At 71.7% G+C, this 111,933-nt stretch carries 109 protein-coding genes and 1 pseudogene (2 of these 110 running past the window's edge); 59 read left to right on the top strand and 51 right to left on the bottom strand.

Features of this window, described 5'->3' with window-relative positions:
* Positions 1–707 carry the 5' portion of a FecCD family ABC transporter permease gene (locus C4V41_RS22600; protein ID WP_235030305.1) on the bottom strand. The gene continues 307 nt to the left of window position 1, outside the view, so 707 of the gene's 1,014 nt are visible here — the first part of the coding sequence; the start codon lies at positions 705–707; its stop codon lies beyond the left edge, outside the window.
* Between the two features lie 109 nt (positions 708–816).
* Between C4V41_RS22600 and C4V41_RS22595 the strand changes: the two genes are divergently transcribed.
* On the top strand, positions 817–1,830 hold the full coding sequence (locus C4V41_RS22595; protein WP_103957869.1) for an ABC transporter substrate-binding protein: 1,014 nt from the start codon (positions 817–819) through the stop codon (positions 1,828–1,830).
* On the opposite strand, the gene C4V41_RS22590 is transcribed toward C4V41_RS22595, so the two are convergent.
* Both C4V41_RS22590 and C4V41_RS22585 read right to left on the bottom strand, forming a co-directional pair.
* A complete protein-coding gene (locus C4V41_RS22590; RefSeq protein ID WP_103957868.1) occupies positions 1,824–4,241 on the bottom strand; it encodes a helicase-associated domain-containing protein in 2,418 nt (805 codons plus the stop codon). The genes C4V41_RS22595 and C4V41_RS22590 overlap by 7 nt on opposite strands.
* Before the next feature lie 76 nt (positions 4,242–4,317).
* Positions 4,318–4,821: an ATP-binding protein gene (locus C4V41_RS22585; RefSeq protein ID WP_103957867.1), complete on the bottom strand. Its 504-nt coding sequence runs from the start codon at positions 4,819–4,821 to the stop codon at positions 4,318–4,320.
* 323 nt (positions 4,822–5,144) lie between these two features.
* Between C4V41_RS22585 and C4V41_RS22580 the strand changes: the two genes are divergently transcribed.
* From C4V41_RS22580 to C4V41_RS22555, 6 genes are all read left to right on the top strand, one after another.
* Positions 5,145–5,966: a helix-turn-helix domain-containing protein gene (locus tag C4V41_RS22580; RefSeq protein WP_103957866.1), complete on the top strand. Its 822-nt coding sequence runs from the start codon at positions 5,145–5,147 to the stop codon at positions 5,964–5,966.
* On the top strand, positions 5,967–6,203 hold the full coding sequence (locus C4V41_RS22575; protein WP_103957865.1) for a DUF397 domain-containing protein: 237 nt from the start codon (positions 5,967–5,969) through the stop codon (positions 6,201–6,203).
* Between the two features lie 88 nt (positions 6,204–6,291).
* Positions 6,292–6,549 carry a 3'-5' exonuclease family protein gene (locus C4V41_RS22570; protein ID WP_103957864.1) on the top strand — a complete coding sequence of 86 codons (258 nt, stop codon included), beginning with the start codon at positions 6,292–6,294 and terminating at the stop codon, positions 6,547–6,549.
* Between the two features lie 43 nt (positions 6,550–6,592).
* Entirely contained in the window at positions 6,593–7,351 is a 759-nt protein-coding gene (locus C4V41_RS22565; protein WP_235030304.1) for a hypothetical protein, read from the top strand.
* Between the two features lie 23 nt (positions 7,352–7,374).
* A complete protein-coding gene (locus C4V41_RS22560) occupies positions 7,375–8,256 on the top strand; it encodes a maleylpyruvate isomerase family mycothiol-dependent enzyme (protein WP_103957862.1) in 882 nt (293 codons plus the stop codon).
* Positions 8,256–8,519 carry a sigma factor gene (locus C4V41_RS22555; protein WP_160150356.1) on the top strand — a complete coding sequence of 88 codons (264 nt, stop codon included), beginning with the start codon at positions 8,256–8,258 and terminating at the stop codon, positions 8,517–8,519. Before C4V41_RS22560 ends, C4V41_RS22555 begins: the two co-directional genes overlap by 1 nt.
* Here C4V41_RS22555 and C4V41_RS22550 read toward each other — a convergent pair.
* Both C4V41_RS22550 and C4V41_RS22545 read right to left on the bottom strand, forming a co-directional pair.
* The gene (locus tag C4V41_RS22550) at positions 8,512–9,096 is read right to left on the bottom strand and encodes a histidine phosphatase family protein (protein ID WP_103957860.1); all 585 of its coding nucleotides are present in this window, start codon (positions 9,094–9,096) and stop codon (positions 8,512–8,514) included. The two genes, C4V41_RS22555 and C4V41_RS22550, sit on opposite strands and share 8 nt — an antisense overlap.
* 25 nt (positions 9,097–9,121) lie before the next feature.
* Positions 9,122–10,042, bottom strand: a complete 921-nt coding sequence (locus C4V41_RS22545) for a TIGR03621 family F420-dependent LLM class oxidoreductase (protein ID WP_103957859.1) — start codon at positions 10,040–10,042, stop codon at positions 9,122–9,124.
* A 272-nt stretch (positions 10,043–10,314) separates the two neighbouring features.
* Between C4V41_RS22545 and C4V41_RS22540 the strand changes: the two genes are divergently transcribed.
* From C4V41_RS22540 to C4V41_RS22490, 10 genes and pseudogenes are all read left to right on the top strand, one after another.
* Positions 10,315–11,082, top strand: a complete 768-nt coding sequence (locus C4V41_RS22540) for a phytanoyl-CoA dioxygenase family protein (RefSeq protein ID WP_103957858.1) — start codon at positions 10,315–10,317, stop codon at positions 11,080–11,082.
* A complete protein-coding gene (locus C4V41_RS22535) occupies positions 11,067–12,023 on the top strand; it encodes a phosphotriesterase family protein (protein WP_103957857.1) in 957 nt (318 codons plus the stop codon). The genes C4V41_RS22540 and C4V41_RS22535 overlap by 16 nt, the downstream gene beginning before the upstream one ends.
* Positions 12,020–13,213, top strand: coding sequence for a cytochrome P450 (locus tag C4V41_RS22530; RefSeq protein WP_103957856.1), 1,194 nt, complete (start codon positions 12,020–12,022; stop codon positions 13,211–13,213). Before C4V41_RS22535 ends, C4V41_RS22530 begins: the two co-directional genes overlap by 4 nt.
* Positions 13,210–14,019 (top strand): SDR family NAD(P)-dependent oxidoreductase, encoded by an 810-nt coding sequence (locus tag C4V41_RS22525; RefSeq protein WP_103957855.1) that lies wholly within the window; start codon positions 13,210–13,212, stop codon positions 14,017–14,019. The genes C4V41_RS22530 and C4V41_RS22525 overlap by 4 nt, the downstream gene beginning before the upstream one ends.
* Before the next feature lie 57 nt (positions 14,020–14,076).
* A complete protein-coding gene (locus C4V41_RS22520) occupies positions 14,077–14,934 on the top strand; it encodes a Gfo/Idh/MocA family protein (protein ID WP_103957854.1) in 858 nt (285 codons plus the stop codon).
* A 207-nt stretch (positions 14,935–15,141) separates the two neighbouring features.
* On the top strand, positions 15,142–16,095 hold the full coding sequence (locus C4V41_RS22515; protein ID WP_103957853.1) for an ABC transporter substrate-binding protein: 954 nt from the start codon (positions 15,142–15,144) through the stop codon (positions 16,093–16,095).
* The gene (locus C4V41_RS22510) at positions 16,096–17,130 is read left to right on the top strand and encodes a FecCD family ABC transporter permease (protein ID WP_103957852.1); all 1,035 of its coding nucleotides are present in this window, start codon (positions 16,096–16,098) and stop codon (positions 17,128–17,130) included.
* Positions 17,127–17,900, top strand: a complete 774-nt coding sequence (locus tag C4V41_RS22505) for an ABC transporter ATP-binding protein (protein ID WP_103957851.1) — start codon at positions 17,127–17,129, stop codon at positions 17,898–17,900. The genes C4V41_RS22510 and C4V41_RS22505 overlap by 4 nt, the downstream gene beginning before the upstream one ends.
* Positions 17,897–18,535, top strand: coding sequence for an adenosylcobinamide amidohydrolase (locus tag C4V41_RS22500; protein WP_103957850.1), 639 nt, complete (start codon positions 17,897–17,899; stop codon positions 18,533–18,535). The genes C4V41_RS22505 and C4V41_RS22500 overlap by 4 nt, the downstream gene beginning before the upstream one ends.
* A gap of 239 nt (positions 18,536–18,774) precedes the next feature.
* Positions 18,775–19,209: pseudogene (locus tag C4V41_RS22490) on the top strand (Uma2 family endonuclease); the annotation flags it as partial.
* Here C4V41_RS22490 and C4V41_RS22485 read toward each other — a convergent pair.
* Positions 19,199–20,857 (bottom strand): hydantoinase B/oxoprolinase family protein, encoded by a 1,659-nt coding sequence (locus C4V41_RS22485; protein ID WP_103957847.1) that lies wholly within the window; start codon positions 20,855–20,857, stop codon positions 19,199–19,201. The pseudogene C4V41_RS22490 and the gene C4V41_RS22485 sit on opposite strands and share 11 nt — an antisense overlap.
* Entirely contained in the window at positions 20,854–22,833 is a 1,980-nt protein-coding gene (locus C4V41_RS22480; RefSeq protein WP_103957846.1) for a hydantoinase/oxoprolinase family protein, read from the bottom strand. Before C4V41_RS22480 ends, C4V41_RS22485 begins: the two co-directional genes overlap by 4 nt.
* Positions 22,834–22,939: 106 nt before the next feature.
* Here C4V41_RS22480 and C4V41_RS22475 point away from each other — a divergent pair, with 106 nt between their 5' ends.
* The 6 genes from C4V41_RS22475 to C4V41_RS22450 all read left to right on the top strand — a co-directional run bounded on the left by C4V41_RS22475 (position 22,940) and on the right by C4V41_RS22450 (position 30,621).
* A complete protein-coding gene (locus C4V41_RS22475; protein ID WP_103957845.1) occupies positions 22,940–24,418 on the top strand; it encodes a zinc ribbon domain-containing protein in 1,479 nt (492 codons plus the stop codon).
* Complete coding sequence (locus tag C4V41_RS22470) at positions 24,418–26,070, top strand: serine/threonine protein kinase (protein WP_103957844.1); 1,653 nt, start codon at positions 24,418–24,420, stop codon at positions 26,068–26,070. Before C4V41_RS22475 ends, C4V41_RS22470 begins: the two co-directional genes overlap by 1 nt.
* Positions 26,071–26,139: 69 nt before the next feature.
* Positions 26,140–26,796 (top strand): response regulator, encoded by a 657-nt coding sequence (locus tag C4V41_RS22465; protein WP_103957843.1) that lies wholly within the window; start codon positions 26,140–26,142, stop codon positions 26,794–26,796.
* An 89-nt stretch (positions 26,797–26,885) separates the two neighbouring features.
* On the top strand, positions 26,886–28,949 hold the full coding sequence (locus C4V41_RS22460; RefSeq protein WP_103957842.1) for a DUF6421 family protein: 2,064 nt from the start codon (positions 26,886–26,888) through the stop codon (positions 28,947–28,949).
* Positions 28,946–29,575 (top strand): SDR family NAD(P)-dependent oxidoreductase, encoded by a 630-nt coding sequence (locus C4V41_RS22455; RefSeq protein ID WP_103957841.1) that lies wholly within the window; start codon positions 28,946–28,948, stop codon positions 29,573–29,575. Before C4V41_RS22460 ends, C4V41_RS22455 begins: the two co-directional genes overlap by 4 nt.
* Complete coding sequence (locus tag C4V41_RS22450) at positions 29,572–30,621, top strand: threonine aldolase family protein (RefSeq protein ID WP_103957840.1); 1,050 nt, start codon at positions 29,572–29,574, stop codon at positions 30,619–30,621. The genes C4V41_RS22455 and C4V41_RS22450 overlap by 4 nt, the downstream gene beginning before the upstream one ends.
* A gap of 4 nt (positions 30,622–30,625) precedes the next feature.
* Here C4V41_RS22450 and C4V41_RS22445 read toward each other — a convergent pair whose 3' ends face one another.
* Together C4V41_RS22445 and C4V41_RS22440 are read right to left on the bottom strand one after the other, a co-directional pair.
* The gene (locus tag C4V41_RS22445; protein WP_103957839.1) at positions 30,626–32,026 is read right to left on the bottom strand and encodes a phytoene desaturase family protein; all 1,401 of its coding nucleotides are present in this window, start codon (positions 32,024–32,026) and stop codon (positions 30,626–30,628) included.
* 3 nt (positions 32,027–32,029) lie between these two features.
* The gene (locus C4V41_RS22440) at positions 32,030–32,650 is read right to left on the bottom strand and encodes a DUF305 domain-containing protein (RefSeq protein ID WP_235030323.1); all 621 of its coding nucleotides are present in this window, start codon (positions 32,648–32,650) and stop codon (positions 32,030–32,032) included.
* 136 nt (positions 32,651–32,786) lie between these two features.
* Between C4V41_RS22440 and C4V41_RS22435 the strand changes: the two genes are divergently transcribed.
* Positions 32,787–33,500, top strand: a complete 714-nt coding sequence (locus C4V41_RS22435) for a DUF3105 domain-containing protein (protein ID WP_103957838.1) — start codon at positions 32,787–32,789, stop codon at positions 33,498–33,500.
* Between the two features lie 69 nt (positions 33,501–33,569).
* On the opposite strand, the gene C4V41_RS22430 is transcribed toward C4V41_RS22435, so the two are convergent.
* Both C4V41_RS22430 and ald read right to left on the bottom strand, forming a co-directional pair.
* A complete protein-coding gene (locus C4V41_RS22430) occupies positions 33,570–34,055 on the bottom strand; it encodes an EF-hand domain-containing protein (protein ID WP_146103735.1) in 486 nt (161 codons plus the stop codon).
* Positions 34,056–34,129: 74 nt separating this feature from the next.
* Entirely contained in the window at positions 34,130–35,245 is a 1,116-nt protein-coding gene (gene ald, locus C4V41_RS22425; protein ID WP_103957836.1) for an alanine dehydrogenase, read from the bottom strand.
* Between the two features lie 148 nt (positions 35,246–35,393).
* On the opposite strand from ald, the gene C4V41_RS22420 reads away from it, so the two are divergent.
* Entirely contained in the window at positions 35,394–36,338 is a 945-nt protein-coding gene (locus tag C4V41_RS22420) for an excalibur calcium-binding domain-containing protein (RefSeq protein WP_103957835.1), read from the top strand.
* Between the two features lie 147 nt (positions 36,339–36,485).
* On the opposite strand, the gene C4V41_RS22415 is transcribed toward C4V41_RS22420, so the two are convergent.
* The 3 genes from C4V41_RS22415 to C4V41_RS22405 are packed head-to-tail and all read right to left on the bottom strand — an operon-like array spanning position 36,486 to position 40,344.
* On the bottom strand, positions 36,486–37,871 hold the full coding sequence (locus C4V41_RS22415) for an NCS2 family permease (protein WP_103957834.1): 1,386 nt from the start codon (positions 37,869–37,871) through the stop codon (positions 36,486–36,488).
* Between the two features lie 53 nt (positions 37,872–37,924).
* Positions 37,925–38,158, bottom strand: a complete 234-nt coding sequence (locus tag C4V41_RS22410) for an EF-hand domain-containing protein (protein WP_103957833.1) — start codon at positions 38,156–38,158, stop codon at positions 37,925–37,927.
* Between the two features lie 11 nt (positions 38,159–38,169).
* Positions 38,170–40,344 (bottom strand): molybdopterin cofactor-binding domain-containing protein, encoded by a 2,175-nt coding sequence (locus C4V41_RS22405; protein WP_103957832.1) that lies wholly within the window; start codon positions 40,342–40,344, stop codon positions 38,170–38,172.
* A gap of 95 nt (positions 40,345–40,439) precedes the next feature.
* Here C4V41_RS22405 and C4V41_RS22400 point away from each other — a divergent pair, with 95 nt between their 5' ends.
* Positions 40,440–41,957, top strand: coding sequence for a helix-turn-helix domain-containing protein (locus C4V41_RS22400; protein ID WP_103957831.1), 1,518 nt, complete (start codon positions 40,440–40,442; stop codon positions 41,955–41,957).
* Here C4V41_RS22400 and C4V41_RS22395 read toward each other — a convergent pair.
* Positions 41,944–44,781, bottom strand: coding sequence for an AfsR/SARP family transcriptional regulator (locus C4V41_RS22395; RefSeq protein ID WP_103957830.1), 2,838 nt, complete (start codon positions 44,779–44,781; stop codon positions 41,944–41,946). The two genes, C4V41_RS22400 and C4V41_RS22395, sit on opposite strands and share 14 nt — an antisense overlap.
* Positions 44,782–45,220: 439 nt before the next feature.
* Between C4V41_RS22395 and C4V41_RS22390 the strand changes: the two genes are divergently transcribed.
* From C4V41_RS22390 to C4V41_RS22375, 4 genes are all read left to right on the top strand, one after another.
* Positions 45,221–46,504, top strand: coding sequence for a helix-turn-helix domain-containing protein (locus C4V41_RS22390; protein WP_103957829.1), 1,284 nt, complete (start codon positions 45,221–45,223; stop codon positions 46,502–46,504).
* Positions 46,505–46,551: 47 nt separating this feature from the next.
* Positions 46,552–47,145, top strand: a complete 594-nt coding sequence (locus C4V41_RS22385; RefSeq protein ID WP_103957828.1) for a copper resistance CopC family protein — start codon at positions 46,552–46,554, stop codon at positions 47,143–47,145.
* Complete coding sequence (locus tag C4V41_RS22380; RefSeq protein ID WP_103957827.1) at positions 47,142–49,118, top strand: cytochrome c oxidase assembly protein; 1,977 nt, start codon at positions 47,142–47,144, stop codon at positions 49,116–49,118. The genes C4V41_RS22385 and C4V41_RS22380 overlap by 4 nt, the downstream gene beginning before the upstream one ends.
* 210 nt (positions 49,119–49,328) lie before the next feature.
* Positions 49,329–49,718 carry a sensor histidine kinase gene (locus C4V41_RS22375; RefSeq protein WP_103957826.1) on the top strand — a complete coding sequence of 130 codons (390 nt, stop codon included), beginning with the start codon at positions 49,329–49,331 and terminating at the stop codon, positions 49,716–49,718.
* Positions 49,719–49,981: 263 nt separating this feature from the next.
* Here C4V41_RS22375 and map read toward each other — a convergent pair whose 3' ends face one another.
* Positions 49,982–50,830, bottom strand: coding sequence for a type I methionyl aminopeptidase (gene map, locus C4V41_RS22370; RefSeq protein ID WP_103957825.1), 849 nt, complete (start codon positions 50,828–50,830; stop codon positions 49,982–49,984).
* Between the two features lie 5 nt (positions 50,831–50,835).
* Here map and C4V41_RS22365 point away from each other — a divergent pair, with 5 nt between their 5' ends.
* Positions 50,836–51,039 carry a hypothetical protein gene (locus C4V41_RS22365; RefSeq protein WP_103957824.1) on the top strand — a complete coding sequence of 68 codons (204 nt, stop codon included), beginning with the start codon at positions 50,836–50,838 and terminating at the stop codon, positions 51,037–51,039.
* A 3-nt stretch (positions 51,040–51,042) separates the two neighbouring features.
* On the opposite strand, the gene C4V41_RS22360 is transcribed toward C4V41_RS22365, so the two are convergent.
* Together C4V41_RS22360 and C4V41_RS22355 are read right to left on the bottom strand one after the other, a co-directional pair.
* On the bottom strand, positions 51,043–51,723 hold the full coding sequence (locus C4V41_RS22360; RefSeq protein WP_103957823.1) for a cyclase family protein: 681 nt from the start codon (positions 51,721–51,723) through the stop codon (positions 51,043–51,045).
* Positions 51,720–51,977 carry a CBU_0592 family membrane protein gene (locus tag C4V41_RS22355; RefSeq protein WP_103957822.1) on the bottom strand — a complete coding sequence of 86 codons (258 nt, stop codon included), beginning with the start codon at positions 51,975–51,977 and terminating at the stop codon, positions 51,720–51,722. The genes C4V41_RS22360 and C4V41_RS22355 overlap by 4 nt, the downstream gene beginning before the upstream one ends.
* A gap of 73 nt (positions 51,978–52,050) precedes the next feature.
* On the opposite strand from C4V41_RS22355, the gene C4V41_RS22350 reads away from it, so the two are divergent.
* A complete protein-coding gene (locus tag C4V41_RS22350) occupies positions 52,051–53,022 on the top strand; it encodes a LysR family transcriptional regulator (protein ID WP_235030303.1) in 972 nt (323 codons plus the stop codon).
* Positions 53,023–53,182: 160 nt separating this feature from the next.
* Here the strand turns inward: C4V41_RS22350 and C4V41_RS22345 are convergent, their stop codons facing one another.
* A complete protein-coding gene (locus tag C4V41_RS22345; RefSeq protein WP_103957821.1) occupies positions 53,183–53,761 on the bottom strand; it encodes a hypothetical protein in 579 nt (192 codons plus the stop codon).
* A gap of 172 nt (positions 53,762–53,933) precedes the next feature.
* Between C4V41_RS22345 and C4V41_RS22340 the strand changes: the two genes are divergently transcribed.
* Both C4V41_RS22340 and npdG read left to right on the top strand, forming a co-directional pair.
* A complete protein-coding gene (locus tag C4V41_RS22340) occupies positions 53,934–55,076 on the top strand; it encodes a lipase family protein (protein WP_200824134.1) in 1,143 nt (380 codons plus the stop codon).
* A gap of 57 nt (positions 55,077–55,133) precedes the next feature.
* Positions 55,134–55,787, top strand: a complete 654-nt coding sequence (npdG, locus tag C4V41_RS22335; protein ID WP_103957820.1) for an NADPH-dependent F420 reductase — start codon at positions 55,134–55,136, stop codon at positions 55,785–55,787.
* Positions 55,788–55,798: 11 nt separating this feature from the next.
* Here npdG and C4V41_RS63095 read toward each other — a convergent pair whose 3' ends face one another.
* Genes C4V41_RS63095 through C4V41_RS22315 form a run of 4 tightly spaced genes read right to left on the bottom strand, consistent with a single transcriptional unit; the run spans position 55,799 to position 59,487 of the window.
* Positions 55,799–56,035 (bottom strand): response regulator transcription factor, encoded by a 237-nt coding sequence (locus C4V41_RS63095; RefSeq protein WP_200824133.1) that lies wholly within the window; start codon positions 56,033–56,035, stop codon positions 55,799–55,801.
* Positions 55,981–57,312: an ATP-binding cassette domain-containing protein gene (locus tag C4V41_RS63090; RefSeq protein ID WP_200824132.1), complete on the bottom strand. Its 1,332-nt coding sequence runs from the start codon at positions 57,310–57,312 to the stop codon at positions 55,981–55,983. The genes C4V41_RS63095 and C4V41_RS63090 overlap by 55 nt, the downstream gene beginning before the upstream one ends.
* 45 nt (positions 57,313–57,357) lie before the next feature.
* Positions 57,358–58,053 carry an alpha/beta hydrolase gene (locus C4V41_RS22320; protein ID WP_103957819.1) on the bottom strand — a complete coding sequence of 232 codons (696 nt, stop codon included), beginning with the start codon at positions 58,051–58,053 and terminating at the stop codon, positions 57,358–57,360.
* Between the two features lie 12 nt (positions 58,054–58,065).
* Positions 58,066–59,487 carry an aminotransferase-like domain-containing protein gene (locus C4V41_RS22315; RefSeq protein WP_103957962.1) on the bottom strand — a complete coding sequence of 474 codons (1,422 nt, stop codon included), beginning with the start codon at positions 59,485–59,487 and terminating at the stop codon, positions 58,066–58,068.
* 59 nt (positions 59,488–59,546) lie between these two features.
* Here C4V41_RS22315 and C4V41_RS22310 point away from each other — a divergent pair, with 59 nt between their 5' ends.
* Both C4V41_RS22310 and C4V41_RS22305 read left to right on the top strand, forming a co-directional pair.
* On the top strand, positions 59,547–60,731 hold the full coding sequence (locus C4V41_RS22310; RefSeq protein WP_103957818.1) for a trans-sulfuration enzyme family protein: 1,185 nt from the start codon (positions 59,547–59,549) through the stop codon (positions 60,729–60,731).
* Positions 60,732–60,771: 40 nt separating this feature from the next.
* Positions 60,772–61,692, top strand: a complete 921-nt coding sequence (locus tag C4V41_RS22305; RefSeq protein ID WP_103957817.1) for a serine/threonine dehydratase — start codon at positions 60,772–60,774, stop codon at positions 61,690–61,692.
* A 113-nt stretch (positions 61,693–61,805) separates the two neighbouring features.
* Here the strand turns inward: C4V41_RS22305 and panB are convergent, their stop codons facing one another.
* The gene (panB, locus tag C4V41_RS22300; protein WP_103957816.1) at positions 61,806–62,636 is read right to left on the bottom strand and encodes a 3-methyl-2-oxobutanoate hydroxymethyltransferase; all 831 of its coding nucleotides are present in this window, start codon (positions 62,634–62,636) and stop codon (positions 61,806–61,808) included.
* A gap of 135 nt (positions 62,637–62,771) precedes the next feature.
* Between panB and C4V41_RS22295 the strand changes: the two genes are divergently transcribed.
* Together C4V41_RS22295 and C4V41_RS22290 are read left to right on the top strand one after the other, a co-directional pair.
* On the top strand, positions 62,772–63,992 hold the full coding sequence (locus tag C4V41_RS22295) for an MFS transporter (RefSeq protein WP_103957815.1): 1,221 nt from the start codon (positions 62,772–62,774) through the stop codon (positions 63,990–63,992).
* Positions 63,993–64,120: 128 nt separating this feature from the next.
* Complete coding sequence (locus tag C4V41_RS22290) at positions 64,121–65,671, top strand: MFS transporter (protein WP_103957814.1); 1,551 nt, start codon at positions 64,121–64,123, stop codon at positions 65,669–65,671.
* Positions 65,672–65,707: 36 nt separating this feature from the next.
* Here C4V41_RS22290 and C4V41_RS22285 read toward each other — a convergent pair whose 3' ends face one another.
* Complete coding sequence (locus C4V41_RS22285; RefSeq protein ID WP_103957961.1) at positions 65,708–66,349, bottom strand: zinc ribbon domain-containing protein; 642 nt, start codon at positions 66,347–66,349, stop codon at positions 65,708–65,710.
* A gap of 116 nt (positions 66,350–66,465) precedes the next feature.
* Here C4V41_RS22285 and C4V41_RS22280 point away from each other — a divergent pair, with 116 nt between their 5' ends.
* Complete coding sequence (locus C4V41_RS22280) at positions 66,466–67,068, top strand: TetR/AcrR family transcriptional regulator (RefSeq protein ID WP_103957813.1); 603 nt, start codon at positions 66,466–66,468, stop codon at positions 67,066–67,068.
* A gap of 87 nt (positions 67,069–67,155) precedes the next feature.
* On the opposite strand, the gene C4V41_RS22275 is transcribed toward C4V41_RS22280, so the two are convergent.
* Complete coding sequence (locus tag C4V41_RS22275; RefSeq protein ID WP_103957812.1) at positions 67,156–67,929, bottom strand: ABC transporter permease; 774 nt, start codon at positions 67,927–67,929, stop codon at positions 67,156–67,158.
* The gene (locus tag C4V41_RS22270; protein WP_103957811.1) at positions 67,926–68,915 is read right to left on the bottom strand and encodes an ATP-binding cassette domain-containing protein; all 990 of its coding nucleotides are present in this window, start codon (positions 68,913–68,915) and stop codon (positions 67,926–67,928) included. Before C4V41_RS22270 ends, C4V41_RS22275 begins: the two co-directional genes overlap by 4 nt.
* Before the next feature lie 49 nt (positions 68,916–68,964).
* Here C4V41_RS22270 and C4V41_RS22265 point away from each other — a divergent pair, with 49 nt between their 5' ends.
* Positions 68,965–69,705 (top strand): TetR/AcrR family transcriptional regulator, encoded by a 741-nt coding sequence (locus C4V41_RS22265; protein WP_103957810.1) that lies wholly within the window; start codon positions 68,965–68,967, stop codon positions 69,703–69,705.
* 36 nt (positions 69,706–69,741) lie between these two features.
* Here the strand turns inward: C4V41_RS22265 and C4V41_RS22255 are convergent, their stop codons facing one another.
* Complete coding sequence (locus C4V41_RS22255; RefSeq protein WP_103957809.1) at positions 69,742–70,899, bottom strand: hypothetical protein; 1,158 nt, start codon at positions 70,897–70,899, stop codon at positions 69,742–69,744.
* Between the two features lie 69 nt (positions 70,900–70,968).
* Between C4V41_RS22255 and C4V41_RS22250 the strand changes: the two genes are divergently transcribed.
* The gene (locus C4V41_RS22250) at positions 70,969–71,643 is read left to right on the top strand and encodes a TetR/AcrR family transcriptional regulator (RefSeq protein WP_103957808.1); all 675 of its coding nucleotides are present in this window, start codon (positions 70,969–70,971) and stop codon (positions 71,641–71,643) included.
* A 201-nt stretch (positions 71,644–71,844) separates the two neighbouring features.
* Here the strand turns inward: C4V41_RS22250 and C4V41_RS22245 are convergent, their stop codons facing one another.
* Both C4V41_RS22245 and C4V41_RS22240 read right to left on the bottom strand, forming a co-directional pair.
* Complete coding sequence (locus C4V41_RS22245) at positions 71,845–72,612, bottom strand: PP2C family protein-serine/threonine phosphatase (protein ID WP_103957807.1); 768 nt, start codon at positions 72,610–72,612, stop codon at positions 71,845–71,847.
* A gap of 143 nt (positions 72,613–72,755) precedes the next feature.
* Positions 72,756–73,157 (bottom strand): MerR family transcriptional regulator, encoded by a 402-nt coding sequence (locus C4V41_RS22240; protein WP_103957806.1) that lies wholly within the window; start codon positions 73,155–73,157, stop codon positions 72,756–72,758.
* Between the two features lie 62 nt (positions 73,158–73,219).
* Between C4V41_RS22240 and C4V41_RS22235 the strand changes: the two genes are divergently transcribed.
* The gene (locus C4V41_RS22235; RefSeq protein ID WP_235030302.1) at positions 73,220–73,876 is read left to right on the top strand and encodes an SDR family NAD(P)-dependent oxidoreductase; all 657 of its coding nucleotides are present in this window, start codon (positions 73,220–73,222) and stop codon (positions 73,874–73,876) included.
* On the opposite strand, the gene C4V41_RS22230 is transcribed toward C4V41_RS22235, so the two are convergent.
* The 8 genes from C4V41_RS22230 to C4V41_RS22195 all read right to left on the bottom strand — a co-directional run bounded on the left by C4V41_RS22230 (position 73,865) and on the right by C4V41_RS22195 (position 83,154).
* A complete protein-coding gene (locus C4V41_RS22230) occupies positions 73,865–74,605 on the bottom strand; it encodes a GNAT family N-acetyltransferase (protein ID WP_103957805.1) in 741 nt (246 codons plus the stop codon). The two genes, C4V41_RS22235 and C4V41_RS22230, sit on opposite strands and share 12 nt — an antisense overlap.
* Before the next feature lie 58 nt (positions 74,606–74,663).
* Positions 74,664–75,755, bottom strand: a complete 1,092-nt coding sequence (locus C4V41_RS22225; RefSeq protein WP_103957804.1) for a DNA alkylation repair protein — start codon at positions 75,753–75,755, stop codon at positions 74,664–74,666.
* A 44-nt stretch (positions 75,756–75,799) separates the two neighbouring features.
* Complete coding sequence (locus C4V41_RS22220) at positions 75,800–76,294, bottom strand: SRPBCC family protein (protein ID WP_103957803.1); 495 nt, start codon at positions 76,292–76,294, stop codon at positions 75,800–75,802.
* Entirely contained in the window at positions 76,291–76,653 is a 363-nt protein-coding gene (locus tag C4V41_RS22215) for a metalloregulator ArsR/SmtB family transcription factor (RefSeq protein ID WP_103957802.1), read from the bottom strand. Before C4V41_RS22215 ends, C4V41_RS22220 begins: the two co-directional genes overlap by 4 nt.
* 82 nt (positions 76,654–76,735) lie before the next feature.
* Positions 76,736–78,508: an NAD+ synthase gene (locus C4V41_RS22210; protein WP_103957801.1), complete on the bottom strand. Its 1,773-nt coding sequence runs from the start codon at positions 78,506–78,508 to the stop codon at positions 76,736–76,738.
* A gap of 52 nt (positions 78,509–78,560) precedes the next feature.
* On the bottom strand, positions 78,561–79,988 hold the full coding sequence (locus C4V41_RS65885) for a BTAD domain-containing putative transcriptional regulator (RefSeq protein ID WP_103957800.1): 1,428 nt from the start codon (positions 79,986–79,988) through the stop codon (positions 78,561–78,563).
* Positions 79,989–80,034: 46 nt separating this feature from the next.
* On the bottom strand, positions 80,035–81,888 hold the full coding sequence (locus C4V41_RS22200) for a sensor histidine kinase (RefSeq protein WP_103957799.1): 1,854 nt from the start codon (positions 81,886–81,888) through the stop codon (positions 80,035–80,037).
* A gap of 72 nt (positions 81,889–81,960) precedes the next feature.
* Positions 81,961–83,154 carry an MDR family MFS transporter gene (locus tag C4V41_RS22195; RefSeq protein WP_103957798.1) on the bottom strand — a complete coding sequence of 398 codons (1,194 nt, stop codon included), beginning with the start codon at positions 83,152–83,154 and terminating at the stop codon, positions 81,961–81,963.
* A 58-nt stretch (positions 83,155–83,212) separates the two neighbouring features.
* Between C4V41_RS22195 and C4V41_RS22190 the strand changes: the two genes are divergently transcribed.
* Positions 83,213–84,184, top strand: a complete 972-nt coding sequence (locus C4V41_RS22190; RefSeq protein WP_103957797.1) for a DUF5937 family protein — start codon at positions 83,213–83,215, stop codon at positions 84,182–84,184.
* Positions 84,185–84,188: 4 nt separating this feature from the next.
* On the opposite strand, the gene C4V41_RS22185 is transcribed toward C4V41_RS22190, so the two are convergent.
* Together C4V41_RS22185 and C4V41_RS22180 are read right to left on the bottom strand one after the other, a co-directional pair.
* Positions 84,189–85,199 (bottom strand): terpene synthase family protein, encoded by a 1,011-nt coding sequence (locus tag C4V41_RS22185; RefSeq protein WP_103957796.1) that lies wholly within the window; start codon positions 85,197–85,199, stop codon positions 84,189–84,191.
* A gap of 20 nt (positions 85,200–85,219) precedes the next feature.
* A complete protein-coding gene (locus tag C4V41_RS22180; protein WP_103957959.1) occupies positions 85,220–85,765 on the bottom strand; it encodes an EF-hand domain-containing protein in 546 nt (181 codons plus the stop codon).
* A 154-nt stretch (positions 85,766–85,919) separates the two neighbouring features.
* Here C4V41_RS22180 and C4V41_RS22175 point away from each other — a divergent pair, with 154 nt between their 5' ends.
* Positions 85,920–87,281 (top strand): glutamine synthetase family protein, encoded by a 1,362-nt coding sequence (locus tag C4V41_RS22175; RefSeq protein ID WP_103957795.1) that lies wholly within the window; start codon positions 85,920–85,922, stop codon positions 87,279–87,281.
* Between the two features lie 42 nt (positions 87,282–87,323).
* Here the strand turns inward: C4V41_RS22175 and C4V41_RS22170 are convergent, their stop codons facing one another.
* The 3 genes from C4V41_RS22170 to C4V41_RS22160 form a co-directional block, all read right to left on the bottom strand.
* Positions 87,324–87,668: a YciI family protein gene (locus C4V41_RS22170; protein ID WP_103957794.1), complete on the bottom strand. Its 345-nt coding sequence runs from the start codon at positions 87,666–87,668 to the stop codon at positions 87,324–87,326.
* Positions 87,669–87,725: 57 nt separating this feature from the next.
* Positions 87,726–88,316 (bottom strand): AAA family ATPase, encoded by a 591-nt coding sequence (locus C4V41_RS22165; RefSeq protein WP_235030301.1) that lies wholly within the window; start codon positions 88,314–88,316, stop codon positions 87,726–87,728.
* Positions 88,317–88,426: 110 nt separating this feature from the next.
* Positions 88,427–89,194 carry a potassium channel family protein gene (locus tag C4V41_RS22160; protein WP_103957792.1) on the bottom strand — a complete coding sequence of 256 codons (768 nt, stop codon included), beginning with the start codon at positions 89,192–89,194 and terminating at the stop codon, positions 88,427–88,429.
* A gap of 310 nt (positions 89,195–89,504) precedes the next feature.
* Here C4V41_RS22160 and C4V41_RS22155 point away from each other — a divergent pair, with 310 nt between their 5' ends.
* Entirely contained in the window at positions 89,505–90,218 is a 714-nt protein-coding gene (locus tag C4V41_RS22155; protein WP_103957791.1) for a PaaI family thioesterase, read from the top strand.
* 50 nt (positions 90,219–90,268) lie between these two features.
* On the opposite strand, the gene C4V41_RS22150 is transcribed toward C4V41_RS22155, so the two are convergent.
* Positions 90,269–91,123, bottom strand: coding sequence for an alpha/beta hydrolase (locus C4V41_RS22150; RefSeq protein ID WP_103957790.1), 855 nt, complete (start codon positions 91,121–91,123; stop codon positions 90,269–90,271).
* Positions 91,124–91,161: 38 nt separating this feature from the next.
* Between C4V41_RS22150 and C4V41_RS22145 the strand changes: the two genes are divergently transcribed.
* A complete protein-coding gene (locus tag C4V41_RS22145) occupies positions 91,162–91,845 on the top strand; it encodes a type 1 glutamine amidotransferase (protein WP_103957789.1) in 684 nt (227 codons plus the stop codon).
* Here C4V41_RS22145 and C4V41_RS22140 read toward each other — a convergent pair.
* The gene (locus tag C4V41_RS22140) at positions 91,823–92,323 is read right to left on the bottom strand and encodes an HXXEE domain-containing protein (RefSeq protein WP_200824130.1); all 501 of its coding nucleotides are present in this window, start codon (positions 92,321–92,323) and stop codon (positions 91,823–91,825) included. The two genes, C4V41_RS22145 and C4V41_RS22140, sit on opposite strands and share 23 nt — an antisense overlap.
* An 80-nt stretch (positions 92,324–92,403) precedes the next feature.
* Between C4V41_RS22140 and C4V41_RS22135 the strand changes: the two genes are divergently transcribed.
* Positions 92,404–95,325, top strand: coding sequence for a bifunctional [glutamine synthetase] adenylyltransferase/[glutamine synthetase]-adenylyl-L-tyrosine phosphorylase (locus C4V41_RS22135; RefSeq protein WP_103957788.1), 2,922 nt, complete (start codon positions 92,404–92,406; stop codon positions 95,323–95,325).
* Between the two features lie 41 nt (positions 95,326–95,366).
* Complete coding sequence (locus C4V41_RS22130; protein WP_103957957.1) at positions 95,367–96,401, top strand: hypothetical protein; 1,035 nt, start codon at positions 95,367–95,369, stop codon at positions 96,399–96,401.
* Here C4V41_RS22130 and C4V41_RS22125 read toward each other — a convergent pair.
* Positions 96,385–97,770, bottom strand: coding sequence for an aminotransferase-like domain-containing protein (locus tag C4V41_RS22125; RefSeq protein WP_200824129.1), 1,386 nt, complete (start codon positions 97,768–97,770; stop codon positions 96,385–96,387). The genes C4V41_RS22130 and C4V41_RS22125 overlap by 17 nt on opposite strands.
* An 82-nt stretch (positions 97,771–97,852) precedes the next feature.
* On the opposite strand from C4V41_RS22125, the gene C4V41_RS22120 reads away from it, so the two are divergent.
* The 7 genes from C4V41_RS22120 (at position 97,853) to C4V41_RS22090 (ending at position 103,636) form a co-directional block, all read left to right on the top strand.
* Positions 97,853–98,788, top strand: coding sequence for a substrate-binding domain-containing protein (locus tag C4V41_RS22120; protein WP_103957786.1), 936 nt, complete (start codon positions 97,853–97,855; stop codon positions 98,786–98,788).
* Entirely contained in the window at positions 98,785–99,585 is an 801-nt protein-coding gene (locus C4V41_RS22115) for a deaminated glutathione amidase (RefSeq protein ID WP_103957785.1), read from the top strand. Before C4V41_RS22120 ends, C4V41_RS22115 begins: the two co-directional genes overlap by 4 nt.
* Positions 99,578–100,498, top strand: coding sequence for an ABC transporter substrate-binding protein (locus tag C4V41_RS22110; protein WP_103957784.1), 921 nt, complete (start codon positions 99,578–99,580; stop codon positions 100,496–100,498). Before C4V41_RS22115 ends, C4V41_RS22110 begins: the two co-directional genes overlap by 8 nt.
* Positions 100,495–101,394: an amino acid ABC transporter permease gene (locus C4V41_RS22105; protein WP_103957783.1), complete on the top strand. Its 900-nt coding sequence runs from the start codon at positions 100,495–100,497 to the stop codon at positions 101,392–101,394. Before C4V41_RS22110 ends, C4V41_RS22105 begins: the two co-directional genes overlap by 4 nt.
* 8 nt (positions 101,395–101,402) lie before the next feature.
* Entirely contained in the window at positions 101,403–102,155 is a 753-nt protein-coding gene (locus C4V41_RS22100; RefSeq protein WP_103957782.1) for an amino acid ABC transporter ATP-binding protein, read from the top strand.
* A gap of 5 nt (positions 102,156–102,160) precedes the next feature.
* Complete coding sequence (locus tag C4V41_RS22095; RefSeq protein ID WP_103957781.1) at positions 102,161–102,688, top strand: GNAT family N-acetyltransferase; 528 nt, start codon at positions 102,161–102,163, stop codon at positions 102,686–102,688.
* A 243-nt stretch (positions 102,689–102,931) separates the two neighbouring features.
* Positions 102,932–103,636, top strand: a complete 705-nt coding sequence (locus C4V41_RS22090) for a B3/B4 domain-containing protein (RefSeq protein WP_103957780.1) — start codon at positions 102,932–102,934, stop codon at positions 103,634–103,636.
* A 62-nt stretch (positions 103,637–103,698) separates the two neighbouring features.
* Here C4V41_RS22090 and C4V41_RS22085 read toward each other — a convergent pair whose 3' ends face one another.
* Positions 103,699–104,298: a TetR/AcrR family transcriptional regulator gene (locus C4V41_RS22085; RefSeq protein ID WP_103957779.1), complete on the bottom strand. Its 600-nt coding sequence runs from the start codon at positions 104,296–104,298 to the stop codon at positions 103,699–103,701.
* Between the two features lie 85 nt (positions 104,299–104,383).
* Between C4V41_RS22085 and C4V41_RS22080 the strand changes: the two genes are divergently transcribed.
* On the top strand, positions 104,384–105,655 hold the full coding sequence (locus C4V41_RS22080; protein WP_103957778.1) for an amidohydrolase family protein: 1,272 nt from the start codon (positions 104,384–104,386) through the stop codon (positions 105,653–105,655).
* Here the strand turns inward: C4V41_RS22080 and C4V41_RS22075 are convergent.
* The 3 genes from C4V41_RS22075 to C4V41_RS22065 form a co-directional block, all read right to left on the bottom strand.
* Positions 105,642–106,343 (bottom strand): GntR family transcriptional regulator, encoded by a 702-nt coding sequence (locus tag C4V41_RS22075; protein WP_103957777.1) that lies wholly within the window; start codon positions 106,341–106,343, stop codon positions 105,642–105,644. The two genes, C4V41_RS22080 and C4V41_RS22075, sit on opposite strands and share 14 nt — an antisense overlap.
* A 348-nt stretch (positions 106,344–106,691) precedes the next feature.
* Positions 106,692–108,116, bottom strand: coding sequence for a type I glutamate--ammonia ligase (glnA, locus tag C4V41_RS22070; RefSeq protein WP_103957776.1), 1,425 nt, complete (start codon positions 108,114–108,116; stop codon positions 106,692–106,694).
* 115 nt (positions 108,117–108,231) lie between these two features.
* Positions 108,232–109,281 carry a hypothetical protein gene (locus tag C4V41_RS22065; protein ID WP_146103734.1) on the bottom strand — a complete coding sequence of 350 codons (1,050 nt, stop codon included), beginning with the start codon at positions 109,279–109,281 and terminating at the stop codon, positions 108,232–108,234.
* Between the two features lie 77 nt (positions 109,282–109,358).
* Between C4V41_RS22065 and C4V41_RS22060 the strand changes: the two genes are divergently transcribed.
* From C4V41_RS22060 to C4V41_RS22050, 3 genes are read left to right on the top strand one after another with little or no spacing between them, the layout of a single operon-like run.
* Entirely contained in the window at positions 109,359–109,823 is a 465-nt protein-coding gene (locus C4V41_RS22060; protein WP_103957774.1) for an RDD family protein, read from the top strand.
* Between the two features lie 49 nt (positions 109,824–109,872).
* On the top strand, positions 109,873–110,487 hold the full coding sequence (locus tag C4V41_RS22055; RefSeq protein ID WP_235030300.1) for a TetR/AcrR family transcriptional regulator: 615 nt from the start codon (positions 109,873–109,875) through the stop codon (positions 110,485–110,487).
* Positions 110,484–111,419 carry a hypothetical protein gene (locus C4V41_RS22050; RefSeq protein ID WP_200824128.1) on the top strand — a complete coding sequence of 312 codons (936 nt, stop codon included), beginning with the start codon at positions 110,484–110,486 and terminating at the stop codon, positions 111,417–111,419. Before C4V41_RS22055 ends, C4V41_RS22050 begins: the two co-directional genes overlap by 4 nt.
* On the opposite strand, the gene C4V41_RS22045 is transcribed toward C4V41_RS22050, so the two are convergent.
* Positions 111,400–111,933 carry the 3' portion of a class I SAM-dependent methyltransferase gene (locus C4V41_RS22045; protein ID WP_103957773.1) on the bottom strand. Its footprint extends 231 nt past the window's final position, so only the last 534 of its 765 coding nucleotides appear in the window; its start codon lies off the right edge, out of view — the gene reads right to left on this strand; it ends in the stop codon at positions 111,400–111,402. The two genes, C4V41_RS22050 and C4V41_RS22045, sit on opposite strands and share 20 nt — an antisense overlap.

Below are 111,933 nucleotides of genomic sequence, written 5' to 3'. Positions count from 1 at the left end.
ACCGCCACGCCCAGCGCCTTGCCCGCGTCGTCGCCGAGCGCCAGCATGTTGAGCGGCCTGGACAGCAGCAGCCCGAGCAGCAGCCCGGCGGCCATGAACGGTGCCAGCCGCACCAGCGTGTCGGCCGTCTGCCCGGCCAGCGAGCCGGTCAGCCAGAACCGCATCCGGTCGAAGGTCTGGGAGTCCATGCGCAGGATGGCCGAGGACACCGCCGTGCACACCATGCCGAACGCGATGCCGGCGAGCGCGAGGCGTACCGGGCTGGAGCCGGAGCGGCCGGCCGAGGCGAGCGCGTAGACGACGACGGAGGCCAGCGCCGCGCCGCCGAAGGCGAACCAGACGTACACGGTGGGGTCGCTCAGCCCGAACAGGCCGAGCGCCAGCGTGACGCCGAGCGCGGCCCCCTGGTTGATGCCCAAAAGTCCGGGGTCGGCCAGCGGGTTGCGGGTCAGGCTCTGCATGAGCGCGCCGGCCAGCCCCAGCGTGGCGCCCACCCCGAGGCCGAGCAGCGTACGCGGGACGCGCAGCTCACGGATGACCGTGTGGTCGCTGGAGCCGTCGGGGGCCAGGAAGGAGTCGATCACCGTGCCGAACGACACCGACCGCGCGCCCAGGGCCACGCTGGCCATCGCGACCAGCGCCAGCACCGCCACTGTGACCACCAGCCCGGTGATCAGCAGCGAAGGGCGGCCCTTGCGCTCGGTCACAGCCGTCTCTCCAGCCGGGCGCACCCGACCCCCTCTCGTAGCCCTCAAACTTAGGCAAGGCTAATCTAATGGCTCGTTAACAAGGCAAGCCTAACCTTAGGAGATCCACATGTCAGGACCGGTACTGGCTCGCAGGGGCTTCCTGGCGGGCGCCGCGGGACTCGCGGCGGCCCTGACCCTGGCGGCGTGCGGCGGCGCCACGGAGACGGCGGCGCCGACCGCCGCCGCCTCGCCGGCCCCGGCCGCCGCCGGAGCATGGTCGTTCACCGACGACCGTGACAAGAAGCTGGCGCAGCCCAAGGTCCCCAGCCGGATCGTGGCCCAGGTCGGCGCGGCCGCCGCCCTGTGGGACTTCGGCGTGCGCCCCATCGCGGTCTTCGGCCCTCACAAGCTCAAGGACGGCACCAAGGACCCGCAGGTCGGCAACGTCGACATCACCAAGGTGACGGGCCTGGGCAACGTCTGGGACGAGTTCAACGTCGAGCAGTACATCGCGCTCCAGCCCGACCTGCTGGTCAGCAGCATGTACATCAAGGGCACCCTCTGGTACGTCCCCGAGAAGTCCAAGGACACCATCGAGCAGGTCGCCCCCACCGCCGGCGTCATGCTCACCGGCAAGAGCGCCACCGAGGTGATCGGCACGTACGAGGAACTGGCCAAGTCGCTCGGCGCCGACATGCAGGGCGTGCCCGAGGCCAAGGCCCGCATGGAGGCGGCCACCAAGGAGCTCGCCCAGTTCAAGGACCTCAAGATCCTCATGGTGTCGGGCGGCGCGGACGCGTTCTGGATCGTCAACCCGCCGGAGTACCCGGACATCGTGCACCTCACGTCCGCCGGCCTCAACGTCGTCACGCCGACCAAGGTGGACGAGGGCGGCTTCTTCCAGACGCTGAGCTGGGAGAACGCCGACGAGTACGACGCCGACGTGATCCTCTACGACACCCGCACCCAGGCGCTCAAGCCCGAGGAGATGATGAAGAAGCCCACCTTCGCCAAGCTCCCCGCGGTCAAGGCGGGCCAGCTCTACCCGTGGAACGCCGAAGCCCCGTACAGCTACCAGGGCTACGCGGACTTCCTCGAAGCGCTCGTGGTCAACCTCAAGAAGGCCAAGCCTCTTCAGTAAGCCCCGCGGACCTCGACGATCTCGGCGAGGGGGAACTCCAGGTAGTCGCCCGCCTCCTCGCACCAGGCGTCCAGCGCGGCGCCCTTGAGCTCGCCATGGCTGATCGTGGCGGTCAGCCCGTCGGTCAGCGTGATGCCGGCCCGCACGCCCCGGTCCACCACGAACCCGAGCAGCGACTGCTGCGCGGTCGGCAGCCGGGTCGCCATCCGGCCGATGATGGCCCAGGTGCGCCCGTTCTTCCCGTCGTCCGGCCGGCTGTCGTTGATCAGGCGGCGGGCGTGCTCGAACGGGTCGGGCACCGGCTCGAACAGGTAGGGCGGCGCGGTCAGCTCCGCCAGGCCGGGGAAGTCCGGCAGCTCGGCCACCTGACCTCCGGGCAGCAGGACGAGCTTGCCGTTGGGCGGCTCCTCGGCCCTGGCCCGGTGGATGGTGATCTCGCCGGTGTCGGAGACCGGGACGGGGGAGTAGCCGACCTCGCGCAGGGCGGCCAGCGTGCGATCGGCGGGGGCCGCGCTCACCAGCACGGTGGGCGCGAGCAGGCGCAGGCCCAGCCGCCCCAGCCGCCGGTGCGCGGCGATCTCCGCCAGCAGACCGACGTCGGCGGCCTGGACGACGCAGCCGACCGTGGTGACCATCACCTCGCCGTGCCTGCGGGCGGTGTCGCGGACCAGGTATTCGAGCGGTTGCGGGATCGTGCCGACCGCGGCCAGCTCGTCGAGCAGCTCGCCGGCCTCGTAGCCGCGGTCGAACGCCCGGCGCACGCTCTCGACGGTGAACCGCCACACCGAGGCCGCGCCCCGCGACTCACGCTCGGCCACCCGGTCGAGCAGCTCGGCCAGCTCGGCCGACGGCGGGCCGGTGACGACCGCGGTCAGGTCGGGCCCGAACAGCGCGCTCCTGCGCACGCTCGCCAGCGCCCGCGTGGCCGCCTCGGCCAGCACGGGGTCGTGCTCGACCATGGGTACGGCGTCGTCGTCCTCGTCACCCGGCTTGGCGGTGAGCCCCGCCAGCGCCCGGCCGAGGTCGGTGAGCGCGTTGTTGGCCAGCAGCCCCAGCAGCCTGGCCTCGTCGAGCACCGCGGGCGCGCACTCGCGCAGCAGCGCCTGGTCGATCAGCGGGGCGTGCCAGTGCACCCCGGCCACGAGGCTGTCACGGTCGGCGAAGGCCGTGCCGGCGGGCAACTGGGCCAGCACCGGGAGCACCGCCCTGCGCACCCGGGCGACCGTCGCCCCGGCGGGATCGTCGCCGAGCACCGTGGCGTATTTTCCGTCGATCTTGCGCAGCGACGAGCGCTCCATGCGCCACCACGCCGCCAGCAGCACCCGCAGCCGGGCCGAGCCCTCGTCGAGCCGCCACCGGTCGAAGCGCTCGGTGGGGATCATGCCGCCCGACGCCTCGTCCCAGGCCAGCAGCCGGGCCACCGCGCACACTTCGAGCAGCAGGCGCGTCTCGTCCTCGTCGCAGCCGGTCTCCTTGGCCATCCTGCGCACCTCGCGCACGCCCACGCCGCCGGTCTTGAGCAGCGGCAGCGGGGTCTTGGAGGTGTTGTCGAGCAGCGCCGCGCAGCGCTCGACCACGTGCGGCGCGGCCAGCGTCATCAGGTGGTCGACCTCTTCGGGGTCCACCGGCAGAGCGGCCACCTCGGGCGCCACGGGCCGGAAGGGCGGCTGGTAGCCGGGGCCGCGCAGGGAGAGGGCGACCTCGCGGGGCATCTCGGCGACGTGCCAGCTCGGCCGGAAGAGCAGGCCGTGGTCGGCGCACCACTTCTCGGGGGTGCCGGGGGTGACGAACCTGCCGCCGTCCACGTCGCGGGCGGGGCCGTCCCAGGCGAACCGGTCGAGCAGCGGCACGGTGCCGTCAGGGGATGTGCGCACCATCGCCTCGACGCGGTCGCGGTCGCTGAGCGCCTCGATGACGCGCGCCAGGCTGCGGCGCTTGTTGCCCTGCGCGTGCAGCCCCAGCGTGCGCGCCAGCGCGTGCAGCGCGTCGTTGCTGATCGACCAGGAGTTGAGATAGTGGTCCAGCGGCTCACCCAGGCTCAGCGGCGCCGTCCACCAGCGCGTCACGCCCTCGGCGAGATGGATCACGCCGTCTTCGCCCGGCCAGGCCAGCGCGTGGTCGTAGAGGTGCTCCAGCCACGGCGTCACGTCGCCCGGCCCCATGCCGACGAAGCGGGCCAGCGTCTCGGCGGTCGGGCGGGTCATGGCCAGAGTGGTCTCGGCGACCTGCAGGCAGGGCAGCGGCAGCCGGCCCAGGGTCTCCATCGCCGCGATGCCGTTGCCGAGCCGCTGGGCCAGGGTGTCGAGTCGCCGGGGCCAGGGCGCGGCGATGGCGTCAGGCCTGTTCGCCAGGATGCGGCCAAGCCGGTCTTCGTCTAGTGTTCGCAGCCAGCCGAGCAGGTGATCTTCCATCTGTCAGCACTCTCATGGGGTCGCGCGGGACTCGCCGTGAGCCATGAGCATCCACGGTAATGCAGATCACCCCCGGTCAGGAGAGGACTGCCCAAACGATCTTTCCGTGTGGCGCGAGTGCCGACCAGCCCCAGCGCAGACTGAGCGATTCGACGATATGGAGCCCCAGGCCGCCCGCGTCGAGGGGGCCCGGGTAGCGCAGCACCGGCACCGAGGCGCCGGGGTCGGTGAAGGCGCTGGTGACCAGGGGCCCGCGGCGTACGAGGGACATGTGGACCGTGCGCTCGCGGCGTGGATCGTCCAGGCACAGGCCGTGGCGCAGGGCGTTGGTCGCCAGCTCGGAGACCACCAGTTCCATGTTCTCGGCCAGTTCGCCGAGCCCCCAGCCCGACAGGGCGCCGGTGGTGAAACTGCGGGCCGAGTGGACCGAGGACGCGGTGGGCGGGAGGACGAACGTGGCGCTCGCGGACGGGCCGGGCACCAGCAGATCGCGGGCCGCCTCCGGCCACCAGCCGACCGGAGGCCACCAATCGAAGGTGGTCCACTGGCCTTGAGCAGTGGTGACATGCACGTAGATCATTCTGCGTCAAACTCTCGTGCAGGTGCAAGAGCGAATGCACGTGCAGACAACCCGTGCACACGCTACGGTTTCCCTCAAATGCTCAATATGGGGGAAAGGGGATCTTGCTCGCGGCCCATGATCTTTCGGCCGTGAAGTGACAGACTGAGGTGCATACTCCGCTACCTACGGTGGCCCGCGCCAAATCGGGACGCGCCGTCAGGTGCTCACTCCGCTACCTACGGTGGCCCGCTGGACGCGACCCGGCGAGTCGCAAGGAAACGACCAAGGAGCAGCACGTGTCCATTGATCCGCCCGGTTCCGGTTCGACGGTTCGTCGCATCATGCTGGGGGCGAGTCTCAGGCGCCTGCGTGAAGCCAGCGGCCTCGACCGGGCTCAGGCCGGATTTCACATCCGGGCGTCCGAGTCCAAGATCAGCCGCATGGAGCTCGGCCGCGTCGGCTTCAAGACACGTGACGTGGAAGATCTGCTCACCCTGTACGGCGTCGTCGACGATGCCGAGCGCCGTGCCCTGCTGGAAATGGTTCGCGAGGCCAACACCCCCGGGTGGTGGCACAAGTACTCGGCCGAGCTGCCTTCGTGGTTCACCACGTACATCGGCCTGGAGGAGGCCGCAAGCGTGATCCGTACCTATGAGGTGCAGTTCGTGCCCGGCCTGCTGCAGACGGCCTCATACGCGCGTGCGGTGTTCCAGCTCGGCAACCCCGATGCGAGCCCGGCGAAAATCGAACGCCGCGTGCATCTGCGAATGCAGCGTCAAGAGCGCTTCACCCAGAAGGACGGACCCCGTCTGTGGGCCGTCATCGACGAGGCGGCGCTCAAGCGGACCATCGGCGGGCGGGAGGTCATGTCCGAGCAGCTCCAGCACTTACTGGAAGTCGCCGCTCTTCCCAACATCACCATCCAGGTGATGCCCTTCAGGTTCGGCAAGCACGCCGCCGAAGGGGGCGCGTTCAGCATCTTGCGGTTTCCCGAGTCCGACTTGTCGGACGTTGTCTACGTCGAGCAGCTATGGGGTGCCCTGTACCTCGACAAGCGTGAGGACATCGATCCGTACCTCACGGCGATGGAGCAATTGTGCGTGGAGAGCACCACGCCAGGGGGCACCGTCGAGCTCATCGGCGGACTTCTCAGAAAGATGTAGATGAACCAGACCTACAACGGCATGCCCGCGGCCGACCTCACCCAGGTCGCCTGGCGCAAGAGCCGCTACAGCAACTCGCAGGGCAACTGCGTGGAGCTCGCACAGCTTCCCGACGGGGGTATCGCGGTGCGCAACTCGCGCTTCCCCGAGGGCCCCGCTCTCATCTATACCCGCGACGAGATCCGGGCCCTGGTGCTCGGGGTGAAGGACGGAGAGTTCGACGGCCTGCTCGTTTAACAGCATGTTCACCTCCGGCGCGCTCGCGTAACAGGGGCGCGCCGGGGGCGTAACCGCCCGGCCTCGTCCTGCCGGGAGTATTCAGGTCATGCTCGACCAGATGACCCTGTATCCGATCGCCGACGACGTGCTCTTCGCACCGGGCGGCAAGGTCGTGATCCGCACATACGGCGTGGCGCCGGCCACCACGGGCGCCTCCGTCTCCTACCGGACCTGGGTGACCGGCATCCGCGACCAGCCGCGTTACTGGCACTGGGGACACTTCGAGGACGCCACCTCCGGGCACCGCAAGGTCCTGGAGTGGCTCACGGGGCGTGGCCCGCAGCCTTCCCAAGCGCTGAGCTGATCGCTATCCTCATGCCAAGCAATCGCTTGGTAGAGGAGGCGTGGTGCGGCGCGCGATCCACCTGATCGAGGAGGTCGACTTCCGGCCGATGAACTCCAGGCGGCCACTGGAGTACCTGACCTGGCTGACCCGCTACAAACGCGAGGACGAGAGCCGTACCGCGCCCTCGCTCACCTCCGGCATGTCCATCAGGTCCCGCGAGATCGACCTCGTGGGCGCCTTCTACGCGGTCGGGATCACCGGCCACCCGCAGTTCAAGGCCGTCACGCTCTGGGACTGCCACGGCGGGTGGGACGGCGGCTGGCGGCAGATGATGGAGATCTACCAGGGCGTGGACGAGCGCCTGTTCCTGTCCGACATCGACGACCTGCGCTTCTCGGCGTTCTCCCGGCCGCTCGGCGCCGCGCCGGGGTGCCCGCCGCTGTCCGGGGCGCCCGCCGCCGAGCTCTACCTCTTCGAGAGCGCCCGGGTACGCCCCGGGGCCGCGCTCGATTACCTGCACGCCGTACGCACCGAACGCGCCCCGCTGCTGGCCGAGCACGGGCACACCCTCACCGGCCTGTACGAGGTGCTGTTCTGCGACACCGAGGCGGTCACCATCTGGGCCGTCTCGCTCGACGACCACCTGGCCACCCAGCGCGCCCGCGACGCCGCACTGGGCCTCGACGACGAGGTGGCGCCCGACTCCCGGCTGCTGGAATGGGGAAAACGGGCCCGCGACTACCTAGAAGGCCCCTGGCGTGAGACGCTTCTGGCACCGTTCCCCGGCTGCCGCCTGGCTCTGGGGGAACCGCCGGGTTAGCGTCGGCTGCGGAGGTGGCCGCCATGACGGACTCATACCTCTACAACGGGCAGAGCCCCGACGACCACGTCGCCTCGTGTCCCCACTGCAGTACGGCCATCGCGCTGCTCGACCAGCCGGAGACGGCGATCGAGCCGCCGCCCGCGCTGCGCGAGGCCGTGCTGTCGCTGGCCCGCCGCCGCCGCACCCCCGCCGTGCTGAGCGTCGCCTCCGTGGCCGCTCCCTACGCCGAGCAGGTCGCGCTCATGGACGACCTGCTCGCCGACCTGAGCGCGTCGCAGTGGGAGGCCCCGGTCGCCAGGCACGGCACCGTCAGGGGCATGATCGAGCACCTGGCGGCCAACGACGCCACCGTGGCCGCGTTCATGGGGGTGTCCGGCGCGCCGGCGGCGCCGCTGCACCGGCGCTGGCGCGACCAGGCCGGATCGCTGCTGGAGCGGGTCTCGGCGAGCAGCGAGGTGCTGCTCGGCGTCGAGGTGGCGCTGGCCGGGGCGCGCCCCGCCCGCGCGCCGCTGCGCCAGGCCATGATCCAGCGCACCTTCGAGACCTGGACGCACGCCGACGACCTCAGGGCCGCCACCGGCCGCCCAGGTGAGCCGCCGCGTCCCGGGCACGTGCACATGATCGCCGAGTTCGGCCTCGCGCTGCTGCCGCGCGCGATGAAGGGCCCGCGCCGCGACGTCTCCGCCACCATGGTGCTGACCGGCCCCGGCGGCGGCACGTGGACGATCCCGCTCTCACCCTCATCCGACCACGTGGCGGTGCTCATCTCGGCCGACGCGGTGGCCTTCTGCCGCCTGCTGGCCAACCGGTGCTCGCCCGACGCTTTCCCGTACGCCGCCGAGGGCGACCCCGCCCTCGCCCGCGACCTGATCCGCGCCGCCGCCACGCTGGGATGCGACTGATGAGCGACATGGAGCTGTGCGCACGACTGACGGCCGGCGACCTCGACGCGCTGGCCGACGCCTACGACCAGCACGGCTCTTACGTCTACGGGGTAGCGGTCAAGGTCACCGGCAGCCAGGCGCACGCCGAAGAGGTCACCCAGAGCGTGTTCGTCGCCCTCTGGGAGCGCCCCCTGTCCTACGACCCGAGCCTCGGCTCACTACGCGGCTGGCTGGTGAGCCGGGCCCTGCACGAGTCGGCCCTCCGCTTGAAGGTCAGCTGACCACAGGGGCGTTCCAGGCCGTCAGCACGGGCTCGGCGTGCTCGAACCCGAGCCGCGAATACGTGCCGGTGTCCAGCTTGAACAGCCTGCCCTCCTCGGGCGCCAGGCGCAGCCACCGGGCGGCCAGCACCCGCAGGAAGTGCCCGTGCGCCACCAGCGCCACCCGTCCCTCGGCCGCCAGGGCCCGCCGGATCACCCGGTCGGCGCGCACGGCCACCTCGGAGGCGCCCTCGCCGGGATGCTCGGCGTCGCCGGGGGTCACACCGTCCCGCCACAGGTACCAGCCGGGGCGCGTCTCACGGATCTCCGGCGTGGTGAGCCCCTCATAACCGCCGTAGTCCCACTCCCAAAGATCGTCATCCACCTCGTACGCGCTCAGCCCCGCCAATTCGGCCGTCCGTCCCGCGCGCTGGGCAGGGGAGACCAGCACCAGGTCGAACGGCTCCTTGACCAGGGGCGCCAGCGCCCTGGCCTGCTCCTCGCCGTGCTCCGTCAAAGGCAGGTCCGTGCGGCCGGTGTGCTTACCCGCCTTGCTCCATTCGGTCTCTCCGTGCCGGAGCAGCAGCATCTCGTTCATGCCCCCATCATCCGGCACGCCCTCTTCACGGCCGACGAGGGGTTGCGAGCTCCTCGATGACAGGCGTGAAGGCGGCCAGGTCGCGCTCATGATGCACCACGAAATACGAAACATCATGCTCATCCCGCCAGTGCCGAAGCTTGTCGGCGATGTCCTGCCGCGTCCCCAGCAACACCTGCGGCGTCTCGTCCAGCGCCGAGCTGTCGGCCGCGCTCCACGCCTCCTCCGCCTTGCGCTCACCCACCTGCACCACGCTCGTGCCCAGCTCCAGCCGCTCGTACCGCTTCCCGGCCGCCTCCCGCACGGCCGCGATCTTGCCCAGGAACGCCGCACCACCGCCGTCCCTGGGGTCGGGCCCGCTGCCGTCGCCCTTGACCCGCATCCCGAGGTTCACCACGTCGGCCTCCTCGGCGGCCAGCCGCAACATCCGGGGCCCGCCCCCGCCGATCACCAGCGGCGGCCACGGCCGCTGCACCGGCTTCGGGCTCTGTTCCAGCCCGTCGATGCGATAGTGCTCGCCCCGAAAACTGAACGCCCCCTCGCCCCAGAGCCCCTTGAGCACGGCGAGCGCCTCCCGCAACCGCCCGACGCGCACCCCGGGGGGCTCCAGCGTCAGCCCGGCGCCCGCGTAGTCGCCCGCCATCCACCCGGTCCCGATCCCGACCTCCAGCCGGCCGTCGGACAGCAGGTCGAGCGTGGCCGCCTCCTTGGCCAGCACGGCCGGATGCCGGAAGTCGTTGGCGAAGACGAGGGTGCCGACCCGCAGCCGGGTGGTGGCACAGGCCGCCGCCGTCAGCGCCGCGATGGGGGCGAACCGGGGGCCCACGAGGTGGTCGGGCACCAGCAGCACCTCGAACCCGGCCCCTTCGAGCCGCCTGGCCTTCTCGGCCCACGCCTTCCCCGACCCGGCCTCCCGCACCACAGCCCCGAACCTGAACCGCCGCACACGTACCTCCCGGGATTTGAGCAAGCGCTTGGCCGCAACTCTACCCGTCCAATGACATGTCGGACAGGAGTCGATCGACTGCGGTGCGTGCCAGGTGGCGATGGGTCACCTCGCCCATCGGCCGTGACAGCGAGCTTCCCAAGGGGGGATGCCGCGATCGTCGTCGAGGTCCTGGAGGGCGCACGGCGCGCGTCGCCTTCTGGCCGGCCGATCCGGTGGGCCGATGAGAAAGAGACTTACCAAGCGCTTGCTCAGGTGGCAGACTAAGCCGCATGGAGATCCCGGTACGCCTGGTGACGGACGATGAGGCGGAGTTCTTCGGGGAGCACGGCTGGGTGCGCCTGGGCCGGCTGGTCGAGCCGGAGGTCGCCGAGGCCCTGCGTGAGCGGGCGGCCGGGTTTCTGGCCGAGCGGTCCACGCGGCACCAGAACCTGGTCGACCAGGCGTTCGGGCAGTCCAGGGACGTCGGCCGGAGTGACGAGCTGTTCGGCGCGCTGACGATGAGCCCCACCATGGGACGTAACGCCGTGGCGCTGCTGCGAGGGGTGCGGGCCGTGCGCGTGCAGGTCACCAACCTGCTGGTCAAGGAGGCGGGAGAGCACGGCGCCACCGAGTTCCACCAGGACTTCCCCTGGATGCCGATGGACCGTTCTGCGATGCTGACCGTGTGGCTGGCCCTGGCCGACGTGCCCGCCGACATGGGGTCGCTGCGCTTCTACGACGGCTCGCACCGCCACGGGCTGCTCGGCCGCAGCTTCACCAAGCCCGGCGACGACCAGCTCAGCCAGCACCCGTGGCTCAAGGAGCTGGAGCTGTCACCGCCGCTCGACCTCAGGGCGGGCGACGCCACCGTGCACCACGCCCTGACCGTGCACGGCGCGCCCGCCAACCGCCGCGACAGCCCGCGCCTGTCGTTCACCGTCACCTACTTCGACGCCGACGCCCTCTACACCGGCCTGCCCTACAAGCAGACCGACGGGCTCGGCCTGGAGGTCAACCGGCCGTTCGAGCACGAGAGGTTCCCGTGCCTGAGACCGTGAGGGGCCCGGTCGCCGACCTCGGGGCGACGCTCATGCACGAGCACGTCTTCGGCCTGAGCCCGGAGATCCTCTGGAACTGGCCCGACATCCCGGAGGAGTGGGACCTGGAGGCGCGGGCGCGTGAGGCGGCGGGCAAGCTCGACGCGCTCAAGGCCGAGGGCGTCGACACGATCGTCGACCTCACGGTGGTGGGCCTGGGCCGCTACGTCCCGGCGGTGCGACGGGTCGCCGAGCTGACCGGCGTGAACATCGTGGCCGCCACCGGCCTCTACACCTACGACGCGCTGCCGCCCTACTTCGGCAACCGGGGGCCGGGCTCGTTGTTCGGGGGGCCGGACCGGCTGGCCGAGTTCTTCGTCAGGGACATCGTCGAGGGGATCGGCAGGACCGGCGTCAAGGCGGGCATGCTGAAGTGCGCCTCCGACCACCTGGGGATGACCAAGGGGTGCGAGCGGGTGTTCAGGGCGGTCGCCGAGGCGCACGTGGAGACGGGCACGCCCATCACGACGCACTCCCACAGCGCCTCCAAGGGCGGCCTCGAACAACAGAAGCTGCTCGCCTCGCTCGGCGTGGACCTGGGCCGGGTGGTCATCGGGCACGCGGGGGACTCGACCGACGTGGCGTACCTGGAGGAACTGGTCGCGAACGGCTCGTACCTGGGCATGGACCGGTTCGGGATCGAGACGATCAGCCCGTTCGAGGATCGGGTGGCGGTGGTGGCGGCGATGTGCGAGCGCGGTCACGCCGGAAAAATGGTGTTAAGTCACGACTCGTACTGCTTCAACGACCGCTTCGACGCCGACGTCGTACGACAACGTCACCCCAACTACCACCTCCTCCACGTCTCCCGCGACGTGCTGCCCGCGCTGCGCAAGAGAGGCGTCACGGACGGCCAGATCCACCAGATGCTCGTCGACAACCCGCGGAGGATCTTCGCATGAGAGAGGACTTCGACGTCGGCGCGGACTGGCACGTCGCCGACCCCTACGCCTTCCTCGCCAGGCTGCGCGAGCGGGCGCCGGTGTTCCGCAGCGAGCACCTGGGCGCGTACGTGCTGACCCGCTACGCCGACGTCCGCGCCGCGTACGGCGACCCGCGGCGCTTCTCCTCCGAGGGCTCGCTGACGATCTCGCGCAGCCTCACCACGGAGACGAAGGAGAAGCTGGGCGAGCACGGCTCGTTCCTGTCCAGCTTCGTGGCGAACGTGGACCCGCCCGACCACACCCGCCTGCGCCGGTCGGTGTCCAAGGCGTTCACGCCGCGCGCGGTCGCCGCCATGGAGCAGGAGTTCCGCCGGCTCAACGAGGACCTGCTCGACCGGCTGGCCCCGCGCGGGCACGCCGACTTCGTCACCGAGATCGGCCACGAGCCGTCGGTCAAGCTCACCGCCCGCTTCATCGGGGTGCCCGAGTCCGACGAGGCGTTCGTGCAGTCGCACGTCAAGGACTGGTTCCAGCTCTTCCTGTCGCCGCAGCCGCCGGAGCGCCAGCTTGAGCTGGCCGGCAGCTTCCTGACCTACCTCGACTACGTGGACCGCCTGGTCGCCGCCCGGGCCAAGGACCCGAAGGACGACTTCACCTCGCTGATGACGTCCCTGATCGGCGAGGAGCTGAGCCACCGCGAGGTGGTCGAGCTGATCTCCACGATCCTGCTCGGCGGCAACGACACCGTGCCGAACCAGCTCGGCAACACCGTCCTGCGCCTGCTGCGGGAGGACGCGTGGCCGGTGCCGCCGCCGCTGGTGGCGGGCGCCTCCGAGGAGTGCATGCGCATCGACGGGGCGTCACTGGGCTCCTTCAGGTACGCGGCCGCCGACCTCACGACGCACGGCGTGGACATCCCGCAGGGCTCACTCGTCCTGCTCTCCACCGATTCCGCCGCCCACGACGAGACCGTCTTCCCCGACCCCGACCGTTTCGTCATCGACCGGCCGAACGCCGCCGAGCACATGGTCTTCGGCTACGGCATCCACTTCTGCGTCGGGGCCGCGCTCGGCCGCCTGCAACTGCGTACCGCGCTGGAGGTGCTCGGCCGCCGCCTGCCCGGCCTGCGGCTCGCCCCCGGTCAGGAGATCGCCTACCGCAGATCGATCGTCGGCCGCGGCCTGCCCTCCCTGCTGGTGGAGTGGTGAGCGGGCGCTTCGACGGCCGCGTCGCGCTGGTGACGGGCGCCGGCTCCGGCATCGGCGCGGCCTGCGCCGCCAGGATGGCCGCCGAGGGCGCCTGCGTGGGCGTGCTCGACCTGCGCTCCGCGAGCGCCAAGGCCACCGCCGCCGCCATCCGCGGCGACGGCGGCACCGCGATGGCCCTGACCTGCGACGTCTCCGACGAGAAGCAGGTGGAGGAGGCGGTCGCGGCCCTGGTCGCGTCGTTCGGCCGGGTGGACGTGCTGCACTCCAACGCCGCCGTCCTCGACCACGACGTGTACGGCCGCGACGGCCATCTCGACGACCTGGACGTCGCCGTCTGGGACCGCACCATGGAGGTCAACCTGCGCGGCGCCATGCTCATGGTCAAGCACACGGTCCCCGCCATGCCCGGCGGCGGCGCCATCGTCCTGACCTCGTCGGTGTCCGCCCTGGTCGGGGACACGCGGCACGCCGCCTACGGCTCCTCCAAGGCCGCCCTGATCGGCTTCACCCGCTACGTCGCCACCACGTACGGCTCGCGCGGCGTCCGCTGCAACGCCATCGCGCCCGCCCTCGTCCTGACCCAGGCCGCCCAGCGGGCCCTCACGCCCGCCCAGCTCGCCGACAAGGAGGCGGAACGCCTGCTGCCCTGGCCCTGCACGGTCGAGGACGTGGCCGCCCTGGTGTGTTTCCTGACCAGCGACGACTCCCGCTGCGTGACCGGTCAGACCCTCGTCATCGACTCCGGCACCCTCGCTCACCGCCCCCAGCACGCCGTCCAGCAGTGGCGCGATCAAGGTTCCTTCTGACCCGATCAGGGGAGATATGCCCAATAAGGTGGTCTTCGGGCAAATCTTGGAGGGTGTATGGAGCCGGTGGCGGTCGGGCTGATCGGGGCGGGGCCATGGGCCCGTGAGGCGCACGCGCCGATGCTGGCCAAGGGGCCGCACACCCGGCTGGCCGGGGTCTGGGCGCGCAGGCCCGAGAACGCCGCCCTGCTCGGCGCGCCCGTGTTCACGCGGGTCGAGGAGCTGTTCGACGCCTGTGAGGCCGTGGCGTTCTGCGTGCCGCCCGCCGTACAGGCCGAGTTCGCCGTCCGTGCCGCCCGCGCCGGCAAGGCGCTGCTGCTGGAGAAGCCGCTCGCCGACTCCCTCGACAACGCCAGGCGCGTCGCCGACGCCGTCGCCGAGACCGGGGTCGCCTCCCAGATGGTCCTCACCCTGCGCTACGCCACCCAGACCCGTACCTTCCTGGCCCGCTGCGGCCAGATCCAGCCGTTCGGCGGCCACGCCGCCAACATCTCCGGCGCCCTGATCGGCGACCACCCCTACGCCACCCCCTGGCGGCTGCAGCGCGGCGTGCTGCTCGACGTCGGCCCGCACGTGATCGACCTCCTCGACGCGGCCCTAGGCCCGATCACCGGCGTACGCGCGCACGGCAACCCGCTCGGCTGGACCGGGCTGCTGCTGGAGCACGAGAACGGCGGCGTCAGCGAGGTGTCCCTGTGCATGGCCGCCGTCGGCGACCTGCCGCCCGCCACCGTCGCCGTGTACGGCCGCACCGGCAACGCCGTCCTCCTGCCCTTCGACGACGACCCCCTGGAGACGATCGCCGAGGAGTTCGCCCAGACCGTGCGCGGTGGCGGCGGGCACCCCCTCGACGCCGCCCACGGCCTGCGGATCCAGAAGATCATCGCCGAGGCGGAGTCCCAACTCGCCCCTTGACGCGGCCGCCATCTCGGGCATTGATAACCTTCGAGGACGTACTTCCGCGCAGTGCCGCAGCGAAGTCCGGTGCGAGTCCGGCGCTGTCCCGCAACTGTCATAGCCAGGTCGCCTGCCGCTGCGCTGACGTCATCAACCCTCGTGGAAAAGGGTGATCCGTCGTTCGACGCGGGTCTCTCGGTTCCGAACAGTGTGAAAGGACTACTCGTGAGACCCGTACGCACGGCTCTCGCGGGCGCGCTGCTGGGAACGCTCGTCCTGGCCGGTTGTGGTCAGACCGGCACCTCGGCCTCCCCTTCAGCGACCCCCGCCACCTCCGCCCCCGCCACCGCCTCAGGTGATTTCCCTGTCACCGTTGAGGCCGGCAACGGCGCGGTCACCCTCACCAAGAAGCCGGAGCGGATCGTCTCGCTGTCGGCCACCCACACCGAGACGCTCTTCGCGATCGGCGCGGGCCCCCAGGTCGTCGCCGTCGACGACCGCTCGAACTTCCCGCCGGAGGCCCCGAAGACCGACCTGTCCGGCTTCAAGCCGAACGTCGAGGCCATCGTCGCCCAGAAGCCCGACCTCGTGATCCTCTCCGACGACCTCGACAAGGTCGTCGCCGAGCTGGGCAAGGTCAACGTGCCGGTGCTGCTCCAGCCGGCCGCGACCAAGCTCGACGAGGCGTACGAGGAGATCACCGAGATCGGCGCGGCCACCGGCAACAAGGCCAAGGCCGACGAGGTCGTCGCCGGCATGAAGACGGCCATGGAGAAACTGGCCGCCGAGGCGCCCAAGGACAAGAGGTTCACCTACTACCACGAGCTCGACCAGACGCCCTACGCCGCCACGTCCAAGACGTTCATCGGCCAGGTCTACGCCATGTTCGGCCTGACCAACGTCGCCGACAAGGCCCCCGACGCGGCGGGCGGCTACCCCAAGCTGTCGGCCGAGTTCGTGGCCCAGGCCGACCCCGACCTGATCTTCCTGGCGGACGTCAAGTGCTGTCAGCAGAGCAAGGAGACGCTGGCCAAGCGGCCAGGCTGGGCGGGCCTGTCCGCGATCAAGAACGACCAGGTCGTCCTGCTCGACGACGACCTCGCCTCCCGGTGGGGGCCGCGCGTGGTCCAGCTCGCCGAGTCCATCGGCGCCGCCGTGGCCAAGGCCGGCACCAGCTAGATGGTGACGCAGGCCGGCCCGGCCAGGGCCAAACCCCTGTGGGTGCTGTCGGCCCTGGGCGTGCTGGCCGCCTGCATGGTCGCCGGGCTCCTCGACGGCGCCGCCGACATCTCGCCCTGGCAGGTCGTGCTCCAGGTCGTGGACTGGCTGCCGTTCACCGACGTGGACGCCGGGCTCGCGCCCGTCGAGGAGGGGCTGCTGTTCGAGCTGCGGCTGCCCCGGGTGCTGGTCGCCGCCGTGGTCGGCGGGCTGCTGGCGGTGGCGGGGGCGGCGTACCAGGGCGTTTTCCGCAATCCGCTGGCCGACCCGTACCTGCTCGGGGCCGCGGCCGGGGCCGGGCTGGCGACGACGGCGGCCATCGTGCTGCTGCCCGCCGTGGAGGGATCCATCCCGATCGCGGCCTTCATCGGGGCCGTGGGCGGGGTGTTCCTGGCGTACACGCTGGGCAACACCGCCGGGCGCGCCGGCGGGACGGCCACGCTGGTGCTGGCCGGGGTCGCGGTCACCTCGTTCCTGACCGCGATCCAGACGTTCATCCAGCAGTTCAAGGTCGAGGAGCTGCAGCGCATCTACGCGTGGATCCTCGGCGACGTCGGCGGCGGGTGGGACCAGCTCTGGCTCGTCCTGCCGTACGCCGCCGTCTCCGCCGTCCTGCTCCTGCTGCACGGGCGCATGCTCGACGTGCTGTCCGTGGGCGACGAGGAGGCCATGAGCCTCGGTGTGCGGGCGGCCCGGGTGCGGTTCACCGTGCTGCTGGCGGCCTCGCTGGCCACCGCGGCGGCGGTGGCGGTGAGCGGGCTGATCGGGTTCGTGGGCATCGTCATCCCGCACGTCGTGCGGCGGCTGGCGGGCGGCTCGTACCGGATCGTGCTGCCGCTCTCGCTGATCGGCGGGGCGGCGTTCCTGGTGCTGGCCGACCTCGTCGCCCGTACCGTGATCGCGCCGGCCGAGCTGCCGATCGGGGTGGTGACGATGTTCGTGGGGGCGCCGTTCTTCGTGGGCGTCCTGCGCATGACCAGGCGGGCGGTCACATGATCGGGGCCACTGGGCTCACCGTACGGCTTGGCGAGCGGGACGTCCTCGACAGCGTGGACCTGACGGTGCGCAGGGGCGAGTGGCTGGCCATCATCGGGCCGAACGGGGCCGGCAAGTCCACTCTGCTCAAGGCCGTCATGGGGCTGGTCGCGCACCGGGGCGAGGTCACGCTCGACTCCCGGCCGGGCGGGGCGCTCAAGCCGCGGGAGCGGGCACGGCTGGTGGCGTACGCGCCGCAGACGCCCGGGCTGCCGCCCGACATGACGGTGTTCGACTACGCGTTGCTGGGACGGACGCCGTACATCCCGTATCTGGGGCGGGAGAGCGGGCACGACCGGGCGGTGGCGGAATCCGTACTCGATCGGCTGGACCTGACCGAGCTGGCCGGGCGGCGGGTCGGGGAGCTGAGCGGCGGGGAGCGGCAGCGCGTGGTGCTCGCCAGGGCGCTCGCGCAGGAGGCCCCCGTGCTGCTGCTCGACGAGCCGACCACCGCGCTGGACCTCGGGCACCAGCAGCAGGTCCTTGAGCTGGTGGACCGGCTGCGCCGAGCCGACGGGCTGACCGTCGTCACCACCCTGCACGACCTGACCGTCGCCGGGCTCTACGCCGACGCGCTCCTGCTGCTGGCGGAGGGCCGCGCCGTGGCCGCCGGCACGCCCGCCCAGGTGCTGACCGAGGCGCTCGTGGGGCGGCACTTCGACGCCCATGTGAAGATCGAGCCCGGGCCCGACGGCCGGCCCGTCGTGCACCTGGTCAGGGGAGGGCCGTGAAGCTCACATATCGGGTCGAGGAGGGGGCCAGGCTCGGGGCGCTGCTGTGGGAGTTCGGGCCCGGCTGGCGAATGATCTCCTCGGCGATGCTCGGGGGCGGCATCGGGGTCCGCGAGTGGGTGCTGAACGCGCAGGTCGTGGCCGGGTATTCGCGCATGGACCCGGTCGATCACCTGGTGTCGCTCGGGCCGGGCGGAAACGGGGTCGGCATGATGACCGCCGCCTCCGTCGACCGGTACGTCCGGGCCTCCGACGGGGGCGTCTCGGCGTACGCCACGGTCGGGCTGCGCGTGCCCACGTGGGCCGCCGCCCCCGAGGGCGGCCAGGACCCGGAGCTGGCGCCCATCCGGGTGGGCACGATCAACATCATGGTGGCCGTGCCGGTCGCGATGACGGACGCGGCGCTGGTCAACACCGTGATGACGGTGACGGAGGCGAAGTCGCAGGCGCTGATGGAGGCGGGCTTCGCGGGCACGGGGACGGCCTCGGACGCGGTGTGCGTGGCGGTGCCCGTCGAAGGACCCGAGGAGCTGTTCGCCGGGCCACGGTCCGAATACGGCGCCCGGATCGCGCGGGCCGTCCACACGGCGGTACGGCGCGGAGCCGAAGAGTGGCGGCCTCGTCACTCAAAGTGATGGAATTGGGGGAAGTAGCATGTGCGCGAGGGCGTGACTCCCGATACTGAGCAGGTGACCGCAATGGCAACGATCGAACCGACAACCGGATCGGCCGTGGGCGAGCCGGCCCCGAGGCGCACGGTTCTCCCCGGCGCGCCGCCGTTCACTGTCGACGACCTGCTCAAGTTCCCGGACGACGGGAACCGATATGAGCTCTTCAACGGGAGCCTAGTAGTGAGCCCTGCCCCACCCCCCGGCACCAGCGTGTGATCACCAGACTCCTGATGATCCTCCAGACCGCGGCGCCACCCGAGCTTGAGTGCTTGACGACCGTCAATGTCAGGCCGAGCAACGAGGACCTCTACATTCCCGACCTCGTCGTCGTGCCCGAGGAGGTGTCAGAGGCGGTGGATTTGATGTACGACCCCAGCGACCTGCTCCTCGCCGTGGAGGTGGTCAGCCCGAGCAGCAAGGTTCATGACAGATCCTCCAAGGTGGCCGCATACGCGGAGGCGGGCATTCCCCTCTACTGGCGCATCGAGCCCATGGAAGGGCCGAGGATCTACGTCTACGAACTCGACGGACGCACCTACGAGGGACCCATCGTCTACAAGGCCGGAGAGACGGTCACGTTGTCGTCGCCCTTCCGTGCGACCTTCGATCCCGCCGACCTGATGCGACTCAGAGGTTGATCCCGTAGTCCTCTGCCGCTCCTCGCGCCGATACGCGCCCGGCGTCGAGGTCGGCCAGGATCGCCTCGCGGTCCCGTTCGCCCGGTGGGCCGAGGCCGCCGCCGCCCGTGGTCTCGACGATGAACGCCTCCCCGGCCGCGAACCGGACGTTGTTCACCTTTGACGCGAGCCGCTCCACCACCCCGTCCAGGTGCCGCTTGTAGAAGCCGCCCAGTCGTCCCGGCAGCCCTCCGTCGCGCCCCGGTGGCGCCAGCCGGAGCCGGTCGCCGCGCGTCGTGACGTGGCAGTCCGCCAGAAACCGGTACACCGTTCGTGACCCCAGCCCGCCCCGATGCCGGCCGGGTCCGCCCGAGTCCGGGATCGTCTCGATCGACTCCACGATCAGCGGGCAGCGGCTCTCCACCGGCTCCGCCTGCGGCACCGAGTTGCGGCCGATGCCGAAGTGCACGCCGGTCGCGTCCGGCCCGTCCAGGCCGCGCCGGGCGCCCACCCCGCCGAAGTCGTACGACAGATGGATCCAGTACGGCGCCCCGACGGCCGCGATCGAGAACGGCTGCAGGATCCCGCTGGCCGCGATCGCCCGCTCGGGCACCGCGTCGGACATCGCCTGGAAGACGGCCTCCATGGCGGCATAGATGGGGACGTACCGGCCGCCGCAGGGGTAGGGGGAGCGGGCGTTGAGCAGAGAGCCCTCCGGCAGGAGCACGTCGATGGCGCGCAGGCAGCCCTCGTTCATGGGGATCGCGGGGTCCAGGAAGCAGCGCACCGCGAAGACGGCGGCGGCCAGGGACTGCGAGGCCGAGGCGTTGATGGCGGCGGGGACCTGCGGATCGGTGCCGGTGAAGTCGAGGACGGCGCGCTCGCCCAGGGTGACGGCCACCCGGACGTGGTGCGCGCGGCCGGGTTCGATTCCGTCGTCGTCGATCGGGTACGCCGCCTCGAACCGGCCTCTCGGCAGCTCCGCGAGGGCCGCGCGGGTCCGGGTCTCGGTGTGGTCCAGGTAGTCGTCGATGCCCTTCGCCAGGCCGCGGACCCCGTACTCGGCGGCCAGGGCCTCCAGCCGGGCGGCGGCCACCGCGGTCCCGGCCACGAGAGCCCGTACGTCGCCCATGACCTTGTCCGGAGTGCGGCTGTTGGCCTTCAGTACGGCCTCGATGGCCGGCTCGATGCCGTCGGCGGTGGCCAGGCGTACCGGGGGCAGTTGGAGGCCCTCCAGGAAGATGTCGGTGGCCAGCGGCGCCATGCCGCCCGCCGACAGGCCGCCCAGGTCGGACACGTGGATCATGGTGGCGGTGAAGTAGGCCGGGGTCTCGCCGACGAACACGGGGCGGTAGACGAGCAGGTCGTTGGTGTGGACGCCGCCCCGGTAGGCGTCGTTGAGGACGTACACGTCGCCGGGGCGCATGGTGGCGAGGGGGATGTCCGCGATCAGCTCGGGCAGCGCGACCTTGAGCGCCATGCTGTTCATCAGCGTGGTGGCCATGGAGTGGGCGATCATCCGGCCGCCGGCGTCGAGGATGGCGGCGGAGGCGTCGGAGCCCTCGACGATGAACGTCGAGTACGCCGACCGCACCACCACGATGCTGGCCTCCTCCGCCGCCACGACCAGGGCGTTCCTGAGCACCTCGGCGGTCAGCGCGTCGGTCATCCGGCCCTCCTGGTGAGGTGCACGGCGCCCGACGAGGTGCGGGCGGCGTGCCAGCCGGGCGGGACGACGATCGTGGACTCGGCGTCCTCGACGATGGCCGGCCCGTCCTGGTCGATGGTGTCGCGGGTGTGCACCGGCACCTCGGTGTAGCCGCCGAGTTCGGGGAAGTAGGCCAGGCGTGGGCGGGGCCACACCGTGCCGCCCGTCGGTGGCCGGGCGGCCGGGGCGGGGCCGGCGGGGACCGTGACGCGGACGCGGTAGCTGACCAGTTCGGTCTCGCCGCGCTGCGTGATGCCGTAGACCTCCGCGTACCGCTGGAAGAAGCGGGCGTCCAGGGCCGCCCGGTCGGCGGACCAGTCGACGGTCAGGTCGTGGGACTGGCCCGCGAAACGGACGTCCACCGACCGTGCGACCTCCGCGTCAGGCACCCCCAGGTCGGCGGCGGCCTCCGCGGCCAGGGCGGCGAAAACGGCCTCCGGGTCGCCGGCGTCAAGGCGGGACAGGACGCGGTCGGTCGACAGCGCGCCGGACAGCAGCCCCGCCGCCGAGGCCACCCCGCAGTAGGCGGGCACCACCACCGTCCCGATCCCGAACCGTTCCGCCACCCGCGCCGCGTGCATCGGGCCCGCGCCGCCGAAGCCCACCAGGACGAAGCCGCGCGGGTCGATGCCCCGCTGGACCGTCACCACGTGCACCGCCGAGGCCATCGAGGCGCTGACGATCTCGTGCACCGCGTACGCCGCCTCCGCCCGCGACACCCCCAGCGGCCCCGCCAGCCGGTCCAGGGCCTTGTCCGCGAGCGCGGGCGACAGCGGGATCGACGCCGAGGACAGGTAGCCGAGCACCAGGTTCGCGTCCGTGACGGTCGGCTCCGACCCGCCCAGGCCGTAACAGGCGGGCCCGGGGGAGGAGCCGGCCGAGTGCGGGCCGACGCGCAGCGCGCCCGCCGGGTCCAGCCAGGCCACGCTGCCCCCGCCCGCCCCGACCTCCGCCAGGTCGATGGCCGGGGTCTTGATGGGCACGCCGGTGCCCGCCCGCCGCCCGCCGAAGCTGCCCTTGCCGCCCACGTGGAACTCGTGCGTGATCGAGGGCCGGCCGCCGCGTACGACGCAGGTCTTCGCGGTGGTCCCGCCCATGTCGAACGAGATCACGTCCGCGAACCCCGCCCCGGCCGCCGCCAGCACGCCGGCCGCCGGGCCCGACTCGATCGTGGCCACCGCCCGCCTGGCGGCCAGCTCGGCGGAGATCACGCCGCCGCTCGACTCCATGACGTGGATGGGCGCGTCGATCCCGAGCTCGGCCAGCCGCTCGCGGAGCCGGGAGAGGTACGAGGCCATCAGCGGGCCGATGTACGCGGACATGATGGTGGTGGTGGCCCGCTCGTACTCGCGGATCTCCGGCCAGATCTCCGACGACGCCACCACGTTCGGGATCGAGGCGCGCAGGATCTCCGCCACCTGCCGCTCGTGGCCGGGGTTGGCGTAGGAGTGCAGCAGGCAGATCGCCGCCGACTCGATGCCGCGGGCCGCGATCGCGTCCGCGGCGCGGCGTACCGAGTCCAGATCCAGCGGCGTCAGTACGGCGCCGCGGGCGGAGATCCGCTCGGTCACCTCGAAACAGTCGCCGGGCGCGACCGGGGGCGGCGGCGGGGTGAAACGGAGGTCGTATCGGTCCTCCTCGACGCGGGCGTACCGGCCGAGGGGGATGGCGGCACGAAAGCCCTGAGTCGTGACATAGGCGACACGTACGCCCTTGCGCTCCAGGATCGCGTTGGTGGCCAGCGTCGTGGCGTGCACCACCCGCGTGACCTGCGACGGGTCGCGGCCGCCGAGCGCGCGCGTAACGCCGGCGACGATACCGGCGATGGGGTCGTAGTGGGTGCTCAAACATTTGGCCACGGAAATCGCGCCCGACGTGCCTCGAACGACCACGTCGGTGAAGGTACCGCCGACATCGACGCCGATCGTGTAACCCATTCAGGTACGTTATGTCCCCGAGCAAGCGCTTGTCTATCTAGTGGTCTATTGACTTACGGCAGGCGATTGGGACCCTGGTCCTAGTCCTTGCGTTTGGAGCGGAGAGATGGCGCGCCTCACAGCTCTTGCCGGCGGTGTCGCGGTGGCGGTGGCCCTCGTCGTGCCACTGACCGCGATGCCGGTCGCGGCGCACGAACATCCCAGCGGAATCACCGACCTGGTCAGCCCGGCCGTGGTGCGGGTGGAAGCCGTGTCCAAGGTGAAGATCACCCTGCTCGACCATGTGAGCCAGCTCAAACATGTGGAGCGGTCCTACGACATCCCCTTCGCCCAGGGCACCGCGACCGTCGTCAGCCCCGACGGCACGATGGTCGCGCTCAGACGCCTGGCGGTGAACCCCAACGACGTCGCCATCTACGCGGCCAACAAGATCTTCGCCGAGCACCACAAGGTGAAGATCGCGGCCGACTACAAGAAGCACAAACTCTCCGACGACCTGCTCGACCGCCATCTGCAGGCGTGCTACCCGCCCAAGACCAGCACCGCCACCTGCATCATCGACGTGACCACCGAGATCACGGCCTTCCCCAACGTCTCACCGCCCAGCACCGACGGCTTCAAGGTCAAATGCATCAAGGCCGGCCCCGACCCCGACAGCCCGGCCGTGTTCGTGCCGCTGGCCCCGGCGGCCGGCTCCGTCGGCATGCCGACCGCGCCGCTCGGCGACAAGGTGCCCGAGCAGGCCGGCGCGCCCACCAACGTGGCGGGCTTCCTGGGCCGCCCTGGCCCGAACGTCGCGCACACGGTCGAGATCGCCCACCTGTCCAAGGGCGGCGTGGCGGGCGAGGCCGGCAGGCCGTTCGCCGACCCGGAGAAGAAGGTGGACGAGCCGGTCAAGCTGGGCGGGCTCGCCGACAAGGGCCTCGTCGGCGCGCCGGTGATCGGCGACAAGAACGGCCACGTCATCGGCCTGCTGGTCGGCGGTGGCAAGGACGGCAAGATGATCGGGGTCAGGGAGGTCACCGGCATCCTGGCCGCCGCCAAGGTGGTGCCGCGCAGAGGCGCGATCGACACGGCCTTCGAGGCGGCGCTGACCCGCTATCACACGAAGTACTACACCGAGGCCGCGCCCGGCTTCCAGCGGGTGCTGGAGCTCTATCCGGGCAACGTGGTGGCCGCGGCGCTGCTGAAGACCTCGCTGGCCAAGCGCGGCGGCCCGGAGGACCAGGGCACGAAGAAGGCCGCCACCGAGCCGGCCGGCGGGTCCACGCCGCTGTGGCCGTTCGTCGTGGCCGCGGTGGCACTTTTCCTAGCCGCCGGCGGCGGAGCGTATCTGCTGTGGCGTCGGCGCACTCCTGAAAAGGAGACGGAGACGCCAGAGCCACTGGCGGTCAGTCCACCGTTCGACGACGGCGCCAACCAGACCGTGGTCGTACGGCGCTCCCAGTCGTTCCAAGTGGTCCCGCAACAGCAACAGGTGATGACCGCGCCGGACCCGGCGATCAAATACTGCACCTCATGCGGCATGAGGCTCGGACCGGCGCACCGCTTCTGCGGCTACTGCGGCCACCCCAGCGAGACGTGATGCCATTGAACGAAAGATCGTTGATCGGCCAGGAGGTGGCCGGGTACTACATCGAGGACATCGTCGGCAAAGGCGGCATGGCCGTCGTCTACCTGGCACTCGACCCGAGGTTGAGCCGCCGGGTGGCGCTGAAGATCCTCAACCCGGTGCTCAGCGTCGATGACCGGTTCAGGCAGCGGTTCATCCTGGAGTCCAGGACGGTCGCCAGCATCGAGCACCCCAACATCATCCCGATCTACGAGGCCAACGCCGACGCCGACGGCGTCCTCTACATCGCCATGCGCTATGTCGACGGCCTCGACCTGCGCCGGCTCATCTACGACCGCGGGCCGCTGCCGATCGGCCAGGCCAACCAGATCTTCGCCCAGGTCGCCGCCGCGCTCGACGCCGCCCACGCGCACGACCTGATCCACCGCGACGTCAAACCGGCCAACATCCTGCTGGCCGGCGACCACGTCTACCTGACCGACTTCGGCATCACCAAGCACCGCTCGTCGATCTCCGGGCTGACGCAGACCGACCAGTTCATCGGCACGCCCCGGTACATGTCGCCCGAGCAGATCAACAAGGAGCACATCGACGGCCGCTGCGACCAGTACGCGCTGGCCTGCGTCGTCTACGAGGCCCTGTCGGCGCGGCTGCCGTTCCAGCGCGAGAACGACATCGCGCTGCTCTGGGCCCACCTGGCCGAGCAGCCCACGCCGCTGTCGCAGATCAGGCCCGAGCTGCCGCCCCAGATCGACGCCGTGATGATGCGCGCGCTGGCCAAGTCGCCCGAGCAGCGCTACGCGACCTGCACCGAGTTCGTGACCGAGCTGCGCGACGCGATCAGCGGGCATCAGCTCGACCCGTTCGGCGGCCCGGGCTCGGGGCCCCACTACCTGGACGCGCCCGGGGCGAGCTCGGGACCGCGCGCGAACCAGCCGTTCGTGCCCCGCCCGACGTCGAGCCCGCACTCGGGCCCGCACGTCATGCCGCAGCTCCCCGCCCAGCCGGAGCGGCACGCGGCGGCGGCCCCGCCGGCGCGGCCCGCGAAGAAGAAGGGGCGTCCAGGCCGGATCCCGATCGTGGCCGCCACGCTGGTCGCCGCCGTCGCGGCGCTCGGGCTGGTCGCGTTCGTCATCATGGGCCACCAGGACGACACCTGGTCCCGCTACAAGACCAGCGCCGCCGCGCCGCTCACATTCGACTATCCGGGCGACTGGACGGTACGCACCCACCAGGACCTGTTCGCGATCGCCTCGCCGCAGGCCCCCGCGTTCGAGTCCCTGTTCGTGGCCGGCCCGGGCGCCGACTGGTCGAAGGTCTCCGAACTCGTCGCCGACGACCCCGAGGCCGCCTCCGGCATCTACGTCCAGGTCTCCGACACCCTCGACTCCAAGGGCAGCTCCGAGCAGATGAAGGCCAAGATGGAGGTCCTGCTGCCCGGCCAGGTCGACGTCGGCAAACCCGTGCAGGACCAGGCGGGCAACAGCCCCGCCACCCGCTTCGACGGCGCCCTGCACGACCCCGCCACCGGCACCCGGCTGGGCTTCGTGAGCTACGTGATCGACCGCCGGCCCAAGACCATGCTCGTCATGTACTTCTGCGCCAAGGCCACCTGCGACGACGCCACCCAGACGCGCATCAGGCAGAGCGTGCACGTCTCGTGACTTGTGACTCACTTGTGCCCGGCTTGACCTGGGTGTTCAAGGCGGGCACCCGCGGTCTACCCTCCGCGTGTGGGTATTCGTATCGTGATCGCGGACGATCAGGCGATGGTCAGGGCCGGGCTGCGCATGGTCGTCGACAGCGACCCCGGCATGGAGGTCGTCGGCGAGGCGGCCGACGGGCGTGAGGCCATCGCCGTGGCCCGGCGCACGCAGCCGGACATCGTCCTCATGGACATCTCGATGCCCAGGCTCGACGGCCTGTCGGCGGCCAGGGAGCTGCTCGACGCGCCGTCGCCGCCCAAGGTCATCACGCTGACCACGTTCGACACCGACGAGAACCTCTACGCCGCGCTGCGCGCCGGCACCAGCGGGTTCCTGCTGAAGGTCTCGCCGCCCGAGCAGCTCATCGAGGCGATCAAGGTGGTGCACGCCGGTGACGCGCTGCTCGACCCGGCCGTGACCAGCCGGGTGATCGCCACGTTCGCCGGGCGCGCCGAGCCGCGCCCCGCGCCCGCGCTGGCCGAGCTGACGCCGCGCGAGCTGGAGGTGCTGCGGCTGCTGGCGCGCGGGCTCACCAACGCGGAGATCGCCAGGGACCTGTACGTGGGGGAGGCCACGGTCAAGACGCACGTGGCGCGGGTGCTGATGAAGCTGTCGCTGCGCGACCGGGCACAGGCCGTGGTGTTCGCGTACGAGACCGGCGTCGTACGGCCCGGCGCCGCCTGACCGTCTCACCATGCGGGAGGGTTTGGTGAGGCATGGGGTGTCTGTGTGTATATTTTCCGTCATAGGGCGGTAGATACAGGAGATTCTTCATGCGATCGTTTCCCCGTGTGCTGTTCGACGAGGCTCACTGCGAGTCGTGGACCGTCCGGCGTGAGGTGGCCGAGGCCATCAACCCGGCCCATCCCGACGACAACAGCTACGCCCGCGCGGCCGGGCTGCTGCGGCATCTGGGGCACACGGTCGCCGCGCACACGGCGGGCGCCCTCGACGCCGGTGCGCTGGCGGAGCAGGACGTCCTGGTGATCGCGCATCCGTCGGGCGAGCGGTGGGAGCGCACGACCGGGCAGGGCAGCCCCGTCTTCGGCGCCGCCGAGCTGGACGCGATCCAGGAGTTCGTGGCCGGTGGCGGCGGCCTGGTGGTGCTGGCCGAGGAGGAACAGGACAAGTACGGCAACAACCTCGGTGAGCTGCTCGGCCGGTTCGGGGTGGAGGTCGTGCACGGCACCGTACGCGACCCGAAGCACGCGCACCGGGGCGTGGCCACCTGGGTGCTGGGGGAACGTTCCACCGCCGCCGGGCCGCTGGCCGGGGTGCGGTCGGCCTGCTTCTACCGGGCGGGCACCCTTCACGCGGACGGGGCCGACGTGCTGTTCACGACCTCGGCGGCGGCCGATCCCGCGGGCGCGCCGCTGGCCGTCGCGGTCCGGCACGGCCGGGGGCGCGTGGTCGTGTTCGCCGACTCCGACCTGTTCGGCGACGACTCCATCGAGGACTACGACCACCGCCGGCTCTGGGGCAACGTGATCACCTGGGCGGCCCGCGTGCCCGAGGCCGTGGACGGGTCCGAGGCTCGTGACGCGGCCAAGGCGGAGCTGTTCGCGCGGCTGAAGGCCGGGGTGGAGGAGCTGCGGCCGCTGCAGGTCAAGGACGGCTCGGTGCCGGAGGAGGGCAAGGAGCGGGCCAAGGCCCTGGTGGGGGAGATCGCGGCCCGCGTAGGCGAAATTTCGGGATATTTCGCGCATGATGCCGCCTACCTCCAGGCCGTACGGGACGACCTGGCCCAGTGGGCCGAGCAGGACCTGGGCGTGCCCGACTTCCTCGACTCCCTTGACCTGTTCCACCCCGACACCCAGCGCGAGGACGGCCTGGAGCACGTCGTGGTGTTCCCCATGTACACCCAGAACGGCAACCCGAACCGCAACCTGGAGGCGGTCTGGATCCGGACGATCTGGCCGGACTGGCTGGCCCGGCTGGAGGCGGGCGGCTACGACAACCCGATGTTCGTGCCGATCGCGTTCGAGGACTTCACCTCCGGTTACGACACGCACTCGGCCGTGCTGTTCCCCGAGACCGTCGCGGTGCGCCGGGCGCCCGAGCGGTTCACCTGGGGCGGCATCTTCGCCGACCGGGAGGCCGCCCGGTTCCGGCGGGTGGCCAGGGCCGCCGTCGAGACGCTCAAGCTCGACCTGCCGCCCGACGCCGACCGGCTGCTGGCCTCGCAGCAGCTCGCGCAGGACACGTTCGTGCTGTGGGACCTGGTGCACGACCGTACGCACAGCCATGGCGACCTGCCGTTCGACCCGTTCATGATCAAGCAGCGGATGCCGTACTGGCTGTACTCGCTGGAGGAGCTGCGCTGCGACCTGACCGCGTTCGGTGAGGCCGTCAAGCTGGAGGGGCAGGGGGTGCCGCACGCGCGGTACGTGCAGCACGCGATCCTGTTCGACCGGCTGTTCAGGTTCCCGATCACCGGCGAGCGGGTGCGGAACTACGACGGGCTCGGCGGGCAGCTGCTCTTCGCGTACCTGCACCGCAACGACATCGTGCGGTGGACCGACAACCGGCTCACGATCGACTGGGAGCGGGTCGCGGACGGGGTGGCCGACCTGCGCGGGGAGGTCGAGAAGCTGTATCGCGACAGCATCGACCGGTCCAAGCTGGCGCACTGGCTGGCGGCGCACGAGCTGGTGGGCTCGTACGTGGCCCCGCATCCGGCCTCCGTCTGGGCCAAGGGGATCGCGGCGCTGCCGGAGGAGCAGAAGGCCAAGGTGGACGCGGTGCTGGCGGACGAGTTCCCGCTGAGCATGTTCTACGAGGCACTGCGCCGTAAGCTGACCGATGTGGTCGAATCGACTAAGGGACTCCGAGCATGATCATTCTGGTTACCGGGGCCGGAGGGCCCACAGGTGAGGCCGTTTCCGGATATTTCCGGAAACAGGGGCACACGGTGATCGGGGTCGACAAGCAGGACGTGGACCTGCTCGACCGCGCCGCCGTACAGGACCTGGCCGATCGCGTCGAGCGCGAGCACGGCCGCGTGGACGGCGTCGTGCACCTGGTCGGCGGCTGGCGCGGGTCCGGCTCGTTCGCCGAGACCAGCCTCGACGACTGGGACCTCCTGCACGACCTGCTGATCCGTACGCTCCAGCACGTGTCGCTGGCCTTCGAGCCGCTGCTGCGCCGCAGCGACCGCGGCCGCTTCGTGATCGTCTCGGCGCAGGCGGCCGGACGGCCCACCGCCGGCGGCGCCGTCTACGCGGCGGCCAAGGCGGCGGCCGAGGCGTGGACGCTCTCGCTCGCCGACGCGCTGCGCGACACCGGCTCCGCGGCGACCATCCTGGTCGTCAAGGCCCTGGTGAACGACGCCATGCGGGCCGAGAAGCCCGAGGCGCGCTTCTCCGGCTTCACCGACGTCGACGACCTGGCGGCGGCCATCGGCGGGCTCTACGACCGCCCGGCGGCAGAGATCAACGGCACCCGATTGGACCTCACTTCTTGACTCCCCGGCACGACCCCAGCATCAAGGCGTTCGCCAGCGACAACTACGCCGGCGTGCACCCCGAGATCCTCCAGGCCATCGCCACGGCCAACGGCGGTCACCAGACCGCCTACGGCGACGACGTCTACACCGAGGCGCTGCGGGAGGTCTTCCAGCGGCACTTCGGCGCGGGGGCGCGGGTGTGGCCGGTGTTCAACGGCACCGCCGCGAACGTCGTCTCCCTGCGCGCCATGACCGCCCCCTGGGAGGCGGTCATCTGCGCGGAGACCGCCCACATCCACACCGACGAGGGCGGCGCCCCCGAGGTGATCGGCGGCATCAAGCTGCTGACCGTGCCCACGCCGGACGGCAAGCTCACGCCCGAGCTGATCGACCGGCAGGCGTGGGGCTTCGGCGACGTGCACCGCGCCCAGCCGAAGGTGGTGTCCATCTCCAACACCACCGAGCTGGGCACCCTCTACACCCCCGAGGAGATCGCCGCGATCTGCGCGCACGCCCACGGCCTGGGCCTGCTCGTGCACCTCGACGGCTCGCGCCTGACCAACGCGGCCGCCGCGCTGGACGTACCGCTGCGGGCGCTGACCACCGACGCGGGCGTGGACGTGCTCTCCTTCGGCGGCACCAAGATCGGCCTGCTGTACGGCGAGGCCGTCGTCGTGCTCAACCCGGAGGCGGCCCACGGGATCGACTACATCCGCAAGACGTACATGCAGTTGTCGTCGAAGATGCGGTTCGTGTCGGCGCAGTTCGAGGCGCTGCTGTCGGGCGACCTGTGGCTGCGCAACGCCCGGCAGGCCAACGCCATGGGACGGCGGCTGGCCGAGGCCGTGGGCGGCATCCCCGGCGTGGAGCTGTCCAGGGCGGTCGAGGCCAACGCGGTGTTCGCGATCCTGCCCAAGGACGTGAGCGAGCGGCTGCGCAAGCGGTTCCGGTTCTACACCTGGAACGAGGCGACGGGGGAGGTGCGGTGGATGTGCGCGTTCGACACGACGGAGGAGGACGTGGACGCCTTCGCCGCCGCCCTCGCCGAGGAAATGGCCTTCTGAAGCCCTAACCGTGCTTCAGGGCCAGGCGGGCGGCTTGGCGGCCGCCCATGCCGTGCGCCCCCGGGCCCGGCGGGGTCGAGGACGAGCAGAGGAACACCCCCGGCAGCGGAGTGCGCCACGGTGCCGGGGACCAGACCGGGCGGCGGACGAACTGGCCCAGGCTCGCCAGCCCGCCCCCGATGTCGCCGCCCACCAGGTTGGGGTTGGCCGCCTCCAGCTCGGCGGGCCCCATCGCGTGCCTGGCCAGCACGCGGTCGCGGAAGCCGGGCGCGTAGCGCTCGATCTGGGTCTCGATGGCGTCGGTCATGTCGGCCCGCGAGCCGTTCGGGACGTGGCAGTAGGCCCACAGCGTGTGCCCGCCCCGCGTCGGATCGGCCGCGTAGGGCTGGACGAGCAGCACGTAGGGGCGGGGCGAGTGCCGGCCCGCGGCCATCTCCGCCTCGCTGAGCGCGATCTCCTCCAGAGTCCCGCCCAGGTGCACCGTGCCCGCCCCGGCCACCGCCGGATCCCGCCACGGCACCGGCCCGTCCAGGGCCCAGTCGAGCTTGAACACCCCCGGCCCGTAGCGGTAGCGCTCCAGCCCGCGCCGGTAGCCGTCCGGCAGATCGGCCATCGCGAGCAACTGCCTGGGCGTCACGTCGAGCACCACGATCGGCGCGTCCAGCTCCGCGAGCCGGCGCACCCGGTGGCCGCCGACCGCCTCACCGCCGAGCGACCTGAGCTCGGCCACGAGCGCGTCGGCCAGCACCTGCGAGCCGCCCCGCACCAGCGGCCAGCCCACCAGGTGGGCCAGCGCGCCCAGCAGCAGGCCGTAGCCGGCCGTGATGGGGGCGCGCAGGTCGAGCATCGAGTGCGCGGCCATGCCCGCGATCAGCGCCCGCCCCTCCACGGTGCGGAACGCCCGCCGGGCGAACGTCGTGGCGGGCAGTGCGCCCGCGAGCCCGAACCTGGCCGCCTGCGCGAAGGTCTTGAGCGGCACGTGCCACGGCCCCAGCGGCTGGAGCAGCAGATCCACCAGCGGGAACCCGGCTTCGGCCGCCGCCCCCGCGCTCGCCAGCCACGCGCGCCCGTCGCGCCCGAGCCCTTCGGCGGTGCGCCGCGCGTCGCGGTGCACGAGCACGGCGGGCCGCCCGTCGAGCGGATGCGCCACGGCCACCGGCGGATGGGCGAACTCGACGCCCTTCAGCGCCAGCTCCCTGAACGCCGGCGAGGCCACCGCCATCGCCATCACGGTCGCGCCCAGATCGTGCACCCGCCCGGGGAGCGTCAGCTCGGCGGAGCGCAAGCCGCCGCCGAACCGTTCGGCCGCCTCCAGCAGCAGCACCTTGCGCCCGGCGCGGGCCAGCGTGACGGCGGCGACGAGCCCGTTGGGCCCCGAGCCCACGACGACCGCGTCGGCGCTCATCGCCTACTGGGGTTTCAGAATCGTCGGAAGGGGCTTGGCGCCCCGCTTGGCCAGCAGTTCCGTCATGAGCTTGATCTCACCGCTCTGCCCGGTGACGATCTTCTGCGCCATGCTGACCACCTCACCGCGGGTGGACAGTTTGAGCAGGCCCTCGGCCATCTGCACCCCGCCCTCGTGGTGGCGGATCATGAGCTGCAGGAACAACACCTCGGCCGGCGTGCCCGGCGCCGCCGCCCTGAGCCTGGCCAGCTCGCCGGGCGTGGCCATGCCGGGCATGGGCCCGGGCGCGGCGGCGGTGCCACCGTGGCCGTGGCCGGCCATCCAGGCCATCGGCCGCTGGTCGGTCGCCTGGGTGAGCTGCCACTGCTCCAGCCAGCCCATGAACATGCCGCGCTGGGTCGACTGGGTGTTGATGATGTCGAAGGCCAGGTTGTCGATCTCCTTGGCGGGGTCGTCGTCACGGATCGTGAACGCCATGTCGACGGCCTGCGCGTGATGCGTGGCCATGTCACGGGCGAACCCGGCCTCCGGCGAGTTGTCGCCGGGCATGCCGTCGCGGCCGAACAGCAGGAACGCGGCCACGGCGAGCACCAGCACGCCGCAGACGATCAGGATGGGTCTCATCACGGGCTTTTCCATGGCCCGTCCAGCGTACCCACCTGGGGGAGCGCTCGTGATCGGACCCTTATAAGCCTCTTATTCTCCACATACGCCTGGAGGGCATAGGGTGACCCGGAGTTGGTACGCCGATGGAGGAACGATGATTAAGGAGAAGGCGCAGGCGAGGCGCGAGCATCTGCAGAAGATGCGTGCCGAGCAGCAGCGCAAACAGCGCCGCGCCGCGCTGCTCATGTGGGGAACGGGCGGGCTCATCATCGTCGTGCTCGTCGGCGTGGTCGGCTTCTATCTCGTGAAGCAGGCCGCGGAGACCTCCCTCGACGCGGTGTCCAGCACCAAGTACGACGCCGGTCAGCACGTGTGGAAGCAGGTGACGTACAAGGAGACCCCGCCGGTCGGTGGTGAGCACAACAACTACTGGCAGCAGTGCGCGATCTACGACAAGCCGATCCACAGTGAGCACGCCGTGCACTCGCTGGAGCACGGGGCGGTCTGGATCACCTACAAGCCCGACCTGCCCAAGGCGCAGATCGACCAGCTCAAGGAGGTCGCGTCGTCCACGGGGCAGCAGGACTACATGCTGATGAGCCCGTTCCCCAACCTGCCGTCGCCGATCGTGGTGTCGTCGTGGGGACACTCGCTCAAGCTGACCAACCCGCAGGACCCGAAGCTGGGGGCGTTCATCAAGCGCTACCAGAACGGCCCCGACACCCCTGAGAAGGGCGCCACCTGCGGCGGCGAGAACGCGATCACCACCACGTCCGACCAGGCTCCGCTGCCGCCCGAGCCCACCGGCCAGCAGCAGCAGGCGCCGACGGAGACCATCTCCCCGACGCCCAGCCAGTCGCAGAAGTAGGAAAGCAGGGCCCGGCCCCGGCCGGGCCCTGACGTTCGCCGTCAGGCGGAGCCGATCGACAGGGGTCGATCAGCAGGGGTCGATCAGCAGGCCGTGACGGGCGCGGGCGTACTCCTCGTAGGAGATCAGGCCGTCGCCGTCCGCGTCGGCCCTGCCGAAGGCGGCCGTCAGGTCGGTGCCGGCGCGGCTCCACACGGAGCGGAACTCCGCGGCCGTGATCCGGCCGTCCCCGTCGCGGTCGGCGGCGTCGAACGTGGCCCGGCAGATCGGCTCCAGCACCTTGTCCAGCGTGCCGGTGAGGACCAGGGTCTCGAAGGACCCGATGTACTCGCTCAGGCTGATCCGCCCGTCGCGGTCGGTGTCGAGGGCGCGGGCGTGGACGTCCCAGGCGTTGAGGTACGCGTCGACCACCGCCTCGCCCTCCGGCGTCTCGGCGGGCACGCCCGTCTGCGTGAGCCGGCGCTGGGCCAGGGCCATGTAGTCGTACCTGGTCAGGAATCCGTCGCCATCGGTGTCCAGGTCGTGGAAATTGCGCTCGGCGCTCTCCGGGGACATCACCACTCCGATCGTTACGTTGAGTAGCTGATCGCAACTTAGAGTAACGCTCCGAGTGGCGGATGGACAGGGGGTCAGGCCAGCACGTCCGCCGGCGCCGTCCACTCCAGGCCGTGCGCCTCTGCGACCGGGCGGCTCGTCAGGCGGCCCTCGTGCGTGCTCAGGCCGAGCGCCAGCGCCCGGTCCTCGCGCATGGCGCGCTGCCAGCCCAGGTCGGCGATGGCCAGCGCGTACGGGAGCGTGACGTTGGTCAGCGCGAACGTCGAGGTGTGCGGCACGGCGCCGGGCATGTTCGCCACGCAGTAGAACAGCGACCCGTGCACCCGGTAGGTCGGCCGCTCGTGCGTGGTCGGCCGCGAGTCCGCGAAGCAGCCGCCCTGGTCGATCGCGATGTCCACCAGCACGGAGCCCGGCTTCATCCGGCTCACCAGGTCGTTGCCCACCAGCTTGGGAGCCTTGGCGCCGGGCACCAGGACCGCGCCGATGACCAGGTCGGCCTCCAGGACCGCGTGCTCGATCTCCAGCGTGTTGGAGGCGACCGTCTGGCAGTGGCCCTGGTAGATCACATCGGCCTGGCGCAGCTTGTCGATGTTGTTGTCGAGCAGCAGCACCTCGGCCTGCATGCCGAGGGCGATGGCGGCCGCGTTCATGCCGGACACCCCCGCGCCGATCACGACGACGTGCGCCGCGCGCACGCCGGAGACGCCGCCCATCAGCACGCCCCTGCCGCCCTCCGAGCGCATCAGATGGTAGGCGCCCACCTGCGGCGCCAGCCGGCCCGCGACCTCGGACATCGGCGCCAGCAGCGGCAGCGTGCCGTTCGGGGCCTGGACGGTCTCGTAGGCGACCGCGGTGCAGCCCGAGTCGAGCAGCGCCCGCGTGCAGGCGTCGGAGGCGGCCAGATGCAGGTACGTGAACAGCACCTGCCCCTTGCGCAGCCGGTGGTACTCCTCCGCCACCGGCTCCTTGACCTTCATCACCAGGTCGGCCACGCCCCAGAGCTCGTCGGCCTCAGGGACCAGGACGGCCCCGGCGGCGGTGAAGTCGGCGTCCGGGATCGCCGAGCCGGCGCCCGCGTCGCGCTCGACGAAGACCTGATGGCCGTGGCGCACGAGTTCGTGCACGCCGGCCGGGGTCAGCGCCACCCGATATTCGCTGTTCTTGAGTTCTCGCGGAACACCGACCTTCATGGCGAACTCTTCTCGGCAAGAGGCGATCCTGCCTCCATTCTTCCTCTCATCTCACGGATCGGTGAGGATTGCCCGGCTGATTACCCCGCTGCGCCTTCTCCTCGATAAGCTCACCGGCAGCCCGAACGTCAGGATGGGATCGTCACCGATGGACAAGCCGGAAGAGCCGCCACCCGCGGACCCGGGGGAGCCCAAGGCGAGCAGACTCACCACCATCGTGTTGATCGTCTCGCTCGTTCTCGTCGTGCTCGTCGCAGGCGTGCTCGGCACGGTCGCGGTCCTCATGACGAGGAGCCCCGACACGCCCCTGTTAGGCGGCGTGCCGCCGCAGACCCTGGCCGTGCCGATCCACTTCGCGCCCGTCAGGGAGACCAAGACCGCGCCGTGCCCCGGTGACCCGGCCGTGCTCGACGCGGAGCAGCGCACCTGCTATCTGCTCGAAGACGGCGTCACGGTCGAGGCCGTGCAGCGCATCGAGCCGGTGCGCGAGAAGGACGGCCAATACTCCGTGCGCATCGCGATCGCGCCCAGGTTCAAGGAGCGGCTGGTCCAGCTCATCGACGAGCAGGTGGCCGAGCAGCGGCAGGTGGCCATCGTGCTGGCCCCCGCGCAGGCCGACCAGCCCAAGACCGTGGTGGCCGCCCCCGTCGTCACCCAGCAGATGGACGGCGACAGCATCAGCATCGCCGGCTTCACCAAGAACGACGCCGACGCGCTGGTGGCCCGCCTGCTGGGCACCACGCCGAGCGCCGGCACCCCGTCCACGGGCCCGACAGCGGGCCCCACAGCGGGCCCCACAGCGGGCCCCACAGCGGGCCCGACCGGCACCGGCACGTCGTCCCAACCGGCCGCCACGCCGGGCGGCCAGGGGAACCCTCCCGGCTCGACCAACCAGCAGACGGGCCCGACCGGCACCTCGGGGACCGCGCCCGCGATCGGCGGCCAGGGCACCCCCGACAAGCGCTACGCGAGCTGCAAGGAGGCCGTGGCGGCCGGCGACGGGCCCTACTACAAGGGCACGCACCAGGAATACGGCTGGTACACCGACGTCGACAACAACGGCGTGGCCTGCAACAGCGCCGACATCCGCTGACCCCCGCATTCCGCCCCTCACCACGACTCCCCGCTCCGCCGCACTCCGGCGGGGTCTTTCGGAAGGAAAGGGAGGGCGAAAGGCCGGAACCGGCCTCCCCGCCTTCCTCCCAAGCGAAGTGTGGCGGGGAAGGGATGAACGCAGGGGTCAGCCGAACAGGTCCTCCAGCCAGTCGATGCCGAAGTAGGCCAGGAAGATCACCGTGACCGCCCAGAGCAGCCAGGGAATCTCCGAGAAGCGCCCCTTGACCGCCTTGATGAGCGTGTAGACGATCACGCCCGCCCCGACTCCGTTCGTGATCGAGTACGTGAACGGCATCAGCGCGATCGTCAGGAACGCCGGCACGGCCAGGTCCAGGTCGTCCCAGGGCACGTTCCGGCTCTGCGTCATCATCAGCGCCCCGACCAGCACCAGCGCGGGCGCGGCCGCCGCGGCGGGCACCACCGCCGCCAGCGGGGTGAACAGCAGCGTCAGCCCCAGCAGCGCCCCCGTCACCACGCTGGCCAGGCCGGTACGCGCCCCCTCGCCGACACCGGCGGCCGACTCCACGAAGACGGTGTTCGCCGAGGAGCTCACCGAGCCGCCCACCATGCCCGCCACGCCGTCCACGGTCAGGATCCGGCCCAGCCGGGGCACCCGGCCCCGTTCGTCCACGAGCCCGGCCTCGTCGCTGACGCCGATGATCGTCCCCATGGCGTCGAAGAAGCCGGACAGCACCAGCGTGAACAGCACCACGGCCGCCGTCAGCGCCCCCGCCGTGGCGAACCCGCCGAACAGGTCGAACGCGCCCACCAGCCCGAAGTCCGGCGCCGAGACCAGCGACTCCGGCACGCGCGGCGTGACCACGCCCCAGGCTCCGGGGGCGATGGGGGTCAGGGAGTTCACCAGGATGGCCAGGAGCGCGGTGACGGCGATGCTGATGAGGATGGCGGCCGGGATCCTGCGGACGTACAGGAGGATCATCAGGAGCAGGCCGAAGCAGAACACCGCGACCGGCCAGCCCGCGAGGTGGCCGGTGGCGCCGAGTTGCACGGGCGTGCCCGCGCCCGGTGCGACGAAGCCCGCGTCCACGAGCCCGATCAGCGCGATGAACAGCCCGATCCCGACGCTGATCGCGTGTTTGAGCGCCAGCGGGATCGCGTTCATGATGAGCGTGCGCAGGCCCGTCACGGCCAGCAGGATGATCACGAAGCCTTCGAGCACCACCAGGCCCATGGCCTGTGCCCACGTCATGTGCGGGGCGGCCTGGTAGGCGACCACCGCGTTCAGGCCGAGCCCGGCGGCCAGGGCGAAGGGGGCGTTGCCGACGAAGGCCATGAGCAGCGTGGAGATCGCCGCGGCCAGCGCCGTGGAGGTGGTCAGCTCGCCGATCGAGAGCCGGGCGCCGGTGATGTCCCTGGCCCCGGCCAGGATGATCGGGTTGAGCAGGATGATGTAGGCCATGGCCACGAACGTGGTGAGGCCGCCCCGCACCTCACGGCCGACGGTGGTGCCCCGCCCGGTCAGCTCGAAAAATCTGTCGAGCACCGCCATTCCCCCCTTGTGATCAGGGGGAATGCCGGATTGCTACCCGGTGGGCGCGGAGATCAAGCCTTCTCGTGCCGTCCGTGGCCGACCAGGGCGACGAACTCGTCGAGCTTGATCTTGCCGTCGCCGTCCCTGTCGGCCGACTGGATGAACGCCTCGATCTCGCTCTCGGAGGCGCCCTGCCCGCCCAGCGCCTCGTTGGCCTTCCTGATCTCCTCGGCGGTCAGCAGGCCGTCGCCGTCGGCGTCGAAGCGCCTGAACTCCGCCTCCGCCGCTTCACGCGCGCTTGCCATCGAATTTCCCCCTAGTCGAAGCTGTCGAACAAGGCGATATCTTCCGGCCTAATCGGAACGCGAGTCAACCGAAGTCCGGTGGCCGCTCTGACGGCGGCGGCGATGGCGGGGGTGGAGGAGAGGGTCGGAGGCTCGCCGGCGCCGCGCAATCCGTACGGAGCCGCCGGGTCGGCGTTTTCGAGAATTTTCATCGTCATGGGCGGCATGTCGAGGATGGTGGGGATGAGATAGTCCGTGAACGACGGGTTCAGCACCCGGCCCTCGCGGATCTGGACCTCCTCCATGAGCGCCAGGCCGAGCCCCTGCGCGGTCCCGCCCTGGATCTGGCCCTCCAGCGCCTGCGGGTTCAGGATCCGCCCGACGTCCTGCACGGCCGCCAGCTCGACCACCTTGACCAGGCCCAGCTCCACGTCCACGTCCACCACGGCGCGGTGCACGCACAACGCGAGCTGGGTGTGCGAGTCGCCCTGCCCGGTCTCCGGATCGAGCGGGAACGTGGGCCGGTGCCGGAACTCCCGCGTCTCCTCGATCGGCCCGAACCGCGCCAGCGCCTCCCCGGCGGGCAGCCCCTTGAACCGCTCGCGCACGGCCTCGCAGGCGGTCTTCACCGCGCCGCCGGTGACGTACGACTGCCGGGAGGCCGACGTCGAGCCCGCCGAGCCGACCGTGGTGTCGGCGGTGGCCACGGTGACGTTCTCGACGCCCAGTTCGGTGCGCGCGATCTGGGCCTGCAGCGTCACCAGTCCCTGGCCCACCTCCGCCGCCGCCGTGTGCACGGTGACGTGCGGCTGCCCGCCCACCAGCTCGGCCCGCACCCGGGCCGTGGAGAAGTCGTCGAACCCCTCCGAGAAACAGATGTTCTTGATCCCCACCCCGTAGCCGATCCCGCGCCGCACCGACTCGCCATGGGTGGTCTGGGAGACGCCGCCGGGCAGCGCCCGCAGGTCCTTCGCCGGTTCCCCGGCCGGCAGCGGCATGGCCTCCAGGTCGCGCAGCATCTCCGCGAGCGGCGCCGGGGAGTCGATCACCTGGCCGGTGATCAGGTGCGAGCCCTGGGAGACCGCGTTGCGCACGCGGATCTCGATGGGCGACAGGCCGCACGCCTCGGCCAGGCGGTCCATCTGCGACTCGTACGCGTAGCACGCCTGCACCGCGCCGAAGCCGCGCATCGCGCCGCAGGGCGGGTTGTTGGTGTAGACGCCGGTGGCCGTCACCCGCACGTTCGGCACCTCGTACGGCCCCGCCCCCAGCGACGCGGCGTTGCCCACGACCGCGGGGGAGGAGGAGCAGTAGGCGCCGCCGTCCAGCAGGATGTCGGCCTTGACGTACACCAGGCGGCCGTCGCGAGTGGCCCCGTGTTCGTAGCGCATGCTGGCCGGGTGGCGGTGCACGTGGCCGAAGAACGACTCCTCGCGACCGTAAACGATCTTGACGGGGCGGTCCAGGCGCAGGGCCAGCATGCAGGCGTGGATCTGCATCGACAGGTCCTCGCGGGCGCCGAACGCGCCGCCGACGCCCGACAGCGTCAGCCGCACCTTGTCCTGGGGCAGGCCCAGGCAGGGGGCGAGCTGGTCGCGGTCCACGTGCAGCCACTGGGTGGCGATGTACAGGTCCACGCCGCCGTCCTCGGCGGGCACCGCCAGGCCGGACTCGGGGCCGAGGAAGGCCTGGTCCTGCATGCCGACCTCGTACTCGCCGGTGACCACCACGTCGGCCTCGAAGGTGTCGCCGCGGCGCACCGGCTGGTGGCGGACGAAGTGCTCCGACTCGCGGGGGTCGGTGACGGCTCTGCGGGGCTCGTACTCGACCACGATCGCCGCGGCCGCCCTGCGGGCCGTCTCCGGATGGTCGGCCGCCACCAGTGCCACCGGCTCGCCCTGGTAGCGGACCTGGTCGATGGCCAGCACCGGTTGGTCCTTGTGCTCCAGGCCGTAGAACTTCACGCCCGGCACGTCCTCGTGCGTCAGCACGGTGAACACGCCGGGGATCCGCAGCGCCGGGCCCACGTCGATCGAGCGGATCCACGCCGACGGGTGCGGGCTGCGCAGCGTCACGCCCCACACCATGCCGTCGAGCCACAGGTCGGAGGCGTAGGCGAACTCGCCGGTCACCTTGAGCGCCGCGTCGGGCCGCCGCGCGCTCTCGCCGACGCCCTGGCTCGTGGTCGTGTGCACGGTCTCCGTCATCTTCCGAGTAGAGCACCGGCGACCCGGCCCCTCCTATGCGCCCGACGTGAAATCCCGGTCAGCGGTTGTCATATCGGGCTTGTATATTCCTCCAAGTGCGCATCTCTGACCTGCTGGCCATCGACGACCTGCGCCTCACGCTGCTCACCGGCGACCCCTCGCGCGAGTTCGGCACCGTCCATATCACCGACCTGCCCGAGCCGGGCCGCTACCTGGGCGGCGGCGAGCTGGTCCTGACGGGGATGATGTGGTGGCACGCTCCAGAGGACTCGGCCCGGTTCGTGGCCGCGCTGGCCGAGGCGGGCGTCGCCGCGCTCGGCGCCGGGCAGGCGTGGCTCGGCCACGTGCCCGCCGACCTGGTGGCCGCCTGCGCGGCCGCCGACCTGCCGCTGGTCGAGGTGCCGACGGAGGTGTCGTTCCGTACGCTGGCCGAGCGGGTCGGGCCGCGCCTGGCGGGCGACGTACGCGACGCGCTCGGGCGCCACCGCCGGCTGGTCGCGGCCATCGCGGAGGGCGCCGACCTCCGCGAGCTGTTCGAGCTGACCGCCGCCGAGCTGGGCGTGACGGGTGCCGTCCTGTCCGCCTCGGGCGAGGTGATCGTGGGCACGGCCGCCGATCCGGTACGCCTGGCGAAGGCCTACCTGACGGCGCCCCGGCTGCCGGCCCAGGTCGGCGAGCACACGATCTTCGCGGTCGGGCGCGGGCACCGTGCCGCGGGCTGGGCGCTGGCCTGCGACGGCGAGCTGCTCAGCCGGGCCGACCTGGGCTACGAGCTGGCCGCCTGCGTGGGCCTCGAACGCAGCCGCATGGAGGAGGGCCACCGGGTCGAGCGCCGCCTGACCGAGCAGCTCATCGCCGCCGCGCTGGGCGAGGCCGACGTGGCGCAGCTCAGCGCCGGGCTGCGGACGTGCGGGATCGACGCGGCGCAGCCGTACGCGATCGTCAACGCCACCGCCCCCAGGCCGGGCGCCACCCGCGGCCCCGACCCCGCGACGCTGGGCGGCCAGGTCGTGGAAGAGCTGCTCGGCCGCGAGGTCGTAGCGGCCGCCGGGGCCGCTGGGGCCACTGGGACCATTGGGGCTGTTGGGCCCGACGGTGCCGTCGCCGTGGTTCCCCTGCGCGGGCGTACCACCGGTGAGCTGGCCGAGCGGCTGCGCGCCGGTGCCGAGGTGCTGGCCGCGCTGCCCGACACCCGCGTCTGCGTCGGCCTCAGCGGCGCGCTGACCGGCGCCGCCGCCGTCAAGGGCGGCGTCGAGGAGGCCGGCCACGCCCGCCGCCTGGCCGAGGCCCGTGGCGGCGGCGTGGTGACCAGCGACGAGATCTACACGCACGCGCTGCTGCTGGCCACGGTGCCGGGCGACGTGCGCCGCTCGTTCACCGACCGCCTGCTGTCGCCGCTGCTCGACTACGACCGCGGGCACCAGTCCGAGCTCGTACGCACACTGGGCGTCTTCCTCGACTGCGCGGGCTCGTGGAACGCCTGCGCCGAACGGCTCCATGTGCACGTCAACACCGTGCGCTACCGCGTACGCAGAATCGAGGAGCTCACCGGCCGCGACCTGTCCACGATGGCCGACCGCGTCGACTTCTTCCTGGCCCTCAGGGACAGATGACGGACTTGGCCGCGAGCGCCTCGCCTACGGCGTTCTGCTCCGCCCTGAGCCGCCGCTCCCAGCGGTCGTAACCGAGCCCGCCGCCCGCGGCGACGGCCTCGCCGAGGTGGCGCAGCGCCTGGTCGAGCCGGCCCAGCAGCCGATAGGTCCGCACCAGCCCGATCTGGGAGCGCAGCCGCCCGACCGCGTACCCGGTCGTCAGCAGCATGTCCCTGGCCCGCTGGAAGTGCGGCAGGGCCGCCCGCGGATCGTCCTGCTCCAGGTGCAGCTCGCCCAGGTGGAAGCGGACCTGCGCCTCCTGGAAGAGGTCGCCCGACTCCTGGGTCTTGCGCAGGGCTTCGTGCAGGGTCGTACGCGCCTGCTCCAGACGCCCGAGGCCCTTGAGCGCGTCTCCCCGGATGAGCAGGGAGAACCGCACGCCCACGTCCGCGCCGATCTTCGTGGCGAGCGTGAGCTGGCGTTCCGCCCAGGGGAGCGCCTCCTCGAAACGCCGCGCCGTGACGAGGGCGCCGGCCAGGTTGCCCATCGTCTTCTGCTCCTCGAAGCCGTCGCCGATCTTCCTGGCCAGTGCCAGCTCGGCCTGCAGATGCTCCACGGCCTCGTCCGTGCGCATCACCATGCGCAGATAGGCCGAGATGCCCGCGTGCGCCTGCATGGCGCCCCGCTCGTCGCCCAGCCGCTCGCTGACCCGCAGGGCCAGCGTGTTCAGCTCCACCATCGTCACCATCGCGTTGACCCGCTGCTGGTGCCAGAGCAGGCTGAAGGTGAGGTTCGCGCCGAGCCCGGCGATCGTGTCGTCGGCCGAGGCGAGGGCCTGGCGGGCCGCCGCGTTCAGGATCGGCTCCTGCTCCACCAGCCACGCGTGCGCCTCCTCAGGGCCGGAGACGGCGTGCGGGACCGCTTCCACATGCCACCCCGGCTGTACGCGGTGCGGATCCGTGACGCCGCTGGCCCGGCGGACGGAGGCGGTGTAGTACAGCAGCGCCCGCGTCAGCGCCTCCTCGGCGCCCTCCGGCCGCAGCTCGCCGGCGAACAGGCGGACGAGGTCGTGCGGCTGGTAGCGGTCGTGGCCGGTGCGGTCGAGCAGGTGGGCGTCCACCAGCCGCTCCAGGGCCGGCTCCGCCTCCTCGGGGCTCGTGCCGAGCAGCGCGCCCGCGACCTCCGCCGTCACCTCGGGCACGTGCAGCAGGCCCAGCAGGGCCAGGGTACGGGCGGCCAGCCGGTCGACGGGCCGCGAGCCGCGTTCCAGCGCGGTGTGGCTGGAGGCCAGGCTGGAGCGGACGGCCAGGTCGCCCGCGGCCAGCTCGTGCAGCCGCCGCCGCTCGTCGCTCAGGCGGGCGGCCAGCGCCGCGACGCTCCAGCCGGGGCGGCCGGCCAGGCGTGCCCCGGCGATGCGCAGGGCCAGCGGGAGGCCGTCGCACAGGCGTACCAGCCTGGCCGTCTCGCCCGCGTCGGCCGAGACCCGGCCCGTGCCCGCGAGCCTGGCCAGCATCGTGGCCGACTCCTCGGGCGTCATCCGGCCGAGCTCCAGCTGGTCGGCCTCCTCGCTCCAGGTCATGGTCTCGCGGCTGGTCACCAGGAGCGCGCTGCCGTAGGGGGTGGCCAGCAGCGGCCGGATCTGCGCCAGGTCGGCGGCGTCGTCGAGGAGGGCCAGCACGCGCCGGTCGTGCAGGCGGCTGCGCCACAGGGCGGCCGCCTCGTCGAGGTCGGCGGGCACGGAGTCGGGCGGCACGCCGAGGCCGCGCAGGAACCGTCCGAGCACGTCGAGCGCGGTGAGCGCGGGCATGTCGGGGGTGGCGCCCCGGCAGTTCACGTAGAGCTGCCCGTCGGGGAAGTGATCCTTGGCGAGGTGGGCGGCCTGGGCGGCCAGGGTCGACTTGCCCACGCCGGCCGGCCCCGTGACGATCACCAGGGGGCGCGGGTGCGCGTCGTCCCCGGGCGTCAGCCGCGCCTCCAGCCGGCGAAGCTCCCGCGACCTGCCCACGAACTCCGCCGGCGGCCGCGGCAACTGGTACGGCACCGCCGGCCGCTCGGCCGCCTCACCGGCCCCCTTATCCGCCCTCAGGACCATCGCGTGGCAGTCGCGCAGTCCTTCGCCGGGCGACACGCCCAGCTCATCGGCCAGCACGGTCCGGCCCTCCTCGTAGACCTCCAGGGCCTCGGCCCGGCGGCCCGAGCGGAACAGGGCCGTCATCAGCAGCTCACGAACCCGCTCGCGCAAGGGATGGTGATGGGTGAGGTCGCGCAGCTCATCGATGGTCTCCTGGTGGCGGCCCAGGCGTAACAGGCTCTCCGCGCGGCTCTCCAGCGCCGTCAGCCGCGACTGCTCCAGCCGCGCACGCTCCTTGGCGGCGAACGGGCCGGGCAGCCCGCTCAGAGCCGTGCCCCGCCACAGCTCCAGGGCCTCGCCGAGCAGGCACACCGCCTGGAGGTCGTCGCCCTTGTGCCGCGCGCCCTGGGCCTCGCTCAGCCGCTCGGCGAACACCAGCGCGTCCACCTGATCGGGCCGCAGGCCGAGAACGTATCCGGCCGGCGTGCCCGCCAGCAGCCGCGACGGCTCGCGCCGCCGCCGATCGGGCTCAAGGGCGCGGCGCAGGCCGGCGATGTAGGTGTAGACGCTCTGCTCGGCGTTGCGGGGGGCCTCGTCGCCCCAGATCCCGGCCACCAGCCGGTCCATCGGTACGGGGTGCGCCGCGGCCGAGGCGAGAATGACGAGCGTGCTCTGCTGCCTGGCCGGCCCGAGGTCGATGACCTCCGCCGCCGCCCCGCCCTGGCGCTCACCGGTCACAGCGCCGAGCAGGCGGATGAAGATCCCTTTACTCATCCGGCCTCCCGATTCACCCCGGAAACAACACAGGGAGCGTAATCAGATCGGGCGGCCGGAAAAAGGATCCGGGCAATGTAGATCGAATTTAGAGAGCGCCTCATACACTGGTGAGCGGTACGGGGCAGAGGGGGCACACAAGCGACGAGAAGTGTCTCGTCGTGCCCAGAATCGTGTGCGGGGCACGGTGCGGTTTCGTGCCCTGAAGGTAAGGACTGCGGCCCCCTCCTGCCGGGCGCTCCCTCAGCAGCAGTGCACTTGGTCCTGAGATGAGGAAGAGAGGGAAGACGTTTCGGCTCCTGCGGCCGTAACATTACCTCCGAGGGTCACCGCGGCCGCAAGCGCGGCGGCTAGAGCAGACAGGGCAATACGCATTCGCATGGGGGTTCTCCCTCGCCTATGTGGGGTTGCTTGGACATCATCTCAGGGAGCAAGGACTGTGACCACATCTGACCTGGTCGGATTGCGCATTAAGACGGTTCGGCGACAACGTGGCCTGTCACAGGCACAGCTGGCGCATCCCGAGTTGTCGGACAGCTACGTCTCCTTGATCGAGAGTGGCAAGCGTACCCCGACCCCTGCCGTCCTGGAGTTGCTGGCCCAGAAACTCGACTGCTCGCTGTCCTATCTGATCAACGGCGTGACCGCCGAGCAGATGGAGGACATCGAACTCGCACTCGGCTACGCGCGCCTGGCGCTGGAGAACGGCGAGGTCTCCGAGGCCCGCACGCGCTACGAAGAGCTGCTGGCGAACAACAACTTGACAGGGTTGACCTCCCTACGTCAAGACACCGAGTTCGGCCTGGCGCTGGCCACGCAGGCCAGTGGCGACCTCGACGGGGCGATCGCCATCCTGCTGCGGCTGCGCGAGGAGGAGCTGTCCTCCGAGCGGCGCGTCGAGGTCGCGATCAACCTGTGCCGCGCCTACCGCGAGAGCGAGCGGCTCACCGAGGCGGTCGAGGTCGGCGAGCGGATGCTGAGCGGCACCGCCAGGCCCGCCTGGAACGATCTTCTCGTGGAGCTGGGCGGCAGCCTGCTGGCCGCCTACATGGAGCGCGGCGACCTGCTGCGCGCCCGCCAGTTCGCCGCCGAGCTGCTCAACGCCGCCGACGCGCTGGGCACGCCGCGCTCGATCGTGGCCGCCAACTGGATGGCCTCCAACACCGCCTACGCCACCGGCCACAGCGAGGAGGCGCTGTCCTTCGCCGAGCGGGCCATGGCCGTACAGCTCGAGCACGGGCAGCCGCGCAGCATCGCCCTCATGCGCGCCGCGCTCACCCAGAAGCGGCTGGAGGCCCGGCCGCACGAGGCCGGCGCCGCGCGCGACGTGCTGCGCGGGGCCGTGGTCGAGCACGAGCAGACCTCCACCAGCACCATCGAGCGGGCCCGCGTCCAGATCGAGCTGGCCCGCGCCGAGGCGATCACCGGCGACTTCGACCAGGCCGTCCGGCACGCCACGGCGGGCAAGGACCTGCTCCCGCACTCCGGGCTGGCCCTGGGCGCCGAGGCCGACCTGCTGCTGAGCCGGATCTACGGCGCCGTCGGGCGCACCGCGGAGGCCGACCAGCACGTCGCCGCCGTGCGCGACTGGCTCGCGCCGCTGCCCGACTCCCGCCGCTCGGCCGCCACCTGGTACGCCACCGCCGAGACGATGGAGCAGCTCGGCGACTCCCACGGCGCGGTCGGGGCCTACCAGCGGGCACTGGCCTGCGCGGGGCTGTAGAGGGGGAGTCCGGACCGGGCGGCGGCGTCGGTAGCCTTGGGGGTGCCATGAAGAGATCCCCTTTCGCGGCTGTCACCGCGACTCTCGCCGCCCTGTTCGTGCTCGCCGGTGCCGTGCCCGCGCTGGCGCACGACGCGCTCAAGAGCAGTTCCCCGGCCAAGGACGCCAAGGTGAAGTCCCTTGACGAGGTCCGGCTGGAGTTCACCGCCAAGGTGCGCATGCCGTTCGTCATCGTGCGCGGCGCGGGCGACGACGAGGTCCAGGTCGGCAAGCCCAAGCTGGACGGCTCCGTGGTGACGCAGGAGGTCGAGGAGTCGCTGCCCAACGGGAAATACACGATCGCCTACCGGGTCGTGTCCTCCGACGGGCATCCGATCGAGGGCGAGATCCCGTTCCGGCTGGAGGGAGCGGAGGAGAAGTCCCCCAGCCCGGCCCCCGCCGTCACGGAGAGCGGCGCCGCCGCGGCCCAGCCGCAGGCGAGCGCGTCGTCCCCACCCTCCGACCGGTCTTCGTCACCCGCTGCCGACAAAGCCTCGGCCGCCGAAGACGTCACGTTCCCCGTCTGGCTGATCGTGGTGATCGGCGCGCTCGCCGGGATCGGCATCGGCTTCCTGCTCAGCGCGCGGAGAAAGAAGCCATGAGCCGGGCGGCGCGTCTCGCGCTGGCGGGGGTGGCGGCCGCGGTCGTCGCCCTGGTGATCGGCATGATCGCCGGAGGCAGGGCGTTCCCGAGGATCATCCCAGGGCTGCCCGACTCCGGGGCGATCGTCAGGTGGGGCCTGCCGCTGTCCAAGCTGTTCATGGACGCCGCGGGCGTGGTCACCGTCGGCCTGCTGCTGATGGCCGCCGCGCTGCTGCCCAACGACAAGGGCGTGCTCGGCAAGAGCGCCCTCGACTACGTCAAGGCCGCCTCGTGGGCGGCGCTGGCCTGGGCCGGGGCGGCGTTCCTGTCGATCCTGTTCGGCGCGGCCGAGTCCATCGGCAGGACCGTGCCCCAGGTGCTCGACCGGGCGATCCTGACCAGCTACGCCACCCAGACCACGCAGGGCGTGGCGCTGACGCTCGTGGTGCTGTTCGGGGTGGCGATCGCGCTGTTCTCGCGCGGCGCCATCACGGCGGGGGCCGCGGCCGGGCTGCTGGTGTTCGCGCTGGTGACGCTGCTGCCCGCGCCGCTCACCGGGCACACCTCCTCCTCGCCCAACCACGACCTGGCCACCTCGGCGGTGTCGCTGCACCTTCTCGCGCTCGCCCTGTGGGTCGGCGGGCTCGTCATGCTGGCCCTGCACGCGCTGCGCAAGCAGCCGCAGCTCGGCATCGCCGCGGCGCGCTTCTCCCGGATGGCGCTGTGGTGCTACGCCGGGGTGGGCCTGTCCGGCGTGTTCAGCCTGGTCGCGCGGCTGGGCTCGGTGTCCGACCTCTGGACCTCCGAATACGGCCTGCTCGCGGTCGCCAAGATCGTGGCCTTCGTGCTGCTCGGCTACATCGGCTACTGGCACCGTCAGCGCACCCTGGTCGACCTTGACGCCGGCAGGCCACGGGCGTTCGCCCGGCTGGCCGGCGGCGAGACGCTGCTGATGTTCGCCACCATCGGCGTGGCCGTCGCGCTGTCGCGCACGCCGCCGCCCGAGTTCAGCGTCCCCGCCGACCGGGCCTTCGAACTGCTCGGCTACCCCCTGCCCCCGCCGCTCACGGTGGGCAACGTGCTGTCCCTGTGGTGGTTCGACCTGTTCTTCGCCGTGGTGGCCGCCCTGCTGGGCGGGCTCTACGGGCTCGGCGTGTGGCGGCTGGTCAAGCGCGGCGACCGCTGGCCGTGGCTGCGCACCGCCTCCTGGTACGGCGGGGTCGCGCTGCTGGTGTTCGCCACGCAGAGCGGCCTGTCCCGCTACGCCCAGGTCATGTTCGACGTGCACATGATCGAGCACATGACGCTGTCCATGGTCGTGCCGATCTTCCTCGTCCTCGGCGGGCCTGTCACGCTGGCACTGCGCGCGCTCAAGCCGGCGGCCAGGCGCGGCGACCGGGGGCCGCGGGAGTGGATCACGACGATCCTGCACAGCCGGTTCACCAAGGTCATCACGCATCCCGTGGTCGCGACGGCCATCTTCATCGCCTCGACGTACGCGCTCTACTTCACCCCGCTGTTCGAGTCGGCCATGGTGGAGCACCTCGGGCACATCTGGATGACCCTGCACTTCCTGCTCAGCGGCTGCCTGTTCTTCTGGGTGATCATCGGGGTCGATCCCGGGCCCAACCGGCTCCCGTACGTCGGGCGGCTGCTCATGCTCTTCGTCACCATGCCGTTCCACGCCTTCTTCGGCATCGCGCTGATGATGATGGGCTCCGTCATCGCCTCCGGCTGGTACGAGCAGCTCGGCCGCACCTGGGGTGCCACGCTGCTGCAGACCCAGCAGGACGGCGGGGCCATCGCGTGGGGCTTCGGCGAGATTCCGACGCTCATCGTGCTGCTGGCCATCGCGGTGCAGTGGTACAAGGACGACGACCGGCAGGCGCGGCGGGCCGACCGGCGGGCGGATAGTGGTGGAAAGGGAGATCCCGAACTCGATTCCTACAATGCCTACCTTGCCCGTCTCAATCGGGCGGATAAGGGCGAGTAGCGGTTCGGCCATGGCTCGCTATCTTCCGACTACAAGTCTCTGGACCGCCAGGTAGCCTTTCTTACAGGGGAGACGGGCATAACCCCATCAGCTAGCGAGCGTAAGCCTTGAGGGGGGATGCGCATCGCGAGGTTGGGAGCGCCGGAGTGGGGGCCGGTGTGGGCCCGGGGTGCCAAGGAAGGCGTGAACCAATTGTCGGAAGAGACGCGGATGCGCGGGGGGCAAAGCCTGGCCGAGGCGCTCGAAAACTACCTCGCCGAGTGGTCGGAGCGCACCGGGATCGTGGTCGAGACCTGGGCATTGCCGGCCACCGACGTGCCGGCGCGCGTGTCGAGCGGTGTCATGGTCGCGATGACCGAGGCTCTGTCCAACGTCGAGCTGCACAGCCGGGCCAGGGTCGTGTCCATCGCCGTGACGGTCGGCAAGAGCGGGCTGCGCCTGACCGTCAGCGACAACGGCCAGGGCTTTCCCGCGGCGGGGGCGGGGCGGGGGATCGCCAGGATGCGGGCGGCGTTCGCGGAGATGGGTGGCAGCCTCTCGGTCAACAGCGTGCACGGCGAGGGCACCACGGTGTCCGGCATGGTCCCCCGACAACGCTGACCGCTCTTACCGACCGCCTTCGCCGAGCGCCCCGTCCCACTGACCCCCTCGCTGACCGTCCCACTGACCGCCTTCGCCGGCCGCCCAGCGCCGCACTGGGACCTGCGGGCCGGGGGTTGGGGCCTGCCAGGCCACCACACCTGCGCCGCCCCACCCAGACACGCCGTCTCGAGGGACGCCCGCTTGCACACGTCCCTCGAAAGGACACCCGCGTGGACGCGTCCTGTGGGCGCCCGCTCAAGGGCGCCCGGCCAGATGTGGGGTCAGGGGAGGGTGAGGATTTCGCTGCCCGTCTCGGTGACCAGGATCGTGTGCTCGAACTGGGCCGTGCGCTTGCGGTCCTTCGTCACCGCCGTCCACTTGTCCGGCCAGATGTCGTAGTCGATCGTGCCCAGCGTCAGCATCGGCTCGATCGTGAACGTCATCCCGGGCACCAGCTCCACCCGCAGCGACGGGTCGTCGTAGTGGGGAACCATGAGGCCGGAGTGGAAGGTCGTGCCGATCCCGTGGCCGGTGAAGTCGCGGACGACGCCGTAGCCGAAGCGCTTGGCGTACGCCTCGATGACGCGCCCCACCACGTTGAGCTGCCGTCCGGGCGCGACCGCCCTGATGGCCCGCATCGTCGCCTCGTGCGTGCGCTCCACCAGCAGCCGCGACTCGTCGTCCACCTCGCCCACGAGGTAGGTCGCGTCCGTGTCGCCGTGGACGCCGCCGATGAAGGCCGTGATGTCGACGTTGACGATGTCGCCCTCGTTGAGCACGGTGTCGTCGGGGATGCCGTGGCAGATGACCTCGTTGATCGAGGTGCACAGCGACTTCGGATAGCCCTTGTAGCCCAGCGTGCTCGGGTAGGCGCCGTGGTCGACGAGGAAGTCGTGGCCGATCCGGTCGAGCTCGTCGGTCGTGACACCCGGCCGGACGTTCTTGCCGACCTCTTCCAGGGCCTGCGCGGCGATCCGGCCCGCCACGCGCATGCGCTCGATGATCTCGGGGGTCTTCACGTCGGACTCGCCGGTCTTGGGGCGCTTCTTGCCGACGTACTCCGGCCGCTCGATGTGGGCGGGGACCTTTCGCATGGGCGAAACTCGCCCAGGCTGGAGCAGTGTCGTCATGAAACATGAGTCTACGGGGCAGAATTGACCTCGTGAGCGAAGGCCAATGGTGGTTCTGTCTCAAGCACATGCGGGTCGAGCCCGACAAGGGCTGCCCCAACAAAGACCGGATGGGCCCCTACTCCACGGAGCAGGAGGCGGCCGGGGCGCTGCAGCGCGCCGCCGACCGCAACAAGGCCTGGGACGAAGCGGAGCAGGACGAGGAGTGACCGTCAGGGCACGATGGCGTAGGCCCTGACGGGGAACGTGCCCATGCCGGCCACCATCGGTGGCGCGGCGTGGAAGCGGAACCCCTCATCGGGCAGCGCCGCCAGGCCGGTCATGTGCTCCACCAGCGGGATCCCCGCCCTCAGCAAGATCGAGTGGGCGGGGCGTTCGCCATGCGGCGGAGTGTCGTCGATGTTGAGCGAGTCGATCCCGACCAGCGCCGCGCCCTGCTCGGCCAGCCAGGCCGCCGACTCCGGCGCGAGGTAGGGGTGGTCGTGGAAGTAGGCGTCGGTGCCGAAGTGCCGGTCGAAGCCGGTGTGGATCAGCACGGCCCGCCCGCGCACGTCCAGCCCTTGGCCGACGTGTACGGCTCGCGCGTCCGGCCCCTGGCCGGCGTGTGCCGTCCGCTCTCCGTTGTGGGCGCGGACGACCAGGCCGGGGAGGTCGGCCATTTTGGACAGGGGGACCTGTGACAGGTCGGGGCCGTCGGCGTAGCGGTGGTGCGGGGTGTCCAGGTAGGTGCCGGTGTTGGCGGCCAGGGTGATCGTGCCGATGTGGAACTCCGTGCCCGGCGCGTAGACCTTGCGGGAGTCTTCCCTGGTCAGGTGTACGCCCAGCGCCGGGGCGGGTATGCCGGGGTAGGTGATCATGCCGTCGACGATGCGGTGGCTGAGTTCGATGATCATTTGGCTGTCGCCTCCCGTGGCCGTGCGAGTTTGAACAGGGCCACGGCGCCGATGGCGGCCCACACCAGATTGAGTCCGGCCGACGGCCAGGCGTCGTTGTAGCCGCTGTTGACCATCAGGCAGATCGAGCCCATGAGGTTGATGAGCTGGTACGACGTGCCGTCCCCGGACATGCGGGACGAAGAGACCAGAGCGTAGCCGGTCAGCAATAAGGCGGCGCCGATCCAGCCGATGGCGTCGAGCAGGAGTTCCATGGCGACATTGTCGGGGGCGCATGGGGATGAAGCACAAGTAAAGAATACTAAATGTGGGCGTAAGCTGACCTGCATGGACATTGATCCTCGGCGGTTGCGCGTGCTCCACGAGGTCGCCCGTCGCGGAGGCGTGATGCGGGCCGCCGAGGCGCTCTACCTGACCCCCTCGGCCGTCTCCCAGCAGCTCGCCCAGCTCGAACGGGAGGTCGGGCTGGCCCTCATCGACCGCTCCCAGCGCAGCGTCTCGCTCACTCCGGCCGGACGGGTGCTGGCCGGGTACGCGGAGCGGGTCGAGGAGGAGCTGATCGAGGCCAGGCGGGAGCTCACCCGGTTCACCGAGCGCCTGGCCGGGCCCGTGCGCATCGCGGCCTTCCCGACCGTCATCAAGCACGTGCTCGTGCCCGCCATGCGGGAGCTGGCCGAGCGCCATCCCAAGATCGCGCCGGTCATCCACGAGATCTACGGGCAGCCGGCGCTGCAGGAGCTGCGGCTGGGGGCGGTGGACGTGCTCATCACCGAGCAGGACATGAGCCTGCCCGCCCTGTCGCAGCCGTCGCTGATCACGCGGCTGCTCTACGTGGACGAATACCGGATCGTGGTGCCGCCCGGCTGGCCCGATCCGCCCGCCACGGTGGCCGACCTGATCCGGCTGCCCTGGGTGGCGAGCGAGCCCACCCAGGCGTGCGGGCAGGCGCTGGAGCGGCTGGCCGGGTTGCACGGGTTCGAGCCGCGCAAGGTGCACGTCATCACCGAGTTCGGGCCGACGCTGGCGCTGGTGGCGGCGGGGCACGGGGTGGCGATCGTGCCGACGCTGGCGCTGCTGGACGTACCGGAGGGGGAGGTCCGGGTGAGCGAGGTACGGGACGTGGGGGCGCGCCGGTTGGACGCCGTCACCCGCGTCAGCCGTACGCGGTCCGGGGAGCCCGACCCGGTGCAGGCCGTGGTGATCGGCGCGATCGAAGAGGCCACCGCGGCCCTGGAGACGTCCCTCCGTGGCCGCCTCGGCGAGCCACCTGTGGAGCCCTCGGACGGCGACCGGCCGTAGAGCGGACGGCGGCCGGTCTTGCGAAAGGTGGCTGTCCCTGACCGGCGGCGGCCGGATCCGTGGCTGGTCCGCGGGCGGTGGCCGGTCCTCCTAGAGGCGGGCGGGCCGGTTCCCCGGACGGCGGGCGGGCTGGTTCCCCGGACGGCGGGTGGCCGGCGCGTCAGTCGGTCACCTGGGGGCCGCTGACCTTGTCGAGGAGGCGGGCCAGGCGTTCGCGCAGGCTGGGGCGCTGCTCCACCTCGCCGGCCGCCGCGCTCACCAGGTGCTGGGCGCCGTCGAACGTCACCGGCCCCCCGAGCGGCACCGCGAGCGCGTCGTGGGCGAGCCCGGCCAGCTCCGGGTCGCCGCCTTCGAGCGCGAGGATCGTCGCCCCCGTACGGCGCGCGTCATGGACCCGTTCCAGCAGGGGAACCGGCGCCTGCTCCGCGGACAGCACGAACAGGGTCTCCCCGCGCTCGGCCTGTTCCAGGCGGTCGAGGCCGACGCGCAGATGGGCGGGGGCGCCGGCGGGCGGCGCCCAGCGCACCAGGGTCGGGGCGAGCTGCGGCAGGCCCGAGAGCCTGGCCTCGTCGCCGAGGTGCGCCGTCAGGTGCCAGGGCTCGTCCTCGGGCGTGCCCACCAGCAGCAGCCCGCCGGGCGAACGGGTGGCGCGCAGGGCCAGGCCCAGCTCGCGGGTGCGTTCGAGCCAGCCGGAGCCGTCCAGCAGCTCGCGCAAGAATGCCACCGATCCCGAGTCCATGCCTCCATGGTGCATGACTGGCTTTCGCGGGGTGGCTGATTCGCAAGTGATGGGTTGACACAGGGCGTGTTTCCCCGTCATTTCGGGCCTTGACATGGAGTTACCCTCGGGTAACGATCGGCTCGCGGCGCCGCCGTCCCCAGTATGTGATCCTCATGGAGAGGGGCGGCACATGACTTTACGTGTGCGCGTCAGCATGTTCGCGATCCTGTTACCGATCATGGCGCTCATCTCGGCTCCGGCCCGCGCCGCGGCCCCGGGAGACGTGGTCTCCGCGCAGCCCACCACGGTCTACCTCCTGCCGGGCCAACTGCTCAAGGTCCCGGTCAACGCCTGGCACGTCCTGTACAACTCCACCTCCTCCACCGGACAGCTCAACACGGTGTCCGGCACCCTGCTCGTGCCCAAGGCCGGCTACCCGCTGGGCGCGCGCCCCATCATCGGGTACGCCGTCGGCACCCACGGGCTCGGCGACCAGTGCGCCCCCTCGGTCAGCATGAGCCAGGGCCGGGAGGCCGAGCTCGCGCTGGTGAGCCTGTTCCTGCTCAAGGGGTTCGCGGTCGCGATGACCGACTACGAGGGGCTCGGCACGCCCGGGCAGCACACGTACATGGCCGGGATCTCCCAAGGGCACGCCGTGCTCGACTCGATCAGGGCCGCCACCCGCGTCTCCGGCTCCGGCCTGTCCGCGCGGGCGCCCGTCGGCGTCATGGGCTACTCCCAGGGCGGCGCGTCCGCCGGCTGGGCCGCGCAGCTCCAGCCCTCGTACGCGCCCGAACTGCGGCTGCGGGGCGTCGCGGCGGGTGGCGTGCCCGCCGACCTGTACGCCGTCGCGACCCACCTGGACGGCAGCGCCGACTTCGGCCTGGCGGCGGCCGCCGGGGTGGGGTACGACGCCGCCTACCCCGAACTGGACCTCGAAGCCGACCTCAACGACCGCGGCCGCGCCCTGCTCGCCGACGCCGCCGACGACTGCGTGGCCGAGCTGTCCAAGCTCGCCGGCCTGCGGTTCTCCGACCTGAGCCCGGTCGACCTGCTCAACCAGCCCAAGTGGCGGGCCCGCCTGGCCGAGAACCGCCTCGGGGCCATCGCGCCGCGGGTGCCGATGTTCCTGTACCACGCGCGGGGGGACCAGATCATTCCGCTCGCGGTGGGCGCCACGCTGCGCTCCGAGTACTGCGGGGCCGGGGTGAACGCGCGCTGGGTCGCGCTGCCCGCGCCCGACCACGTCACCGGCGCCATCGAGGGTGGCCCGCTGGCGATCGAGTGGCTGGCCCTGCGCATCCTGGGGCTGCCCGCCTTCGATAACTGCTAGCGCCTTCCGGCCAGGCCCACCCGGTCGCCGGCCGGGTGGGCCTGGCATGATCTGGCTATGACAGATGTGAGCGGGCTTTCCATCGCGATCCTCGGCGGCACCGGCGACCAGGGGAAGGGGCTGGCGCGGCGGTTCGCGCTGGCGGGGCATCCGGTGCTGATCGGGTCGCGCAGCGCCCAGCGCGCGCAGGAGGCGGCCGACTCCGTCGGCTCCGGCGCGACCGGGGGCGAGAACGCCGCCGTGGCCGCCGCGGCCGACCTCGTGATCGTGGCGGTGCCGTACGACGGGCACAAGGCGCTGCTCGAGTCGTTGCGCTCCGAGCTGGCCGGGAAGATCGTGGTCGACTGCGTCAACCCGCTCGGCTTCGACAAGCAGGGCGCCTACGCGCTGCCGGTCGAGGAGGGCAGCGCCGCCCAGCAGGCCGCCGCCGTGCTGCCGGACAGCCGGGTGGTGGCGGCCTTCCACCACGTGTCGGCCGTGGTGCTGATGGATCCGGCGGTCGACAAGGTGGACCTGGACGTCCTGGTGCTGGGCGACGACCGGGAGGCGACCGACACGGTCCGGGCGCTGGCGGACGTGATTCCGGGGGTGCGCGGCGTGTACGGCGGCCGGTTGCGCAACGCCCACCAGGTCGAGGCGTTCACCGCCAATCTCATCTCGGTGAACCGCCGCTACAAGGCGCACGCCGGGCTGCGGATCACCGACATCTGACGGCCGAACGGCTACAGCCAGCCGGCGTCCTCGGCGATCCGGATGGCGTCGATCTTGTTGCGGGCTCCCGTCTTCGTGATCGCCCCGGTCAGGTAGTTGCGCACGGTGCCGGGCGACAGGTGCAGGCGGGAGGCGATCTCCTCGGCCGAGGAGCCCCTGGCGGCCTCCTTGAGCACGGTGGACTCCCGGGGCGTCAGGGGGCTCTCGCCGTACTCCATGGCCGAGGAGACCAGCTCGGTGTCCAGCACGCGCAGCCCGCGGCCGTCCGCCTGATCGCCTCCGCCAGCCGGTCGCCCGGGGCGTCCTTGACCAGGAACGCCTCGATGCCGGCGGACAGCGCCCGGCGGACGTGCCCCGGCCGCCCCATCGCCGTCAGCACCAGGATCCGGCAGGACGGCAGGCGTTCGCGCAGCGTGGCGGCGGCGGTGATGCCGTCCACGACCGGCAGGTCGATGTCCACGACCGCGACGTCGGGCCGCACCCGCAGCGCCTCGGGGACGATCTCGTCGCCCCTGGTGACCTCGGCGACCACCTCGATGTCGGGCTCCAGCCGGGACGTGGTGATCGTGCAGGTCGTGGCCCGGCTGTGGCGCAGGACGTTGGTGACCGCCTCGCGTACGCCCCAGGCCAGCGCCTCCTCCGACCGCCCCGGCAGCGACGCCTCCGCCAGATGCGCCTGCACGCCGATGCCCGACGACTCCAGCAGCGCCACCGCCCGTTTCACCTCCGCCCAGGTCAGCAGCGTCTGCGCGGCCAGGTCGGGGTCCTCGGCGCGGCAGATCGCGCGCTCGCCCTCCACGGTGACCGGCAGCGGCAGCTCGCCGGCGGTCACGTGCGCGGGCAGCAGGAACGACACCCGCCCGCTGCGCGCCGCCAGCGTCTCGGCCATCCCGCCGGAGGCCACGATCCGGCCCTCGTCCATGATCGCCATCGACGACGCCAGGCGCTGCGCCTCGTCCAGGTAGTGCGTGGTCAGCAGGATCGTGGTGCCCTGCCGGGCCAGGTCGCGGACGACGGCCCAGGTGTCGCCGCGCGCCCCGGGGTCCATCCCGGCGGTCGGCTCGTCGAGGAACAGCACGTCGGGACGGCCCAGCACGGCCAGCGCCAGGTCGAGGCGGCGTTTCTCGCCGCCGGAGAGCTGCCGCACCCGGGTGCCCGACCGGGACAGCAGCCCGGCCAGCTCCAGGGCCTCGTCGCGGGGGCGGGGCGCGGCGGTGAAGTCGCGCCACGTGTCGACGGTCTGGGCGACCGTCAGGTCGGGGAAGAACCCCGCCTCCTGCAGCATGATGCCGGTACGCCGCCGGAGCGCGGCGCGGTCGGCGTGCGGGTCGAGGCCGAGCACGCGCACGGTGCCGCCATCGGCCCGCTGAAACCCGGCCAGCACCTCGACGGTGGTGGTCTTACCCGCGCCGTTGCGGCCGAGCAGCGCGAAGATCTCTCCCTGGGCCACCTCGAACGAGATGCCCCTCACCGCCTCGAACCCCTGGTGGCTCTTGCCGAGCCCGTTCACTTCGATCGCCGTCATGCGCTCCACCGTCGCGAGGCGGACGCACCGGGCACAGTGAAGAATTCACGACTTCCTGGACAACTTGAGCAGCGCGTCCGTGACGCCCTCGGGATCGACGAGCTGGTGCAGGTGCAGGCCGTCCACCCGGGTCACCGGCCAGCCCCGGCGGTGCGCCTCCTCGGCGACCTTCTCGTACGACTCGCCGAAGCACAGGAACGAGCACCTGACGGAGTCCCACCCGGCGGGCACCGGAACGGCCTGCGTGTAGTAGTTGAGCGGCAGCCGCGGCTGCTCGGCGGCCACCCGGATGCGCACGGCGGGATCGGGCAGCATGGCCACCACGTCCTCCTCGTCCCACCAGTCGGTCCAGCGCGGCAGCACGCCGTCGGGCCCGGCCAGGTCGTGCAGGAACGGCAGGAACGCCTCCTCCGCCGTCTTGATCAGCCCTTCGCGCGGCGGAATGTGGGCGTCGGCGAACACGCAGGCCACCACCCGGTCGCCCAGCCCCTCCTTGATCACCGGCAGGAAGAACCCGGCGTTGCTGTGCACGACCAGCACGATGGGCGTGGCGGGCGCGGCGGGGACGGCGGCGCGCACCGTCTCGACCACCCTGGGCCAGTAGGGCGCCCCGCCCGTCGTCACACCCGTCAGGTCGGGCACCACCACGGTGTGCCCCCGGCGCTCCAGCGACTCGGCCACGGGAGCCCACGTCGAGGGCCCGACGGAGGGACTGTGCACGAGTACGAAGGTCGTCTCCATGGTCCCACCTTGTCAGACGATGAGGGGGTGACGGGACACCGCCCGATCGGCGCCGTCGTAGGACGCCCAGGCCGCGGCCAGGTTGTTCACCGCTCGCGAAAGTTCATCGGGCCGGAACAGGAAGTGCAGGCGCATGCGGTCGGCGTGCCCGCCCAGCGGGTCGAAGGAGCGGCCTGGCGGCACCGCGACGCCGTGCCTGAGCGCCACCTGGGAGAAGGAGTCGACGTCGCCGCGCGGGACGCGTACCCAGATGGTCTGGCCGCCGAGGGCGGGCTCGAACGACCACGACGGCAGGCGCGCCCGCAGCTCGGCGCACAGGTGGTCGTGCCGCTCGCGCAGCGTGCGGACCCGCGCGGCGCGCACCTCCTCCAGGCGGCGCAGCAGCGCGGCGGCGGCGAGCTGGCTGAACACCTCACCCCCGAGATCGTGTACGGCCCGCAGCCGGGCCAGGCGCGACACCAGCGGCGCCGCCGCGCGGATCCAGCCCACCCGCAGCCCGCCCCACACCAGTTTGCTCATCGAGCCGATCGTGATCACCTGCTCGCCCCGCCCGAACCAGGCCAGCGGCGGCGGCGTCTCGCCCGAGAAGCACAGCTCGGCGCACACCTCGTCGTCGATCAGCGGCACGTCGTGCGCGGCGGCCAGCGCGGCCAGCCGCCTGCGCGACGGGTTGTCCATGATGGCGCCGTCGGGGTTGCGCGCGGTGGGGACGAAGTAGGCCAGCGCGGGCCGCCCGCGCACGTCCTCGATGCTCTCGGCGGGCTTGACGACCGCCGCCGCGTGCCGGAACACCTCCAGCGCGCCCGGATATGTCGGCGTCTCGGCCATGACGGTGTCGCCCGGCGCCAGCAGCAGGCCGGTGAGCAGCGTGAGCGCCTGCTGGGCGCCCGTGGTCACGATGATCTCCTCCGGTGAGGTCGGCACACCCCGCCCGGTGTAGTAGGCGGCCAGCGCGGCCCGCAGCGCCGGGGCGCCCGCCGGCTGGTAGCCCAGGTCGAACGTGCCGTACAGGCGGGCGCCCGCCTCCGCGTACGCCTCGAACATCGCGTCCGGCGGGTCGTCCGGGGCGGCGCACGTCAGGAGCTGCACGCCGTCCGGCGGGTGCAGGATGTGCTGCAGCAGCGGGTTGGCCGGCACGCCGTCGGCGGTGCGCGTCGCGGGCAGGTCGAGCGCGGCCACCCGGGTGCCGCTGCCCTGGCGGCGCAGCACACGGCCCTCCTGCTGCAGCAGGTCGTACGCCGCCACCACGGTGCCCCGGCCCACCGCCAGCCGCCTGGCGAGCACCCGGTCGGGCGGCAACTGCTCGCCGGGCGGCAGCACCCCGTCGTCGATCAGCGCCCGCAGCCGGGCCGCGAGCAGCAGGTACAGCGGCCCGCGCCCCGACGCCCACCGGCCCAGCGCATCGACGAGATCGACGAGATTGGCCCCATTCATGGACCAATTCTGCCGCATTGGCTCTCACATCGGTCCGGCTCGCGGGAGATCCTGAGGTTATGAACGATTTCCGCCCCGAGACACGCCCCGAAACCCGGGCCGTGCACCTGCCGCAGCCGATCATCGAGGGCAGCCGTCCGATCACCGTGCCCATCTACCAGACCTCGGGCTTCGTCTTCGACGACCCGGCCGTGATGGCCGACGCGATGGGGCGGCCCGACGGGGCGTACGTGTACGGGCGCTACACCAACCCCACCGTGCGCTCCCTGGAACAGGCCGTGTCCGGGCTCGAAGGCGGCGTGGCGGGCATCGCCACCGGGTCGGGCATGGGCGCGATCAACACCGTCCTGCTCGGCCTGCTCAAGCCCGGCGACCACCTGGTCGCCCAGAGCTCCCTGTACGGCGGGACCGCCGCCATGCTGAACGAGCTGGTCGGCCGGTTCGGGATCACCGTCACGTACGTGCCAGGCGACGACCCCGGCGCCCTGCGCGCCGCCGTCCGCCCCGAGACCCGGCTCGTCTACCTGGAGACCATCAGCAACCCGATGACGCTGGTGGCCGACCTGCCCGGGATGTGCGCGGCCGCCGCCGAGCTGGGGATCCTGTCCGTGGTGGACAACACGTTCGCCACGCCGATGCTCTGCCGGCCGATCGAGCACGGCGCGGACATCGTCGTCCATTCCACCACCAAGTACCTGTCGGGGCACACCGACGTGGTGGGCGGGCTCGCGGTCTTCGCCGACAACGCCACGTACGAGCGGGTGTGGCACTTCGCGATCGAGCTGGGGGCCTCGGCCGACCCGTTCGCGGCCTGGCTGACGCTGCGCGGGCTCCAGACGCTCGCGCTGCGCATGGAACGCCACTGCTCCAACGCCCGCCTCCTCGCCACCCGGCTGGCCGAGCACCCCGCCGTCGACGCCGTGCACTGGCCGGGGCTCGCCTCGCATCCCTCGTACGAGCTGGCGGGCAAGCTGCTGTCCGGCTTCGGCGGGGTGTTCGCGTTCGACCTGGCCGGCGGGCGGGCGGCGGGGGAGCGGTTCATGAGCTCCGTACGCCTCGCGCTGCTCGCCCCCTCACTGGGCGGCGTCGAGACGCTCGTCCTGCACCCCGCCACCACCTCGCACCGCTCCCTCAGCCCCGAGGAGCTGCGGCGCAGCGGCATCGGCGAGGGCACGGTACGCATCGCGGTGGGCATCGAACATCCCGAGGACCTGTGGTCCGACCTGGCCCAGGCCCTGGCATAACCTCGGCTTCGACGCATTTTTCGATGATCGAGGGGGAGCCGTGACCACCTACGCGGATGTGCTGGCGGCGGCCGGGCGAATCCACGGGCACGTGCTGCGCACGCCGGTGCTCGAAATCTCGCCCGGGCTGTTCTTCAAACTGGAGCTGCTCCAGCACTCGGGCTCCTTCAAGGTACGCGGGGCGTTCAACCGCATCCTGTCGGCGGGCCAGGTGCCGGACAGCGGGGTGATCGCCGCCAGCGGGGGCAACCACGGGCTGGCGGTGGCCTTCGCGGCGCGGGCGCTGGGCGTGCGGGCCGAGATCTTCGTGCCCGAGGTGACCAGTCCCGTCAAGGTCTCCGGGCTGGCGGCGCTGGGGGCCCACGTCACGCAGACCGGCGCCATCTACGCCGAGGCGGCCGAGGCCGCCGCCAAGCGGGCGGCCGAGAGCGGGGCGCTGAGCGTGCACGCTTATGACCAGCCGGAGGTGATCGCCGGGCAGGGGACCACCGGGCTGGAGCTGATGGAGCAGACCGGTGGGGTGGACACGGTCGTGGTGGCGGTGGGCGGCGGCGGCTTCGGCGCCGGCATCACGGTGGGCACTTCAGGCGGGGCGTCGTCCGGTGGGCCGCGGATCGTGGCCGTCGAGCCGGAGCGCATCCCCACGCTGCGCCGGGCGCTGGAGGCGGGCCGGCCGGTGCCGGTGGAGGTCAGCGGCGTGGGGGCCGACGCCCTGGGCGCCACCCGGATCGGCGGGCTGGCCTTCGAGATCCTGTCCGGGCCCCGGGTGGAGAGCGTGCTGGTGAGCGACGAGGCGATCATGGAGGCCCGGCACACGCTGTGGGAGCGGCACCGGGTGGCCGCCGAGCCCGCGGGTTCGGCGGCCTACGCGGCGCTGCTGTCAGGGGTCTACACCCCGGCCCCCGGCGAGCGGGTGGCCGTGGTGGTGTGCGGCTCCAACACCGACCCGGCGACCCTTTAGTCTCGCTTTCCGCACGTGCTGAATCGCCACAGGCGAACCGGCCTCGTCAAGAAGGACCCCGCCGAAGTGCGGCGGAGCGGGAAGGGAAGCCGTGGTGACGTGCGGAAAAGAGTCTAGTCGTAGGTGTGTTCCGAGGCGGGGAAGGCGCCGGAGGTGACGTCGTCCGCGAAGGCGCGGACGGCGCGGTCCATTTCGGTGGCCAGGTCCGAGTAGCGCTTGACGAACTTGGCCGGGCGCGGCGTCAGGCCCATGAGGTCCTGCCAGACCAGCACCTGCGCGTCCGTCGCCGCCCCCGCCCCGATCCCGATCGTCGGTATGGCCAGCGACGTGGTCACCCGCTGCGCCAGGTCGGCCGGCACGCATTCGAGCACGACCGAGAAGGCCCCCGCCCGCTCCAGGTCCTTGGCGTCCGACATGAGCTCGTCGCCCGACTGCCCCCGCCCCTGGACGCGATAGCCGCCCATCACGTTGACCGACTGCGGGGTCAGGCCGAGGTGCGCCATGACCGGTATGCCCGCCGAGACCAGCGCCTCGACCTGCGGCAGGACCCGGCGCCCGCCCTCCAGCTTGACCGCGTGGGCCCCGGCCTCCTTCATGAAGCGCGCCGCCGAATCCAGCGCCTGCCCAGGCGAGCGCTGGTACGACCCGAACGGCAGGTCGGCGACCACGAGGGCCCGCGACGAGCCGCGTACGACGGCCGCCGTGAGCGGCAGCAGGTCGTCGACCGTGACCGGCAGCGTCGAGTCGTGGCCGTAGACGACCATCGCCGCCGAGTCGCCCACCAGCAGCACCGGAATGCCCGCCGAGTCGAAGACCTTCGCCGTCATCGCGTCGTAGGCGGTGAGCATGGGCCACCGCTCCCCGCGCTCCTTGGCGGCCATGAGGTCGCGGACGGTGACGCGGCGTCCGGATACGCCGCCGTACAGGGTGGTTGAAGAGGACATGTGACAACCCTCCAGGAACGTCTCGAGGCGCCCCAGTGGCGTCCCCGGACTCCTCTGATGATGGCACGCACGGAAAACCTGTGGCGAAACTGTCGGTGCCTCCTGTGACAATCAACGTGGAGGTAACGAACAACCATGGCTCTCGATCCTTACCGGCGACTGTTCGCGATCCCGGGTGTCCCTACGTTATTGCTGGTGGGGCTGCTGGCCCGGGTGCCCGCGACGGCCACGGGCATGGCGCTGACCCTGCACGTCGCCAAGTCGATGGGCCTCGACTACGGTCCCGCCGGGCTGGTCACCGCGGCCAGCACCATCGGCATGGCGATCGGCTCCCCGCTCTCGGGCCGGTTCGTGGACAGGCACGGGCTGCGTCCCGTGCTCCTCGTCACGACCGTGGCGCAGGCGGCGTTCTGGGCGTGCGCGTGGGCGCTGCCCTACCCCGTGCTGGTCGTCGCGGCGGCGCTGGCGGGGTTGCTGGGGCTGCCGGTGTTCAGCGTGACGCGGCAGTGCCTGGCCGCCATGGTGCCGGTCGAGCAGCGGCGCAGCGGGTTCGCGCTCGACTCGATCCTGGTGGAGCTGTCCTACATGGCCGGTCCCGCGCTCGCGGTCGCGGGCATCACCATGCTCGGCAGCGAGGTGACGATGATCGTCCTCGGCGGCGGCCTGACGGCGGCGGGCGTGGGCCTGATGGTGCTCAACCCGCCCATCCGGTCGGCCGGCGAGCTGGAGCTTCAGGAGGAGCGGGTGCCCAGGCGCCAGTGGCTCACCCCGGCGTTCGTGGCGCTGCTCGCTACGACGGCGGCGGCCACGTTCGTGCTCACCGCGAGCGAGCTGGCGCTGGTCGCCACCATGGACCACTCCGGCCAGACCGCGTGGGTCGGCCTCGCCGTGGCCATCTGGTGCGTCTTCTCGCTGGTCGGAGGCCTCGTGTACGGCGGGCTGTCGCGTGGTCTGTCGCCCCTGGTGCTGATCGCCGGCATGGGCCTGATGACCGTTCCGGTGGGGCTGGTCGGCGGCGGCTGGCACTGGGTGGTCCTGGCGCTCCTGCCCGCGGGGCTGCTCTGCGCGCCGTCGCTGTCGTCCACCGTCGACGTGCTCAGCCGCTGGGTGCCGAGCGCGGCCAGGGGCGAGGCGATGGGCTTGCACGGCACCGCCCTGCTGATCGGCGGCGCGGCCTCCGCGCCGATCGCCGGCCTCATCATCGACGGGAGCGGTCCCGGGTGGGCGTTCGCGGTGTCGGGGCTCGTGGGCGTCGCCATCGTGCTGGCCGCCTTGCCCTTCTGGCGCCGCCGCCCACCGGCGTCCGCCGTCCCGTCCCTGCCCCACGAGGCGCCGGTGACGGCCGCCACCTCGTAGTTCTCCCGTTCGGGCGGGCGACGGAAGGAGTTCGCGCGGAGTTTACGAAACGAGTCCGTTGCGTATCGGAATAGCTTGCGCTACGGTGACGTTGCGAAACTCAGACGTATCGAAATTAAGGATTTTTCATGGACCCGAACACGGGACACCCACGCCGTTGGGGGATCCTCGGCGTGCTGGTGTTCAGCCTGCTGGCGGTCGTGCTCGACAACACGATCCTCAACGTGGCGATGAAGACCATCGCCGACAAGACGGTCGGTTTGGGCGCCTCGCAGAGCGAGCTGGAATGGGCGATCAACTCCTACACATTGGTGTTCGCCGGGTTGCTGTTCACGTTCGGCGTGATCGGCGACCGCACAGGCCGCAAGCGGATGTTGTTCATCGGCATGGCGCTGTTCGGCCTGGCATCACTGGCCAGTGCCTATTCCCAGGACCCGATGCAGCTGATCCTGGCCAGGGCGGCCATGGGCATCGGCGGCGCGGCGATCATGCCGGCCACGCTGGCCATCATCTCCAACGTCTTCCCGCCCAGTGAGCGCGGCAAGGCGATCGGAGTCTGGGCCGGTGGCGTCGGGCTCGCCGTGGCGATCGGCCCGATCACGGGCGGCGTGCTGATCGAGCACTTCTGGTGGGGCTCGGTCTTCCTGATCAACGTGCCGATCGTGGTGATCAGCATGATCCTCATCGCCACCATCGTGCCCGAGTCGCGCGACCCGAAGCCGTCCAAGCTCGACCCGGTCGGCGTGGTGCTGTCGATCATCGGTCTCGTGGCCATCGTGTACGGCATCATCCGCGGCGGCGAACTCGCCACCGTCGCAAGCGCCGAGGTGCTCGTCCCGACGCTGGTCGGCGTGGCGGTGCTGGGCCTGTTCGTCTGGTGGGAGCGGCGCATCGACCACCCGGTCTTCGACGTGCGCAGCTTCTCCAACGTCCGCTTCAGCTCGGCCATCGGCATGATGGGCATCGTCTTCTTCGCGATGATGGGCGGAATGTTCTTCCTGACGTTCTACCTGCAGATCGTCATGGGGTTCACGCCGGTGCAGGCGGGCGCGCTGATGATCCCGTTCGCCGCCGCGCAGCTCATCTTCGCGCCGCTCAGCCAGCGGGTGAACGAGCGCTTCGGTGGCAAGCTGTCGGCCACCGTCAGCATGGCCGTGGTGACACTCGCGCTCGGCAGCTACGCGCTGATGGACCAGAACACGCCGATCGTGCTGATCGAGATCGTCTTCTTCGTCCAGGGCGCCGCGATGGCCAACATCATGCCGCCCGCGACCACCGCCATCATGGAGTCGCTGCCCAGGGAGAAGGCCGGGGTCGGCTCGGCCATGAGCAACACCGTCCGCCAGGTGGCCGGCGCGCTCGGCGTGGCCGTGCTCGGCTCGGTGCTGTCGTCCAACTACCGCGGCGAGATCGCGCCCGCCCTGGCCGGCCTGCCCGCCGCCGAGCAGCACGAGGCCGGCGAGTCGATCATGGCCACCATGGGCGTGGTCCAGGAAATGGGCGACCAGGGCCGGGCGCTGGTCCAGCCGGCGTTCGACGCCTTCGTCAACGGCATGCACGTCACGGCGCTGGTGTCGGCGGTCATCGGACTGATCGGCATCGCGGTGGTGGCCCGCTGGATGCCCGGCAAGCCCCGCCCGGTCCAGCACGCGGAAACGAAAGAGCCGGCTGTAGTTTGACATCCTCCCTGCCCATGGCAGGGATTCGAACCCATCTCACGCTGGGAGGAGGCCAGGTTGAGGTTCGCGGCGCACAGGCCCGGCAACCCGTGGCCCTTCCCGCGCGGTCACGGCATGTCCTGCCGCCGGCCGGATGTTGCGAGCGGCGGTCACGCCGGCGTTGGCGGCGTATCCACAGGATCGGCGGCGGAAGGCGGCTTGGCTCTCGCGCGCCTTGGCATCCACGATCCGGCACGCCGAGCATCGCCGGCTCGTGTACGCGGGGCTGACCTTGACCACCCGGCCGGGGGCCTTGTGTTCGAGCCGTTGGACCAGGCGTCCCCGACCGGCCGAGAGAATCGATCGGTTGAGCGCCGCCTTGGCGTGGACGTCGCGGCCGGGCCGGGCGCGCGTGCCCCGAGCCGATCGGGGCACGCGCCGGGACCGGCGAAAGTTCGCCATGGCTTGGGCGAAGTCCTGCTGCCGCACGATGATGGAGCCCGCCCGCAACCAGGCGAACTCCGCCCGAGTCTCGGTCGACCGGCGGCACCGCTCGGCGAAACCCGGCGCGCTCTTGCGGCCCGGCCGCCGATGGCCGCACTGCTCAACCGCCAGATTCCGGACGAACCGGGCATGCTCGCAGTGTTCCATCAACGCCGCCTCCCGGACGGGCGGGGGGTCGAGCCGGTGGCGGGACACGCCGATCAACCTACCGATCATCACCGACAAAACCAGGAGGCCGGCATGCCCGGCGGTGCTTCGCCTTCGGGTGCGGAGGAACGGCGCGTTCGCGCTGGAGATATGGTGAGGCCGCGATGACGATCCAGGAATCAGGGACGGCCCGGCCCGCCGGGCGCCCGCGCAGTGAGAAGGCCGAGAAGGCGATCATCGAGGCGACCCTCGACCTGATCGCCGAGGGCATGGGCGTCTCCGAGCTGTCCATCGAGGCGATCGCCGCCAAGGCCGGCGTCGGCAAGACGACGATCTACCGGCGCTGGTCCAACAAGGAGGACCTGGTCGTCGACGCCCTGTCCACGCTCAAGGCGCCGCTGCCGCCGCTCGCGGGCACGTCGGTGCGTGACGACCTGGTCAGCCTGCTCGACGCGATGCGGCAGGAGTCGGGCGAGGCCCGCAGCCGGTGCGTCATGAACATCGCGATGGGAGAGGCCGACCGCTATCCCCGGCTGATGGAGCGCTTCATGAAGCGCGCCGTCGAGCCGCGCAGGCGGGCGATGCGCGAGGTGATCGAGCGCGGCATCGCCACCGGCGAGCTCAGGGCCGACCTGGACGTCGACATGGGCATGGCCATCATCTCGGGGGCCATGCTCTGGCACACCAAGTGGGGCCCCGCCGGCGACCTGCCGGCCGACCTGCCCAGCCGCGTCGTGGACGTGGCCCTGTCCGGGATGGCCCCCTGACGATTCCCGTGCTCACGGAGGCAGGCCGCACGCCGCCTCCGTGAGGCCGTTTGAGGGGTCTTTTGCGGCACGCCGCCGGTCCTGCGCCTATGCCGCGGTTCTGCGGCGGAACAGGAGGGCCGCGAGCGGGAGGCTGAGCACGACCGTGCCCCCGAGCCACGCGGCCGCCACCGCCCCCGACGAGCCCATGGGCTGGTCGAGCAGCAGCGCCCGCAGGGTCTCGATGATCGGCGTGGCCGGCTGGTTGTAGGCGAAGTCCCGCAGGATCCCGGGCATGGTCTCCGCCGGGACGATGCCGTCCGACACGTACGGCAGGAAGAGCACGGCGAAGCTGAACGCCCCCGCCGCCTGCGTGGACCTGACCAGCAGGCCCCAGAGCGCCGCGAGCGAGGACACCGCCAGCACGTACCCCGTGACCAGGGCCAGCACCAGAAGCCAGTCGGTGAGCGTGGCGTCGGGGCGGAAGCCGAGCAGGATCGCGGCGGCCAGGGCGATGGCCGACGATCCCACGTTCCTGATCACCGAGGCCACGACGTGCCCGGCGGGGACCACCCAGCCGCCGATCGGCAGGGTGCGGAACCGGTCGATCATGCCTCCGGTCATGTCGTCGGCGATGGTCACGGCGGTCAGCGCGGCGCCGTACCCGCCGGACATGAGCAGGACCGCGGGCACGACGAAGTCGATGTAGGCCAGCCCGCTGGAGCCGGTCGTGATCGCGCCGCCGAACACGTACACGAAGAGGATCATGATGATCACGGGCAGGGCCGTGTTGATGATCAGGCCGTCCAGGACGCGCAGCTCGCGGCGCAGGTCGCGGACGACGAGGCGGCGCAGGTCTCCCGCGGCGGTCAGGGCGCTCATGCGGCGGCCGCCGTGAGCTCGAAGAAGACGTCGTCGAGTGTGGGGGTGCGCAGCTCCACGTGCTCGACGGCGATGCCGGCCCGGTGCAACAGGTCCAGCGCGCGGCGCAGGTGGTCGGGGTCCTGGACGGCGAGCGTGAGCTCCCGGTCGGTGGGAGAGCCCGGCCCGGCCGGTGCGGCGGCGAAGGAGCTCGGTGCGGCGGGGGAGCTCGGTCCGGTCAGTACGGTACCCGCGCGGGGCAGGTCTTCGGCCCGTGACAGGCGCAGCACCAGTCGTTCGGCCCCGACCTGGCGCTTGAGTGCGGCGGGGGAGTCGTCGGCGGCGACGCGTCCCTCGTTGATCACCACGACGCGGTCGGCGAGCTGGTCGGCCTCCTCCAGATACTGCGTGGTGAGCAGGATCGTGGTGCCGGAGGCGAGCAGTTCGCGGATCACCGCCCACAGCTCCGCCCGGCTGCGCGGGTCGAGCCCGGTGGTGGGCTCGTCGAGGAAGAGGATCGGCGGTGCCGACACCATGCTGGCGGCCAGGTCCAGGCGGCGGCGCATCCCGCCGGAGTAGGTCTCCACCCGGCGTTCGGCGGCGCCGGCCAGGTCGAAGCGCTCCAGCAGCTCGCCCGCCCGCCGCCGCGCCCGACGGCCGCCCAGGTGGTAGAGGCCGGCGAACAGCTCCAGGTTCTCCCGCCCGGTCAGCAGGTCGTCCACGGTGGCCTGCTGGGAGGTCAGCCCGATGGTACGCCGCACCGCGACGCCCTCCCGCGTGACGTCGTGGCCGCCCACGGTGGCGGTGCCGCCGTCGGGGGCGAGCAGCGTGGTCAGGATGCGTACGGTCGTGGTCTTGCCCGAGCCATTGGGCCCGAGCAGCGCCAGTAAAGAGCCGGTGGGCACGGTCAGGTCGATCCCGGACAGCACCCGCGTGCCGCCGAACGACTTCGTCAGGCCCCGGGCCACGATGGCATCTGTGAATACCCTACTGTGTATGACGTTCATAGTTTCAAGATAATGCAGAATCCTAGGAGTGCGTCAAGGAGGAGGTTCGATGGAGCGGTCGCTGCCGTCCGTGGTCGAGCGGTTGTGGGGGCGCGAGCCCGTCTCGCGCCGGGGGCCGCGGCCGCGGCTCGACCTGGCCACGATCACCGCCGCCGCCATCGAGATCGCCGACACCGACGGCCTGGCCGGGGTCTCGATGGGCGGCGTGGCCTCGCGGGTGGGGGTGGCGGCGACGGCCCTCTACCGGTACGTGGGCAGCAAGGAGGACCTGCTCACCGTGATGGCCGACGGTGTGGCGCCGCTCCCGCCCGAGCCGGGCGGCCTGCCCTGGCGCGACTATCTGGCCCTGTGGACCAGGCGCCAGCGCGACATCGTGCTCGAACACCCCTGGCTGCTGTCGATCGGCCGGTTCGCGCCGCCCCTGGGCCCGCGGCGGCTGCTGTGGCTCGACCGGCTGCTGGCCGCGCTCGACGGCACCGGCCTCGACGACGGTGAGAAGATCAACGTGGCCGGCACGCTGACGGGCTACGCGCTGACCGACGCGGCCGTCGTCAACGCGATGGCCGCCGGCGACCCGCAGTACCAGGAGGCCGGCATCGAGGGCGCCTCCGACTACGGCGAGGTGCTGGCCGAAGTCCTCGACCCCGCCGACTACCCCGCCCTGTCGGCCGCGGTGCGCTCCGGCGCCCTGTACGGCGCCGAGGGGTGGGTGGACGACGCCGACTTCCGTTTCGGCCTCGACCTGCTGCTCGACGGTGTCGAGCAGCTCATCGCGCGGCGCGCCCTATGAGGCGCGCGGCGCGCCCTATGAGGCGCGCGGCGCGCCCTATGAGGCGCCCGGCGTGCTCTGGTGCGGCCGCACGTCGGCGGGGAGCAGCGTTTCGGTGAGCAGCCGCCGCGCCCGCTCGGGGCCGGTCACCCAGGGCCGCAGCAGCTCCCATCCATGGAAATATCCGAAGATGTACGGGCTCATCGGCGACGGCTTGAGCAGCGCCAGCGCGAGCTCGGCCTCCTCCTCGCCGTAGAGCGCCCACCGCCTCAGGTACGCGGCCGTCTCCGCCTCGCCCCTGCCCTCGTCGACAAGGAAAGCGGCGTTGCCCCAGACGCCCCACAGCACGTTCCTGGCGTGGTGGATCGCCGCGAAGTCGCCCCCGCCGGGCCGGATGCCGGTCTCGGGGAAGACGTTCGCGTTCAGCCACTCCTGCGCCTCGTCCCCGGGGAACAGCAGCTCCTCGGCGAGCAGCCCGAGCCCCTCGCTGAGCACGAACGACGGCGACAGCATGAACCGCACGTCCTGGCCCCCGAGCAGCGTCTCCTTGAGCATCGACTCGGCGATGTGTCCCGGATGGCCCTCGTGGGCCACGAGATACAGCAGATCGGCCAGGTTGAAGGGGATCGTCCTGTTGATGTGGATCGTGGACTTCAGCCCGCCCTCGTACTCGCCCGCCCCGTGGAACGCCACCCCCTCCACCAGCCGGCACTCGACGACCTCGTCGGGCAGCGCGATGATGGCCGCGGCCGTACGTGCCCGCGTCTCGGCCACCGCCTTGCCCACCAGGGCGGGGAGCCGTTCGATGGACTCCAGTGTGTGGGCCGCCTGCCAGGCCCGCAGCCGCTCGGCCGGCGAGCCCGGCGTCTTCGGCAGGGCGGCGTCCAGCTCCGCGTGGGCCCGCTCGAACACCGCCTCCGGCACCCACCGGGGCTCCAGCCCCAGGCACTCCCGCCCGTACTCGGCCAGCGGCAGCCGCTCACCGCCCAGGCGGCGGGCGACGGCGCGCATCGCGCGTACCTGGGCGGCCAGGTACGCGGATGGCGCCTCGGCCAGCAGCCGCTCCGCCTCATCGGCCAGCGCGCCGGGCACGGCCGGCGGCTCCGTCTCCGCCCGCGTGCTCCACTCCGCCGGCCCCCGGTAGATGAGCATGGGCCCGGCGAGCCGGTTGATCCGCAGCGCCAGCATCGCGTAGTCCCGCCGCCAGTTCGTCATGACTTCTCCTTCAGGTGGCTCCTTCGGGGTGGTCCAAGCTAGCCGTACGGTTTTCCGTACACTGCACGGGTGAGCATCTGGTTCCGCGAGGACGACCGCCCTCGCAGGCCCCGCCTGTCGCGCGAGCGCATCGTCGAGGCCGCCGTCGCCCTGCTCGACGCCGAAGGGGCTGCCGGCTTCTCCATGCGCGCCCTGGCGGCCCGGCTGCGGGCGGGCACGATGTCGCTCTACGAGTACGTCCAGAGCAAGGAAGACGTGCTCGACCTGGCCCTGGACGAGGTGATCGGCGAGATCGAGCCCGCCGGCCCCGGCCCGTGGCGCGAGACCCTGATCGCCCAGCTCACATCGAGCAGGGCCGTCATGCGCCGCCACCCCTGGGTGCCCGCGCTCACCGCCACCCGCCCCCTGCTCGGCCCGAACGCCGTCGCCCGCTCCGGCGTGTTCTACGCGGCCCTCGCCGGGGCCGGGCTGAGCGGCCCCACCCTCACCGCCGCCGTCGGCACGCTGACCTCCTACGTCAACGGCTTCGTCGCCGCCGAGAACACCTGGTGGGACACCGTACGCACGCCCGCGGCCGACGCCGAGATCCGCGGCAGGGTCGTGCGCCACCTGGAGGAGCACATGGCCGAGCTGGCCCGCCACTCCCAGGTGGACGACGGCGACTTCGACACCCAGTTCCTGCTCGGGCTCGACCTCGTCCTCGACGGCATCGCCACCCGCCTGCGACCTGAGCCGGACGGCTGACCACGCCCGGGCCGGCCGCCCGAAGGCCGGAGCCTGGCGTCAGGGGGCATGATGCAGGGATGGCGGCTCACCCGGCGATACGGCGGTGTCACCGCCGTCCACGACCTGTCGTTCATGGTACGGCCACGCCACCGGGTTCCTGGGCCGCCACGGGTCCGGGGAGCCCGCTGACGCACTGGGCGATCGATCACGGCGACTCGGCTACGAGGTCACGGGGATGAGCAGGGCGGTGATGTTGTCCTGGCCGCCCGCGTCGATGGCGTGCCCGACCAGCTTCCGCGCGACGTCGAGACGGTCGCGGCCCTTCGGGAGGGCGCCGGCCAGGTGGCGCCAGAGGCCGTCCGTGCACAGCAGCAGGTGGCCGGGGACCGGCGGCCGGTAGCCGCGCAGGCGGGGCTCGGGTTCCGGCGCGTCGGCGCCGAGCCAGGCGGACAACGCCTCGTGGGCGCCCGTGTCGTCCTCCGTCATGGTCATCCCGACGCCCTCGTCCGGCAGCCAGTACGCGCGGCTGTCGCCGATCCAGCAGCTCCAGATGCCCTCCGGGCCCGCGACGCCCGCCACGTACGTGCAGGCCGGCGCGGCGTGGACCGATGCGGCCAGGGCGGCGACCGCGCGGCCCGCCCGGATCGCGGCGCCCGCGAGGGCCGTCTCCGGCAGTTCGCCCGCCCGCAGCCCGGCCGCCGTCGCCGCCGCGCCGGTCTCGGCGGCCACCTGGGCGGCGCGGTCCGCCCTGGGCGACATGGAGACGCCGTCGCAGACCACGCCGATCGTCCAGGCGCCCGCCCTGGTCAGGGCCATCGCGTCGGCGTTGATCTCGCGTTTCGGGCCACGGTCGCTCACGCCGGCCGCGCCGCCGGTGATGGTCAGCTCCAGGTGGGCGCGGAAGGCCGGTTGCGGGGTGCCGCACTCCCAGCAGTGGCCGTCCGGGGCCACGGCGGTGCCGCCGCACGCGACACAGGTCTCTGTCATGTCCCACGATCTTCGCAGGGCATGTGATGGGCAGGGAAGGGCGATGGGATGGCCGAAGGCTGGGCGGCGTTGGTGGCGGGGCGGGGAGGCGTCCGGGCGGCCGGCGTGAGTCCTGGGGGTGCTGGAGCCGCACCCGGACCGGTTCATGAACCAGGCGTTCCGCCAGAGCGGCGAGTGGTCAGCACGGTGGTCAGCACGGTGGCCAGCATGGTGTCGAGGGCCTGCTGGGAGGTCTGCAACCGTTCGATGGTCTCGGCGATGCGGCGGCGTTCCCTGCGCAGGTGGGTGACCATGCCGGGGCACGCCGCAGGGACGATCCGGCCGCCGTCGTCGTCGTGGAAGCAGTGCAGGAGCCGGGCGATGACCGTCGTGGGAAGACCGGCGGCCAGCAGGGCGCGGATGTGGCGTACGGCGGCCACGTCCGCGTCGGTGTATTCGCGGTAGCCGTTCGGGAGCCTGCGCGGTCGCAGGAGGCCCTGTTCCTCGTAGTAGCGCAGCAGCCGCCTGCTCACCCCGGTCTCCACGGCCAGGTCACCGATCCTCATGCGCTCCCTTGACCTTCACATTCATGTGACGCTTTACGGTTCTGCTGTCATTCGCAACAAACGTGAAGGAGCAGATGATGCCGGGAGCGGTGATCGTCGGGTCGGGGCCGGGGATCGGACGGTCGGTGGCCCACCGGTTCGCGAAGGAGGGCCTGGCCGTGGGCCTCGTCTCGCGGAGCGGCAGTGCCCTTGGCCTGGAGGGGGCGGTGACGTACCGGGCGGACTGCGCCGACGAGGACGGGCTGCGGGCCGCGCTCGACGCCATGACCGGTGAGCTGGGCACGCCGGACGTGGTGGTGTACAACGCCGCCGTCATCCGCCAGGACTCGCCGGCCGAGGCCGGCATGCGCGTCCAACTGGAGGCGTGGGCGGTCAACGTGGGCGGGGCGCTCATCACGGCCTCCCACGTGCTGCCGGCGATGGCGCGGCGCGGCGGCGGCACGTTCATCGTCACGAGCGGCATGCCCCGCCCCAAGGCCCGGTACGTCAGCCTGTCCCTGGGCAAGGCGGGCGTGCGGGCGCTGGTGACGATGCTGGACGAGGAGTATGGGCCGGCCGGTGTGCACGCGGCGAGCGTCACGGTGGCGGGCCCCGTGGCGCCGGGCACGGCCTTCGACCCCGACGACATCGCCGAGCACTACTGGCGCCTGCACACTCAGCCACGCGGCGAATGGGACCAGGAGATCCTCCACACCGGGGGAGTGGGGTCAGGCCGTTAGTTTCCAGAACCAGCCGAGGGGGCGCAGGCCGAGCCGGGCGGCCACCCGTCGCGACGAGTGGTTGCCGGCGCTCGTGCTGTAGAACACGTGGATGCCGGGCAGGTGCCCGGCCCAGGCGGCGGTGGTGGCGGCCGCGTAGCCGCGACCCCGGTGGGACGGGGAGGTCCACGTGCCCGCCTCCGCGCCGGCCGGGGTCAGGCGGGCCGTGTGGCACAGGGCCACCATCTGCCCGTTTTCGACGACCATCGCCCAGGGTGCCCCTTCGCCACCGCCGATGAGCGTCTCCCACTCCTCCGGCTCCCAGCCCTCGGGCCGTGGTAACGGACGGGCGCGGCGGACGTCGGCGGGGTCGCCCGAGCACAGCACCTCCACCCCGGCGTCGAATCGGACGGGCGGGCTCACCAGGTAGCTCGGGCCTCCCGACACCGTCACCCCTTCGCCACCCAGGAGGGCGCGGCACCGCTCCAGGACGGCGGGCGGCCGGTCGCCCGGGGGCGCGGCGGGGGTGGCCCGGGCGATGAGGTCGAGCAGGCGGTCGGCGAGTGGGGCGGGCACGTCACGGGACACGGCCGCGATCATGCCATCGGCCGCCACCCCGATCACCACGTCCTCGGGCCCGGGCAGACGGCCACGCTCGTCGAGCCGCCAGATGACCCCCAGCTCGACACCGATCAGGTCGATGTCGCGCGGCGGCCGCTGCTGATGCTCATGGGCGGCTGGTCCAGTCATGGTCGAGTGGCCTCCAGGGAGCGGGTCCGTGGCGAGCGGGCTTCAGGTCCGGGTTTCGTCACTGCCGGGCCGCCTCTGGCATGCCGGAGATCAAGGTGAACGTGGCGGTCGCGGCCACTCGGCCGTTGACGATCACGTCGAGCTCCCTGGCGCCCGGTGGCTCGTCGCGGGTCGTGACCGGGCGGAACGAATGGCTCTTGCGCAGGACGAACGTGGCCCCCGGCTCAAGCGCCGCGCGTTCGGCCAGGTGGAAGACGCGGCGTGAGCCCGGGCGGCGGATCGCGTATTTCAGGAGCAGCGGCCCCGGCGCGCCCGCCGTGACCGTGAGGGTGAAGGAGAGCTTGCCGCCGACCGCCACCGTGTCGGTCTCCAGGGCCAGCGTGTCCACCGCCCCACTGCCCGGCGTGGCCCCCACCAGGGCGAGCGCCTCGGGATGGCCCGATCGCAGCAGGCCGCGCACCGCGTGGCGCAGCACCTTCTCCACATGTGAGCCGCCGTCGGAGCGCCACCGGGCCAGCAGCCGCAGCGCCACCTCGGGATGGTCTCTGGCCAGGTCGTTGACATGGTTGGCGACCGAGCGCCGGACGTATTCGCTCGGGTCGTCGCGCAGCCGGTCGAGCAGGGGCAACGTCGGCCCGGGAGTCATCAGCCAGCCGACCCTGGAGGCCCAGGGCAGGCGCGGGCGGGAGCCTTCGGAGGCCAGCCGGCGCAGGTGCTCGTCAGGCGACTCCGCCCACTCGTGCATGATCGTGAGGGCGTCGTCGCGATAGCGGTCGAGGTAGGGCCGTACGGCGAACTCGCCCGTCGCGTACGGCGTCAGCACCGCCAGCGTGTCCATCGCCGGCCGCAGGTGATCGAGCCCCTGGACGGCCGTGTGCTCGGTGGCGGGCCAGCCGCTCCACATGTCGAGCGGCACCCCCGGCGCGCACTCGCGCACGATCGCGGCGGCCTGCGGATAGGGCAGCGGCAGGGCGTCGTGCAGGACCGTGGCCACGTGCGTGACGCGGGCCTTGAGCTCCAGGCCGTCGAGGCCGGCCAGGGCCCGCGCGACGAACCGGTCACGCGGGAACGGCGCCCACGCGCCGGCCAGCCCGTCGGCGAGCGCCCCCACGGAGCCGGCGTTGATCAGGTCTTTCAGCGGTTGGGCCACGCCGGATACTGTGCCAGCCGCCACCGACACTTCTCACCCCGATTTCACTGGGTGAGCTTCTGGAAGTAGGCCCGCATCGAGGGGTAGTAGTCGTTGAAGTCCGGCTGGGCGGAGCCGTCGCGGGAGGAGACGAGCATGTCGAGGTAGTACTCCCAGCCGGGGCCGATGTCGCCGATCCCGTCCACCGAGTCGAGGTGCTGGACGAACCGCAGCTCCGTCGTGCCGTCCGCCTCCGTCAGCAGCATCTCGATGTGCCAGACCCCGTGCTCGTCCAGCGACGAGATCGCCAGCCGCCGTGGCGGGTCGCAGGCGTCGATGCGCATGTCGTACCAGGGCGTCTGCTCCTCGAAGAGCATGCGGACCTTGATCGTGCGGCCGGGGGCCGCGTCGCCCTCCCACGGCCCGAACCAGCGGGCCGTGCGCTCGGGCTCGGTGATGCTGGCCCACACGTCCTCGGCGGGCGCGCGGAAGGTGCGGGTGAGGACGAGGTCGCCGCCCTCGTCCGTCTTGAACAACCGGCCGGTGGGGATGGGACTCATGCGGTGTTCTCCGTTCTGCCGTCCGCCTCGCCGGTGGGGCGGCGCTCGCGGCGGGTTCTGTAGACCTCTGTCTCAAGGGCGTCGAGGCGGTGCTCCCAGCCGGAGGGCCGGGCGAACTGCGCGAGCCAGGCGATCAGCTCGGTGAACCGCCCCGGGTCGAGCGTGTAGAAGCGCTGCCTGCCGACGAGCTCGTCGCGGACCAGGCCGCTCTCCCTGAGCACGCGCAGATGGCGGCTCACGGCGGGGCGGCTGATCGGGAAGTGCCCGGCCAGCTCTCCCGCCGGCAGCCGGCCGTTTCTGAGTAATACGAGGATCTGCCGCCGCACCGGGTCGGCGATCGCTCCTGCCACCTCGTCCACACGGGAAAGCGTAACCTACTGGTTACGGGTTAGGCAAAAGAAAGGCCGGCCGGCGATCGCTCGCCGACCGGCCCCTGGAAGCTCAGGTGGTGGTTTCGCGCCAGCGGTTGGTGATGGGCAGGCGGCGGTCCCGGCCGAAGTTCTTCGGGGTGATCTTGGGGCCGGGCGGATACTGCCTGCGCTTGTACTCCGACACGTCCACCAGCCGGATCACCCGCGCCACCAGGTCGGGATCGTGCCCGGCGGCGATGAGCTCCGCCGAGCCCATGTCCTTCTCCACGTAGTCGTCCAGCAGCCGGTCCAGCACCTCGTACGGCGGCAGCGAGTCGGTGTCGCGCTGGTCGGGGCGCAGCTCGGCGCTCGGCTCCTTGGTGATCGAGTTCTCCGGGATCGGCCGCTCGGCCTGGAGCAGGAACCCCGGGTCCGAGTGCGCGTTACGCCACTTGGACAGCTCCCACACCATCGTCTTCGGCACGTCCTTGATCGGTGCGAACCCGCCTGCCGAGTCGCCGTACAGAGTGGAGTAGCCCGTGGCCAGCTCGCTCTTGTTGCCCGTCGTCAGCACCAGGTGACCGTGCTCGTTGGACAGCCCCATGAGGATCATGCCGCGCACCCTGGCCTGGAGGTTCTCGGCGGCCAGGCCGGACAGGTCGATCTCCTTCTCGAAGCCGTTGACGATCTCGGCGATCGGCACGACCTGGGAGTTGATCCCCTGCCGCCGCACCAGCTCCTCGGCGTCGGCCAGCGAGTGCTCCGAGGAGTAGCGCGAGGGCATGAGCACCACGTTGACCCGGGAGGGGCCGATGGCGTCGGAGGCGATCGTGGCCGTCAGGGCCGAGTCGATCCCGCCAGAAAGGCCCAGGATGACCGACTGGAAGCCGTTCTTGGCCACGTAGTCGCGCACCGCCAGCACCAGCGCCGAGTAGACCTCCGCGTGCGTGCCGAGCCGCTCCGTGACCGGGGTGGGCACGGGCGTGTAGGGCGCGACGGGCTCGGTGGAGAGGATCAGGCGCTCGACGGTGATCGTGGAGCCGTCGCCCGCGTCGTACGGGAACGAGCCGGGCTCGGCGTCCGACACCGGCAGGTCCAGGTCGACGACCAGCAGCTCCTCCTTGAACTGCCCCGCCCGCGCCACCGGCTCGCCGCCCGCGTCGACCACGACGGAGTCGCCGTCGAAGACCAGCTCGTCCTGCCCGCCGACCTGGTTGACGTAGACGAGCGCGCACCCGGCCTCGCGGGCCCTGCGGGCGCACAGCTCCAGCCGTACGTCGTCCTTCTCCTTCTCGTACGGCGACGCGTTCGGCGCCACCAGCAGCCCGGCCCCCGCCTGCCCCACGACGGCCACGGGCCCGCCCTCCTGCCAGAGGTCCTCGCACACCGCGATCGCCACGTCGACCCCGTGCAGCCGGAAGATCGGCAGCCGGTCGCCGCGCACGAAGTAGCGATATTCGTCGAACACGCCGTAGTTGGGCAGGTGGTGCTTGGCCGTGCGGGTGACCACCGCGCCCTTGTGGAGCAGCGCGGCCGCGTCCAGGGGGGCGCCCTTGGGCTGCCCGACGCGGGGGGCCAGGCCGGCGCGGTCGACGTAGCCGACCACCACCGGCAGCTCGCCCAGGCCCTCCTCGTCGAGCCGGCGGGCCACCTCCTCCAGCGTCCTGATGCTGGCGTCCACGAAGGACGTGCGCAGCACGAGGTCCTCGACCGGATAGCCGGTCAGGAACATCTCGGTGAAGACGACGAGGTGAGCGTCGCGCTCGGCGGCGTCGCGGGTCCACGCGATCAGCCGTTCGGCGTTGGCGCTCAGGTCGCCGACCGTCGGGTTCGTCTGTGCCAGGGCAATGCGCAGTTGTGCCACGCGAACAGCCTAGTACGCCCCGATTTTTATCGTCAAAGCGACGAAAAGCACGTCATTGGCTCCCGGGGGTGACCAGCCCCGACTCGTACGCGGCCATCACCAACTGCGCCCGGTCGAACAGCCCGAGATGCTCCAGCAACTCCTTGACCATGAGCCCCGCCTCCTCCTCCGGCAGCGCGAGCGTCTGGCCGATCTGCCGGTTCGTCAGCCCGCGCGCGACGAGTTTCAGCACGTCGAGCCGGTCGTCGGAGAGCCCGGCCAGCGCCGGGGGAGAGGCCGGGTCGGTACGCCCGGCGAACGCCGAGATCAGCCGCGTGGTGACCGCGGGGTCGATGAGCGCGTCGCCGGCCGCCGCCGCCCTGATCGCCGCCAGGAACTGCTCGGGAGGCGACGTCTTCAGCACGAACCCGCTCACCCCCGCACGCAACGCCGCGTACAGGTTCTCGTCGCTGCCGAACGTGGTCATCATCACCACCCGTGGCGGCCGCTCCTCGGCCAGGATCCGGCGGGCCGCGGCGAGGCCGTCGAGCCGGGGCATCTGGATGTCGAGCAGCACCACGTCGGGCCGCGCCGCGCTCACCCCGGCGATGGCCTCCTCGCCGTTGGCCGCCTCGCCCGCCAGCTCGACCCCGGGCTCGCTCTGCAGCATGGCCCGCAGCCCCGCCCGCACCAGAGCCTGGTCGTCGGCCACCAGGACCCGCAGCACCCCCGGATCCCCACTCGCGACGGGGGCGGGCTCCTCCAGGCGCTGGGCCAGCATGTCGCCCTCCAGGCGCTTCAGCCCGGCCGACAGGTCGAGGCCCAGCTCGTCGCGCCAGACCGCCCGCGCCCTGCGCAGCGCGCCCAGCGCGTCGCCCTGGCGCCCCATCCGGTAGAGCGCCACGGCCAGCAGCCGCCACGCCTCCTCCCGCAGCGGATGGGCCGAGGCGTGCGCCTCCAGGTCGGCCACCAGCGCCGTCGCCCGGCCCAGCGCGAGCCCGGCGCCGGCCCGCCGCTCCAGCGCGATCAGCCGCAGCTCCTCCAGCCGGCCCGCCTCGGTCGCGGCCCAGGTCAGCTCGCCGAACTCGGCCAGCGCCGGACCCCGCCACAGCCCCAGCGCGGTGTCCATGACCGCCCACACCTGCGCGGGCGCGCCGTCGGACTTCACCAGGGCCTCGAAGTGCCAGGCGTCGACCTGCTCGGGGCGGGCGCGCAGGGCGTAGCCGGGCGGCGCGGACACCAGCACCCCGGCCTCCTCGCGGGGCGCGCGGTCGGGTTCGAGCGCGCGGCGCAGCCGGGAGACGTAGCCCTGGATCGTGGACAGCGCCTGCGCCGGAGGGCTGCCCGGCCAGAGCTCGTCGATGAGGGTGTTGACGGGGACGGCGCGGCCGCCGGCGACGAGCAGGCGCGCGAGCACCGCCCGTTGCCGCTGGCCGCCGAGGTCGAGGGGGGCGCCGTCGGCCCAGGCTTGGAACGGTCCGAGCGCGGTGAAGGTCAGCATGTCAGGCGTAACTGTAGAGGCAGAACGCGAAATGTCACAGTGAATGTCACAAGGGGAGCTCCGCGTCCACGATCGTGCCGCCCGCTTCGGCCGTACGGACCGTGCAGGTTCCGCCCAGTTCGGCCGCCCGCTCGCGCATCGAGCGCAGCCCGACGCCCGGCCGCGCGTCCGGCGCGATGCCGGGGCCGCCGTCGGTGACGGTCACCCGCAGGCGCTCGCCACGGGCCAGCGCGACCGAGACGGCACCCGCGCCCGCGTGCTTGCGCGCGTTCGTGAGCGCCTCCTGCACGATCCGGTACGCGGCCACCTCCACCGCCGCCGGCAGCCCGTCGAGGTCACCGGAGACCTCGATCGGCGTCCCGGCCAGCTCCTCGACGGCCCCGGCCAGGCCCAGCTCGTCGAGGGCGGGCGGGCGCAGGCCGTACACGAGCTGCCTGATGTCCCCGCTCACCGCGTCCATGCCCGCGCGCAGCTCGGCCAGCAGCAGGTCGGCGCGCTCGGGAGAGGTGCGCATGGTCAGGCGGGCGGCGTTGATCGACATGGCCATGCCGCTGAGCGACTGGCCAAGCCCGTCGTGCAGGTCGCGGCGCAGCCGCCGCCGCTCCTCCTCGCGCGCCGACAGGATGCGCTCGCGCGAGCGCTGCAGCGCGGCCGTCAGCCGGACGGCGTGCGCGGCGTCCGCGATGTACGGCGTCAGCGTCGCGATCACCCGCTCGTCGTGCGCCGCCGGAAACCTGCGCCGGTCCGTCGGCCCGACCAGCAGCAGCCCCACCGGCTCACCGTGCCAGACGAGCGGGATCACCCTGGCCGCCGATCCCAGGGAGCCCGAGGTGGTCGTCGTGCCGTCCAGCTCGACGGCCACGCCCGTCACCGACAGGCCCTCGCGCAGCACGTCGAGGGTGGCCAGCAGCCCGTGCACCGGGTCGGCGTGCTGCAGCCGGTGCCGCAGCCGCCCGGCCAGCGCGCCGGGGACGCCGGTGCTTCCGTACAGGAGCCGGTCGACGCCGCGCTGGAGCCCGCGCCTGATCGGCTGGAAGGCCGCGCCGGCGAACACCGCCGCCGCGATCCCCGCGATCGGGGCCACCTCCGACAGGAACAGGCTGGAGGCGGCGCTCACGGCGACGTACACGCCGGTGACCACGACGGCCAGCCCGGTGCCGACCAGCGCCCTGCTGATCAGCGTGTCGATGCCGAACAGGCGGTAGCGCAGCACCGCCACCGCGATCGCGGCCGGGATCAGCGGGATGGCCAGCGTCGCGAGCCACCAGAAGGGATCGCCCAGCATCCACGGGACCAGCAGCCCCGGCAGCGCCACGACCAGCCACAGGAGCTGCCGGCGCTCGATCGGGCCGCCGCGCGTGAACCGCACCACCAGCGAGACGAACGCCAGCGCCATCGCCGCCGACACCGTCCAGTGCGCCGGGCCCCGCAGCGCCGCCGGCCCGGCCAGGACGGCCACCCAGTCGAGCGCCATCCCGGCCACGGCCAGCGCGACCACCCCGAGCCAGCGCCGCGACAGCAGCCGGCCCGCCGGGTAGAGCAGCGGGAGCAGCACGCCGAGGGTGAGCTGCAGCACCTGCCAGGTGAGGTTGATGATCGGCCGGCCGTGGACCGGGCTTCCTGCGAGGAGCCAGAACAGGTTCGCGGACAGGATGTTGGCCGCCGCGCTCAGCCCGCCGGCGAGCAGCAGCCAGCCGATCACCAGCCGCGGCCTGCTGGCGACGAGGATCGCGCCGAACACCGGGAACGCGGTGCCCGCCATGTCCTCGGGCGCGAAGGGCAGCGGCGTGTACGCCGAGTGCGGCAGCCGCGCCGTCACCCAGACGTTGACCAGCTCCAGCACGATGGCGAGCGTGGCGACGCCGATCGCCACACCTTTCGCCAGACCCGCGCGGCGCATCCCACCTGCCCTTCCACCCTGGTAGCCGGAAGGAAAGTATCGGGCAGGAGCCGATGTCCGATCAAAGTTCTCTCAACGCCGCCTGATCGCGGGCCCGAGCAGCAGCATGCCGGCCGCCGAGGCCAGGGCGACCCCGCCCACGGTGAACCACAGCGTGCGCGGCCCCACGTCCAGCAGCACGCCGCCCATCAGCGGCGCCAGCACCGCCGCCAGCGACCACGAGAATCCGAACAGCCCCGCGTAGCGCCCCCGCAGCGCTGCGGGCGCCAGCGCGGCCACAACGGCGCCGGGGATGCCCGCCGTGACGATCTCGCCCGCCGTCCAGATCACGATCGTCACCGCCAGCCCGAGCGTGCTGGTCACGAACGCGGTCAGCGCGAACCCGGCCCCCATCACGATCAGCCCCAGCGCGAACGTACGGGCCGCGTCCCTGCGCCCCAGCCACGCCGACACCAGCGGCTGCACGATGACGATCAGCACCCCGTTGAGCGCCATGGCCAGCCCGAACTGCCCGGGGGTCAGCTTGACCACCTCGGTCATCGCCACCGGCAGCATGGTCATCGTCTGCGTGTAGACGAGCGCGTTGCCCAGCGAGACCAGCGTGAACCCGAGCATGAGCCGGTCGCGCAGCACGATCCCGAAGCCCCCGCCCGGGCTGCGCCCCTCCGGCCGCGTCTCGGGCACCGCCCGCCACACCAGGACGGCGAAGATCACGCTCGACACCGCGTCGATCCAGAACAGCCAGACGAACCCGAGCCCCGCCAGCCAGCCGCCGGCGGTCATGCCGACCGCGTAGCCGAGGTTGATCCCCCAGAACAGCAGCCCGTACGCCCGCGGCCGCTCCTCCGGCGACACCAGGTCGGCCACCAGGGCGTTGGAGGCGGGCCGGTAGACGTCGATCACCAGCCCGAGCACGAACATCGAGGCCAGGATCGCCGGCAGGGTGCTGCTGTAGCCGAGCGCCAGCATGGCCGCCGCCGTGGCCAGCATGCCGCCGGACAGCGTGGCCCGGCGCCCGATCCGGTCGGTGAGCGTGCCGGCCACGATCTGCGACAGCAGCGAGCCCGCCCCGAACACGCCCATCACGAGCCCGGCCGCGGTCAGCGACAGGCCGCGGCTCTGGGTCAGGTAGACGCCGGTGAAGGGCATGACCATGGTGCCCAGGCGGTTCACCAGCGTGCCGCCCCACAACGCCCAGAACGGGCGGGGCAGGCCACCGATCTGGGCCTGCAGGAAGGATGGTTTCTCAACAGTTGCGCTCGACACGCGACAAGAGTGGAATCTCCGGTTTTGCGGCGCGAACGATTTAGCCCAGACTAAAAGCATGACCATCACGTGGGTGCTGAAGCCCGAGGACGTGGCACGCATCCGGTTCGCGTTCTCCCCGATGTGGGAGCTCGTGGCCAGCCTGCGCACCCTCCAGCAGCCCGCCAGGCAGTCGATCCACCTGCCCTGGCTCAAGGCCGTGCGGCCCCTGCTGGCCGGGCTCGACCTGGCCGAGCTGTTCGCGCTCGTGCCGCAGGCAGGCTACCTGGCCGACTTCATCACCCCACCGCCCGACACGCCGATGCCCGAGTTCGCCGCCGAGCTCGACCGGGTCAGGCGCACCGACCCCGGGCAGGCGCGCACGGAGGCGGAGAAGGTGCGGGGCACGGACCCGGCGGTGATCGCGCGGTTCACGGCCGACCCCGAGGCCGGGGTGGCCAGGGTGGCGGACGCGCTGGAGGCGTACTGGGAGGAGTGCTTCGCCGAGCACTGGCCGCGCGTGTACGCCCTGCTCGAACGCGACGTCCTGCGCCGGTCGCGCCAGCTCGCCCAGGGCGGTGCCAGGGAGCTGTTCGCCGGGCTCGACCCGGCCGTCCAGTGGACGGGGGAGCGGCTGATCATCGACCGGCCCTGGTGCGAGGCGGGCGGGCTGCACGGTGACGGCCTGGTGCTGGTGCCGAGCGCGTTCTACTGGCCGGCGGTGGGGGTGCTCACGGCCCCGTACCAGTCGATGCTCGTCTACCCGGTGCGGGGCGTCGGGACGCTGTGGGAGCAGGGACCGCCGCCCGCGCCCGGCGCGCTGGCCGCGCTGATCGGCAGGAGCCGGGCCCAGATCCTGCTCGCGCTGGCCGAGCCCGCCACCACCTCCGCGCTGGCCACCCGCATGGCGCTCACGCCCGGCGCGGTCAGCCAGCACCTCGGCGTGCTCAGCGGCGGCGGGCTCGCGGTGGGGATGCGGATCGGCAAGCAGGTCGTCTACCGCCGCACCCCCACGGGCGACCTGCTGGCGAGCGGCCCGCGGGCGGCCTGAGCCGTCAGGCGTAGCGCTTCGACTCCAGGAGCCAGTCGAGGTGGGCGCGCGGCGCCGCCAGGTAGGCGCAGGCGACCTTGCTGACGTCCCTGGCCTCCTTCGGGTCGAGGTCGTGCAGCGGCAGCCGCCTGGCGGCCTTGCACATGTCCTGGCAGCGCCCGGCGATCCGGTCCAGCACCCAGGCCGTCGCCTCCCGCTCGCTCAGCCCGAGCTGGCGGATCGCCAGCACGACGAAGTTGTGCACGTCGCCGCGCTCCTTCGGCCGCGAGGCCACGTCGTTGCACCAGGCCGTGACGTCGCTGCAGGCGTTCACGAGCTGCTGCCACGGCTCCGACTCGTGCACCCATGCCGGCACCTCCACCCGCAGGCAGGGCTCCACCAGGTCGTACAGGTAGGGCCCCACGGTGCCCCTGCGCAGCGCCGGATACTCCTCCAGCGTCGGCATCCGCCCCGCCGCCCGGTTGTCGGCCTCGGTGCGGCAGGCGTCGTACTGGCGCTGCAGCCCCACCGCGAACCTGGCCCGCCATTGGTCGCTCATCCGCACGCTCGTCACCCGCCACAGGTCGGCGAACGCCGCCTCCAGCGGGTGGCGGGAGGCGCCCTTGAGCATGCCGTGGAAGATCTCCAGCGGGCCCGAGCGCTCGTCCAGCTCGTCGTCCAGGTGGAACAGCCAGGTCAGCCACTGCGCGAACAGCGCCGCGGCGGCCGCGTCGAACTCGGCGAACGCCCGGCCGGCCATCCGGTGGTAGCCGACCTCCGGGTCGGCCCGCAGGCCGGTACGCCTGGCCCAGTCGATGACGGCGGCCTCGATGGCGTACACGGCCGGGTGCATCCGGCACGGCGCCGCCATCGCGGGCACCCGCTCGGTCAGCGGCAGCAGCGCCAGGGCGGCCGAGCCGCCCCTGCGCGGAAGTGGCAGCAGCGACGTCAGGGCCGAGCGCAGCGCGGTGCGGACGGTCGCGAGCATGGTCGTGTTGGCGGCCCCCTTCGCGGGGACCTTCACCGGCGCGTTCATGGAAGTCCTCGTACGGGTCTTCACAGCGGGCCGAAGAGCCAGTTGCCGGTGGCGTTCGGATCGTCGCTGCGGTAGAAGTCGGCCGCCGCCGAGACCAGCTCCGCCACGCTCAGCGCGCCCTTGCCCGCCCGGTCGAGCCGGTCGAACGCCTCGTCCACGTCGTCGTAGGCGACCCCGAACGCGCACAGCATCGTGCGGAACTCACCCGGCCCGATCTCGCCGTCCCCGTCGCCGTCGCACAGCTCCGCGACCGCCACCGTGGCGGGCCTGAACACCGGCTCGTAGTGCTCGCCCGTGACGAACGCCGCCGTCATCGCCCGCCGGAAGTCCGGCCGGACGATGCCGGTGTCGCCGTCGCGTTCGAGCTCCTTCGACAGGGTGGACCAGATGCCGTCGAAGCCGTCCACGAGGCTCGCCCCCGTGACAGAGGTGGGGGACTCCCCGAAGCCCACCAGAATGCGGGCGCCCAGCCCCAGCAGATCCTCACGTTCGACGACGCCGTTGCCGCTCGCGTCGATGTGGTCGAACGCTCGATCGAGCTTGTGATTGAGCAGGTCGATTGCCACCAATGCCTCCCCCGAGACTGACTGCGTGATCACAGTAAGTCGGGGCGGGGCCTTTGTCAGCGAGGCTCGCACCGGCACCCCCCGTAACGTGTGCGAAACACGGGCACGGCATGCTGGTATATAGCCCGTACTATCCGTCCAACGAGGGGATGCTGTGGACCGCCAGCAGGAGTTCGTGCTCCGCACGCTCGAGGAACGCGACATCCGGTTCATCCGGCTGTGGTTCACAGACGTGCTCGGCTTCCTCAAGTCCGTCGCCATCGCGCCCGCGGAGCTGGAGGGGGCCTTCGCCGAGGGCATCGGCTTCGACGGTTCGGCCATCGAGGGCTTCGCCCGCGTCTACGAGTCCGACATGCTCGCCAAGCCCGATCCGGCCACGTTCCAGATCCTGCCCTGGCGCAGCGAGACGCCGGGCGCGGCGCGCATCTTCTGCGACATCCTCATGCCCGACGGCTCGCCGTCGCACGCCGACCCCCGCTGGGTGCTCAAGCGCACGCTCGCCAAGTGCGCCGACATGGGCTTCACCTTCTACACCCACCCCGAGATCGAGTTCTTCCTGCTGAAGAACCGGCCCGAGCCCGGCATCCGGCCCGAGCCGATCGACTCCGGCGGCTACTTCGACCACACGCCGCACAGCTCGGGCCACGACTTCCGCCGCCAGGCGATCATGATGCTGGAGTCGATGGGCATCTCCGTCGAGTTCAGCCACCACGAGGGCGCGCCCGGCCAGCAGGAGATCGACCTGCGCTACGCCGACGCGCTCACCACGGCCGACAACATCATGACCTTCCGCCTGGTCATGAAGGAGGTCGCGCTGGAGCAGGGCATCTGGGCCTCGTTCATGCCCAAGCCGTTCACCGAGCACCCGGGCTCCGGCATGCACACCCACATGTCGCTGTTCGAGGGCGACAGGAACGCCTTCTACGAGGCCGGCTCCGACTACCGGCTGTCCAAGATCGGCCGCTCGTTCATCGCCGGCCTGCTCAGGCACGCCGCCGAGATCACCGCCGTCACCAACCAGTGGGTCAACTCCTACAAGCGGCTCTGGGGCGGCGCCGAGGCGATCGCGGGGCTGGGCGGCGAGGCGCCCTCCTACGTGTGCTGGGGCCACAACAACCGCTCCGCCCTGGTCCGGGTGCCGATGTACAAGCCGCACAAGGGCGGCTCGACGCGCATCGAGTTCCGCTCGCTCGACTCGGCGTGCAACCCCTACCTCGCCTTCGCGCTCATCCTGGCCGCCGGCCTCAAGGGCATCGAGGAGAGCTACGAGCTGCCCGCCGCCGCCGAGGACAACGTCTGGACGCTGACCAGCGCCGAGCGGCGGGCCCTCGGCATCCAGCCGCTGCCGGGCTCGCTCAACGACGCGATCGAGGTCATGGAGCGCAGCGAGCTGGTGGCCGAGACGCTGGGCGAGCACGTCTTCGACTTCTTCCTGCGCAACAAGCGGTCGGAGTGGCGCGAATACCGCCGCCACGTCACCGAGTTCGAGCTCGGCCGCTACCTGCCGGTGCTCTGATCCGGGGACGCCCCGCGCCGTCATCCGGCGCGGGGCGTTTCGTCAGCCCTGGAACTCGCGGACCTCGACCGGCAGCAGCGCCACGGCCGTGGCCAGCCTGCGGCCCCACTCCAGCGCGGCGTCCCGGCCGGGCGCCGTGATGATCGTGAACCCGCCGATGTGCTCCTTGCCCTCGGTGTAGGGGCCGTCGGTGCTCAGCACCTCGCCCTCGCGCAGCCGCATGACGACGGCCTCGCCCGCGGGCTTCAGCGCGCGGGAGAAGACCCACACGCCGGCCGCCTTCATCTCCTGCTCCAGGGCGATCAGCCGCTCCATGACCGGGTCGAGGACCTCGGGCCCCGGCGGCTCCCCGTCGGGCTGGTACATGGTGAGGATGTAGTGCTTCATGGGCTCTTCCTTCCGTGCGTTCTCACCCCCTACACGAACGGCGCCCGCCCGGATCGACTACCGCTTGGTGATTTTCTTCGGAATGACGCGGACCTCGTCGAACACGATGGCCTCCAGCAGGCCGGCCTCCACCCGGTCGATGAGGCGCGCGCCGGTCGCGGGGGCCGGATCGCCGCCCTTGACCCGGGTCACCAGGCTGCCCCACCTGCGCTGATGGCGCGCGAACGTGCGCGGCGCCACCACCCGGCCCCTGGCCCGCTGCCCCGCCAGCGCCGCGTCCGCGGGCGCGTCGAGCAGCAGCAGGTGGAAGCCCGCGCCGTGCCGGCGCGCCAGCCAGGCGAAGCCCTTGAGCACGTACGGGCCGCAGCCCCGGTTGTGCGCCACGACCGAGTGGCCGGAGATCAGGGCCTGCCGGATGCGGGTCAGGTGGGTGACGAAGACGACGGCGCGGCGCACCGGGTAGGGCGCCCAGGCGAGCCGGCCGTGCCAGTGCCGCCTGGCCTGGGAGGAGTCGATGACCACGGCCGCGCCGGCGGCCACGGGCAGGCTCTCGGCGCCGTGCAGCCCGTACAGGCGTTGCAACAGGGTGGTCTTGCCCGCCCCCGGCAGCCCGGTCAGAATGACCAGCGAACCGGACGGATATCGCAACCTCGCCCCCTGCACAGGCCCACCCCCGTATCGGATTCCCTCGCCGCGCACAGCATAGGCGGTGCCTCCCCAGCCTCTCCAAGAGTGGGCCGGAACGCGCACCGGACGGCTCAGGAAGTCAGCCGGGCGGTGAGCGAGTCGAGCCGGTCGCGCAGTTCGCCGTGCGTGTGACCGAGGTCGGCCAGGACCTTGCGCAGCTCGGCCAGCTCGGCGCTGACCTGGGCCAGCTCGGCCTCGGCGCGGCGTTCCATGGCCGCCGTGCGCTCGAACCGCTCCACGAACCAGGAGGCGATGGCCGCGGTGACGACGCCCAGCAGGGCGATGCCCGTGAGCATGAGTCCCGCGGCCACCAGCCGGCCCTCAGAGGTGATCGGGAAGCGGTCGCCGTAGCCGACGGTGGTCATGGTGGTGAGCGACCACCACAGGGCGTCGCCGATCGTCTTGATGTTGCCGTCGGCGTTGTGACGTTCCACGTCCAGGACGGCGATGCTGCCGACGATGGCCATGAACAGGGCGGTGCCGCCGACGTACACGACGGCGCGCAGGCGCAGCGGGAGCTGGATCCGTTCGGCGACGACGTGCAGGAGTAACAGGGCGCGCAGCAGCCAGAGCGGGCGCAGCAGGGGCAGCAGGACGACCAGCAGCGCGGGGATGTTCCTGAGCACGAAGCGCAGGCGGCGCGGGGCCAGGGTGATACGGATCAGGTAGTCGGCGGTGAACAGGATCCAGGTGAGAACCTGGAGATACCAGAACGCGTCGAGTGCGGGGCCGGGCAGATCCGGCATGAGGACGGGGACCGCCCAGCCGAGAAGGAAGCCTGTGCCGATGATGAGGAGCGCCACACTGGTACGGCGCTCCCAGGAGGTCAGCCGGTCCATGCGGCAAGTCTGCCGTGAATTGGCGGATTGGTCGCGGGAGGGCCGAAAACCGGGATATGGTACGCGTGACGCCTTGATCGGCCTCACTCCACGAGCGGTGCGGAGTGGGGCCGATTTTCGTTGCTTCCGGCCCCGGATCACATCAGGCGGCGGCGGGAAGTTCCGACCCCTACGAGGCGTTATGGAGTGGCATCGAGCACCAGTTTGGACCCCCACCCTCTGGGTAAACCGGGGTGTCCGGTAAAATTGGCCTGCTCTTTATGATATTTCCGGACTTCTCGCCTCTTGTGGCGATATTGGAGGGTGTGGCATGACGACGGCTGCCCTGCAGACCGTGTTGACCGTTCCCGAGCGTTTCCGTGGCCCCGTGGGCGTCGCCAACGGCGGCTGGATCGCGGGCACCATGGCGGAGGCGCTGAACGGTGGTCGATCAGCCGTCGAGGTCACGCTCCACGCGCCCACCCCCCTGGAGACGGAGCTGCGCCTCGAACACGTGGCCAACTCCGCGTCCCTGTCGCACGGCGACAAGCTGCTGGTCGAGGCCATCCCGGTGGCCGAAGACCTGGAGGGGCCGGGCTTCGTGCCGTTCAACGACGCGGCCCGGGCCGAGGCCGGGTTCGCCGGGCTGCGGGCGCACCCGTTCGCCGAGTGCTTCGCCTGCGGCCTGCGCGAGCCGGGCGACGGCCTGCGCGTCTTCCCCGGCCCCGTCGAGGGGACCGACCTGGTGGCCGCCGGATGGCGGGTGCCGTTCACGGTGACCGGCGAGGACGGCGTGCCCGCCTCGATCGTGGGCGCCGTGCTCGACTGCATCACCGGCTGGTCCCACTTCGGCCCGGACGAGACCGCCCTGCTCGGCCGCCTGGCCCTGCGGATCCACGGCGCGGTACGCCCCGGCGGCCGCTACTCCGTGGTGGGCCGCCCGACCGGTCAGGACGGCCGCAAGCTGTTCGGCCAGAGCGCCATCTACGAGGCCGACGGCACCCTGGTGGCCGCCGCCCGCGCCACGTGGATCGCTCCACGCTGACCCCGCACCGCGCGACGGCCCCTGAGCACCTGCTCGGGGGCCGTTTCGCGTCAACCGGTCAGGTGCTCCGCCACGACCGACGCGCAGCGCTCGTCGAACAGGATCGTGTAGTGGTTGCAGTCCGGCACCATCTCGTCCCGCAGCTTGGGCAGCCGGGTGGCCCATGGCAGCACGAGGTCGTCCGGCAGCATGCCGACGTCCTGGTTCAGCAGCCCGCGTGGCGCCCTGAGCAGGGACAACGGTGAGGTGATCGCCGTGAGGGCGGCGGCGATCCGCTCGGATTCGAGCCAGAGCCACCGCCCGTCCGCCATCACCGCCTCGGCGACGGCGCGCGATCGCAGCTCGCCCTCGGGGCCGGTGAGGTCGTAGCGCACGTACGCCTCGACGTCGGCGTTCCAGTGGCCGGCGAAGGCCGGGTGGGCCTTGAAGAAGTCGACGTACGCGTCGGCACTGGCGAACGTCCGCCGCAGCCGGGCCAGCGCCGGGCCCAGCGTGGCCCGCAGCGCCTCGTCGGCGTCCATCCCCTGGGGCAGCGGCGGCAGCGGCAGCCCGCCGTCCACCAGCACCACCCGGGCGAACTCCCGCCGCGCGGCCGCCAGCGCCGCCACGTACGCGCCCATGGAGTGCCCCGTCAGCACCGTGTCGGGCCCGGCCCCGACGTGCTCGGCCACCCGCAGGACGTCCTCGGCGTGCCGGGGCAGCCCGTACGGGCCCGGCATGGCGTCGCTGTGCCCGCGACCGCGCAGGTCCATGGCGACGAGCGTCCATTCCGCCGGCAGCCGCCGCGCGACCGCGCCCCAGGCCATCAGGGAGGCGGTGATCCCGTGTACCGCGATGATCAGGCGCGGCCCTGTCCCGGACGTCGCGATCCGCTGCCCGCCGACGTCCTCGAACGTGAAGGTCATGAACGGAGCTTAAGGACAAACCCCGGATACTTACATATATGCGTATAACCGTCATCGAACACGAGGCCGAGGCCGGGCTCGGGTATCTCGCCGGGTGGCTGGGGCTGACCTGTGAGGTCGTACGGCCGTACCTGGGCGAGGAGGTCCCCGAGCGCGCGGCGGACGGGCTGATCGTGCTCGGCGGCGCGGCGGCCGCCTGGGAGGACGAGCGCGGCCCGTGGCAGCCCGCCACCCGCGACCTGCTGCGCAGGGCGGTCGACGAGGCCACCCCGACGCTGGCGATCTGCCTGGGGGCGCAGTTGCTGACCATGGCCTGCGGCGGGACGGTGGAGCGTGGCGGGAACGGCCTGGAAGTGGGCCTGTGCGAGGTGGCCGCGCTGCCCGCCGCCGCCTCCGACCGCCTGTTCTCCGGCGTCGGGACGGCGGTGGCGGTTCAGTATCACCAGGACGCCATGACACGGCTGCCCGGCGGCGCGGTGCCGCTGATGACCGGCTCCCGATACCCGAACCAGGCGTACCGGCTGGGAGAGGTGGCGTGGGCGGTGCAGTTCCACCCGGAGGCCACGCCGGAGATCTTCGCCTCGTGGACGGCCGACTCGGACCTGGACTCCGCGGAGGACCTCAACGCCGAGGTCAAGGCCGCCGAGAGCACACTCGTGGCGACCTGGCGCCCCATGGCGGCAGCGTTCGCGAACGTGGTCAGGACCGGCGCCGCCGGGTGATGCGGTGGGCGGCCGCGTGCACCGCTCCCAGCACCAGCGGGAGTGCCAGCAGGCTCGCGGGCTCGGCCCGCGTCGGCACGCCCTCCGCGCGTAGCCGCCGCCACGCCCACACCGAGTAGGGGATCACGACCAGGGGCGCGGTCACCGCCCCCGGCGTGTATCCGCGCGTCACCGCGGCCTGCGCCAGATGCCCCGCCCCGTGCAGCCCGAACCCGGCCAGCACCGCCTGGAACACCGCGCTCCGCCCGCCCGTACGCGCCCCCAGCGCCGCCGCCCCGGCCATGACCCCGCCCATCAGCCCGATGGCCACGTTCACGTGCCGCTGCGAGACCTCCAGCCGCTCCCACGGCACCCCAGGCCACCGCTCCTCCAGCCGGGGCCGGGCCCTGCGCGCCCAGCCGGCCATGGTCGCCAGCTCCTCCGCGTCGTGCACCGCCCACGCGGCCAGCAGCCCCCACGTCACCGTCGCCGGAACCATCCCCGCCTCCTCCCAAAACGCAACGCAACGTTGCGTTCTCATGCTACGGCGAACCGGGAGAGAGCTGTCAAGATGGAGGGGTGCCCAGGATCGAATCCACCGCCGCGCGGCTCGCCAAACTCGGTTTCGCCGACGGCGCCAGGGCCGCCCGGCTCGTCGGCACCGCCGGCGCCGACCTCGACGACCTGCTGGAATCCCTGGTCAAGGTGGCCGATCCCGATCAGGCGCTGGTCTCCCTGACCCGCCTGATCGAGCGCGAACCGGCCGTACTCGACACCCTGCGCCACGACGAGCGGCTCCGGTCCCGGCTCCTGGCCGTGCTCGGCGTCAGCGCCGCACTCGGCGAGCACCTCGTGCGCCACCCCGGCCAGGTGGCCCTGCTGGCCGAACCGCGCCTCGGTGAGCCCAGGGCCGCGCTGCTGCGGGCCGTCGGCGCCGCACCCGAGGAGCCCGAGTCGCGCGCCGAAGGGCCGGACCCGTTGGTGGCGCTGCGGGTGGCGTACCGGGGGATGCTGCTGCACCTGGCCGCGCGTGACCTCACCGGCGAGGTCACGCTGGGCGAGGTCACCGCCGAGCTGTCCGACCTCGCCGGCGCCGCGCTGGAGGCCGCGCTCGCGATCGCCCGCACGGAGTGCGAGGCCGGCGACGTACGGCTCGCGGTCATCGGCATGGGCAAGTGCGGCGCCAGGGAGCTCAACTACATCAGCGACGTCGACGTGATCTTCGTCGCCGAGCCGAGAGAGGGCGCCGACGAGGCCAAGGCGCTGCGCGCGGCCACCCGGCTGGCCCAGGCCATGATGCGGGCCTGCACCGCGACCACCCCCGAAGGGTCGTTGTGGGAGGTGGACGCCGGGCTGCGCCCCGAAGGCCGCTCCGGGCCGCTGGTGCGCACGCTCACCAGCCACCTGGCCTACTACCGGCGCTGGGCCAAGACGTGGGAGTTCCAGGCGCTGCTCAAGGCCAGGCCCGTCGCGGGCGACCTGGAGCTGGGCGCCGCCTACGTCGAGGCCGTCAACGAGATGGTGTGGTCGGCGGCCACCCGCGATCACTTCGTCGAAGACGTGCAGGCGATGCGCCGCCGGGTCGAGACGCACGTGCGCGCCGAGGGCGAACGTCAGCTCAAGCTGGGGCCGGGCGGGCTGCGCGACATCGAGTTCGCGGTGCAGTTGCTGCAGCTCGTGCACGGGCGGCTCGACCCGCTGCTGCGGCGCAAGGCCACGTTGCCGGCCCTGGCCGCGCTCTCCCGGGGCGGCTATGTGGGGCGCGACGACTCGCGCGGGCTGGCGGAGGCGTACACGTTCCTGCGCCAGGTCGAGCACCTGCTGCAGCTCCACCGGCTGCGGCGCACCCACGTGCTGCCCACCGGCGACGACGACCTGCGGCGGCTGGGGCGGGCGCTCGGGATGCAGGCCGACCCGGTGGGGGAGTTCACCGCGCGGTGGCGGCGGCACGCCATGGAGGCGCGGCGGCTGCACGAGAAGCTGTTCTACCGGCCGCTGCTGCAGGCGGTGTCGCGGCTGCAGGAGTCGGAGGCGCGGCTGTCGGCGACGGCGGCCAAGGCCAGGCTCGAAGCGCTCGGCTACGTCGATCCCGCCGGGGCGCTGCGCCACATCGCCAACCTGTCGACGGGGGTGTCCAGGCGGGCGGCGATCCAGCGCACACTGCTGCCGGTCATGCTGGGCTGGTTCGCCGACACGCCCGACCCGGACGCGGCGCTGCTCGGGTTCCGGCAGGTCAGCGACAAACTGGGCAGCACCCCGTGGTACCTGCGGCTGCTGCGCGACGAGACCGCCGTCGCGTCCAGGATGGCCCGCGTGCTCGGCACCGGCCGCTACGCCACCGGCCTGCTCATGCACGCCCCCGACGCGGTCGCGATGCTCGGCTCCGACGCCGAGCTGGCCGTACGCCCGGTGGAGTCCCTGCTCGGCGAGGCGTCGGCCGCCGTCTCCCGGCACGCGGACAACCCCGAGAGCGCCGTCACCGCGGTGCGGGCGCTGCGGCGCAAGGAGCTGTTCCGCACGGCCGTGGCCGACATCTTCCGGCTCATCGACATCGAGACCGTCGGCGGCGCCCTGTCCCAGCTCACCGACGTCACCCTGCAGGCCGCGCTCGACGCCGCGCTCAGCAGGGCCGGGCACCTGACCTCGTTCGCGATCATCGCCATGGGCCGGCTGGGCGGCATGGAGTGCTCCTACGCCAGCGACGCCGACGTCGTGTTCGTGCACTCGCCCCGGCCGGGCGTGGACGAGCGCGAGGCCACCGACGCCGCCTACACCGTGGCCAACGAGGTGCGCAGGCTGCTCTCGCTGCCCGCCCCCGACCCGCCCCTGATCATCGACCCCGACCTGCGGCCCGAGGGGCGGCAGGGCCCGCTGGTGCGCACGCTGGCCTCCTACCGCGCCTACTATTCGCGCTGGTCGTCGCCGTGGGAGTCGCAGGCGCTGCTGCGGGCCCGCTTCTCGGCCGGCGATCCGGCGCTGGGCGCGGAGTTCACCTCGATGATCGACCGGCTGCGCTACCCGGCCGGCGGGCTGCCCGACGACGCCGTACGCGAGATCAGGCGGATCAAGGCCCGCATGGAGGCCGAGCGGCTGCCGCGCGGCGCCGACCCCGCCCTGCACACCAAGCTGGGCCCCGGCGGGCTGTCCGACGTGGAGTGGGTGGCGCAGCTCCTGCAGCTCCGCTACGCGGGCACGGTGCGGTCGCTGCGCACCACCCGCACCCTGGAGGCGCTGCGCGCGGCCGTGGCCGAAGGGCTCCTGGCCCCGGCCGACGAGGCGGTGCTGGCCGAGGCGTGGCGCTGCGCCTCCCGCATCCGCGACGCGATCATGCTGGTCAAGGGCCGGCCGGGCGACAGCGTGCCGGCCGATTCGGGGGAGCGCCGGCTGATCGCGCAGACTCTGGGCTACCCGCCCGACGGCTCCGAAGACTTCCTCGACGACTACCGGCGGGTGACCCGCCGGGCGCGGAAAGTGGTGGACCGGGTCTTCTACGGTGCCTGACGACATTGCGCGGTAACACCGCGCGGGTGTATCAAAGCGCGGTGTTATCCGTATATGTGGATCTGGCCCTCGGCCTGGTGGTGTCGTTCCTGCTGCTGTCGCTGCTGGTCAGCGGGCTCAACGAGGCGTTCGTCCGGCTGCTCTCCATCCGGAGCAAGTTCCTGTGGGCCTACCTCAGGGACACTCTGGACGGCGCCGACGCGAAGACGGGCTCGTGGCTGCCGGCCAAGGTGACCGACGTGTTCAGGGTGCTGCCGTTCCTGCGCGATCCGCGCCCCCGGCACAGCGACCGGCCCGCCCCCTCCGAGCCGGGCAAGATGCCCGAGCCCGAGGCCAAGGCGAGCGACTCCATGATCAAGCTGCTCTACGAGCGGATCCAGGAGATCGACCACGCCAAGCGCGGCCGGACCAGCATCGCCAACCTCCCGCCGGGGCGCTTCGCGGTCGCGGTGATGGAGATGGCCTCCGCCGGCAACGGGGACGTCGAGCACTTTCTCGGCAAACTCCAGCAGATCGACAGCCCCCTGTACGGCCCGCTCAAGGGCATCTGGGAGACCTCGCAGCGCGACCTCGAACGGTTCCGCCAGGGCGTGGAGAGCTGGTTCGACGGGGAGATGCAGCGGCTGTCGATGCTGTACAAGCGCTACGTCAAGTGGGTCCTGGCGGTGCTCGGCGTCGTGGTGACGCTGCTGTTCTCGATGGACGGCCTGGAGTACGCCAAGACGCTGCTGCGCGACAACGCCTTCCGCGCCTCGGTGGCGGCCGTGGCGGAGGCGGGGCCGGACGCGTACGACGAGCTGAAGGCGCGGTGCACGGGCGGCGACCCGGTGCCGTGCGTCACCGAGACGCTCAGCCAGCCGGCCCTGGTCAAGATGATGGGGCAGGCGATGGTCAGCGTGTCGATCCCGGCCGAGGGCGACCCCTCCGTGCTCTGGAACGGCGGCATGTGGTGGGACCGGGTCAGCACGCCGAGCCACTGGCCCGGGTTCCTGTTGACGTATGTGGCGCTGCTGTTCGGGGCGCCGTTCTGGTGGGACGTGTTCCGCCGCATCACCGGCATCAAGTCGCGGCGCTAGGGGGAGCTGAACCCGTCGCCGCCAGGGCGATCACGTCGGCCAGGGCAGCCAGCTCGGCCGGGTCGTCGGTGAGCCTGGCGGTGGCCAGCCGCAGGTGGGCGGAGGGCGCCGGGCCGATCACGTAGCGGCTGCCCGGCGCCACCGAGATCCCGTGCGCGGCCAGCGTCACCAGGGCCGCGGGCTCGTCGCGCACCGGCACCCACAGCACCAGGCCGTCCCTGCCACCGGTGCGCACGCCGCGTGCGGCCAGCTCCGCGGCCAGCCGGGCGCGGCGCTCGGCGTAGACGCCGCGGGCGCGCGTGACGGTCTCACGCGCGCCGGCGTCGCCGAGCAGGTGCGCGAGGGTGTCCTGGAGGATGCGGCTGGTCCAGCCGGTGCCGAAGCTGCGCAGCACGCGCACCCGTTCCACCGCGTCCGCCGCGCCGCCCATGACCGCGATGCGCAGGTCGGGGCCGTGTGACTTGGAGTACGACCGGACCAGCACCGTACGGCCGGGAAACCGCGTCCCCATGCTGACCATCGGCGAGACCGACAGCTCGCCGATCCCGTCGTCCTCGACGATCAGCGTCGTGGTGGGCTCCAGCAGCGCCGCCAGCTCCGCCGAGCGCTCCGGCGTGACGGCGTGGCCACACGGCGACTGGCCGCGCGGCTGGTAGACGAACGCCACGGGCCTGGCCCGCAGCGCCCTGTCCAGCGCGGCCGGGATCGGGCCGTTCTCGTCGCAGGCGACCGGGATGATCCGCACGCCGATCGTCTCCAGGATGTCCAGCAGCCGGGCCGCGGTCGGCTCCTCGATCGCGATCCGCTCACCGGGCAGGGCCGTGGTCTGGCAGAGGAGCTGGACGCCCTCGTAGCCGCCGCCGACCGCCAGCCACTCCCGCGCGGGGAACGGCCAGCCGGGCTCGACCGCGGCGCGCAGCCGGGGCGTGATCGTCTCGCGGGCGTAGTCGTTCAGCCCTTCGGCGGAGGCGGCCGCGATCAGCGCGGACTCCAGCGGGGGCAGCAGCGCCGCGTCGGGTGAGGCGATGGTCAGGTCGATCGCGAGGCGGTCGCCCCAGTGGCCGATGCGCTCGTACCGGATGGGGCGCGGCACGTCGGGCGGGCCGAGCACGATCGTGCCCCGGCGGCGGTCGGTGCGGATCATGCCGTGCCGCCGCAGCTCCGACCAGGCCTCCGCCACCGTTCCCGAGCTGACCCGCAGCTCCCTGGCCAGGCCGCGCACGGTGGGCAGGCGGGTCTGCGCCGTCACGGAACCGTCCCTGATCAGGTCGGTCAGGGCGGCGGCGATGCCGCGCGCGCTCGGGTCCGCAATCCGCTGCGCCAGCCATGCCGCGTCCACTTTGTCCCCCTGTAAATCTTTGTTCAGCAACAAAGATCTCCTTGTGCGGTTCTTCTGCCTGAACATATGGTTTTTGACAATTCACGGCAAGTTCAGGCTGTTTGGGGGTTTTGTGGCGAATATTCGTCTGGCGTTGCGGGACTGGGACCACCTCGTGCCGGTGGCGACCGGGGAGGTGCGGCCCGACGGGTTCGAGCTGACGCTCGAATCCCGCGCCGTCACCCCCGACGTGCTGAGCGAGTCGGAGCTGGACGGAGGAGAGACCTCCTTCAGCCGGTACGTGCTCGGCCGCGCCGCGGGCGACGACCGGCTGGTGGGCCTGCCGGTGTTCGTGATGCGCGGCTTCCGGCACCGCTGCCTCCTCGTCCGCCGCGACAGCGGGCTGACCGCGCTGGAGGAGCTGAAAGGCGCCCGCGTCGGGCTCACCGGCTGGCCGGACTCCGGCAACACCTGGACCCGGGCGCTGCTCAGGGCCGCCGGCGTGGACCTGACCGGCATCGAGTGGACGGTCGGCCCCCTGGTGGCCGGGGAGACCGGCAAGGACCGGGTGGGTCCCGTGCCATTCCCCGGCAACGTCTCGCTCACCGACGACGGCCTGACCGAAGGGCTCGCCGGCGGCCGGTACGACGCGATCATGACCCCGTTCATGCCCCCCGAGTTCTTCACCCCGGACAGCCGCTTCCGCCACCTGCTGCCCGACCACCGGGCCGCCGAGCGGGCCTACTACGAGCAGACCGGGTTCGTCCCCGGCATCCACCTGGTGACGCTCAAGCGCGAGAGCGTCGAGCGCGACCCGGGGCTGCCCGGGGCCGTGCTGGACCTGTTCGACCGCTCCAAGCGGCACTGGCTGGCCCGGCGGCGGCTGCTCACCGACACCACGCCCTGGCTGCTCGCCGACCTGACCGACACCGCCCGCACGTTCGGCCAGGACTGGATGCCGTACGGCGCCGCCCAGAACGCCGCCATGACCGCGGCCTTCTGCGCGGAACTGCACGCCCAGGGAATCTCGAACCGCCCGATCAAGGCCGAGGAGGTCTTCGCCGCATGAGAATCGCCGTAGGACAGTTCGCCTCCGCGGAGAACTGGACCGACAACCTCAAGACCTGCCAGGAGCTCATCGACGGGGCCGTGGCCGGGGCGGCGGACCTGCTGGTCCTGCCCGAGGGGGCGCTCTCGCTCTTCGTGGACGAGCCCGCCCGCATCCGCGAGGCCGCGCAACCGCTGGACGGGCCGTTCGTCAGCGGCCTGGTCGAGCGCACGCGCGGCTCCGAGACCACCGTGATCGCCGGCGTGCACGTCCCGGCGGAGGACGGCCGGGTGGCCAACGTCCTGGTCGCGGCCAGGGGCGGGGAGCTCGTGGCGACGTACACCAAGCTGCACCTGTACGACGCCTTCGGCCGCCGCGAGTCCGACAACGTGATCCCGGGCACGAACGCGCCCGTCGTGATCGACTGCGCGGGCTGGAAGGTCGGCCTGATGACCTGCTACGACGTGCGCTTCCCCGAGCTGGCCCGGCTCCTGGCCGACCAGGGCGCCCAGGTGCTGGCGGTGCCCGCCGCCTGGGTGCGCGGCCCGGCCAAGGAATGGCACTGGGAGGTCATGGTGACCGCCCGCGCCCTGGAGAACACCTGCTACGTGGCGGCCTCCGGCGAATGTGGCCGCCGCAACATCGGGGCGAGCATGGTCGTCGATCCGCTCGGCATCGCCCGTGCCCGCCTCGGTGACGCGCCCGGCCTGCTGTGGGCCGGCGCGTCGGCGGACGAGCTCGCGAGCGCCCGCCGTACCCTGCCCGTCCTTGAGAACCGGCGCTTCGCCGTGGACCCCCGATTGGAGCCACATGTCTAAGCACGCGACCGCCGCCCTTGCCGTTGCCGTTCTTCTGCTGGCCGGGTGCGGTGCCAACCCGGAGGAGGCCGAGGGCGTTCTGGACACCCCCGCCGGGCAGCCCGCCGCCGCCCAGACCAAGGACCAGGCGCTGCACGACCGCCTGCCGGACAAGGTCAGGCAGACCGGGAAGCTGGTCTCGGTCAACAACGGCTCGTTCCCGCCGTACGAGATCGCCGGGCCCGACGGCAGGTCCCTCACCGGCGCCGCCGCCGACATGTCCGAGGCGCTCGGCCAGCTACTCGGCGTCAAGATCGAGCACGTCACCGTGGACGGCCTGCCCAGCTCGCTGACCGGCATCGCCTCCGGCCGCTACGACTTCGCCATCGGCCCCGTGGGCGACTTCGCCGACCGGCAGAAGAACAACGACTTCGTGGACTGGGTCAAGGAGTACGTGGTCTTCGCCGTGCCCAAGGGCAACCCGGACAAGATCGGCTCCGTGGCGGACACGTGCGGGCTGAAGATCTCGGTCATGGCCGGCGGCTCCGCCGAAGCGGTGATCAAGAGTCGGTCGGCGGCCTGCGTGAAGGAGGGCAAGCCGAAGATCACCGTGCAGTCGTACAAGGATCAGCCCACCTCGGTGCTGGCGGTCAGCTCGGGGCGGGCGGACGCGTTCTTCTCCTCCCAGGCGCCGCTCACGTACTTCGTGGCCCAGGCGGGCGGCAAGCTCGAACTCGCCGGGAAGGGGCAGGCCAACGGGTTCGACGACCTCTTCCAGGGGGCCGTCGTGGGCAAGGACTCGCCGCTGCGCGACGTGCTCAAGGACGGCTTCCAGAAGCTCATGGACAACGGCACCTACGCCAAGATCATGGACAAGTGGGGGACGGCCGGCAACAAGCTCGACCGGGCCGGCGTGAACCTGGCGACCTCATGAGCACGGAGATCGACGTCGCGGGCGCCGCCCGCACCCGTCATCCGCTGCGCTGGGTCGCCTCGGCCGTCCTGCTGGTGCTGGCCGCCCAGCTCGTCAGCCTGCTGGTCACCAACCCCAACTTCCAGTGGGACGTCGTCGGCCGCTACGTCAACGCCCAGCTCATCGGCCAGGGCATCGTCACGACCCTGCTGCTCACCGTGATCGCCATGGCCGTCGGCGTCGTGGTCGGAGTGCTCCTGGCCATCGGCCGGCTGTCGGAGAACCCGGTCGCCAGGGCCGCCTGCGGGCTCTACGTGTGGTTCTTCCGGGGCACGCCGGTGCTGGTGCAGCTCGTGCTCTGGTACAACCTGTCGTACCTGCTGCCGGAGATCTCCTTCGGCATCCCGTTCGGCCCCGCGTTCCTGTCCGCCGACACCAACGTGCTCATCACCCCGCTGCTCGCGGCCATCCTCGGGCTCGGGCTGAACGAGGGCGCGTACATGGCCGAGATCATCCGCGGCGGCCTCATGTCGGTCGACCCCGGCCAGACCGAGGCGGCCTCCGCGCTCGGCATGGGCAGTGCCCGCACCTTCCGCCGGATCGTGCTGCCGCAGGCCATGCGCTTCATCATCCCGCCCACCGGCAGCCAGGTGATCAGCATGCTGAAGGCCACGTCGCTGGTCAGCGTCATCGCCCTGGCCGACCTGCTCTACACCGTGCAGTCCATCTACAACCGCACCTTCCAGACCATCCCGCTGCTGATCGTGGCCTGCGTCTGGTATCTGGTGATCACTTCCATTCTGTACGTCGGCCAGTCGTTCATCGAACGCCACTACGCCCGCGGCACTCGCAGGAACGCCCCGCAGGGCTTCTGGCTCTTCCGCCGCCGTCCTTCTTCTGGAGGGGTGACCTCGTGAGCGTCCCCATGGTGCGCGCCCGCGCCGTACGCAAGCACTTCGGCCACCTCGAAGTGCTCAAGGGCATCGACCTGGACGTACGACCAGGGGAGGTCGTCGTCGTCCTCGGCCCGTCGGGGTCGGGCAAGTCCACGTTCCTGCGCTGCGTGAACCACCTGGAGACCATCGACGGCGGCTCCATCCACGTCGACGGCGAGCTGATCGGCTTCGAGGCCGCCGGCGGCCGGGTCCGGCACCTGCGCAAGCGCGACGTCACCCGCCAGCGCAGGGAGATCGGCATGGTCTTCCAGCAGTTCAACCTCTTCCCGCACTTCACCGTGCTGCAGAACGTCATGGAGGCGCCCGTCGGCGTCCGCGGCGAGCGGCGCGAGGAGGCCAGGGAGCGCGCGTACGCCCTGCTGCGCCGCGTGGGCCTGGAGGACAAGGCCAAGGGCTACCCCCGGCAGCTCTCCGGCGGCCAGCAGCAGCGCGTCGCCATCGCCAGGGCGCTGGCGATGCGGCCCAAGCTGATGCTGTTCGACGAGCCGACCAGCGCGCTCGACCCCGAACTCGTCGGCGAGGTCCTGGCCACCATGAAGGGCCTGGCCGAGGACGGTCTCACCATGATCGTGGTGACCCACGAGATCGGGTTCGCGCGGGAGGTGGCCGACCGGGTGGTGTTCATGGACGACGGCGTCGTCGTCGAGTCCGGCACCCCCGCCGACGTGCTGGACAACCCTGCCAGCCCGCGGACCAAGGCGTTCCTCAGCCGCGTACTGTAAGCCGGATGGAGACCGAGCGGCTCATCATGCGCCGATGGCGCGACGAGGACAGGGCGCCGTTCGCCGCGCTGAACGCCGACCCCGAGGTGATGCGGCACTTCCCCAACCTGCTCACCCGCGAGCAGAGCGACGCCATGGTGGCCAGGATCGAACGCGACTTCGAGGCGCGCGGCTACGGGCTGTGGGCGCTGGAGGAGCGGGGGAGCGGGCGGTTCCTCGGGTTCACGGGGCTGGTGCTGCAGACGTTCGACGCGCCGTTCCTGCCGGCGGTGGAGATCGGGTGGCGGCTGGAGCGGTCGGCTTGGGGGCAGGGGTACGCGACGGAGGCGGCCCGGCAGGCGCTCGCGTTCGGGTTCGGGGAGGCGGGGCTCTCCGAGATCATCTCGATGACGGCCGTGGGGAACGTGCGGTCGCGGGCGGTGATGGAGCGGATCGGGATGACGTACGACGCGGGGGCGGACTTCGACCATCCGTGGCTCGCCCAGGACAGCCCGATCCTGCGCCACGTCGTCTACCGCCTCAAACGCCCGTAGCTTGTAGCGGCTTCCCCGGCTTCCCCGGCTTCCCCGGCTTCCCCGGCTTCCCCGGCTTCCGGTGCTCATCGCGGGAGGGGCGCTCAACGCCGTCCGCCAGGTGGGCGCCACCCTCGGCGTCGCCGTACTGGGTGGCCACCTGCGGGACCCACTCCTGACGGCGGCCATTCTCACCGCTGTGACCTGCGTTACCCACGGCGCTGTAGGCTTCGGGAAAAGATCCGGACCCGCGGAGTGAGACCCATGCATTTCCAGCATGCCGAGGACATCTGGCGAGACTTTCCCGAGCTCGTGCCCGGGGTGCTCTACGCCGAGGGCATCACCGGCGACGTCTCCGCGACCGCCCAGATCGCGAGGTACAACGACCTCGCCACCGCCAGGCTCGCCACCGTGTCCTCGGAGAGCGAGCTGCCGGAGATCCAGGCCTGGCGGCGCGCCTTCTCCAAGATGGGGCTCAAGCCCACGCAATATCGCTGCGCCTCGGAGTCGCTGCTGCGCCGCTTCAGGAAGGAAGGTTCGCTGCCGAGCCTCCATCCCTTGATCGACCTGTGCAACGCGATCTCCATCGCCTACGCCACCCCGGTGGCCGTCTTCGACGTCTCCCGGATCGCCCACTCCATAGAGGTCCGGTACGCCGCCGGCGACGAGACGTACCTGACCTTCTCCGGCGAGACCGAGCAGCCGCCCGCCCACGAAGTGATCTTCGCCGACGCCGAGAAGCGGGCCCACGCCCGCCGCTGGAGCAACCGTCAGAGCGGCCTGTCGGCCGTCCGCGACACCACGACGAACGTCCTGATCGTCGCCGAGGCGCTGCACGACACGGCGGCCAAGGACATGGAATCCCTGACGGCGGCCCTGTCCGGCGAGCTGAACACCCTCTGGCCCGTCACCCCGAAGACAACGATCCTGAGCCCATCCGCACCCAGGTTCACATTCACGGGGGAGTGAGCCCGCCCGGCCCCGTGTCGTGTCCGCGGGGCTGGGCAGCCCGTGCGGTCCCCGGGTCGCGTTCACGGGGAGGTGAGGCCGTACAGGACCGTTTCGGCGAGGGCCGGGGCCTGGGCGGCCGGTGAGAACAGTTCGGGGCAGGCCAGCCACGTCGCCGCGGTCCCGTTCACGGACGTGATGATCGCCAGCGCGGCCGCCTCCACCGAGATCCCCTCGCGCAGCCGCGCCCCGGCGAGCAGTTCCATCAGCCCGCGCTTCCAGCCCTCCATCATGACCCGCTTGTCCCGCAGCCCGCTCTCCAGCTCGGGAATCCCTTCGGCGCTGCGCATCGACAGCGCGAACACCTCCCGCAGCGTCGCATCCCGCTCCAGCGCGGTGAAGAACGCCACCAGGAACCGCCTGAGCCGCTCCACCACGGGCCCGTCGCCGTCGAGCGTGCCCCAGACGGGCGTGGCCGCCTCCGCCCAGAGTTCGCTGATCGTCGCCAGGTAGAGCGTGGCCTTGTCGTCGAAGTGGTGATACGCCGCGCCCCGGGTCACTCCGGCCCTCGCGGCGATCCCGGCGAGGGTGGCGGCCGCGTACCCGCGCTCCGCGAACACGCCCAGCGCCGCCCGCAACAACGCCCGCCGCGTCTCCGCCGCCTCCTCCGCCGTACGTCGCACAAAGGCACCTTCTCATACGTACGCGTGTGTATGATTCAAGACCATTGATACGTACGTGCACGTATGTATATCCACGAGGAGAACCATGCTGTTATTCGAGAACGTCCGAGTGTTCACCGGCCACACCCTGCTCAGATCGGCGAACGTCACGATCGACGACGGCGTCATCGTCTCGGTCAGCGAAGACGCCACCCCCGAAGCCGCCGAAGTGATCGACGGGCGCGGGCGGACCCTGCTCCCCGGCCTGATCGACGCCCACGCACACGTCTTCCCCGGCGACCTCGAACAGGCCGCCCTCTTCGGCGTGACCACCGTCCTCGACCTGATGTCCGACCCCGTCCAGGCCGCCACCCTCCGCACCCCGAGCCCGTACAGAGCGGATCTCCGCACGGCCGGCACCGCCGCCACCGTCCCCGGCGGCTACGGCTGGTACCTGGTCGACATGGGCCTCTACCCGCCCTTCCCCACCCTCACCGGCCCCGACGACGCGGACGCGTTCGCCGCGAGCCGGTTCGCCGAGGGCTCCGACTACCTCAAGATCATGCTGGACGACGGCACCACGACGGGAATCCCCACCCCCTCGATGGCTGACGAGACCGCCGCCGCGCTGGTGGCGGCGGCCCGCGACCGGGGCAGGCTCGCCATCGCCCACACCCTCACCGCCGCCGCCGCCCGCCAGGCGCTGCGCGCGGGCGTGGACGTCCTCGGCCACGTCTTCGTGGACCGCCCGGACCCGTCACTCGCCCACGAGCTCGGCGACACGGCGGTGATCCCGACCCTGACCGTGCTGACCGCGCTCTTCGGCTCCTCGCACGCGGGCGGGCGGCTGGCGGGGGACCCGCGGGTGGCACCGTACCTGAGCGAATCGTCCCGCGCCCTGCTCACCATGGGCTCGTTCCCGCTGCCGGACGGCGCCCGCCACGACCTCGCCGTCGCCACCCGCACCGTCGCGGAGCTGCGGGACGCGGGCGTGACCCTGCTCGCCGGCTCCGACGCCTCGAACCCCGGCACCGCCCACGGCGCCACCCTCCACCACGAACTGACCCTCCTGGTGGCGGCCGGCCTCACCCCATCAGAGGCCCTCACCGCCGCGACCGCCGCCCCGGCCGCCCGCTTCGCCCTCACCGACCGCGGCAGGATCGCCCCGGGCCTGCGCGCCGACCTCCTCCTGGTGGACGGCGACCCGACCGCGAACATCGACGCCACCCTGGACATCGCCGGCGTCTGGCTCGCGGGACATCGCCTGCCCCGCCGAACGCCTCAGCCTCCGGAGGAAGCCACTTCGATACCTACCCCTGGCATCGGGCACTTGCAGAACTTGAGGTCGTCCTCGGACGTGACATTCAAGGCGAGGTGAGCGGCAGCCGCTGATCCACTATGTGCACCCGTTGTGGGTTGGCCAGCCGGCGCAGCAGTTGAAGAGGCTCGCCAGCCTGGTTGCAGGTGATGCGTGTCAGATCGAGCAGCGGGCTGCCACGGCTGACCCGGAAGGTCAATGCCTCTTTCGGGCCGGCTGGACGGACACGGGTCTGGAGTTCCACAAGGCCCGTTGAGCGCTCCACGTCGTAGCTGCCGGCGTCGTGCCGCTCCCTCGACCAGTACAACTGGTCGAGGCACACGAGTTGCCCTTCGATTTCGCCCCGTATCTCGCTGATGATCACTTTTGCCTTGGCCGGGAGGCGGAGGTTGTGGGCGACCTCCTCGGTTGCGGGTGTGGCGCGGCTAAGGACGGTTGTCAGGTGGCCAGTGGTCCCGGCTCGCCGGCACGCGGCTGCCCACGCGGTGGGCTCGTCGCGGAAGTCGATGGCCATGGGGATCTGAATGACGACGGCCGGCCCGAGGACGATCATGCCCTTATTGGCGACGCGCCAGACCAGTCCCTCCTCCTTGAGGGCTCGCATGGCGTTGGTGATGACCTGTCTGCTGACGCCATAGGTCCGCATCAGGTCTTCGGTGTGCGCAAGCGGTTCGCCCGCAGGGTGGGTGCCGTCGAGGATCTTGGTCCGGAGGTCGGTCAGGACCTCGGGGAACCTCACGACGGGCACCGGTGCTCCTTAGCTGGGCTGTTCTGGCTGGCGTTGATCGTAGTACGGCGGCGCGATCGGTGCTTCTCACCTGTGGGCTTGACAGTGATCGTCCGGTGGTGCTCGCTTCTTCCAGAAGCGTTGTTTACTAGTAAACATGGCATTGCCAAGCCCGATCAAGATGGTCAAGAGGATGCAAGACGACACCTTCTGAGCCTCCTCACATGCAGAAATGGCCCGGCATCGTCACGCGATGCCGGGCCGTTCTGTTCGGTCAGAGGACGAGAGGGACAACGAGCAAGGGCGAGAATGTTTTCCCAGCTCAGCGCCCCTACCGGTCAAGATCGCCGAGGCCGGGAAGCCGCTCGGTCACACGTCGTAGTAGAGCTCGAACTCGTGCGGGTGCGGCCGCAGCCGGATCGGGTCGACCTCGTTCTCCCGCTTGTACGCGATCCACGTCTCGATCAGGTCAGGCGTGAAGACGCCGCCTTCGAGCAGGTAGTCGTGGTCCTCCTCCAGCGCCGTCAGCACCTCGGGCAGGGAGCCGGGCACCTGCGGCACCTGGCGGGCCTCCTCCGGGGGAAGCTCGTAGAGGTCCTTGTCGACCGGCTCCGGCGGCTCGATCTTGTTGCGGATGCCGTCGATGCCGGCCATCAGCATCGCCGCGAACGCGAAGTACGGGTTGCACGACGGGTCGGGCACGCGGAACTCGATGCGCTTGGCCTTCGGGTTGGAGCCCGTGATCGGGATGCGCACGCAGGCCGAGCGGTTGCGCTGCGAGTAGACCAGGTTGACCGGGGCCTCGTAGCCGGGAACCAGGCGGTGGTAGGAGTTGACCGTCGGGTTGGTGAAGGCCAGCAGCGACGGCGCGTGCTTGAGCAGGCCGCCGATGTAGTAGCGGGCCGTGTCGGACAGGCCCGCGTAGCCGACCTCGTCGTAGAAGAGCGGCGAGCCGTCCTTCCACAGCGACTGGTGGCAGTGCATGCCGGAGCCGTTGTCCCCGAAGATCGGCTTGGGCATGAACGTCACCGTGTGGCCGTATTCGAGGGCCGTGCTCTTGATGACGTACTTGTAGAGCATCAGGTTGTCGGCGGTCTTGAGCAGCGTGCCGAACTTGAAGTCGATCTCCGCCTGACCGGCCGTGCCGACCTCATGGTGCTGCATCTCGACGTCGATGCCGCACTCGATGAGGTTGCGGACCATCTCCGAGCGCAGGTCGGTGAAATGGTCCATCGGCGGGACCGGGAAGTAGCCGCCCTTGTAGCGCGGCTTGTAGCCCAGGTTGCCGCCCTCGGTCGCCTTGCCGGTGTTCCAGGCGCCCTCGATGGAGTCGATGTAGTAGTAGCCGGCGTTTTCGCGCGTCTCGAAGCGCACGTCGTCGAAGATGTAGAACTCGGCCTCGGGGCCGAAGTAGACCGTGTCGGCGATGCCGGTGCCCTTGAGGAACTCCTCCGCCTTGCGCGCGACGTTGCGCGGGTCGCGGCTGTAGGCCTCGCCGGTCAGCGGATCGTGCACGAAGAAGTTCAGGTTGAGCGTCTTGTGCTGGCGGAACGGGTCCACCACGGCGCTGGACGGGTCGGGCAGCAGGAGCATGTCGGACTCGTGGATCGCTTGGAAACCGCGGATCGACGAGCCGTCGAACATGAGTCCATCGGTGAAGACGCTCGCGCTGAAGTTTTCAACCGGGAAGGTGAAGTGGTGCGTCGTCCCCGGCAGGTCGGTGAACCTGACATCGACGAACTGCACCCCTTCGTCACTGATGAACTTCAGGACGTCGTCGGCGGAGTTGAACACTCTCGAACCTCCCTGGGGACTGGCCATCATGCCGACGCTAGGGCTCGGCCGTTTCCATATGGTGTCTCGATTGTTTCGCACGTGTTACGCAGCGTCAGCCTGCGTACATGCGCGATCAGGTCTCCTCGCTGGCCCCGCACTCGCCATCGAACTCGGGCGCGTCCAGGTCGTAAGGGTCCTGAGGCGGGCCCTCCGGGCGCACCTTACTGGGCGCGGAGTCATCGTAAAAGGGGTGGATGTACCCGTCGTCCACGTCGCATCGTGCCGGGGTCGCCGTTCCGCCCAGCTCCCGGACCCAGGTGACGAGCTCTCCGCCCTCGCGGTACATCAGCATCGTGCCGCGATTGTGCGTGACGAGCCTGGTCATCGTGGCGGGCTGGCCCGGCCGCTGGATCGCGTAGGCGACGAGGTAGTTGATCTCCACCTTCGCGCCGGTGATCCCGTCCTTCTTGTACGACGACAGCTTCGCCCTGCCGTTCACCTTGATCACGTCGCCGACCAGTTCGGCGGTCTTGGGCGCGAAGCTGGTCAGCATCCCGCGGAGGCTGTCTTTACGGTCGAGACTCTTGCGGAACCGGGACCGCGCTTCCGGGTGCAGCAGGTCCATGTACGCCGTCGGCCTGCCACCCAGGATCGTCTTGCGGTCGAGGAAGGCGGCGGCCAGCAACTTGTGCGTCCGCTTCAGGCCCTTGGCCACGTCCTGCTTCGACAGCCCGCCGATCGCCTTGGCCTCGGGCAGGTCGAACCCCGCGGCACCCTCCGCCCAGCTCTCCGCCTTGGACCCCTCGAACGGCCCGAGCGGCTCCGTGGACACCGGACTCGTCAGTGATTTCAGAGGTACGGGGGCCGCGACCACCGGCATGGTCTCCTCGGGCACCGGGCCGGCGACCGCCGGGAGCAGGTCGGGGCGCAGGGTGATGACGGCCCCGGCCGCCGCGATCACCGCGGTGATCCCCGCCACCGCCGGCCAGGCCCGCCCGATCCGGCGTGGAGCCCTCTCGGAGGGCATGCCTAAACGCGCGTCGTGTCCGAACCCGGGCGACCGTTCGGCTCCGCGCGTCTTGGCCCCCTTCTTCGCCGCCGCGCGCATCTTGCGTCGCTCCTCGGCGTCTATCTGCGCGACCAGCTCGTTGAACCGCTGGTCAAGGTCATCCCCGTGTGGCATGGCGTACATGATGGCGGGTCCGTGACGCGGTTGGGTCACAATCGGGACCGGCCCCAGGGGCGGCTACCGTGGAGGGCATGAGCAGCAACGAGCCTCGGTGGACGCAGACCTGGCTGGGCGGGCTCCGGTCCGCCGGGGTCGATCTCGGATACCCGGGACAGCGCCTGGGCCTGCCCGAGGAGGGCGGCGGGTCGATCGCCGGCTGGGGGCGCCGGATCGGCGCGCTGGTCATCGACTGGATGATCTGCACGTGGGCCATCGTGCAGCTGCTCCTCGGCATGAGCCCGGCCCAGTCGCCGTGGGCGCCTGCGGTGGTGTTCGCGCTGCAGTATCTGCTGCTGGTCGCGTTCATGGGCCAGACGTTCGGGCACCGGCTGATGGGTGTGAGGGTCGCCGCCATGGACGGCGGTGACCCCCGCCTGCTGCCCGTTCTGGTACGCACCGTGCTGCTGATCCTGGCCGTGCCCGCCCTGATCTGGGATCGCGACCACCGGGGGCTGCACGACCGCGCGTCCAACACCATGGTCGTCCGCATGCAGTAAAAGCCGTACCGGGTTCAAAAATGTACCTGGTTCGGTTTATGCTGTCCGCATGATGATGGCGGGGCTCAGGGAGCGGAAGAAGGAAGAGACGCGGCGCCGGATCTCCGAGGTCGCGCTGCGGCTGTTCGACGAGCGCGGCTACGACGCCGTGACCGTCAACGAGATCGCCGAGGCGGCCGGCGTCGCCAAGGTGACGCTGTTCAACTACTTCCCGACCAAGGAATGTCTCGCCCTCGACGGCGTCGCGGACGACACGGCCGCGATCGTGGCCGGGTGCGCGGAGGGGCAGGCGCCGCTCGACGCCCTGCGCGCCCACTACCGGGCGATGGCCGGGCCGGGCGAGGTGGACGTCGAAGGGCTGCTGGCCAGGATCCGGGTGATCTCGGCGAGCCCGGCGCTGCTCGCGGGGGTCTACCAGACGCACGCCGGCCAGCGTTACGAACTGGCCGCCGCGCTCCAGGACGCGCTGGGCGACGCCGCGCCCGCACAGCTCATGGCCGCGCAGATCGCCGCCGTCATCACCACGCTCCAGGAGGCGTTCTTCCAGCGTCTGTCCACGGGCGTGCCGCTGGAGGAGGCGGGACGGCTCCTGGGGGAGGAGGTCGAGCTGGCGTTCGACCTCCTGGAACACGGCTTTATATCGATAAAAGGGGAAAAATCGTGAAAAAGGGGATCAACTATGACACGGGGTTCCTGCCGGGCGACGGGTCGCGCACGACGTTCGACCCCGGCATGGTCGCCCGCGAGATGAAGGCGATCGCCGGCGACCTGCACTGCCAGGTCGTCCGCGTCTCGGGGCGCGACCCCGAACGGCTGAGCGTGGCGGCGGAACGGGCCGCCGCCGAGGGCATGGAGGTCTGGTTCGCGCCGTTCCCGGTGGACCTCCCGGCGCAGGAGATCCTCTCCCTGTACGCCGACTGCGCCGACCGCGCCGAGTCGCTCCGCCGGAGCGGCGCCGAGGTGGTGCTCGTGACCGGCTGCGAGACCAGCGCCTTCTGCCCCGGTTACCTGCCCGGCGACACCTACATGGACCGGTTGCAGGTGATGGCCACGGCCGACATGGAGTTCTGGACGTCGCTGGGCCCGGTGATGGAGCGCTTCAACGGCTTCCTGACCGAGGCGGCCGAGGTCGCCAGGCCCCGGTTCGGCGGCCGGATCACCTATGCCGCCGGGCCGTGGGAGTTCATCGACTGGAGCCCGTTCGACCTGGTGGGCACGGACGCGTACCGGGCGGCGTACAACAAGGACACCTTCACCGATGAGCTGCGCGGCCATTTCCAGCACGGCAAGCCGGTCGCGGTGACCGAGTTCGGCACGTGCGCGTACACCGGGGCGGGAGACCTGGGCGGCATGGCCTGGTCGGTGCCCGAGGGCGCGGTGCCCGACGAGGGTGAGCAGGTCCGCTACTTCGGCGAGCTGCTAGACGCCTTTGAGAAGGAGGGCGTCGAGACGGCGCTCTGGTTCACCTGGGCCAGCTACAGCCGGCCGGGCGCGGCCGACCTGGGCGCGTACGGCGTGGTCAGGATGCTCGGCGAGACGACGTGGGAGCCCAAGGAGGTCTTCCACGCCATGGCCGCTAGATATTCGCGCAGCTGAAGATGGCCGTGCCCGGCAGGTGCCGGCCGCGCAGCGGGCTCCAGCCGCCCCACGCCCGCTCGTGCCCCTCGGGCCATTCGGGCTCCAGCAGCCCGGTGAGCCGCAGCCCGGAGGCCACGACGAGGTGCACCCAGTCGGCCATGGTGCGGTGGTGCTCGACGTAGGTGAGCGTGCCGTTCTCGTCGCGCTCCTCGTACGGGGAGCGATCGAAGTAGGACCGGTCGGAGGTCAGCCCGCGCGGCCCCGGGTCGTCGGGAAAGGCCCACCGGATGGGATGGCTCACCGAGAACACGAGCCGGCCGCCCGGCCGCAGCACCCTGCGCACCTCGCGCAGCACGGCCAGCGGATCGGCCACGAACGGCAGCGCCCCGTACGCCGAGCAGACGACGTCGAAGGCGCCACCGGCGAACGGCAGCGCCTCGGCGTCGGCCTGCAGCACGGGCACCCGCAGGCCCGTGCCGAGGTCGATGCGCTGGGAGTGACGGAGCTGGCGGTGCGAGATGTCGAACGCCGC

Origin of the sequence: Nonomuraea solani (assembly GCF_900108335.1) — a bacterium.
Lineage (GTDB): Bacteria > Actinomycetota > Actinomycetes > Streptosporangiales > Streptosporangiaceae > Nonomuraea > Nonomuraea solani.
This window is presented reverse-complemented; position numbering and strand designations above follow the sequence as displayed.

Bases quoted from the DNA above. Each gene is read 5' to 3' on its own strand.
- C4V41_RS22595 (WP_103957869.1), top strand. From the start codon at position 817: ATGTCAGGACCGGTACTGGCTCGCAGGGGCTTCCTGGCGGGCGCCGCG.
- C4V41_RS22590 (WP_103957868.1), bottom strand. From the start codon at position 4,241: ATGGAAGATCACCTGCTCGGCTGGCTGCGAACACTAGACGAAGACCGG.
- C4V41_RS22585 (WP_103957867.1), bottom strand. From the start codon at position 4,821: ATGATCTACGTGCATGTCACCACTGCTCAAGGCCAGTGGACCACCTTC.
- C4V41_RS22580 (WP_103957866.1), top strand. From the start codon at position 5,145: ATGCTGGGGGCGAGTCTCAGGCGCCTGCGTGAAGCCAGCGGCCTCGAC.
- C4V41_RS22575 (WP_103957865.1), top strand. From the start codon at position 5,967: ATGAACCAGACCTACAACGGCATGCCCGCGGCCGACCTCACCCAGGTC.
- C4V41_RS22570 (WP_103957864.1), top strand. From the start codon at position 6,292: ATGCTCGACCAGATGACCCTGTATCCGATCGCCGACGACGTGCTCTTC.
- C4V41_RS22560 (WP_103957862.1), top strand. From the start codon at position 7,375: ATGACGGACTCATACCTCTACAACGGGCAGAGCCCCGACGACCACGTC.
- C4V41_RS22555 (WP_160150356.1), top strand. From the start codon at position 8,256: ATGAGCGACATGGAGCTGTGCGCACGACTGACGGCCGGCGACCTCGAC.
- C4V41_RS22550 (WP_103957860.1), bottom strand. From the start codon at position 9,096: ATGAACGAGATGCTGCTGCTCCGGCACGGAGAGACCGAATGGAGCAAG.
- C4V41_RS22540 (WP_103957858.1), top strand. From the start codon at position 10,315: ATGGAGATCCCGGTACGCCTGGTGACGGACGATGAGGCGGAGTTCTTC.
- C4V41_RS22530 (WP_103957856.1), top strand. From the start codon at position 12,020: ATGAGAGAGGACTTCGACGTCGGCGCGGACTGGCACGTCGCCGACCCC.
- C4V41_RS22520 (WP_103957854.1), top strand. From the start codon at position 14,077: ATGGAGCCGGTGGCGGTCGGGCTGATCGGGGCGGGGCCATGGGCCCGT.
- C4V41_RS22510 (WP_103957852.1), top strand. From the start codon at position 16,096: ATGGTGACGCAGGCCGGCCCGGCCAGGGCCAAACCCCTGTGGGTGCTG.
- C4V41_RS22505 (WP_103957851.1), top strand. From the start codon at position 17,127: ATGATCGGGGCCACTGGGCTCACCGTACGGCTTGGCGAGCGGGACGTC.
- C4V41_RS22485 (WP_103957847.1), bottom strand. From the start codon at position 20,857: ATGACCGACGCGCTGACCGCCGAGGTGCTCAGGAACGCCCTGGTCGTG.
- C4V41_RS22480 (WP_103957846.1), bottom strand. From the start codon at position 22,833: ATGGGTTACACGATCGGCGTCGATGTCGGCGGTACCTTCACCGACGTG.
- C4V41_RS22475 (WP_103957845.1), top strand. From the start codon at position 22,940: ATGGCGCGCCTCACAGCTCTTGCCGGCGGTGTCGCGGTGGCGGTGGCC.
- C4V41_RS22470 (WP_103957844.1), top strand. From the start codon at position 24,418: ATGCCATTGAACGAAAGATCGTTGATCGGCCAGGAGGTGGCCGGGTAC.
- C4V41_RS22460 (WP_103957842.1), top strand. From the start codon at position 26,886: ATGCGATCGTTTCCCCGTGTGCTGTTCGACGAGGCTCACTGCGAGTCG.
- C4V41_RS22455 (WP_103957841.1), top strand. From the start codon at position 28,946: ATGATCATTCTGGTTACCGGGGCCGGAGGGCCCACAGGTGAGGCCGTT.
- C4V41_RS22445 (WP_103957839.1), bottom strand. From the start codon at position 32,026: ATGAGCGCCGACGCGGTCGTCGTGGGCTCGGGGCCCAACGGGCTCGTC.
- C4V41_RS22440 (WP_235030323.1), bottom strand. From the start codon at position 32,650: ATGAGACCCATCCTGATCGTCTGCGGCGTGCTGGTGCTCGCCGTGGCC.
- C4V41_RS22435 (WP_103957838.1), top strand. From the start codon at position 32,787: ATGATTAAGGAGAAGGCGCAGGCGAGGCGCGAGCATCTGCAGAAGATG.
- C4V41_RS22430 (WP_146103735.1), bottom strand. From the start codon at position 34,055: ATGTCCCCGGAGAGCGCCGAGCGCAATTTCCACGACCTGGACACCGAT.
- ald (WP_103957836.1), bottom strand. From the start codon at position 35,245: ATGAAGGTCGGTGTTCCGCGAGAACTCAAGAACAGCGAATATCGGGTG.
- C4V41_RS22420 (WP_103957835.1), top strand. From the start codon at position 35,394: ATGGACAAGCCGGAAGAGCCGCCACCCGCGGACCCGGGGGAGCCCAAG.
- C4V41_RS22415 (WP_103957834.1), bottom strand. From the start codon at position 37,871: ATGGCGGTGCTCGACAGATTTTTCGAGCTGACCGGGCGGGGCACCACC.
- C4V41_RS22410 (WP_103957833.1), bottom strand. From the start codon at position 38,158: ATGGCAAGCGCGCGTGAAGCGGCGGAGGCGGAGTTCAGGCGCTTCGAC.
- C4V41_RS22405 (WP_103957832.1), bottom strand. From the start codon at position 40,344: ATGACGGAGACCGTGCACACGACCACGAGCCAGGGCGTCGGCGAGAGC.
- C4V41_RS22395 (WP_103957830.1), bottom strand. From the start codon at position 44,781: ATGAGTAAAGGGATCTTCATCCGCCTGCTCGGCGCTGTGACCGGTGAG.
- C4V41_RS22385 (WP_103957828.1), top strand. From the start codon at position 46,552: ATGAAGAGATCCCCTTTCGCGGCTGTCACCGCGACTCTCGCCGCCCTG.
- C4V41_RS22380 (WP_103957827.1), top strand. From the start codon at position 47,142: ATGAGCCGGGCGGCGCGTCTCGCGCTGGCGGGGGTGGCGGCCGCGGTC.
- C4V41_RS22375 (WP_103957826.1), top strand. From the start codon at position 49,329: ATGCGCGGGGGGCAAAGCCTGGCCGAGGCGCTCGAAAACTACCTCGCC.
- map (WP_103957825.1), bottom strand. From the start codon at position 50,830: ATGACGACACTGCTCCAGCCTGGGCGAGTTTCGCCCATGCGAAAGGTC.
- C4V41_RS22365 (WP_103957824.1), top strand. From the start codon at position 50,836: ATGAGTCTACGGGGCAGAATTGACCTCGTGAGCGAAGGCCAATGGTGG.
- C4V41_RS22360 (WP_103957823.1), bottom strand. From the start codon at position 51,723: ATGATCATCGAACTCAGCCACCGCATCGTCGACGGCATGATCACCTAC.
- C4V41_RS22355 (WP_103957822.1), bottom strand. From the start codon at position 51,977: ATGGAACTCCTGCTCGACGCCATCGGCTGGATCGGCGCCGCCTTATTG.
- C4V41_RS22350 (WP_235030303.1), top strand. From the start codon at position 52,051: ATGGACATTGATCCTCGGCGGTTGCGCGTGCTCCACGAGGTCGCCCGT.
- C4V41_RS22345 (WP_103957821.1), bottom strand. From the start codon at position 53,761: ATGGACTCGGGATCGGTGGCATTCTTGCGCGAGCTGCTGGACGGCTCC.
- C4V41_RS22340 (WP_200824134.1), top strand. From the start codon at position 53,934: ATGACTTTACGTGTGCGCGTCAGCATGTTCGCGATCCTGTTACCGATC.
- npdG (WP_103957820.1), top strand. From the start codon at position 55,134: ATGACAGATGTGAGCGGGCTTTCCATCGCGATCCTCGGCGGCACCGGC.
- C4V41_RS63090 (WP_200824132.1), bottom strand. From the start codon at position 57,312: ATGACGGCGATCGAAGTGAACGGGCTCGGCAAGAGCCACCAGGGGTTC.
- C4V41_RS22320 (WP_103957819.1), bottom strand. From the start codon at position 58,053: ATGGAGACGACCTTCGTACTCGTGCACAGTCCCTCCGTCGGGCCCTCG.
- C4V41_RS22315 (WP_103957962.1), bottom strand. From the start codon at position 59,487: ATGAATGGGGCCAATCTCGTCGATCTCGTCGATGCGCTGGGCCGGTGG.
- C4V41_RS22310 (WP_103957818.1), top strand. From the start codon at position 59,547: ATGAACGATTTCCGCCCCGAGACACGCCCCGAAACCCGGGCCGTGCAC.
- panB (WP_103957816.1), bottom strand. From the start codon at position 62,636: ATGTCCTCTTCAACCACCCTGTACGGCGGCGTATCCGGACGCCGCGTC.
- C4V41_RS22295 (WP_103957815.1), top strand. From the start codon at position 62,772: ATGGCTCTCGATCCTTACCGGCGACTGTTCGCGATCCCGGGTGTCCCT.
- C4V41_RS22290 (WP_103957814.1), top strand. From the start codon at position 64,121: ATGGACCCGAACACGGGACACCCACGCCGTTGGGGGATCCTCGGCGTG.
- C4V41_RS22280 (WP_103957813.1), top strand. From the start codon at position 66,466: ATGACGATCCAGGAATCAGGGACGGCCCGGCCCGCCGGGCGCCCGCGC.
- C4V41_RS22275 (WP_103957812.1), bottom strand. From the start codon at position 67,929: ATGAGCGCCCTGACCGCCGCGGGAGACCTGCGCCGCCTCGTCGTCCGC.
- C4V41_RS22270 (WP_103957811.1), bottom strand. From the start codon at position 68,915: ATGAACGTCATACACAGTAGGGTATTCACAGATGCCATCGTGGCCCGG.
- C4V41_RS22265 (WP_103957810.1), top strand. From the start codon at position 68,965: ATGGAGCGGTCGCTGCCGTCCGTGGTCGAGCGGTTGTGGGGGCGCGAG.
- C4V41_RS22255 (WP_103957809.1), bottom strand. From the start codon at position 70,899: ATGACGAACTGGCGGCGGGACTACGCGATGCTGGCGCTGCGGATCAAC.
- C4V41_RS22245 (WP_103957807.1), bottom strand. From the start codon at position 72,612: ATGACAGAGACCTGTGTCGCGTGCGGCGGCACCGCCGTGGCCCCGGAC.
- C4V41_RS22240 (WP_103957806.1), bottom strand. From the start codon at position 73,157: ATGAGGATCGGTGACCTGGCCGTGGAGACCGGGGTGAGCAGGCGGCTG.
- C4V41_RS22230 (WP_103957805.1), bottom strand. From the start codon at position 74,605: ATGACTGGACCAGCCGCCCATGAGCATCAGCAGCGGCCGCCGCGCGAC.
- C4V41_RS22220 (WP_103957803.1), bottom strand. From the start codon at position 76,294: ATGAGTCCCATCCCCACCGGCCGGTTGTTCAAGACGGACGAGGGCGGC.
- C4V41_RS65885 (WP_103957800.1), bottom strand. From the start codon at position 79,988: ATGCTGACCTTCACCGCGCTCGGACCGTTCCAAGCCTGGGCCGACGGC.
- C4V41_RS22200 (WP_103957799.1), bottom strand. From the start codon at position 81,888: ATGCGCCGCGCGGGTCTGGCGAAAGGTGTGGCGATCGGCGTCGCCACG.
- C4V41_RS22190 (WP_103957797.1), top strand. From the start codon at position 83,213: ATGACCATCACGTGGGTGCTGAAGCCCGAGGACGTGGCACGCATCCGG.
- C4V41_RS22185 (WP_103957796.1), bottom strand. From the start codon at position 85,199: ATGAACGCGCCGGTGAAGGTCCCCGCGAAGGGGGCCGCCAACACGACC.
- C4V41_RS22170 (WP_103957794.1), bottom strand. From the start codon at position 87,668: ATGAAGCACTACATCCTCACCATGTACCAGCCCGACGGGGAGCCGCCG.
- C4V41_RS22160 (WP_103957792.1), bottom strand. From the start codon at position 89,194: ATGGACCGGCTGACCTCCTGGGAGCGCCGTACCAGTGTGGCGCTCCTC.
- C4V41_RS22155 (WP_103957791.1), top strand. From the start codon at position 89,505: ATGACGACGGCTGCCCTGCAGACCGTGTTGACCGTTCCCGAGCGTTTC.
- C4V41_RS22150 (WP_103957790.1), bottom strand. From the start codon at position 91,123: ATGACCTTCACGTTCGAGGACGTCGGCGGGCAGCGGATCGCGACGTCC.
- C4V41_RS22145 (WP_103957789.1), top strand. From the start codon at position 91,162: ATGCGTATAACCGTCATCGAACACGAGGCCGAGGCCGGGCTCGGGTAT.
- C4V41_RS22140 (WP_200824130.1), bottom strand. From the start codon at position 92,323: ATGGTTCCGGCGACGGTGACGTGGGGGCTGCTGGCCGCGTGGGCGGTG.
- C4V41_RS22115 (WP_103957785.1), top strand. From the start codon at position 98,785: ATGAGAATCGCCGTAGGACAGTTCGCCTCCGCGGAGAACTGGACCGAC.
- C4V41_RS22110 (WP_103957784.1), top strand. From the start codon at position 99,578: ATGTCTAAGCACGCGACCGCCGCCCTTGCCGTTGCCGTTCTTCTGCTG.
- C4V41_RS22105 (WP_103957783.1), top strand. From the start codon at position 100,495: ATGAGCACGGAGATCGACGTCGCGGGCGCCGCCCGCACCCGTCATCCG.
- C4V41_RS22100 (WP_103957782.1), top strand. From the start codon at position 101,403: ATGGTGCGCGCCCGCGCCGTACGCAAGCACTTCGGCCACCTCGAAGTG.
- C4V41_RS22095 (WP_103957781.1), top strand. From the start codon at position 102,161: ATGGAGACCGAGCGGCTCATCATGCGCCGATGGCGCGACGAGGACAGG.
- C4V41_RS22090 (WP_103957780.1), top strand. From the start codon at position 102,932: ATGCATTTCCAGCATGCCGAGGACATCTGGCGAGACTTTCCCGAGCTC.
- C4V41_RS22080 (WP_103957778.1), top strand. From the start codon at position 104,384: ATGCTGTTATTCGAGAACGTCCGAGTGTTCACCGGCCACACCCTGCTC.
- C4V41_RS22065 (WP_146103734.1), bottom strand. From the start codon at position 109,281: ATGCCACACGGGGATGACCTTGACCAGCGGTTCAACGAGCTGGTCGCG.
- C4V41_RS22060 (WP_103957774.1), top strand. From the start codon at position 109,359: ATGAGCAGCAACGAGCCTCGGTGGACGCAGACCTGGCTGGGCGGGCTC.
- C4V41_RS22055 (WP_235030300.1), top strand. From the start codon at position 109,873: ATGATGATGGCGGGGCTCAGGGAGCGGAAGAAGGAAGAGACGCGGCGC.